Here is an 82,268-nt window from a genome sequence, read left to right on the forward strand (position 1 = left end):
CGCTAGCTTTGTTCCGAAGAACTCCACTCGCTCGACTTGCATGTGTTAGGCACGCCGCCAGCGTTCGTCCTGAGCCAGGATCAAACTCTCACTAAAAAGTTTAATCATTTGCTCAAATTACTTTGAGATTTTAAAAGGTCCAAAATGAAATTTTCATTCATTTTGTAAGTTCGAATTACTAAATTAAAATTTAGATCCTCACTTATCTCAAAAGAATTGCTGGTTTACTTTAACTATATTCTGTTCAATTTTCAAAGACCATTTACTCTGTCGCACCGAAGCGACTTCCTTATCTTATCATTCCTACCGATTGATGTCAATAACTTTTTTTAAAGTTTTTTTCACTCAATCACATTAGAAATTTAACACGATAAAACCGAAGATTTTTCATAATACTTATTTGCTCATCGGCAACGAAACTTATCTTACCATCTATTTATTATATCAATATATATGTTTTTTTATTTATTTAAGTTTATATTCATTTTTCTTATACTTTCTATCTTTTTCTTAACTATTCTAATACTGACACACTAGGATAAGTTTTAATACTAATAAAAAGTTAAGGTTACGATTTTCAATGTTTTTTATATGTGATTACACTAATCTGCATTTCAAATCGTAACCCATTGCTAAAATAGCTACTCTTTTTTAATATCAACTATTTATCATACTATTAAAATATTCATTAATATCTGTTGGACCTTCTAGTATCTCTCTACCAATATACAGCATACCCTTTTCATTAGTCTTTATGCTCCATTTTACTAATAATATACATCCATTTAATATTTCAATAGCTGTTATACACCTTGGATGAACACAGCTTCCATCATTAAAATATGGTACTTCACCAACATCAGGAAACATAGGTCTATGAGTATGCCCTGCTATAACAATAACATTTTCTCTTGAAGCCCATTCACTTAACCTCTTGTCCACTTTATTTTTCTCTTTATAGCTTTTAGCTGCTCTAGTAGGATCCTTTACTCCAAAATTCTCTAATGGTTTCCATAAATACCTAACAAGAAATCTACTTAACTTCCACAAGCTATCATTTAGCAAATCGCCTTGATGTCCATGTAGTAAAAAAATCTTTTTTTGACTATTATTATATTTTAAGATTATTCCTTCATGAACATAAAAATCTTTAAAAACTGACTCATATCTTAATCCTTCTCTATCCAAGCATTTACATAAACACTTTTTAATAAATTTCTGGTTCTTTTTAATCATATCATGATTTCCATAAATCATATGAAATCTTCCAGAACAATATAATTTATTCAAAATCCAAAAAACATTATTATGAATTTCTGAAATATCCTTCATTCTTTTATTTTCCCAAAGTTCATCTCCATCACCTAATTCTATATAAGTATATCCCTTCTCATAATAATTCATCAATGCACTAAAATAAATATTTTGATTTTTTAGAAATGTGTCACTCCAATCACCAGTCCCTCTATGACAATCACTCATCAATACAATCTTTGATTCATTATTAAAAGATATTTCGTAAGCCTCTTCAAAAACTTTGGATATCCTTTTAAAGTGATTCATTTATAGTCGCCCCCAAATTATTTATATTATATTTCTATGAAATTCCTCTAAAAATGATTAAAAGACAGAAATTAATTTGCTATTAATTTCTGTCTTTTAATTAACTATCTTTATTAAATTTATATACATTGTATAAACTTAACATTAATTTCCATCTACCAATATTCATAATTTGTCTATATAGTAATGGTGATTGTTTCTTTACAGCATTAATCTTTTCATCATAATTTTTATATTGTTTAGTTATATTATTATAAACATTACATAAATATTCATTTTTTCTTTGCATGATATAGTTTAAAGATTTAATATTAGTATATGGTTGCTTTGTTTTTGGTTTATCAAAGAATATCTCTACACTATTGTCTTTTACTTTAATTTCTTCATTGTCATATCCAGCATAATTTAACCCTTGTATAAATGCATCTCTCATTTCTTCATTTATTAGAGTTATACTTATATCTGCTGATAACTCATCTGGTTCAGAAAATTCTCCAAGAATAAACCCTGTTAACCACCAATGTTTATCTTTTCTTTTGAAAATAACTTCTCCATTTTTCCTAACAACAATCTCAATATCTAAGAATTCTTCAGGACTTATTTTATCATAAAATACATTCTTACTATCCATTATTTCATTATATATAGTTTTTTCTGAAGCATATACTCCAACTTCAACGCCTGTACAAATCCCGTACTGTCCCTTCCAAAATTCAATAAGCCATCTCTTATTATTGTAGTCAAAATAAATAGGTTCACAATCAAATATCATACTTAATGGTGCAGAAAATTCATCATAAACTCTACAATAACCATAATCATGTTGCCATGCATCAATTATTGAATAAAAAATCCCCTGCTCATCATCATAATCAAAACCTGCTTGATTTATAGAGTCGTATACTACTGATTCTATATCTTTAATTGAATCAATATTATTTTTTAACTCTCCCCTTGAATCAATATCATTTTTTAATTGTAAGATTGTTTTTTTTAAATTTTCATCCTCATAAAAGTTATTAATAGAATATAGTGTTAATATTAACTTTAAAAGTTTATTATTTAAATTATCAACTTTCTCTAAAAAGCTATCATTTGTATCCACAAAACCCACCTCATATTGTTTATACTACATAATATTCAAAATGAGTTTTTATGTTAATATTTTTTTACTACAAATCTATTTAACTAACTCTTTTCTTAAAAATGAGTTTTTACCAACTTTAAATGGAACCTTAACCTTACACATCATTCCTGGATGTGGACAGCCTTCTATAGCTTCTCCATCTTCATTATAAAGTTCTTCAACAATAAAGCTTTCTCCAAACTCACCTGGAGTTAGTATTTCTACTTTATCTCCCTTTACAAATTTATTTCTTTGCTTGCATAATGCAATTTGACTTTCTTCATCATACTCATGTACTATAGCAACTACATCATACTCTCTAACATGATCATTTGTATGATAAATTATTGCATCACTTTTAGGCTCATTAAAGAAGAATCCAGTATTATACTCTCTATGACTAACCTTATACATTTCATCTCTTAAAACTTTAGGTAATTTATAATTTTCTGGATCTTCGTAATATAAATCTATTGCTTTTCTATAAGCATTAACAACTATGGCAACATAATATTCACTCTTATTTCTACCTTCAATTTTTAAAGATGAAACCCCAGCTTCTAAAAGTTCTGGTAAGTGCTCTATCATACATAAATCTTTTGAATTCATTATATATGTACCATGTTGATCTTCTTCAATAGGAAAATATTGATTAGGTCTTTTTTCTTCTACTAAAGAATACTTCCATCTACAAGATTGCGCACAAGCCCCTCTATTAGAATCTCTTCCTGTCATATAACTTGAAAGTAAACATCTTCCTGAATATGACATACACATAGCTCCATGAACAAAAACTTCTAATTCTAGCTCTTCTGGTATATGTTCTCTAATTTCTTTTATTTCCTTTAATGAACATTCTCTAGCTAAAACTACACGTTCTGCACCTAAATCATGCCACATATTACATCCTTCATAATTTACCGTATTAGCTTGTGTACTAATATGTATTGGTAAATTAGTATGCTTTTGAACAGTTCTAAAAACTCCAAGGTCTGATACTAAAACCGCATCAACTTTAGCTTCTTCAAGACTCTTTAAGAATTCTGGCAACTTTTCTATACCTTCATTCCTTGGCATTACATTTACTGTACAATATATCTTCTTTCCTAAACTGTGAGCTAATTCAGCTCCTTCCTTTATTTCCTCAAATGAAAAGTTTTGTGCTGCTGCTCTTAATGAAAAGGCTTCTCCTCCAAAATAAACTGCATCAGCTCCATATTGAAAAGCAATTTTTAATTTTTCAAGGCTTCCAGCAGGTGCTAAAAGTTCAGGCTTTTTATACTTTATTGACATTATATCTCATCCCTTTACTTAAGTTTTTACTTATAATATCATTTTTTATCTTAATAAACAATCTTTAAATATTACCTATCTAACTAAAAAAAATAGCATATCTACATATTTAAAAAAATCTAATTATTTTTATAGGCAAATTTATCTTAAAGTTATAATGTATCAAAACTTGATTTGGCTGAAAACTAAAAAAGAACCACTACTACTAAAATTTAAATACTTAGTGGTACTTATCATTTTCTAATATTTTTATTACAATAATACTAAGATATAAAAAGTTTGAGGTGTAGTTATGGAAAAGATAATGAGACCCGTATGGGCTGAAATAGATTTAGATATACTTGCAAATAATATGAAAAATATAAAAAAATTAGCCGGAAATAAAGAAGTTATGGCAGTTGTAAAAGCTGATGCATATGGACATGGTGCTTTAGATGTAGCTCCTTGCCTTTTAGAAAATGGTGCTTCAAGACTAGCTGTTGCAATGCTTACTGAAGCAATTGAACTTAGAAATAACAATATTACAGCCCCTATAATGATACTTGGATATACACCATCATATTTAGGAGAAGATTTAATTAATTATGATATAGAGCAAACAATTTATGATTTAGATTATGCAAAGGAATTATCTTCTTTAGCAATAAGCCTTAATAAAAAAGCAAAAGTTCACATAGCCTTAGATACTGGTATGGGTAGAATTGGCTTCCTTCCTAGTGATGAAAGTTTTAATGCTATTTGTGAAATTTGTGCTTTAGATGGTTTAGATGTTATTGGAATCTTTACTCACTTCTCTAGTTCTGATGAAGAAGATAAAGAGTATACTCAATATCAATTTAATCAAATTTATGATTTTATTAACAGACTAGAAAAACAAGGAATTAATATACCTTTAAAGCATGCATCTAATAGTGCTGCAATTATAGATTTGCCTAATACCTACTTAGATGCTGTAAGAGCTGGAATTATTCTTTATGGATATTACCCTTCAAATGAAGTTAAAAAGGAGAACTTATTAATTAAACCTGCCTTAACTTTAAAAGCTAAAATTGCTCATGTTAAAGAATTAGAAAGTGGAATGTATATTAGTTACAATAGAACTTTTAAAACATCTAGAAAAAGTAAAATTGCAACTATTCCTATTGGCTATGCAGATGGATATATTAGAACATTAAAACATGATGCTAAAGTTATTGTTAATGGGCAACTTGCTCCTATAGTAGGTAACATTTGTATGGATCAATTTATGATTGATGTTACTGACATAGATGATGTTAAATCTGGAGATGAGGTTATATTACTAGGTGAAAGTAATGGTATTAAATTTAATGCCGATGATCTTGCAAAATGTATGGATAGTATAAATTATGAAGTTCTTTGCTTATTAAAAAAGAGAGTTCCTAGAGCTTACATTAAAAATGGTGAAATAATTCATGTAAAAAATAATGTTTAATAATTAAATTAATATAAATATTACAAAACTGCTCATTATTTAAACAATGAGCAGTTTTATTTGTATTTTTTAATTATATTTTATCTAAATAGTCTTCATACCCTAAATCTTTCATTTTATCTTTAGGTATAAACTTTAATGCTGCTGAATTTATACAATATCTCAATCCACCTAACTCTTCAGGGCCGTCTGTAAATACATGACCTAAGTGAGAATTTCCTGATTTACTTCTTACTTCAGTTCTAAACATTCCATGACTAAAATCTTCTTTTTCTTTTACATATCCCTTATTTATAGGTTTAGAAAAAGCTGGCCATCCACAACCTGAATTAAATTTATCTTTTGATGAGAATAGTGGTTTTCCAGTAACTATATCTACATATATTCCCTCTTCAAAATGTGCATCATACTCATTGTTAAAAGGAGGTTCAGTTCCATTTTCTTGAGTAACTTTATATTGAAGGGGTGTTAATCTTTCTTTAAGTTCTTTTTTCTTCTCCTCTGATAATTCCCATGATTCTTCTATAAATTTCTTTCTTCCTGAACCAACATAATAAGCATTATATCTAAATGGATTTTTCTTATAATAATCTTGATGATATTCTTCTGCTGGATAAAACTCTTCCGCTTTTAATATCTTTACAGCTATAGGTTTATTAAATATACCGCTTTCATTTAAGTTTAATTTATATTCTTCAGCCACTTTCTTTTGTTCGTCATCTAGATAAAATACTGCTGTTTCATAACTTCTTCCTCTATCATTAAATTGTCCACCTTCATCAGTTGGGTCAATACTCATAAAGAATGCTTCTACTAATTCTATGTACTTTACAACACTTTCATCATATGTAATTTCTACTGCTTCATAGTGTCCAGTTTCTGTTCTGCATACTTGCTCATATGTAGGATTTGCTACATTTCCCCCTGTATAACCTACTACTACACTTTTTACTCCATCATATGAATCAAAAGGTTTTACCATACACCAAAAACATCCTCCAGCAAAAATAGCTTTCTTTAAATTATTCATTATTATTTCCTCCTATACATATTTAAAATGCTTTTTAATAAACTTAATCATATTATCTCTATTAGCTTCAAATTGAGCTACCCTATTAACATTGGCACCTGAAGGATGGGGAAATCCAATAAGAATTTGCTCTTCTTTTATAATTCCATTATCTTTTAAATTTATTAATACCTCTTCAACTGCTTTTCCTAAAGGTATTAATAATATTTCTCCTGGTTTTTCTAATTTTTTAAACTCATTTATAAAATTATCATATATATATTTCATTAAAAATTTGCTTTTAATTAACTTAGGTGTATGTCCAGTATAATTTTGTCCCTTAACAAAAACGGGATATGGTATTAAGGATATTGTATGTAATAAATAATCATCTTCATCAAATAATTGACTACAACTTTGTAAATTAAATATATTATTAAGTTCTATTCCATCTAACATAGAAATAATATTTTTTCTTAAACTTCCACTAAATCTAGCTGCAACTTTACATTTATATTGTATCTCTTCAATATTATCACTTACTTCTAATTCTTTTCTTGCTGTTGCTATAGCAGTACTCATTTGTTGAAATCCTGGAGTTATTCCAATAATAAATATTTTCGCCTTAGGATTTAAATATTCATTATGTGGAGCATAATATATTTCTATATTATTTTCTTTATCAATTAAAAACTTATCTATTAATAATTCTTCTTTTGTATACTTATTTTTTAGTGGCAATTCTTTAATTACTTCTTTATAATCATATAATGTTTTTTTCATATGCACCTCTTTATCTTAAATAATTAATATACTATATATTATATACAAATATTTAAGTAAAAATAGAAATAAACTACCCATTATTTTGAGTAGCTTATTTAATATATCTATTATTAACTTTATTTTTTACTTTCTATAATTTCTTTCATACTTTCTTTATCCATAGCTCCAACAACCTTATGAATTATTTCTCCATCCTCATTAATTATAAAAGTAGTTGGAAATCCTGATATATCGTATTTATAAACTAATTCTCCACCAAAATCCATAACTACAGGAAATGTATAATTATTTTCCGATAAAAAATTAGCTATTTCCTCCTCTGAACCTTCTCTTCCCAGGTTTGGAGCTGCCACTCCTAATATTATAATATTATCATTGTTTTTCCCATATTCATTATATATCTCTTCTATCTCTGGCATTTCTCCTCTACAAGGTGGACACCAAGTTGCCCAAAAATTTAGAAATATAGTTTTACCTTTATATTCACTTAATGTATGTCCATTTCCATACTGATCCTTCAATGTAAAATCTACTGCCATTTCCTCAGAACTTTTATTATCTTCTTTATCTATAATTTCATTTTTTTCTATATTATTATACTGTTTATTTTTATTAATATTTGTAACTCCATTAAAAAACATAACTAGTCCACTTATTATAAGAATAATTCCGCATATCTTTTTTATTATTCCCATATAGTTTTTCATTTTATCAATACTTTTAAATAGCTTATTATAAAATCCAGCTACTATTATAAACGGCAAAATGAATCCTATTGTGTACACAATTATTAATAAATTAGCTACCATTCCACTACTTGAACCTGAAGCCATAATAAGAACTGATGCAAGTATTGGCCCAATGCATGGTGTCCATCCAAAACTAAAAGTAAATCCTAATATAAATGCAGATAAAGAATTCATTTCTTTTACTTTTATGTTCATTCTTTTTTCTCTGCTTAATAATGTTGATTTAATTATATCTACGTAAAACAATCCCATAAATACTATGATTATTCCACCTATAACCATTATATAATCTTTATTTTCACTAAAAAATGAACTTAATATATTTACAGATGAACCTAATATAAAAAATGTAGTTGAAATTCCTAAAACAAATAATATAGTATTTTTAAATAATGCTGTTTTTACGAATTTATCTTCTCCATTCTTTAATACATCTACATTACTATTTGACAATATACTTAAATAAACTGGTAAAATTGGTAATATACACGGTGAAAAGAAAGATAATAATCCTTCTATAAATACTACCACTAAATTTAATTTCTGCACATTCTCATCTCCTTTTAATATCTGGTGTAATTGCTTGTACACTAATTTAATTTATTAAATATATGTATTTAAATTATTTCTTAATTAATATATATTAAAAAATCACCATTATTATACAATTATATACTAATGGTGATTTTATATTAATATCTATTTTTTGGCTTTTTTATAAAAAGTATTTTCTAAAGGCAGCTTAGTTCTAAAAACTCCATCTAACTTATAGTATGCTCCTTGAACTGCTGGTGCTGTTGGTATACAAGTTATTTCACCAACTCCCTTAGCTCCATATACTAATTCTGCATCATTTTTTTCAACTATAATACTTTCTATTTCTGGAACCATAGTTGCTCTAAACAATCCTAAGGTTCCAAATTTAGCAGTAGGAACTGACTCTTTCAATGGATAATCTTCAGTTAGTGCATATCCTAACCCCATAACAACTCCACCTTCAATTTGTCCTTCAACATTTATAGGATTAATTGCTTTTCCAACATCATGTGCAGCAATAACTTTTTCAACTTTTCCATCTTTATTTAAAATAACAACTTGAGTTGCAAATCCATAGGCAACGTGACTTACTGGATTTTTCTTATCACTTCCCATTTTATCAGTTTTTCCATAAAACTCTCCATAAAATTCCTTTCCATTAAGCTCAGAAAGTGTTTTTGTTTTAAGTGCTTCCTTTAATTTTAAAGCTGCAACTCTTGTAGCTTCTCCAGTAAATACCGTTTGTCTTGATGCAGTTGATGTTCCTGCATCTGGTGTTAACTTAGTATCTGGTTTCATCCATTTAACCTTACTTGAATCTAAATCTAAAGTTTCACATACTATTTGTGTCATAGTAGTTCCTACACCTTGTCCCATACATGCTGCTGAAGTTCTTATAATAATAGTTTCATCTTTAACCTCTAGAATAGTTCTACCTATATCAGGAAGCCCTACCCCTATACCAGCATTTTTAAATGCACATGCTATTCCTACAAATTCATTTTTTTCATATTCGTCCTTAACAGCTAATAAAGTCTCTTTTAAAGCCGTACCTGCATCTGCAATTTGTCCATTAGGTAACTCTTGTCCCGGTTCAATTGCATTTCTAAAACGTATCTCCCAAGGAGATATTCCAACAAGCTCCGCTAACTTATTTATATTAGCTTCAGTTGCAAATGCTGATTGTGTTACTCCAAATCCTCTAAATGCTCCTCCTGGAGGATTATTTGTATAAACTGCTATACCTTCAACTTCAGAATTTTGATAATTATATGGTCCTGCAGCATGAGTACATGCTCTTTGCAGTACTGGCCCTCCTAAAGATGCATAAGCTCCTGTATCTGCAATAATTTTAGCTTTCATAGCTGTTAACTTTCCATTTTCATCACAGGCAGTTGTAAACTCCATTTTCATCGCATGTCTTTTTGGGTGAACTTTTATACTTTCTGACCTTTTTAATGTCATTTTTACAGGTCTTCCAGTTAAAAAAGCAAGTAATGCAGTATGGTGTTGACAACTCATATCTTCTTTACCACCAAATCCACCACCAACATACTTAGATATTATTCTAACTTTACTATCTTCAACACCTAATAATGATGTAATTTCACGTAAATCATCATAAACTGATTGACTTCCAGTATAAACTATAAGCTCTTCATTTGTAGGCACTGCTAATGCACTTTCTGGCTCTAAAAAAGCATGCTCAGTAAATGGAACTGAATAAGTATTTGTTACAACATACTTAGAATTTTTAATAGCCTCATCAACATTACCTCTTTTTAAAACTTCTCTTGTTAATATATTTCCACCCTTATGAAGTTCTGGTGCTCCATCTTTAAGAGAATCTTCTGGTGAAGTCATAGGAGTTAATTTATCATAATCTACCTTAATTAAACTAACCGCCTTTCTTGCTGTCTCTTCATCTTCTGCTACTACTAAAGCAATAGTATCTCCTACATATCTAGTTTCTTCTCCTATTGCAATTAAAGCTGGCCAATCCTTTTTCAAATGCCCACAAAATCTATTTCCTGGTACATCATCAGCAGTAACAACTTTAACTACTCCATCTAATTTTAAAGCTTCTGTATAATCAATATTTTTTATTAGTATTCTAGGAAATTCCGGTCTAAGTGCTACTCCATATAGCATCCCTTCAACCTTAAAATCATCACAATATCCATCTAATGCTAATACTTTATCTTCTGCATCAACTCTACCTAACGGATCTCCAACTAATCCTTTACATTTTACTAATGGCACTTCTTTATTCTCTCTTATAATATCAGCTGCTAGTAATACAGCTTCTTCAATTTTCTTATACCCTGTACATCTACATATATTTCCCATAAGTGCTTTTTTTACTTCATCTAAGGTTGGTGTTAATGTCTTTTTAAATAATCCAGTAGCACTTATAACCATTCCTGGTATGCAAAATCCACATTGAACAGCTCCAACCTTTGTAAATGAATAAGCAAAAGCTTTTTTATAATTCTCATCTAATCCTTCAACTGTAATAACTTCTTTACCTTTAACTTTCTCACCCTTTAATAAACAAGCTCTAGTAGCTTTTCCATCAACTAGAACCATACAAGCCCCACAAGCTCCTTCTCCACAACCATTTTTTACTGATATTAAATTTTCTTTATCTCTTAAAACCTTTATTAAAGACTCATTTTCTTCAATATTACATACTTTCCCATTAAGTAAAAAATCAACCATAACCCCTTATCTCCTCTCAATATTAATATGTACCACTAGATTAAATACAGTAAAAGTCTTTATTTTCTAAGGCTTCTGCTCTTAAAATTATGCATTTTAGATTCATTCCAGTAATAGAGAAAAATTAATGATATTACCTAAAGGAATATTATAACTAAGTTTCAGAATTTAATTTTTTTAATAAAAACTGTGTTAAATAAAGAGTTAAATCTCACTTAAGGGAGTGAAGTGACTTTTTAAGTTTTAACAGCTTCTATGAAAAAATATATAAATTCTTAACTTAAATTACACCATTCCTCGAGGTTATATCATTAATTTTTGTCATCACTGAATTTAAGCTTTAACAAAAAATTTATTTATATTGTATTTTTAATGCATTTTTTGGGCACCTAGTTACACATAGTCCACAACCAAAACATTTTTCAGTATCTATGCTTAGCTTGTCTGCTATTTCTATAGCATCATAAACACAACTTACTTTACATTGACCACATTTAATACATTTATCTAAATCTACAGTTGGTGGGATTGATGTTGTTCTAAAGTTTCTTTCAGCTGATTTTTTATGTGAAAGTCCTATTATTTCACTAACATCTTTATATCCATGATTATCTAAGAATTCATTTAATTCCTTAGCAATTTTTCCATATACTGTTGGTCCCTTTAATATAGCTTCAGTACATACTTGAACTGCACTAGCACCAGCCATTAACATTTCAGCTGCATCTTTACCTGATGTTACTCCTCCAACACCTATAATAGGAATTTTAACTGCTCTTGATGCATCATATATATTTCTTACTGCCAATGGTCTTATAGGTGATCCGGAAAGCCATCCATAACCTTTTTGACTTCCCATAATTGGATACCCAGTCTCAACATCAATTGCCATACAAGGTCCAAATGAATTTATCATAACTAATCCATCTGCTCCCGCTTCTTCTAAAGCCTTTGCTATTCCTTGAATATCTGTATGTGGGCTTAACTTCATGAATACAGGACAATCTAATGCTGCTTTTGCTGCTTTCATTGCATTTACTATTGGAGCAATATCTGTTCCAACATAATGTGTAGAAAGTTCAACAGCATCTGCATAAGGTTTAACTAAAGGTGCAACCTTTGAAATATCTTCTGCAGTATAACCCATACTTACAATCATAGGTACACCGGCTTCTTTAGCTCTCTTATACTCCTTTTCTATCCATTGTTCTTTTGGCAATTCTGACCATAGCTCTGTATTTAAAAATCCTGAATTAGTTTTTGCCATACAAGGTCTTGGTACATCTGCTGGAGCTTCTGATATAGTTTTTGTCACTATTCCACCTGCTCCTCCCTGTACCGCCTTTACACAAAGTTCACCATCTTTAGCTCCAGGTCCAGCTGCAGTAAAAATAGGATTGCTAAATTTCATTCCTAATATATCAATATTTAAATTTGCCATTCTCTTACTCCTCTCTATTTTATCCCCTGAATAATTAAACTAATAAATCTTAAAGCCTTTTCCATAACTTCTCAGCTACTTTTCGTGACTTTCTATAAATAAGTTCCTCATCAACATTAACTAATACTCTATCTTTCATTACAACTTTTCCATTAATAATAGTTGTATCCACACTTCTACCAGAAACACCAAATAAAATGTGTCCAAAATAATTATTTTTATCCATCGGAGTCATAGGATTATAGTCTACTATTATAATGTCTGCATATGCCCCCTCTTCTAACACTCCTAATGGATTTTTATAATATTTAGAAGCAATTTCTTTGTTATTGTGAAATGCCATTTTAGAAGTTTCCATAAAGCCAACATTAGAATCACATAAATTATGTTTGTGAATGATATTCTCAACTTTCATTGACTCAAATATATCACTTGTATATCCATCTGTTCCGATTCCAACTCTAATTCCCTTATCTATCATTTTAATGACAGGTGCTACTCCTACAGCATTTCCCATATTAGACTCAGGATTATTTACAACACTTGTATTAGTATCCTTTAATATATCTAACTCTGCATCATTAACATGAACACAATGCCCAGCAATAGTCTTATCTCCTAATATTCCATAATCCATTAATCTTTCAACAGTTCTTTTTCCACTATATCTTAAGCTATTCTTAAGATCTTCAATACCTTCTGATACATGAATATGATATCCAGCATCAATTCCATTCATAGCTTCTCTACACTTTTCTAAACTTTCATGACTTAAAGTAAATGATGCATGCATTCCAAACATTCCTTTAGTCATATCATCATCTTTTGTATTGGCATACTTTATAAAATCAATATTTTCATTGATTCCTTGCTTAAGTATCTTTTGTCCATCTCTATCAGAAACTTCATAGCAATAACAGCCTCTTATTCCTAATTCATCAGCAACATTTGATATTGCAAATAAACTTCCCTCTACTGACATAGGACTCGCATGGTGATCAAAAATAGTTGTTACACCATTTTTTATACTCTCAATTAAAGTTGTATAGGCACTATATCTTATATCTTCTAGTGAAAGTTTTTTATCAATTCTCCACCATACATTTTTTAAAATATCAATAAATGTTTCTGCCGGAGGATTTTTCAAATCTAATCCTCTAGCAAAAGCACTATATATATGATGATGAGTATTTATCATTCCTGGCATTATAAGCTTACCTTTAGCATCTATAAACTCATCATACTTATCCGCATATTTACATTTAATTTCTGAAGTTTCTCCAACTTCTTTGATAATATTCCCCTCTATAGCTATACATCCATTTTCTATGAAAGTATTACTATCATCATTAGTAATAACTCTTCCATTTCCAATTAAAATCATTCTCCCCACCTACTTTTTTGTATTTTTAACCTATAAATTAACTATATATTATAATTATGTTAAAAACCTAAAGTTCTAAATAACTAGTGGATTATTTATAGAAATTTTAATATTCACCTTCCCAAACAATTTCTCTATATTTATCTGGGTCAGTATCTCCTTCTGTGCTAAATAAAAGAACTTTTGAGTTTTCATCTAATGCTAATTTTTGCTTTAATTCAGAATATTCACTATTAGTCATTATTTCATATAGTAATCCTAAAGTCACGGCACCTGATTCTCCTGAAACTACCTTAGTATCACCTGGCATTGGGTTTCCTAGTATTCTCATTCCATTAGCAGCAATATGATCTGGAGCTGAAACAAACATACTTGAACAATTTTTTAGAACATCCCAGCCAATAATATTAGCCTCACCACAAGCTAACCCTGCCATAATAGTAGGCATATCACCATCTACAATTCTTAACTCTCCATCATTAGCTGCAGCTGACTTATAAATACAAGCTGCTTCACTAGCTTCTACAATAGTTGTTATAGGGCAATTATCCTTATATACAGATGCAAAGAATCCTTGAATTGCACCAGCTAAAGATCCAACTCCTGCTTGAATAAATATATGAGTAGGTCTTTCAACCCCAAAATCTTTAAGTTGATTTAATGCTTCTAATCCCATAGTTCCATAACCTTGCATTATCCAAGCTGGAATATCTTCGTAACCTTCCCAAGCTGTGTCTTGAATAACTACACCATTATGTTCATTTGCATACTTAGCTGCCAATCTAACAGCCTCATCGTAATTCATATCAGTTATTGATGCATCTGCTCCTTCTTTTCTTATATTTTCTAATCTTATTTGAGAAGAACCTTTTGGCATGTATACTACTGATTTTTGCTTTAACTTATTAGCAGTCCAAGCTACTCCTCTTCCATGATTTCCATCTGTAGCAGTTACAAATGTTATATCTCCAAGCTCTTTTCTTACTTCATCAGATATTAGCTTTTCATATGGTAATTCTGAAATGTCCTTACCTAATTTTTGAGCTAAATATTTTGCCATAGCAAAAGATCCACCTAGAACCTTAAATGCATTTAATCCAAATCTATAAGATTCATCTTTAATATATATTCCTCCAACACCTATTTTCTTACTTAAATTATCTAAATTAACTAATGGTGTCTCTTTATATTGTGGAAAACTGCTATGAAATTGTTTTGTTTTTTCAATTTCCTCTTTACTTAAAAAATTTAATCTATTTTCATCCTCTGTTTTTGGTAAAGTATTTTCTTTCCATTCTATTCTTTCTTTCATTTTGATCCTCTCTCCCTTTTAAGCTTTATTTATAACTCCAATATCTTCCTTATCCTTTTCTTCTATTTCAACTTTGACTTCGTTATTTTCTTCTTTAGGTAAAACTAAATTTAATATTATTGCAACTAATGCTGTTACAATGATTGATGATTTACCAAATATAGAAATTGCCCAAGCAGGGAATAATCCTAAAGAACCTTCAACTTGAACAATACCAGTTCCTAAGGCTATAGAAAGTCCAGCTATAGTTGTACTTCTAGCTGTTAACTTCGTAGATGCAATCATTTTGATTCCTGTCATTGTAATTGTTGCAAAAACAGTAACGGTAGCCCCTCCTAATACACATTGAGGTATACTTATCAACATAGATGAGAATTTAGGTACTAAACCAGCTACTATTATCACTATTGATGCAAATATGAAAACCCCTCTATTTATAACCTTATTCATAGTTACTATTCCTACATTTGAACTAAAAGTAGCAACTGGCATACAACCGAATAGAGCTCCTAACATACTTGATACTCCATTACCAATTATGCCTCCTGATATTTCTTCATCAGTTGCTTTTCTATTCATTGCTCCACTTGTAGTTGCTGATAAATCTCCAATAGCCTGTACTGAATTTACTATATGCATTACGACCATAGATATTATAGCCGTAGCATTAAAGCTTATTCCAAAGTGCAAAAATTTAGGCATTTGAAACCAACTAGCTGTACTTACATCAGTAAATGAAACCATTCCTAAAAATAATGAAATAATATATCCAGCCATTATTCCAAATAGTATAGAAGCTAATTTTAAAGTTCCCTTTGAAAAGAAATTCAAAAAAATTACAACTGATAATGTAATTATTGCAACTAACCAATTTAAAGGTGAACCAAATCCCTCATTCCCAACTCCTCCTGCCATATATTTAACTGCAGTAGAATATAAGGAAAGACCAATAGCAAAAATTACTGTTCCTGTTACTATTGGAGGAAAAAATTTAATTAGTTTTTTAGAGAATATTCCAAAAATTATAGAAACTAATGCACCACAAATTTGGGCTCCAAATATTGTAGCTATACTAAATTCACCTGCTATGGCCGTTAACGTCGGTACATAAGCAAAACTAACACCCATTATTACTGGTAATCTCGCTCCTATTTTTCTTCCAATTGAAAATATTTGAATTAACGTTGCAATTCCTGAAAAAACAAGTGATGATTGTACTAATAATATTTTATCACTAGCATCTAATCCTGCTGTCGACGCAACAATTATAGCTGGTGTTACACACCCTACAATCATAGCCACAACATGCTGTAATCCTAATGGTACAATTTCTTTGAAACTAAGCTTTCCAAAAAAGTTAAAAAGCTCTGATTTATTACTCTCTTCCATAACTCCTCCACAATCTAATTAAATACGTTTACATAAAATCTCTTTTGTAACACTTAGTATTTAACTCATAACTATTTATATATTTTTGTACCTGTTTTACCTTCTATTCCATCTTTGGCTTTTTCTAATAAAGTAATTAATGAATATCTACCTTCCTTAGAATCTGCAAACTCAATTCCAGCTTCTACCTTAGGCTTCATTGATCCTGGTGCAAAATGTCCTTCCTCAACATATTGTCTCATTTCTTTTGTGCTAACTTCACCAAGCCATTTTTCATTTTCTTTTCCGAAGTTTATAGCAACTTGTTCTACTGCAGTTAAAATTATAAAGCAATCTGCATCTATAGCTTTTGCTAATACACAACTAGCATAATCTTTATCTATTACAGCACCTACACCTTTTAAGTGATTTCCTTCACTAACTACAGGAATTCCACCACCACCGCAAGCTATAACTACTTGTCCGCTTTCTACTAAAGTTTTTATAGTCTCAACTTCAACTATTCCAATAGGCTTAGGTGATGCAACTACTCTTCTATATCCCCTTCCACTATCTTCTATTACCTTTTTTCCTTCTTTAATTATGCTATCAGCCTCTTCTTTAGTCATAAAAGATCCTATAGGTTTAGTTGGATTATCAAATGAACTATCATTTGGATCTACCTCAACTTGAGTTATTATTGTTGATACACCTTTATTTATGTTTCTATTTAATAATTCCTCTCTTATTGAGTTTTGTAAATCATAACCTATATATCCTTGACTCATTGCAACACATACAGACATAGGACATATTGAATATTTTTTATTTGTTTTATGAAACTCTGTCATTGCACTATTAATCATTCCTACTTGAGGACCATTTCCATGAGATATAATAACATCATTACCTTGTTCTATTAAATCAACTATAGCTTTTGCAGTTGACTTTACAGCTACCATTTGCTCTGATAGTGTATTACCTAAAGCATTTCCACCTAAAGCAATTACTATTTTTCTTTTCATTTCTACACCCCTTTTCTATAAATGTTTAGATATGGATTTTATCTAAGAGATAAGTGAATATATCTTCTCTTACCTCTTAGCTATCCTCTATTGATTCTTAATTCTTATTTATTCATTAAGTTATTATTTAGTTTGACGTTCTTTACCCTTTTCTTCAAGATTCTTTAGAGTTTCTTGTGGATTCTTAATCTTACTTAAGAAAATCATTGCTGCAATAACATATGGTTTAAAGCTAGCTTCCTTATATAATGATTTTCTATATCTATCAAATACAGATGCTTCTACTTCTCCTTCTTCACAACTTACTCCAGTTATATCAGCTGGTAAACAATGTAGATATATTGCTTTTCCATCCTTTGTTGTTTTCATTAACTCTTCAGTACATTCCCAATCTTTATAATTTGCATTTTGTGCTAATAATTCTTTTTCTAATTGATTAATTCCCTCAGTATCTCCTTTTGCATATAAGTCAGTACGTTTTTCCATAGCACTAAATGGAGCCCAGCTCTTTGGATATACTACATCAGCATCTTTAAATGCTTCTGCCATAGAATTTGTCTTTGTAAATGACCCACCTGACTCTTTTGCATTTTTCTTTGCTATTTCTTCTACTTCTTCCATTACTTCGTATCCTTCTGGATGAGCAAGTACAACATCCATTCCGAATCTAGTTAATAATCCTATTACCCCTTGAGGAACTGATAATGGCTTTCCATATGAAGGAGAGTATGCCCAAGTCATAGCTACTTTTTTACCTTTTAAATTTTCTATTCCACCAAATTCATTTATTAAATGTAAAGCATCTGCCATTACTTGAGTTGGGTGATCTATATCACATTGTAAGTTAACTAAAGTTGGAGTTTGTTCTAAACATCCTTCTTCATGTCCTTCTCTAACTGCACTTGACACTTCTCTCATATAAGTATTACCTTTTCCTATATACATGTCATCTCTAATTCCAATTATATCTGCCATAAATGAAATCATGTTTGCAGTTTCTCTTACTGTTTCACCATGGGCAATTTGAGATTTTCCTTCATCTAAGTCTTGAACTTCAAGTCCAAGTAAGTTACAAGCTGATGCAAAACTGAATCTAGTTCTAGTTGAATTATCTCTAAATAATGAAATTCCAAGACCACTATCAAAAATCTTTGGTGAAATATTATTTTTTCTTAATTCTCTCAAAGCTTCTGCAACTGTAAAAACAGCTTTTAATTCGTCTTCAGACTTCTCCCAAGTTAATAAGAAATCATTATTGTACATATCCTCAAATTTTAACCCATCTAACATTTCAACATATTTATCCATTAATCCCATTTTTATATCTCTCCCTTATCCTCATTATTTTAAAATATTACCTGTTTACAAATAATTTATATATATAATTTACCAAACAATTCCTTAATTCAAATTATATTTCATACTATTTAAAATTATTTATTTTTACAATAGATAGTTGGCATTGCAGCATATACTGCAGCACATCTTACTAAATCAGCTTTCCAAGTCTTTTCATTAGGAGCATGTGCTTCTTCTTCCTTTCCAGGTCCAAATCCTATACAAGGTATTCCAAATCTACCCATTATAGAAACTCCATTAGTTGAGAATGTCCATTTATCAACCTTTGGTTCTCCATACATTCCTCTATAAGCTTCAACCATAGCCTTAGTTGCTGGTGCATCCTCTGGTATTACCCAAGTTGGGAAATAGCAATCTGTTGGATATACAAGATCTGTATAGCTTGGTCTTTCATACTTATACATTGAAACTTCAGCGTTATATTTCTTTACAAATGGTAAATTTCTTACTTCTTCTAAAGCTGATTGATATGTTTCTCCATCAGTTAAACGTCTATCTAATGATATTGCACACATATCTGCAACTGCACAACGTGATGGTGAATTAAAGAATATTTCAGAAACAGTAACAGTTCCTTTTCCTAAGAATTCATCATAATGAAGATTATCATTTAATACTCTTACTTCTTGAAGTATATCTGCCATTTTATATATTGCATTATCTCCACGTTCAGGTGCAGAACCATGACAAGAAACTCCCTTAACTTCAACTCTTATTTCCATACGTCCACGTTGACCTCTGTAAATATTTCCATTAGTAGGTTCAGTAATTACTACAAATTCTGGTTTTACTTTATCCTCATTATATATATATTGCCAGCATAAACCATCACAATCTTCTTCTTGAACAGTTCCTGTTACTAATACAGTATATTTATCACTTAAAAGACCTAAATCTTTCATTATTTTTGCTCCATAAGTTGCTGATACAATTCCTCCAAGTTGGTCTGATGCACCACGTCCACCTATTTCTTCATCATTTTCATAACCTTTATATGGATCAAAGTTCCAATTGCTTAATTCTCCAAGTCCAACTGTATCAATATGAGCATCATATCCAATTAATGTTTCTCCATTTCCCATATATCCTAATATATTACCCATTCCATCAATCTCAACTTTATCAAAGCCTAACATTTCCATTTCTTGAGCAATTCTATTTATAACACCTTTTTCTCCACAGCTTTCTCCTGGTATTGCTATTAAGTCCCTCAAGAACTTAGTCATACTACTTTCATATTTTTCTGCTTGTCCCTTAATTAATTTAAAATCCATAATAACCTCCCATTATTTCAAACAAATTTTTGCTAAATGTTTACACTAATATCTATAGCAATAAACGTGCCAAAATATTTTTGAATTTAAGTATAAATTTTACTTTTTTTCAGAAAAATTCATTGTAAATAAAGAAAATTTTATAAATTTTCTTATTATTCTAACTTAAAACTTAGCTCAATTATCAAATTGAGAATAAATTCTCAATTTGATAATTGAGCTAAGTATAGTATTATGCCAATTTTCTATATTAAATCAATAAAAAATTATCATTTTGATATTTTTTTATTATTGTTCTAATCTTCTATATAAAGTTGCAATTCCAATTCCTAATTTTTTTGCAGCTAATTTTTTACCTTCAGTTGTATCTCCATATATTTCAATAGCTTTTTTTATATACTTTCTTTCAATATCCTTTAATGGAATTATCTCTTTTATATCATCATTTCCCTTTTCTTCTAATCCCATTTGCTCATGAAAACTTTCTATAAATGAATCTGGTAACATAGTTTCATTAATTATTCCTTTTTCATCGCATAAATTTACCATAAACTCAACTACATTTTCTAATTCTCTTATATTTCCATACCACTTATATTTTTTAAACATTTCTAAAACATTGTCTTCAATTAAATATACAGATTTATTGAATTCTATATTATATTTATCAATTAAGGAATTTAGTAGCAATTCTAAATCACCTTTTCTTTCTCTTAGAGGTGGAATTTCTATAGGTATAACATTTAATCTGTAATATAAATCCTCTCTAAACTTTCCTCTTCTAACTAATTCCTTTAAATCCTTATTAGTAGCTGCTATTACCCTTATATCTAATGAAATTAACTTATTTGATCCTATTCTTACTATTGTTTTTTCTTGTAATACTCTTAATAATTTTACTTGTAAATATAATGGCATATCTCCTATTTCATCTAAAAAAATAACTCCTTTATTTGCTAACTCAAACTTTCCTATTCTTCCATTAGAGTTTGCACCTGAAAAGGCACCTTTATCATAGCCAAAAAGCTCACTTTCTAATAAAGTTTCAGGTATTGCACCACAATTAATTGCAATAAATGGCTTATCCTTTCTATTACCTTCACAATGAATAGCTCTTGCAACTAATTCTTTTCCTGTCCCACTTTCCCCCGTGACTAAAACTGTTGAATTTGAATTACTAATCTTTCTTATTTTACTTTTTAAAATCATCATTTCTTTAGAATCACCTAAAATTGAAAATATGTTCGTCTTATTTATTCCATAAGTTAATGTTATTGCTTCTTCTTTTATCTTTTTTAACTTATTAAAAATTAATACACTATTATAATCTTCTAAGTTTGTAGAACTTGGTATTAATTTCCCTACAACCTCATATTTTTTCCCATCTATTTCAACATTATAAATTTGTGATTCTTGAAAATAATCATCTGTTAATTCTACTTTAATACTTTGACCTACTATATTAGTATTTAACCCTAGCTCCTTTATTCCCTTTAAATTAATACTACTTATAATATTATTATTTTTTATTACTATTACTCCATCATTTACTGAATTAATTATTTGCTTTAAAAATACTAAATTTTTTCTTTGTATCATTTCCTCATTTTGTTCAACAATTTTTGCGGCAATTAATTCTGACATATGTCCTATAAAGGCCATTATGCTTTCAAAATTTTCCATAAGCGCTTGTCTCTGTTTATCACTTGTACATACTAAACCTATAACTCCAAAAGTATCTTCTCCATAATAAATAGGATAACTTATTTCCATTTTCTCAAAACAATTATCCTTATCTATACACTTTTTGCACAACTTGTTTTTTCCTGGATTTTCTATAACTTGCATTTTCCTTGTTCTTAATGTTTCTGAATAAACCAAACCATTCTTTTTTATATTAACTCCAACTTTCTCCTCATAAAAACCAGTTCCAATAATTCTATTTAAATTTTCATCAACTATCTCAACATCTATTTTTAGTATGTTAGAAATAGCATTAGCATAAGATTGCAAGTATTCCTTTATATCATATAACCTTACTACTCTCATCATAACCTCCATATCTCATATTAAATCTCCCTTTCTTTAATTTTACCTTTTTAAACATAATTTGTAATTATATTTTTAATATATTTTTATTATTTTACTAATACTAAGTGTATTATTTTATTTATAAAGGAGTACTACTAATGGATAAAATGAAAAAAATTAATGACTTAACAAATGTTCAAATGGAGTCTTGTACAAAGTTTGCAAAAAAATCTAAAGAACCTAATGACGGCTACTTTATAGAGAAAGATCCCCATGATAGTTTTAGTTCTGAAGGAACTGTAAGGTATGGAGAAGAACAAGACGCAGATGACTTATAGTTAACTATTAAAAACTGTATAAAGTAAAAATAAAGGTATAAGAAAACTATTTAATAATTTTCTTATACCTTTTAATCTTTAATATTAAACTACTACTCTTAATAATTCTTCATTATAATCTGTTTTCTTTTTATCAGTTTCTAGCACATCTAAATAATTATCAGAATTAGTTACCATTACAGGAGTTACTGTTGAAAAACCAGCTTTATTTATTTCATTAATATCAAACTCTAATAATAATTGTCCTTTTTTAATCTTTTCACCTTGTTTTACTTTTGCATTAAAATATTTTCCTTCTAATTGAACTGTGTCCATACCAACATCTTTTAACTTAAATTTCTTAGATGCTGTAAATCCTAAGAATATTGGAAAAAAGCTAAATAAGCAATCACCAATAGCATTTAAAATTACATAAGTTGAATCAGTATCTACTAATATTAAATCTTTAATAACTATTATTTCATTTTTATTAGTAACCATTATTCCACTTATATTATGCTTTTTCATAAATTTATAAGCTTTATCTTTTTCCATTATAAATAAGGAAGTTGAAAGTATATCTCCATCTATAGATTCATCACTTACTATAGTAATTGACTTTAAGTCTGATTTAATAGGATATCCAGTTTTGGTATTTAATGCATGACAATACAATTCACCATTATATATAATTGATATTTATTTTCCTTTGCACCTATATAATAAAATAAGAGCTAAAAGTACTATATTTATACTATTAACTCTTACTGTTTTTCATTTTTATCCCTTTCTTTATAACTTTAATGGTACAAAGAATGTTTCATTTTCTATTTCACTTATAAACCCACCAATGTTATATACATTATTAAGGAGATTCATGTTTATTACCTCATTTGCATTTCCGCTTGCAATAGCTTTTCCTGATTTCATTACTACTACATTATGGCTATATTTTATTGCTTGATTAATATCATGTAATACCATAACAACAGTTAATTTACTTTCTTCATTTAACTCTTTAACAAGTTCTAATATCTCAACTTGATGATAGATATCTAAATATGTTGTAGGTTCATCTAAAAATAAAATTTCACTTTTTTGTGCTAATGCCATTGCTATAAATGCTCTTTGTCTTTCTCCTCCAGACATGCCCATGACAGCTTTATCTTTTAGATTTTCAAGACCTGTTCTTTTTATAGCCCATTCAATAATTTCATCATCACTTTCAGTATTTCCTTGGAAATACTTTTTATGAGGAATTCTGCCATAAGCCACCAATTCTTTAACAGTAATATCGCTAGGAACTGTATTTTGCTGATGAACTGTGGCGATTTCTCTTGCTAATTCTTTTTGTTTTAAAGATTTTATAGATTTTCCATTAATACTTATATCCCCAGAATTAGGTTTATTTAACCCTGCAAATAAACTTAATAACGTAGATTTACCACTACCGTTAGGGCCTAATATAGTTGTTATCTTTCCCTTTTCTATTTCCACATTTAGCTTAGTAATAAAGCTTTTATCTTTATCATAAGAGAAGTATAAATCTTTTGCCTTTATCATTATTTCAAGTCACTCCTTCTTAAAAGATATAAGAAAAATGGTGCTCCCAATATAGCAGTTACTACTCCTACTGGTATTTCATTAGGTCTCATAGCCATTCTTCCAACAGTATCGGCAAACAATACTAAGAATCCTCCTAATATTCCGCTACAAGGAATTAAATACTTATGATCTGATCCTATAATAATTCTACAAACATGCGGTACAACTAATCCAACAAAGGATATAATACCAGCAATTGCAGTTGATATACTTGCTAAAAATACAGCTACAGCAGTAACAATTATCATATATAAGTCAGAGTTAAATCCTAAACTTCTTGCATTTTTACTACCAAGAGCTAATATATTACATACTTTACTTAATAGTAATGCTGCAATTATTCCTATAACAGAATAAACTAATAGTATATTTACATTGCTCCAATTAACTGTTGCTAAACTTCCCATCATCCATTTTTGAATATTACTTGATCCAAGCCCTGCACTAACAGTAATCATAGATGAAAACCCACTTAATAATGCATTACATGCTGCACCTGCTAATACAATTCTTATTGGTGATAATCCATTTTTATATGCCATAAAATAAATAATTACACAGCATACTAGCCCTCCAAAGAATCCAAATATAGGTCTTAGATTAGTTACGCTCGGTATAAATACCATAAAGAAAACTGTAACTACACATGCTCCTGAAGATATACCCGTTATATATGGATCCGCTAGTGGATTCCTTATTACAGATTGTAATAAAACCCCTGCTATTGCTAAATTTGCTCCGACTAATACAGCTATTATAACTCTCGGCATTCTTAAATCTTTAATAATTCCTATATTACCCTCTGATTGTCCTGAAAATAATCCACTTATAAGCTCTTTAAATGTTATATTTACACTACCTAATTTTAATGAAACTAGTATAGTTGCTAATAATACTATTAAGGCTATTACTATAAATGATACTTTAAACTTTTTATCTGAAACTCTCATAATTATTCTCCACTACCATGAACTATGTCACTTAGTATCTCTAATCCTTCAATAACCTTAAGATTTGCACTCATCCCAAAATACTCACTATCTAAATAAATTACATTTCCCTCTTTTACAGCATTTATATTTTGCCATGCAGAATCACTTGCCATTTCCGCTTCTAATGCTGACTTTGTTTCTTCTGGTAAAGCATGTACCATAACTAAAATCTTTTCTGGATTAAGCATAGCTAAATCTTCTTTATTATAAGTTGTAAATGCTGTACTACTATCTTCAATTATATTTTTTCCACCAACAAGTTCAACTAAACTTCCAACATAAGATTTTGACGTTGCTATCATTGTTGATCCTGGTGCAGCAAATAAAACTAAAACTTCTGGATTTTCTAAACTCTCAGCTTTTTCTTTAACTTCTAATTCTTTTGCTTCTATTTGTTCTAATAAAGCCTTAGCTTCATCATTTTTATCAAATTTTTCTCCTAAAGTAGTTATTGCTTCTTTTAATCCATCTAAACTTTCTAAAGAAACAAATTCACTTGGAATATTATTCTCTGTAAATAAATTCATATAATCAGATCCTAAAGTATCTACTGATACTACCATTGTTGGATTTAATGATTTAATAATCTCTAAATCCGGGCTCATTGGATTCCCAACTTCAACCGCATCTTTAGTGCTTTCTGGTAATTCATAAGATGTACTTGGTACTCCTGAAACCTTAACACCTAATGCATCTAATATTTCTGTTACTGCAACAGATGTAGCAACTACTACCTCTTCACCACTACCTACTGCAACAGTTTTATCTTCACTACTTTCAGAACTACAACTTACTAATCCTAAAGTCATAATCCCTGCTGCTATCATAGATATAATTCTTTTATATTTCATAATATATAACCTTCCTACAACTTCTTTTCAATAATTTATTACTTCTTTTTTGCTTTTACAATAACTATTGCTCCAATTGCAACTATAGCAACAACCCCTGCTATAATTAAAGTAATATTATTATTATTTTTTTCATCTTCAGCTACTACTGCTAAAGTTTCTTCTTCTACTGAAACTTCTTCATCTTCTGCTGGGATTTCTTCAACTTCTTCTATTGCCTCTACTAAAGTTAAAGTTTCCATTTTAGGTATAACCTTAAACTCAACATCTCTTTCCATAGGACCAACATAAATAAGAGCATCCATGTCTGCATCTACTTTATCAACTTCAACCTTTAATTTAACAATACCTTCTTCACTATTTTCTTCTACTATTTCAACAGGTACCTCTTCTCCATTAACCTTCATTCTATAATTCTCCATATAGTCGCTACCTGAAAAACCAATAGTATAAATTATATGTTCTTTTGTAACTTCTACACTCATTGATGGTAATAGATAACTTCTTGACATAGCCATTCCAGTTTCTGATTCATGATAAACATCATTTTCAACTTCATATATTCCACTTGTTATATCACTTTCTGTTGCATATGTATTATTAGTTCCTAAAGTTAAGAATATTCCTAAAGCCATTACAGCTACTAAAATCCCTTTAAATTTATTTAATATCTTCATTTTCTATTCTCCTTAATTCTTAAACCTAAATTAGGAGGCAAATAAATAGATTTCCTATTTTATTTACCCCCTCATATGACTTTATTAGTACTTTATACTACTTTCTTTTCTTTGCTAAAACAGCTCCTGCAGATGTTAAAAGCATTCCTAAACCTGCAACTGCTCCTGAACCAATAGGTGCTCCTGTTTCTGGTAATGTGTCTACTGTATATTCTTTAATGAATGTTAAAGTATCTTCTAATAATGTAACACCAAATTCAACTTCTCTAGACATTGGTACTACATAAGTTTTAACCTTTATACTATCACTTAAACTTGAAACTGCAAATCTAACATTTGTTGTATCTCCACTTGTACTCTTAGTTACAGTAACTTTTTTACCATTTACATAAATCTCATGATTTTGCATGAATTCAGCTCCAGTGAAAGTTAAAGTAACATAGTATTTACCATCTATTTCTTCAACCTTTGAAGTAGAATTTAAATACTTTCTGGCCATTGATCTTCCAGTTTCACTCTCATGAGTTACACTATTTTGAATTGAGTATAACTTACCCTTTGTTACTTTAGTTTCATCTTCAGTAGTAGTTGTATTTTCATTGCTTGTACTACTATTGTTATTTGATCCAGATGTTGTTCCTCCTGTTGTACTTCCCGTTGTTCCTCCATTGTTAGTTGTTTCATCTGTAACTAATGTTAATGTGTCTTCTAATATATCAACACCGAATTCTACATTGCTTCCCATCATAGTAACATAAGCTGAAACTTTTATTGAATCTTCTAAGCTTCCAACAGCAAATCTTAAACTAACAATATCACCATTTACTGATTTAGTTGCATCTACTTTTGCTCCATTAACATATACTGTATGATTATTCATCATTGTTGATCCCATAGATGTAAATGTTAATGTAACATATTTCTTTCCATTTACTTCTTCAACTTTTAATGTTTCTTCTAAAGCCTTTCTTGCCATACTTAATCCAGTCTCACTATCATGAGTTACATTGTTTTTACCTGTATAAACCTTAGTTCCTTGTTCTTCAGTTGTTCCATTATTTGAACTACCGTTGCTTGAACCTTCATTTCCAGTATTTCCACTGTTATTTTCATTATCAGTGTTTCCACCGTTGTTCTCGTCACTTGGCTTGTTTGTTTCACCATTATTGCCTGAATCTTGAGAAGAATCATCTTCTGTATATTCAGTTAATTCTCCCGCATGCAATAAATCAATATCAACTGCATGAAGACCTCCCGGTGCAATAAACTCTGGAAGCATAGGATGATAATATGTTAAATTAATTTTTATTCTTGTATATAACACATCTATTGAGCTTATTTCAAAACTTATCGAACCATCTTCATTTTTCTTAAATTCAACTTCTTGTCCATCAATAGTTATTGAATTTGTTGTTCTTACAGTTTCTAATCCTAATTCATTATATTTCATAGTTACTGTAATTTTTCCATCTTTAACTGTTATAATAGAGTCAGTATCAATATACTGTCTTATACTGCTTTCTCCATCACCATTACTTTTTAAAGTTTTATTTGTTATCTTATACTTTCCATCAGCTAAAACACTTCCTTGATTTTCATTATCTTCTACTGAATCATCTATTGTTGGAATTGTACTAGTATCATTTGTTACAAAGAAAGATACCTCTTTCCCCATAGCTATTACAGTCATATCTACTTGTACTTTAGCATCAACAGATGGTACTTCAAAAGTAATTGATTTATTTGTTGTATCATTAACTCCGTTTAAATCAACTCCATCTAAACTTACTTTAATATCTTTCATCATAGGATATAACTCTTCATTAAATTGTAATGTCATAGTTATTTTATCTTCTTCAACACTAATAATAGTATCTTCTTTTAATGCGCTTCTAGCCATAGATTCACCTGTAGTGTTTCCTGCTTCAGCATATTCAGTTTCATTTTTAACTACATATGTTCCATTAACTAAACCATTTCCCTTGTTTTCCTCTTCACTACCTGAATTATCTATTGATGGACTAGCAATAGCATCAACTGTTGTAGCACCTACAGCTTGTACATTAGTTCCTAATACAATTGTTGATACCATTAAAGCAGCTAACATCTTACAAAGTTTCTTTCTTAACATATCTCTATTCCCCCTAGTGTATTTCTAAAATTTATTTATCTCTTTTAATTGACATATTAATAATTATCTTTCATAATTAATGATATTGATTCTCATTTACTCTTAAAATAATATCATATATTTTAATCATATGTTTTAACTATATTTGCAATTTTTTTAACAATATTTTTATATTTAATAAATTTAGAAGAATTTTTAATGGAAGGATGCTCAGATTAATGATTTCAAATATATTAACTAATTTCTTTAATTGCCTTGCTGTTCCAATACTAGTTTTAAATTATAAGTTTGAAACTATATTTACCTATAATCATGATTCCAAAATCGATGATTCATTTTATACTTCTAAAGCTATAGAAGAACTAAAAAAATCAGATTTTTCTTCAAACACCTTTTCATTTAATATAAATCATGATATATCCTTTACTTGCATTAGTTTTAATCATTATGACAATACTAAAATGTATCTATTAATGGGTCCTTATACTATTAATGAAGATTCTAATAATACTAATGTTATCAATACACTTACAGAAGAAGGTTTAGAAAGTATTATTAAATTACATTCTTATATTATCGATAATCATATTTGTAATAATAAATCAAATAAGATTAACTCTCCCTTTGTAAATCATGCTATTAAATATATTGAAAAAAACTATGCTCATGAAATTTCAATAGATGATATTTGCAAAGAATTAAACGTAAACAAATGTTATTTTTGTAGTGTATTTAAAAAAGAAGTTGGATCAACATTTATAAACTATTTAAATAACTATAAAATAGAAAAAAGTAAGGAACTTTTAAAAAATCCTAATATATCTTTACTTGATGTTTCACTTTCTGTAGGATATAACAATCAAAGTTATTTTAGTACAGTATTTAAAAAAATAACTTCAAAAACTCCGCTAGAATTTAGAGATGAATACATAAAAACCAAAAACTAAAAATAAAAAAACAACTGCCTTATGTAGACAGTTGTTTTTTAGTTTCTCATCTTTATTTCAAACTTATTATTTCTTTATTTTCAATTCCTATAAAGTCATCAATTTTTTCCTCTTTATAAAACCAATATGCAAATCCAAAGGTTAAACAAGTAACTATTGTAACTATTATTCCTCCCTCAGGTCCAAAAGCACCTCCATTTATTATATTATTAGTTACATTTTCTACTTTATATAATCCATTAACACTTATTCCGCTTACTTCAAATCCCCAAATATATCCTTGAAAATAATTCCATGTTATATGATATCCTATTGCCATCCATATATTTTTAGATTTCATAAACATGTATGCAAATAATACACCTAGTAAAAATAAATTAATAAATGCCAACACATCTATTCCTTCATTACCTAAATGTAAAGCTGCAAATATTAATGCTGGTCCAATTAATATTAGCCATTTATTTCTTGTTTGTTTTAATACAGACATAATGTATCCTCTAGATAGTATCTCCTCACCAAACCCAACAAATATAAAACCTATTAGCCCATATAATAAAGATATTGATACTTGTGGTTTGCTAATAGGATTTACTAATTTAACATCTCCTATAGCTATTATAATTACAGCTACTATACTCATTGTGATTGCTCCTAATACTAATCCTATAGCTAACTCCTTGTACCCCTTTTTAATAGACGTTATACCCATCTTATTAATTTTCTTCTTTTCAAACAATTTCCATATAATAATACAAGATATAATAAGTAAAATATTACTTATTGAAGTACTAATCTGAAAAATCAATTCATATTCTGCAGTAGACTCTAAGTTAAAATTAATTAAATAATCACCATTCCCTTTAATTAAAAGAACAATACCCATTATTATCCCTACTAACATAGATAGTCCAAACATCAAAGCATATGAAAGCAAAAATACTAAAAGTATCTTCCATCCACTTCTTACCTCATTATACTTATTTTTAAATATCATTTTTCCCCCTCCTTATCTTTATAATTAAATTTTATCATAACATTTTACTTTTTTTAACAAAAAAAATACTAATAAGATAATTTCTCTTATTAGTATTTCAATAATATATTATTCTTCAATTTTATGTCCTGTGTTTTCAATACAACTTCTTATTTCTTGCTCAGTTGCTGGCTTATTATAAATTACTTCAACACTTCCTCGTGCCATATCTACACAAACGTTATCTACACCATCTATTTTTTCAAGTGCATTTTTAATTTGTGTTTTCATATTTTCATTTGCGATACCATTTACCATATAATGTTCTCTTTCCATTAATACTACTCCTTTAAAAAAATTTATATAAATAGTATTATCAAAAAACATTACTATTATTATCAAAATTTTTTCTATTTCATACTCATTAACTCATTTCTTATTTCATTTAAATTATTAAAACTTTTATAAGAATTATTTAAAATCTTTTCATCCGCCTTTTTCAAGTCAACAACATGAATAGGAACCATGCCAGCGTTAAATGCAGCTTCTATTCCTGCACTTGAATCTTCAATTACAATGCATTGCTCTGGCTTTACCATTAACTTATCTGCAGCCTTTAAAAATATCTCCGGATTTGGTTTAGTTTCTCTTACCTCATCCCTACATACTACAACATCAAAAAAACTTTCGATATTAGCTTGCTTTAGTTGTTTAAATGCTCTTTTTGAAATAGCTGATGTGGCTAATGCGATTTTAAAATTATTTTCTTTTAAGTATTTTAAAATTTCATATACTCCTAACTTTAAAGGAACACCCTTTTCTATTTCTTTAGCTAAATTTTCATCTTTTTCCATATACATATCATCTATTTTCAAATCATTTCCGAAATGATTTAAAAATACTTTCTTAACATTTTCACGACCAGTTCCTAATACTGATGCATATATTTCTTTTGTCATTTTATAACCATACTTTTCAAAAACCTCTGACCATACCTTTAAATATATCATTTCAGTATCAAATATTACCCCATCCATATCAAATATTATAGCCTTTATTTTATCAATATCCAAAGTCATATAATTACTTCACCCTCTACTCACTGTTATAATCTAAAAATTTTAGATATAGTTTATTTCTAATAATTATATCATAATTTAAATCTATATTTTTTCACTATATTATTTCTAAATAATATTCCATTATCTAAATATCTAGTAAAAAACTCCACTAATAAATTTTTAGTGGAGCTTTTATTATATATATATATCTGATAACTCAGTTCTTGTTCTATATCTTATATTTCTTATTTCATCTATCATATTTATTTCACAAGAATGTTTTTCTTCAATATTATTACAAGTATCATTGTAATTTTCACTTGTTTTCTTAGGTAATCTAACTGTAAATTTTGTTCCCTTATTAATCTGAGATTCAACTATAATCTCACCATCATGTAGTTCTACTAAAGATTTCGCTATTGATAGCCCTATTCCACTACCTTCATTTTTTCTAGTTAAACTATTATCAACTTGCATAAAGTTTTCAAATATATTACATATATCCTCTTGTGATATACCTACTCCATTATCTTCAACAATAATATTTACATATTTATCTTCCGAATTAACAGTGACATAAATATTACCCTCATCCTTTGAAAACTTAATTGCATTTGATACCAAATTTAAAATAACTCTTTCAATCTTACTAACATCAATATTCATAATTACTTCTTCTTCATTTGTATCAAAAGTTAAATTTAAATTTTTCTTTTCTGCATATGGAATTATAGACATTACTAAATCTTCTGTTAAACTAACTAGATTGCTATTCTCTAAATTTAATTTTAAATCATTTAATTCAGCTTTTTCTACGTCTATTATATTGTTTATTAATCTCATTAATCTATAGCAATTATCTTTTACTACATTAATGGTATCATTATCTTTGTAATTTTCATAGCTCTTACTCTCCATAAGTTGAGCTGCACATAATATTACATTTATTGGCGTATTAAGTTCATGACTTATATTGGCTATAAAATGAGCTTTTAGCTTATTAGCTTCTTCTGCTTTATTCTTTGCATTTATTATCTCTTTTTCATACTTTCTTTTATAATATATATATTTTATTAATGCTAATATTAAAAGTATTAATGTGGCAAATATAATATTAAGTATTATAAATGATGTTTTATATTTTTTAATCATCTCTATTGGATTATTAAGTATCTGTGATCCTTTTGGCAAAGAATTAATTTTTATATTAAATTTTTTTAATATATCATAATCAAATATATATTCATTGGCATCTTCCCCATCAATATATAATTCCTTTTCATCTTTATTCTCTAATAATCCTAATACTATTTCAGCGGCTTTTTTCCCTTGATTAAAATGATTAATAACTTTACCTCCAATACTTCCGGTACCGATACCATATTTTAACACACTATATATTGGAATCGTTGGACTTATTTCTGATATTAATTTATTTATATCTGAAGTTTTTAACCATTCTCCATTTTTGAAATCATCAGGATATAGTGAAATTATAACACTATTATCTTTTAAATTTTTTATAGTCTCTTTAAATTCATCTATAGTTAATTTACTTGTGATTATGGCTTGAAAATTTAAGTTTGAATACTTATTAACAATATTCTCGTAAAACTCATCTCCAGAATCATTTAAAAAAATTATATTTTCTGTTTTAGGATGAAACTTTGTAATTAATTTTAAATTTTCTTCTATAGATTCTATTTCTCGCACTCCTGAAACTTTTTCATGCTTAAAAGCTTCTTCTAATAATTCTTCCTTTTGAATTCCTAAAAATGATATTGGAATATCTTGAAATATATCATTTCTATATTTCAAACAAAATTCTAGTGCTTCATCATCTCCCGCTATTATAGCATCATATCTTTTATAATTTTCAAAACTAGATTTTAATAAATTATAGAATTTTTCTTCATTCTCGATATTATAATATCCATTTAGATCCATATATTCAACTCTTAAATTAACATCATTATCAAATCCATTCTTTATTCCTTCAACTTGATCTTCAAAAGATATAAAATTTGAATTATATGAACCAATAAATAAGACATTTAATTTTTCTTCCTTATATTCTTTTGCATAAACAATATTATTACATAATGTAATATAAGTAATTATTAATACCATTATCAAAATACTTAATTTCCGTTGTACCCTTTTCATCTCTTATCTCCTGTTTAATAAATCTCCTTAACAGTATTATACTACCTTTTGTTCCATTTTTATACTTTTTCTCTCCTATTTTTCTCAACATTTTTCTCCATGCTTCAATCACACTTCATGATTTTCTCCAATATTTATATTTTACATTCTATATATACATCATATATTTTACTAGAATAAAATCTATAAATTATATTATCATTCCTACTAAAATATGAAGCTATTATAATGTATAGGAAAGCCTATAAACACTGTCTTTTAAATAACAAACTTATTATATACTATATTTTTGTAAATTTATATATTAAAAAGTTAAATATATATAATTTTATTTACAATTGTATTTTTGAATATTTTTTCACTATAATAACATTTTTTTCATTATTTCTTCTCGATTTCTCATTTAATACTTTTAGCTTCTATTATATTTGAAGTTTTTCTTATTTTCTCCTATTATTTACATTTAAATCCATTTATTTTTAAAAATAATGTAATAATATTTGTGATTAATTCTTTTTACATTATTTTCTATTTAATATAAAATATGTATATACAACACTTTTTATATTTCTTCTATTTTTTTATAGTAAGAAAGAAATTAAATAAAATTTTGATGAATAGGAGGGTAATTTAACCATATGAGTTGCTGGACTGTTTTAAAAATAACACCAACTAGAAATATTGATAAAATTAACGAGGCTTATGTTGAATTAAGTAATTCTATAGGCAAAAATAATAAAGATGCAGAAAAATTAGAGTTAGCATATAATAAAGCTCTATCTTTAGCTACTGCATCTATTGGAGATTTAAATATGACTGTATTGCATAATTCTAATTTTGATATTTTATCAGCTTTAATAAATTCATCAATAGATGATACAGCTATAGATTCAATAGATAAATTTATTGATAAATTAAATGAAATATATAATAATCCCAATCTTAGATTTTCTAGAGATTCATGGATTAATTTATTAACATTACCTATTTTAAATAACCCTTCTATTAGTGAAAACTTAGAAGTTGAACTTGTTAAATATATATACACACATAAATATATTCCTTCAAAGATTTATACTTTATTAAATTCTAGATTTAATTGGACGAATAGAGTTAGTGAATTAAAATCTAATCTTTCAAGTGAAATAGTTGATTTTATAATAAATGAAATAAATAATCCATTACCCTTAACTTATAATTATTTATCTGATATTAAGACAGAGCAATTAGATGAATATCTCTCTCTTAGGGAAAAAGCTTATTTATCACTTAATTCTAATAAAGAAGATACCGATAAAAGCTATTTATTTGATGCCTATGCTATATATACAAAAGATTTAGACTTATTAAAATTATTAGGAAGTTATTATCTTAATAAAGATGATAATCTTATGGCATTAAATTACTTTAGAGAAGCCATTAACATAAATCCTAATGATATGTTTTGTCTTTCAAATTTTGGGCATTTACTAACAAAAACTAACCAATATTCAAAAGCAATATATTACCTAGAAAAATATATAAAAAAATTAAAAAATACACTTGATTTAGATCGTATTATCGATTTAGCTCATTGTTATCACTACTCATATGATTTACAAAAAGCTAAAGACTTATATACATTATTAATTAAATTAAGACCTTGGGATATTTCAATAAAAGTTGAACTAGATACTATTAAAAGTAAACTCTCTAATGCTTCAGTATCTTTACCATTAACAATTCCAATTTATAAAAAATATCTTAATCCATATACTGAACCATTTATGAACAAACTAAAAGAAATTTATAATAACTTCTCACTTAGAATAAACGAGAAAAATTGGGAAGAATTATTTTCTTTACCTATAGCATCGAATGAAACCTTATTTTATTTAGTGGAGCAAAACATTATAGAATTTATAACTAATAATAAAAATATTCCTAAAAATATTTTTACATTTTTAAATACTAAATTTAATTGGAGCTCTAGACATGATGAGTTAATATCAATCTATCCAACCTTAAAAATTGATTATTTATTTGATAGGCTATATTTTAAAGAATCATTAAGTTATGACTCTTTAAAACATATTGATTCTAAATTCCTCGAAGAATATATAGATCTTCGTTCAATTGCTTGTGATTTAATTAATACTGGATCAACTGATGCAGAAGAGTATTTAAATAAAGCTTTGAAGTTGTACAATAAAGACTTTGAATTATATAAATTATTTGGTAAGTATTATTCAAATAATAAATCTTATCATGCTGCAATTAGAAATTTCAAACTAGTTCTTTCTATTAAAGATGATGATTATTACTCTATATGTAGTTTAGCTTTATTACTAACTAAAGTAGAAAATTATAAGGAAGCACTTTACTATTTAAATAAAAGTGTTAATACTACCGCTGGTAGTATGTTACTTGATAATGAAGATTTTCTAACTAAATATGCAACTAGTTTTTACTATACAAATGATTTAAAGAACGCCAAAAAATACTTTAAAAAATTAAATAAACTAAACTCAAATCTTACCTTTGTAAATCTTTATTTAAAAAATATAAATGATAGATTATCAGGTAAAAAGAAATCTTCTATTCCTATAGAAGCTATTAAAAATCCTAACTACTATAAATCTAGAACAAAAACTAAATTAATAGATATTATCTCAAAATTTAAACAAAATATCGGTATATCATATAGGTAAAGTTACTCCTATCTTTTGATATAGAAAAATAAGAGGAATTTATAAAAAAATAATTATTCCTCTTATTTTTATTATCATATTTTTCAAATTATAAAATATTTTCTATTTTATAATTATTTTTATAAACTTCTTCTTTCCTATCTGTATTATCATTTCTTCACTTAATATTAAATCTTCGATATTTCCTAATTTTTCTCCATTTACCTTAACTCCACCTTGAGCTACTAATCTTCTAAATTCATTTTTACTTTTGACTAATAAATTATTAGTTATTATTTCTGCTAAATCTAAATTATCCTTACTTACTTCAGCACACTTTATATCATCAGGTATCTCTTTCCTTTGAAAAATTAATTTAAATCTATCTTCGGCATCCTTTACTGCATCTTTCCCATGGTATAGTTCTACTATTTCTCTTCCTAACTGCATTTTTATATCTCTTGGATTAGCCCCATCTCTTAATAATTCTTTTATCTTTTCTACTTCATCCGGATGAATATCCGTTACTAATTCAAAATATTTAACTATTAACTCATCAGGAAGAGTCATTATTTTCTCAAACATAACCCTTGCATCTTCATCTATTCCAATATAATTCCCTAAACTTTTGCTCATTTTGTTAATACCATCTAATCCTTCAAGTAATGGCATCATTATAGTACATTGTGGCTCCTGTCCAAACTCTTTTTGAAGCATTCTTCCCATAAGTAAATTAAATCTTTGATCTGTTCCTCCAAGTTCAATATCTGCTTTTATTTCTACAGAATCAAATCCTTGCATTAAAGGATAAAAAAATTCATGAATGCTTATTGGCATTTGATTTTCGTATCTTTTTTTAAAATCATCTCTTTCAAGCATTCTTGCTACTGTCATCTTTGCTCCTAATCTTATTACATCTTCAAAGTTCATTTTTGAAAGCCATTCACTATTGAAATTAACTTTTGTTTTTTTCTTATCTAATACTTTAAATATTTGCTCTTCGTACGTTTTTGCATTTTCTAGAACCTGTTCAGTTGTTAATGCCTTTCTTGCTTTAGATTTTCCAGTAGGATCTCCTATCTTTCCAGTAAAATCTCCTATTATTATTACAATATTATGTCCTAAATCTTGAAGTTGCCTTAGCTTTCTCAAAACTACAGTATGCCCTAAATGAATGTCTGGAGCACTTGGATCAAGTCCTAATTTTACTGTTAATGGCTTATTCTTAGTTAACTTTTCCTTTAACTCATCTAAACCAATTATCTCATCTACACCTTTTGAAATTATCTTAATCTGTTCATCTATATTTATCATTTTTATTTCCTCCAATTATTTTTAGATTTTAAAACTAAAATTTTTATTAAGCATTTACTAGTTAATGTGCACTTTAATCAGTAATATCGCTTAATATATATATAAACTGCGCAATTTTATTCTTAATTAACTTTCTTATTTATTTCTGTTATATTACACATAAGTATTAACATTTTTAAATACAAAAAAGCCCTCATCCTATCCAATAGGACGAGAGCTATATACTCACGTGTTACCACCTAAATTTATCATTATTTCACAATAACAACCTCTTCAGGTACGCCAAAAAATTATCTTGGTTATACCCTAGCACTATAACGTGTGCGATACGACATCTGCCTACTAGTTGTTATCTTTCGGAGTGCTGCTCAGAGACGTATTCAAATTAACTTGTTTTGTTCCTTTCACCAACCGGAACCTCTCTGTAAAACTCTATTAATTTTACTCTTTCTCTTCAAAGCTTTAATTATTATATTTATATTATATTCCTTTCCAATTCCTTGTCAATACATTTGTTTTAATTACCTATTTTCATTAATAGATTTTTTAATTCCCTCTTTATAATTAATTACACATTCTTTGCAAATACAAGCTTTTCCTCTTAAGCTTTCAGGTATTTGTTCTCTCAACTCTTTAGGAACCTCAATTTTCTCACACCAGCAACTTCCATGTGATAATCCCCTCTCATATGCACAATTATTAGATCTTCCACAAATAGGGCAAATGCTTTTATTAATTTCCATTATATTCATCTTCCTTTTCAGCTTACTTTGTTTCTGCATCAAATATAACATATTACTTATTTTGATTACAAATATAATAATACATTTTAGTTTATAGGTAATACTATGGTAAACTTACTTCCCTTATTTAATTCACTCTCTAATTTAACATGTCCATCATGTAACTCTACAATATATTTAACTAACGTTAAACCTATTCCACTACTACTTACCTTAGTTGAATTAATATTTTTACCTTGTTCAAATCTCTTAAATATAAACTCTTGATCATCTTTTGATATTCCAAGACCATTATCTTCTATAGAAACACTAACATTGTTATCATTTGCTTTAATTAAAACCTTAATTTGTCCATTTTCTTCTGTAAACTTAACAGCATTTCCAATAAGGTTTATAATGCATCTCTGTATTTCATTAGGATCGCAGCATATTGGCAATTCTTCAACTTCTGGATCTATGATTAATTCAATCCCCTTACTATTAATATAATCACTCATATTCAACGCAGTTTCTTCCACTAAATATATTATATCTATATTTTTTTCTTTATTTATCTTATAAGTTCCTGATTCTATTTTAGAACTATCTATAATATCATTTATTATATCTAATAAACTTTTTGAACTTTTTCTTATTACATCCATATAATGTAATTGTCTCTCTTTAGTAACGTTTCCATTTTCTTTTAAGGAATCCAATAGTTGAAGCACTGATAAAATTATACTTATAGGTGTTCTTAACTCATGAGATAAATTAACAAAATAATCATTTTTAAATTTTTCATTTCTAATATTTCTCTCATAAAGTTTTTTATTTTCCTCTAATTGACGATTTATTTCTTTTGTTTGCTTATCTACTAATTTTTTTAGAAACTTTACACGATATACAATATTTAAAATTATCAATAAAGCAACTATTATAAAAATACAATATACTATATTAGATTTCCAAAATGGCTTTTTTATAACAAAGCTTACAGTTGATTCTTCTGTAAAACTTCCATCACTCTTAACCGCCTTAACTCTAAATGTATACTTACCTGGATTCAACATAGTATAAGTTGCATAACCACCTTTACTATCACTAATCCACTCTTTATTTACTCCATCCATTTTATACAAATAAGTTATTCTACCTATTCTAGTGTAATTAGGAAGAAAATATTGAATTGTTATATTATTTTCATCATGATTAAGCTCCATATTATCACCATCACTTATAAACAATTCCCTATTTATCAACAATGTATCTAGAACCACTTTATCTACTTTAGGAGTTATTTCTTCTATATTATTTGGATCAAATGAAACTACTCCTTCAGTAGTTCCAAATAATAAATGTCCCTCCTTAGTCTTATATGCTGCCCTTTTATTGAATTGATTTCCAGATACTCCATCTCTCTCCGTAAAATTTATAAATCTACTCTCATTAATAATAAATTTACTTAGTCCTTTATTTGTTCCTAACCATATGTTTTCATTATCATCTATAATTATACTATTTATATAATTACTTACTAAACCATCTTTATCATAATATTGAGTAAAAGTTTCTTTTTCAATATTAAATTTATTTAATCCTACTTCAGTTCCTATCCAAAGATTTCCTTTTCCATCTCCCTGAATACAATTTATAGAATCATAACTCAAAGAGTTTTCTCCTGAAGTTGATAAATAATTTTTAATTACACCTTCAGTTTTATGAAATTTTATTAATCCGCCTTCTTTTCCCCCAGCTAACCAAAGAATATTCTCATCAATTTCATCTTGAAAAATATCAAATATCTTATAGTTACTAATGCCTTTTTCATTAAAATTCTCTCTATAATTAACTACTTCATGAGTTTCTCTATCATATCTATATAGTCCTTCCTCCGTTGCTGACCATGAATACTTATAATCATTAACTATTTTAAAATTATCATTTAAAAAAAGATTTAGATTTATTTCTTCATAAGAATATGATATTATTTCTTTGGTATTTTTATTAATTATATTTATTCCTTTTTCTGTTGATACTATTATACTACCATCAACACCTTCTGCAATATAATTTATTGAATTGCTAAGTAACGAATTTTCATTATTCTTATCACAAATAAATCTTATCATTTTATTTTCTGATATATCAAATTGAACTAATCCATTTCCGTCTATTCCTATCCATAAATCATTATCACTATCTTGTAAAAATGCTCTTACACTATTTTCATATATATTATTCTGAAGTAATATATTATTTATTCTAGTACTAAATTGTTGTTTGGTATTTAATATACTAACTCCCTTATTTGTTCCTACCCATAGTACACCACTTCTATCTTCATATAAACAATTTATTGAGTTATTTATCAAGTAGTTTGATGCTTCTGTATAAATTTTTGTTTCATTGCTACTTACTATATATCTTATTAATCCAGTTCCTCTCGATAACCATACATCACCATTGCTATGACATAATATTTTTGTCATATCATCACTTAAATTTTCACAATCATATATATTGTAAATACCTACTTCATAATCTTTATTTATAATTTTAAATACAGATTCTTTCCCTAGAACCCACATATCTCCATAATTATCTTTATCTACACTATATATATATTCAATATTCTTATATTTATCTCTTCCATTCCTTATACTATAGGTTTTTAAATCTATAATAGATATACCATCCATAGTAGATACCCATAATTCACCTAATTCATTTTCATCTATATCTGTTATGTAATTATTAGTTATATTTGTATTAGTTTCATCTGAATAATACTTTATAAATTTATTATTTTTTTCATCATATCTGTTAAGACCATTTGTAGTTCCAACCCACATAACTCCATAACTATCTTTGTATATTGAAGTTATTACATAATTGGATAACATATCCTCATTCTGTTCTTCTGATTCTATTCTAATAACTTTATCTTCATCTCTGTTAATGATGTTTAATCCTGAATCGGTTCCAACCCATATATTTCCGCTATCATCTTCATTTATACTTGTAATACAAGGTGATGTAAGACTTTTTTCATTACCATATTGATAAGTGTATTGTACTACCATATTACCATTATACTGATTTAATCCGTCTTTAGTACCTATCCACATATCCCCTATTGAATCTTGATAAATATAAGTTATAAGGTCACTGGTTAATCCATCATTTGTGGATAAATTATTAAAATTTATTTTATCTAACTCAGCTACTGAGCTATTATAAAAGTTAACTTTAGTAGCATATGCTACCCCATCCCAACTTAATAAAATTGCAAATATAACCATAAATACTGCAATTTTTTTCCCCATCGTTTTTCCCATTTTCTAATTTTCACTCCCAAGTTTATAATTTATTCTCCTTAATCCCTTTAATTTTTACATGAAAATACAAATTATTAATTACTTTAATAATAATAACAAAAAAAACAAGACAACTAGCGTCTTGTTTCTAACATTTAACAAATTCTATTTTATATTAATTTTAAATTATTTTTATTATCTATATAACTAATTATATTTTTATCATAATTTTTATTAAGAATTTTAATACTATATATTTCATTTATCAATATAAGATTATATTCTTCACTATAACAATATAAGCATAGACCTTCCTTTCTTAAAACATATGAAATTGGAATTATAACTGATTTTCCTTTTCTTGTTTCTATCTCTATAAAACGTTTATTATCTAAAGCTTCATCGATTCCCTGGCAAATTTCACTTTTAGTATCAAACTTTTCTTCATATAAATCTACTATGAATCTTTCTTTAAGCTTCACTAAGATTTCAGAGCACTTGTCTTTCTCTACTATTCTAAATTTATCAATTAAAAATGACTGATCTATATTCTTACTTATACTTTCACCAATATATAGCGCAAAAATTAATGCTTCATAATCACTGTATCTTAACATTTGTCTTCTTATCACATAGTTTTCATCTATCTCCACACCCCCATTTTTTCCTCTATGAATTATTATAGGAATGCCTAATACCGATAGTTTATCTAAATCTCTTTTTATTGTCCTCGTAGATACATCATAAATTCTTGCAAGTTCACTAATTGTAACTTTACAACTGCTTCTCAAGAGATAAAACACAATATCTAATAATCTCATTAATCTTACCTTTCAAACTCTTAATTATACTATCTATAAACAGTAAATTTTTATTTATTATTTTTTAGCCACATAATAGCACAATATGTATGCATAGCTGCTCCTGTAACTAATATATCTTCATTAAATACTACCTTTTCATTATGCATTGGCTCACCATATAAAGAGTTTTCTTCTTTTGTACCTGCACCTAACATAAGATACACACTTGGAACTTCATATGAATAAGATGCAAAATCTTCTGATCCCATTCCCCCTGCTTCAAATAAACAAACAGATTTTTCTCCCACTAAATCCTTCACATAACCTGTAAGTTCATTAGCTAAATCAGTATTATTAGCTAATGGTGGAACAGATGATAATTCTATTAATTTAGCTTCTCCTCTAAACATCTTTCCAGTAGATTCAACTATATCTTTCATTCTACTAAATATAAATTCTCCAACCTCTTTATCTAAACTTCTTATAGTACCTTCCATAATAACCTCTTCAGGTATTATGTTTGGAGCTTCCCCACCTACGAATTTTCCTATTGTTACTACAGCTGGTTTTGTAGCTGATATTTCTCTTGCTATTATTTCTTGTAAAGATATGTATATATGCGCTGCTATATTAATTGGATCTACTCCTGTTTCAGGCATAGCCCCATGACATCCTCTTCCATTTACAACTATTCTAAATCTATTGCAGCCTGCTATACTAGTTCCTAAACCACATAATACAACATTTGAAGGGGTTCCAGAATGTACATGCATTGCCATTGCTGCATCAACCTTAGGATTTTCAAGCACTCCTGCTTCTAACATTTTTTTCGCTCCAGTAAATCCTTCTTCATCTGGTTGAAATACTAACTTAATAGTTCCTTCTATTTCATCTTGATTTTCTTTAAGTAATTTTGCTGCTCCTAAAAGCATTGCTGTATGCATATCATGTCCACAAGAGTGCATACAACCATTATTTGATTTAAAATCACATTCAGTAGCTTCTTCCATTGGTAGTGCATCCATATCAGCTCTTAATAAAAATGTTTTTCCTGGCTTACTTCCTTCAATTGTAGCAACTATACCACTTTCACATATTTCTTTTGGATCATATCCAAACTCTTTTAACTTCTCTATTACATAAGATTTTGTTTTAGGTAGTTCAGCCCCAACCTCAGGATTTTGATGAATAGTTCTTCTATAACTTACAATATCATCTTTTATTAATTTAGCTTGTTCCATAAACTTATTCATATCCATACCTCTTTTTAATTAACTTTAAATTTTATTTATTTTTATAAATTGATTTGCTTTTAATCTATATAGTATTCTCTAAATAAGACATATATAGTCCAGATTGTTTTTTATTTATAATATTTTTTTATCTTCATCAGTAATCTCTTTTATTACCATACAAGGATAACCTGCAGTATAAAATAATATTGTATCGTTACAAAGCTTCTGAAATTGCTTTTCCCAAATTCTTCTTTTATAATTAATATTTAAAGGATGTGAAAAGAATGATGGGATTTAATCAAAAAAAAATAGCCCTTATAAATGATGTAACAGGTTTTGGTAGATGTTCCATAGCCGTTTCATTACCTATTATTTCAGCACTTAAAGTTCAATGTTGTTTTATACCAACAGCTATACTTTCAAATCATACTGGATTTAATAACTTCTTTTTTGAAGATTATACTCCTAAAATGAAAGAGTATATAAATAATTGGGAAGTCCTTGGATTAAACTTTGATGGAATATGTACAGGTTTTTTAGGCTCTAAAGAACAAATTAAAATAGTGATAGAATTTTTAGAAAAATTTAAAACTGAAAATAACATAGTTTTAATAGATCCAGTCATGGGAGACTATGGCAAGCTTTATTCTACTTATACAGATGAAATGTGTAAAGAAATGCAAAACTTAATTAAATATGCTGATGTATTAACACCTAATCTTACTGAAGTTTGTAGATTATTAGATTTATCTTACCCTTCTGATACTCCAACCCATGAAGAGTTGTATTTATTATGTGAAAGATTATCTCTTCAAGGCCCAAGTAAAATAGTAATTACTGGCTTACAAAGACAAGGTGCAATAGAAAACTTTATTTTTGAAAGCAATAAACCCTATAAAATCATACAAGTTGAAAAAATAGGTGAAGACCGTTCTGGAACTGGTGATGTTTTCTCTTCTATTGTATCTGCTAGTCTTGTTAAGGGCGAAGACTTTGCAGATTCAGTAAGAAAAGCTACAGATTTCATTAGTAAATCATTAAAGTTTACTACTAATTTAAACTTACCTAGTAGCTATGGTGTTTGTTTTGAAGAATTCTTAACCGAATTAAAATAATATAAAAGGATGGGGTAATATGGTTGTTTTATATACTAGTGATAATGGGAATTTTATAAACTTAAAAAATATAACAATTGAAGAAATGAAATCTAAGGGCATAAAAAGAAATATATATGTAAATTTGACTAATCGTTGTCCATGTGCATGTACATTTTGCTTGAGACAAACTAAAAAAATGCTTGAATCTAATAGCCTATGGTTAGAAAAAGAACCAACTGTAAATGAAGTAATTAATGAGTTTGAATCTATTGACATTAATCTTTATGATGAAATTATATTCTGTGGATTTGGAGAACCAACTGAAAGATTAGATGCAATAATTGAAATTTCTAAATATATAAAAGAAAGAAACTCAAAAATTCCAATTAGAATTAATACTAATGGTTTAGGAGATTTAATTAATAAAAAAGACATAGCACCTTTACTAAATGGTTTAATTGATACCATTTCTATAAGCCTTAATGCACCAACAGCAGAAGAGTTTTATAAAATAACTAAAAATAAGTTTGGAATTGAATCTTATGATGCTATGAAGAAGTTTGCTGTATCATGTAAATCTTATATTCCTAATGTTGTATTCACAGTTGTAGATTGTATTGGTAAAGATGCTATTGAAGCAAGTCAAAAAATATGTGATGATTTAGGAATAACACTAAGAGTTAGATCTTTTGAATAAAATATAAATAAAAGCTATATCTAAATTTAAAATTTTATTTTAGATATAGCTTTTTAATTTACTCTTTTGATATATTTTCTTGATACTTTCTTAATTGTTCATTTATTTTACTATCAGACTTTTTATTAGATAAATCTATAAAGAAGTAAATAAATAAATATATTAATGTAAAAGCAACAATAAAAATAACTACATAAAATTCATTATTCCAATCTCCCCATTTAAAGAAAACTGCCCAACTTATTATAATACTAATTAGTATTATATATTGTATCCATATAAAGCTATTACTAGCTAATATCTTTATTTTATTACTTAAATAATCTAATATAGTTAATGCTATACTAAATAATATTGCTAATCCAACACATTGAAAAAAGGCTGGATAAAACAACTGATTAATTTGAGTAAATGAATTAAATATACCATATGTTATTGTTGTAACAGTAAACATAATACATAATTTATTAAAAAACAATATTATATTCTTCATTACTTACCAACCCCCAACTTTTCTTTAAATAAAACTACATTACTCCTTGATATAATTACACTTTCATTATTATCAAGATTAGCCTGCATCTTTCCATTAAATAAAGACTTTATGCTAACAATCTTTGATATATTTATTATCATTGATTTAGATGCTCTAAAAAAATATTTGGTTGGAAGTATTGTCTCTAAGACATATAGCTTATGGCTTAATTCATAAACCTTATTTTTAGTATAAGCAAAAACTTTATTATCTATTGTCTCAATATAATATATATCCATAGGATTTAATATATAAGATTGCTTATCTAAACTTCCCCATAGTCTATTATCAATAAGCTTATATTCATTTATAAAATCTAATATTTCTTTAGATATAGACTGACATTTAATTGTTATTTCAGTCTCTCCAAAGCCTTCTATCTCTTCTATGTTAATTTTCAACCTAAAACCTCATTTCAATTTATAAAAATACTAAAATTTCTTTCTATTCACCTAGTTTAATTTTAGGGTAATAATAAGATATTATTAATCCAACTATAGATAATATTTGAGCTAAATTATTCCATGGTGCTGAAATTATTAAACTTATAATTAATTGAATAGCAAATATAACTGCCCATAATAAAGTAATAACTATATTTATATCAGTAAATAATTTTGTTCTTGTCATACTATCTTTGTATGATTGTTTAGAATAATCTGATGTTATTGGCTTTTTTATTATTGCAGAAATAAAAAATGCTCCTATTAATATTATCTTAAGAATGTAACTACTGATTGCTTCAAATACTATTGGTGCGAATTTATATAATATTCCATAAAGAGCAAAAGATATAAATGTTAATCCTTCTAACATAGTAATTTCTTTAAATTGTTTCGGCTTTATAAATACTATAATCAAAGCTGTATATAAAGTTGCAAATAATGAAATTCCTATACCATCATTATAAAATCCACTTATAGCTCCACTTACTATCCATGGTATTAACGTTAGCACTAGCCAAAATATTGTATTAAGCTTTCTTCTCTTTACTATCGGTTCATCACCTAAAGAACTAGTATTAAAATATTTAGGTATATTCATAAATATATCAGCATCACCTAGTACACTTAATTTTCCATCAAACATAGCTCCTCTTCCATCTAACCCATTAAAAGCTATGTTATACCAAACTTTATATGATGTTTTTACTATTACATCTGATTTCTTATCTATTTTTTTATTTAATAATTTAGCTTTCCTATTTTTTATTTCAATATAATAAGTGTCTTTATCATCAAAAATAAACTCTAATAAATAATTCTCATGTTTTGATACAGTAGAATTATCAAAATTTGCTGTCATTCCAATCATAAATTGCTTCAATGGAATATCAGGATCACTCAAATCATTATTGTTAACTTTTATGTTATTTTTTATTTTACTATCTTCTTTTAATATTCTTTCAGCAGTTAAAATTCCACCAGTAATAGCACCCTCAAATCCTCCTCCCGGATTAGTCCAAGCTCCAGATAAAAATACATTTCTAAAATATGACTTATTCGAAAGTCTATTAAATCCACCTTGCCTTATATTTTGCTCCCATCCATATACAGCACCTTGAGTATTATTTGTATAACGTTTCATTGTATGTGGTGTGCCAAGCTCTAAAACCTTTATATGTCCCTTAACCTTTGGAAAGTTTTTATATACAATTTCTAATATTTCATTAGTAACCTCTTCTTTTTTTCTTTTATAATCTTCACTTTTATATTGTGGCCAATTTTTAATATGATCTCCAAAGACTACTACAAATACTCCCACATCTTTATTTAAATCTGGATCTAAAACATCATAACTAGTTAACCCTAAAATATTATCTGAGTAATTTCCCTTTAATATGTTTTTATAAGCATCTTCATAATTAACTCCATTGCTGATGAAATAATCTGCTTTTGTTATTCCAATCTCTGTTGTTTTGCAATCTAATCCTATATATAATTGTGATAAACTAATACCAACATCATTATTATCCAACTTTTTCTTATACTCAATAACATTTTCGTTATTATTATCCATTAAATTTATTAAGTGATTAGGATCACAAGCAAATATAAACTTCTCAGCATCATACTTATTTCCTCTTCTTGTATGTACTGCAGTTACATTATTACCTTCAATATCAATTTTTACAATCTCATTAGATAAATATACCTCACCACCATTTTTTTTAATCTCTTCTACAAAAGTATCTGAAAGTTTACCTGCTCCACCCTTTATATAGAATGTCCCCCCTATATGATAGGATATCCAAGCTAACATATAAAATAATGCATTTAATTTCTTTGGTGGCAATCCATAATATAGCCATAAAAAACTAAACTCTTCAATAAACCTATCATCATTTATAAAAGATTTTAAATAATCATATAAACTTATATCTTGCATTTTTTGATAAATAACAGGTGGCTTCCCTGACTCCATCTCTTCTTTCAAACTATATATCTCTTTAAACAATTTATATATTTTATCTTTATAAGCACTATATCTATTTATTAAATGATCACGATATTTTTCAAATGTATCTGGAACATCAATTTCACACCCATTACTGTATATTGTTCCTGTTTCCTTTTTCCTTAAAAACTCTACTTTATCAATCATATTGATATCCTTCATATGATTATGAAAAGCATTTCCAGGCAATAATCCACCTATCCCATGTAAAGATACATCAAATACATATAAGTTTCCATCCTTATCTTTTCTCTTAAAATTAGTTGCATATCCACCAGCCATAAAGTGCTTTTCAAATACTGCTACTTTTTTACCGTTTTGTGATAATTTTAAAGCTGAAGATAAACCTGCAAGTCCTCCACCTATGATAATTACATCATATTTCATTGAATCATCCTCCTTGAATATTGCTATGTACTATATTTACAACAAAATAAACTCATAAACAATATCTAAGAATGTATCTTGCATTTTATCAATTGTAAGTTGCATTTTTTTATTAGTGAAAATATACTTTTAAATTATACTATCTTCTATTTCTCTAATATTACTTATTCCAAGTATTTGGATTTGTAATATCTCCTATTTCATGATTAATAGTTTTATGATAAAGATTAATTTTTTCTGAAAGATATTGTGATGATTTTTGAAATTCTTTAATTTTCAAATCTATTATTTGCTTTTGTTCTTTAATAATCTCAAGGCGTTCCATAATATTACAATCACCTTCTAGGCATAAAATAACATATTGTTTAATTGCTTCTATAGACATTCCACATTTTCTTAAATGCTTAATTCCAATCAACCAATTAATAGACTCTTGATCAAATAAACGATTATTATGTTCATCTCTTTTTACTGATGGAACAAGCCCATTATCTGTATAATATCGAACTGCATGTGGTGTAATTTCTAATTTTTGAGAAACTTCTTTAACTGTTAACATAATTTTTTCCTCTCCTATTGACTTCGTGTTACACGAAGGTACTATACTTATTATACATCAAATAATACAAATTTTAACAAAGAAAGAAGGTAAATTATGAACAAAGTTAAATTAAATAACGGTATTGAAATGCCCATATTAGGTTATGGTGTTTATCAAATACCAGATTTTGAAGAATGTGAAAGATGTGTTTTAGATGCACTTGAAGTTGGATATCGTTCTATTGATACTGCACAAGCCTATGGCAATGAAGAAGCAGTAGGTAACGCTATTAAAAAGTCTAGTATACCAAGAGAAGAATTATTTATTACTACAAAAGTATGGATTTCAAATGCTGGTTATGAAAAGGCAAAGGCTTCAATTGAAGAATCTTTAAAAAAACTCCAATTAGACTACCTTGATTTAGTATTAGTGCATCAACCATTTGGTGATTATTATGGGACTTATCGTGCTATGGAAGAACTATATAAGGATGGTAAAATAAAAGCTATCGGTGTAAGCAACTTCTATCCTGATCGTTATATAGACTTGTATAATTTCGTTGAAATCAAACCAGCAATTAATCAAATTGAAACACATGTATTTAATCAACAAAAAAAGGCTCAAGAAATCTTAAAAAAATATGGAACACAAATTGAATCGTGGGGACCATTTGCTGAAGGAAAAAATGACTTATTTAAAAATAAAATATTAACTAAAATAGGATATAAATACAATAAGAGTGCTGCCCAAGTAGCCTTACGTTTCTTACTTCAAAAAGATATTGTTGTAATTCCTAAATCAACTCATAAAGAAAGAATGATTGAAAATTTCAATGTCTTTGATTTTCAATTAACTAATGAAGAAATAACAGAAATAGAAAAACTAGATACAAAGGAAAGTTTATTTTTCTCACATTATGATCCTGATACCGTTGAATGGTTCATGAGTATATTAAACTAGTTCTAGAAATAAAATAATATTAAAATGAAAACTAGAATATATCACATATTTTCTAGTTTTCATTTTAATTTATATACTTAATTTTATAACATAAAAAGTGCTGTTTATATTAAATAAGAAATATAAATTCTCTCGTTATTTAATATAACCTCTGCATCAACTTCATAAACTTCTTTTATAAGTTCTTTTGTTAATACTTCTTTTGGATTGCCATACTTAATAATTTCTCCATCTTTCAAAACATATATTTTATCACAATACATAGCTGCAATATTCAAGTCATGAATAGCTGCAATAACCTCAATATTTAAATTCTTAACTATTCTCATAAGTTGAAGTTGATATTTTATATCTAAATGATTCGTTGGCTCATCTAATATTAAACATTGTGGCTGTTGTGCCAAAGCTCTTGCAAGTATTACCCTTTGTTGTTCACCACCTGATAAACTTTGAAAACATCTATCCTTAAACTCCAACATCTCAACCTTTTTTAAAGCATCATTTACAATATCATAATCCTCTTTGTTGTCTCTTTCCATAAACTTTTTATGAGGAGATCTTCCCATTAAAACAATATCTTTAACAGTAAAATCAAAATTATAATTATTATGTTGAGATAATACAGCTAATCTTTTTGAACTTTCTTTTACTGTCATACCCTTTATATCTACTTTATCTAACAATATTGCTCCATCATTAGGCTTTAATACTCTATATATACATTTTAAAAAAGTTGATTTTCCACTTCCATTAGGTCCTATTATTCCTACAACTTCCTTATTATCTACCTCTATATTTATACCTTTTAATATATTGTTTTTTTCTAAAGTAATATTTATATTTTCAGCTTTTATATTCATTACTTATTACCACCAAACCCATAATTCTTTTTAATCATAAGCCATACAAATAATGGTGCTCCTATTATTGATATAACTATTCCAATAGGTATTTCTGTACCCTTTATCAAAATTCTAGAAATAACATCTGCCCATATTAAAATTATTGCTCCTAATAAAGCTGCTATTGGTATTATTTCCTTATGGTCAGTTCCAAAAATAATTCTAACTATATGAGGTATTATAAGACCAATAAATCCTATCATTCCTGATACATAAACTAATAGCCCTATTATAAGTGAAGTTATTAATAGATATATAATTCTAAACTTATGCAAATCTGTACCTAATGTAATTGATACTTCATCTCCTAATAACATTAAATTTAATATTCTATACTGAGTCGTAAAAAATATAATTCCTAAAATAATAATAGGTAATATAAATGCTATTTCATTCCATTTTGCTCCAGCTAAACTGCCCATTAACCAAAAAGTTATTGTTTTTAACTTTTGTGAATCATCTGATATATAAACTAAAAAACTTGAAAAAGAACTACAAACAGAACTTAATGCCATTCCTGATAAAAGCAGCTTTATAGAGTTACTTCTTCCCCCTATATTAGATATCATTAATACTAATATAGAAACTCCAAAAGCTCCAATAAAGCCCATTATACCAAGTGAATTACTTCCAAATACACTTCCTATACCTAGCACTACAGCAAGTGTTGCTCCTAAAGATGCACCTGATGAAACTCCTAATATATAAGGATCAGCCAGTGGATTTTTAACTATTGCTTGCATTATAATTCCTACTACTGATAATCCTGCTCCAACAGCTATAGCTAATACTATTCTTGGCATTCTTATTAGCCAAACTACATCTGCTATAGCTCCTGATCCTATAGATGAATCTCCAATATTAAATAATTTATATAATATAACTTTATACACTTCCTTTATACTAATATCTACAGATCCCATGGTAACAGCAAAACCTATAGATAGAAAAAGTATAATTAGTAGTATGACAGAAGTCCCTATATATATAGGAACTCCTTTTAAAACTTTATTCTTCATTTCCATATAATCCATTTGCAAAAGTATTTATACCATCTATTGTTCTTATTCCACTAGAATACATCTCTCCTAAAGGTATAGCATAAACTCTTTTATTTTTAACTGCAGAAAGACTTGCAAAAGCTGGATTTTCTAATACCTTATTTACCTCTTCAACTGGAATATTTTCATCTCCCATGTCCATATAAGAAACAAAAATACAATCTGGATTTAGTTTAATTAAATCTTCTGCTCCTATATTTCCACCTTCAGGATTTAAAACCTCTGCTCCTAATTTTGTTACCATATCTCCAGCTAAAGTTTTGATACCATAGCTATATATTTCATCATCATAAAACTCTATTACCATAGCACTTTGCTTTTCTTCATTACTTACCTTTGAAGAAACTTCATTAACAGTTGATGTAATTTCATCTACTATAGCCTGAGCTTTATCCTCAACATTAAAAATCTTACCTAGGTTTAATATATCATTTATTTCATTCTCTATTGTTCTTTCTTCAGCTACTCCACTATTTAATGAAATATAAGTATTTACACCACTTTCATTCCAATAATCGATATCTCCTAATCTTTTATCATCAAATAAAGAATACCATCCTAATATAAAATCAGGTTTTTCCATTATTATTGTTTCTTTTGATGGAGTAAACTCTTCTAAATAATTCACCTTACTAAATGCTTCCTTATACTCATCTTTTACATCATGATCAAGGCCTGCAGCTGCAACTATTCTATTCTCTAGTCCTAATGCTAGCATAGTTTCAATTGAATTTTGATAAATAGCTACTACATTTTCTGGTGCCTTATCGAAAGTTATTTCAACAGGTTCTTTCGAATAATTATAAGTTGTTATAGTCACTGGGTAATGTGAGTCATTATTTTTTTGAGACTGTACACTTGAATCTACATCTCCTGACTCTTGATTGCTTGTCCCACAAGAAACAAGTCCTAAGATAAGCATTACGCTTAATAGAATTGTTGTTAGTTTTTTTAATTTTTTCATCTTTGTTCTCCCTTTATCTGTTTATATTTGTTTATTTCAATATAAAGATATAAGGATACTCTTACTTGTTTGATATTTAATTTTTATTAATATCACTCTTTTACCGAAGAGTATCGATATTATAATACTGGCAAGTCTCCTGACTTATAGATCATCACGTTATCTCTCCTTCTCAAGCATATATGCTCAATGGATTACTTTGAAATAACATTCCCTAAATACAGTAGCGGCACTGTGTAGGACTTTCACCTAACTTCCTTTTTAATAAAAATAGATATTTATATATGTCTATTTCTAACCAATATTATTTTATTATCGTTATATTTAATAACTAACTAAGTATATCTAAATATATTAAATTTGTCTATATTTAACTGTAAAATTATAGTATTTAAATACTATAATTTCACAACTTAATTTCAAATTCTATAATCTTAATATATAAATTTTTATTTTAGTTCTATTCTTTCTAAATCATAGGGAACAAATACTTGTCCATCATAAACAGATTTTGCTTCTTCACTATAAAGTCTTTTACGTTCTGGAAGCCTCTTGTCTTCTGTATGATATAAAACTAAATTTTCTACATTAAGCTCCTTTGCAAGTTTTCCTGATTCAATAGGTGTACTATGATTTTTTTCATAAGGCTTAAATATTTCTCTATCTGCATATAAGCAAAATGCTTCTGAAAGTAACCAATTGCAATTCTCAACATACTCTTTAGAAATCTCCTTATAAGGTTCATCACCAAGACAAACTAACTTCTTTTTATTTGGAAGGATTGCCTTAAATCCAAATTGTTTATCCTTAGTAGATTCTATATCAAAAAATTCTATATTCATTCCTATAACATCTATTTTATCTCCATGACATACCTCACAAATATTAATGCCATTACCAACAAACTTTAATAATTTTTTAGTTAACATCATATTACTTAAAGTATTTAATATGTTAACAACTTCATTATGCCCGTATATATTAAATTCACCTTCATATTTTCCTTCACTAATTAATGCAGCATATTTTCTTATTATCCATATTGCTCCAATTATATGATCTGTATGTCCATGTGTAACAAACATCCCTTTAATATTTTTATAATTAATTTCAGCCTTTTCTAATTGAGCTAATATTCCGTTTCCGCCACCTGCATCTACTAAGAAATACTCATTATTATTTCTTAGTGCAAAACAAGTGTTATAACATTTTGTTACCATTGCAGAACCTGTTCCTAACATAATTAATTCCATATTCATATTATGCACCTCTTTCTAGTAAAAATTTTCTTATGTCTATCTTACATAAATATTTAGTAAATAACAAAGTTAAATTTTCAACCTTATGTTAATTCTATAAAAATAAAATTTTTATTTACACAAAAATTCACCATATATTTATGGTGAATTTCTAATAATTTATACAGTTATTAAGTCTTCTATTTCTTCCATATTATTTGATGTTATAACTAATATATCTCCTGGATTAATTATTGTATTGCCATTAGGAACTAATACTTGTCCCCTTCTTTTTATCATAACTATAAGAACATCATCTGGAATAGCTGCATCCTTTATAGATTTATTAGTTAAACCGCTTTTTTCTTCAACAGAAACCTCTGTTAATGTTGTACTCTTATCTTCTTTATATTCATTAAAGTGTTTAAGTTTATTACCAGATAACACTAATATATCTCCTGGTAAAATTTCTGTAGACCCATTTGGTACAAATACATCCCCATTTCTCTTTATCATTACCACAAGAATATCTTCAGGTATGTTAGCATCCATTATTGTTTTATTCGCTATAATATTATGCTCATCAATTGTAAACTCTATTAACTTTGTACTCTTGTCTTCTTTATAATCATTAAAAGTCTTTAAAACAGACTCATCATTGTCTATTAAATCTAATTTTTTAGCTAATCTCGGAATAACTGTACCTTGTACAGCCACTGAGAATAATGCTATAAAAAATATTATATGAAAAATATCATTATTTATTGCCACTCCATATGTTTCGGCAAATATTGCAAAAACTATTGATGCGGCACCTCTTATCCCTACCCATGATATAAAAATTTCTTCTTTTATAGGTGTTTTAAACCAATATAAAATACTAAATATTGCAACTGGCCTTGCTACAAAAATCATAAATATTGATATTGATATTCCCTTAATCATTACTGATGGTATCTTTGATGGAAATGCCAATAATCCAAGTAAAAAGAATAACATGATTTGCATAATCCATGATATCCCATCAAAAAACTGAAATATACTTTTCTTATGTGGTATCTTTGCATTTCCTATTATAATACCTGTAATATAAACACTTAAATATCCATTTCCTAAAAAATATTCACTTAATGAATAAGCTAACACTGCTATAGCAGTTACAAAGATGGGATAAAATCCTTCTATTTCAAATTTAGCATGTCTTAATAAGTAAATAGATAATTTAGCTAAAACAACTGAAACTATTACTCCTACTATAACTTGCTTTAATATCATTGGGATTATATTACCATATCCCCCACCAGCCATTAATCCTAATATTATTACTGTAAGCATATATGCACATGGATCATTACTACCACTTTCTAACTCTAACATAGATGCAATTGACCCTCGTAAATTTAACCGTTGAGATCTTAATATTGCAAATACAGATGCTGCATCTGTAGAGCCAACAATTGACCCTATAAGTAATCCTTCTAATAACGTTGTTTTAAACACAAAAAAACAAAATAATCCTGTTAATATAGCTGTAAAAACAACTCCTAATGTTGACATAAAAACCGATTGTACTGCTACTGGTTTAGCCATACTCCAATTGGTACCAAATCCCCCATAAAACATTATAAATATCAATGCTATAGTACTTACTTTGCTAGCTAATTGATAGTCATTAAAATATATTCCAACAATCCCATCAGATCCAAATAACATTCCGAACACCATAAATATTAAAAGAATTGGTACACCAAACCTATATAATATCTTAGTAGAAGTTATACACATTAATAATACTAATGCACAAATAATCATTAATTTTATCATAGATTACCCCCTTTACAGAATTTTAATCAATACTCTCTCCCTTTATACTATTCATTTATTGCCCTATCTGAGTCTAAAAATATAAAAATTAACTTATTTTCTTAAATTGAATATACTATTTCTATAATAATTTAATTTGGAGTATTTTTATGAGTACAAATAGTTATAATGACTTCACAAATAATGATGAACTTCTAACCCCTCCTTATTCAGATTATGAATTCTCACCTCTTCCTTATGAATTACTAAATTCACGTTCTCAATTACCACCTGGCGGGAACTTTCCTGGTGGTAACTTTCCTGGTGGAAACCCTCCTGGAGGATTTCCTGGTTTGCCACCCTTTCCTAATTTACCTGGAAACAACTTTCCTGGTGGTTCACCTGGTCAAGCTAACATGCCAAAATCTCCTCCACCTAACTATACTCCTAGTAAAAAAGAAAAAGGCGTTCAAAGCCTTTCATCCTCTAAAGATACAAAAGCAGTTAGTCCTAATTCAATAAGATTTTGTCTTTTTAAATATACTTATATATGGGAAGTTAGCGGTAGAAACTATTGGACATTCTTAATTAATGTAGATAGACGCTCTGTTTCTGGTTTTAGGTGGCTCGGTTTTACTTGGGTTTATTTTGGATTAGATTTAAGAAGAATAGACTCATTTATATGTTATAGATCAGATAATACTTGTGAAAATTGCGAAAACTTAAGAGAGGATAATTTGCCATTAGAAAGTAGTAAGAAAGAATATTCTATAAATGGAACTAAAAATATTTATACTAAAACATTAACCTCTATAGATATTCCTGAAGTTAAAGAAGACTATATATCACAAACTATAGGATATATAAACGATGACACTATAGAATCAGAAATTCCTTGTTTAAAATATAGAAATACTAGCTGTAGAATCATTTTAGATATAAGTTATCCAGATTCTTATAACGAATCTTTAAAATCACAGATAAATGAAATTGCTAATAATGCAAGTATCGCTGCCATAGATACAATTACTTCACTTAGAAGTAGTGAATTCTATTTAAATCCTTTAGAAAAATTCAATGCTTCTGTTTCATTAATCCCAGAAGCACTAATTCAATTTTCTGTTAAATTTAATAGCTTATTAAATGAATTTAATTCATATCAAAGAAGCGATTTAGAAGTTAACTATTCAATAAAGGAAGAAAAAGTATCAACTAATTGGCAACCATATCCTTACTATCAACCTTTATCTTATTAAAAAAATAATAAAAATGGCTATTTTATCTCTGATGAAAGATAAAATAGCCCCATTTGCCCTCTATAATACTAAAACTAATATAGCCTCATAAAATCACTTGTAAAAATCTTTAAAATTAAATATTAACTAAACTTAAATCATATTTTCAAATATTTTATAAAAATTAAGTATACCATATCCTAGTTCTGGATTAGGATATGAGTCCTTTCCCCTCTTTGTAACTCCCCTAGTTAAAAAAGTCTTTATACTTTGAGAATACATATATGGATAATTTCCTTGTACTATTCCCCATTGGAATAATAAAACACAAGCTCCTGCCCCAATAGCAGCTGATAGACTAGTTCCATTTATTATTTGAGTAGAATTATTTAGCCCTACTGTCATTGTGTTAACTCCACCTGCAGCAAAATCTATTTTATTTATATATTCTTGCCTAAATGATAATCCTGAATAAGTCAATAAATTATTGTTATTTTGATTGTATGCCGCAACTGTAACAACAAAATTAGAATCTCCAGGAGTTGTTATTGTTCCATATGGATCACTTGGTGAAAATCTAGTATTAGGTAATGATAAACCATACTGCCATAGCCACGCATTGTATTTTGCCATTTCTCCGCTTCTTAACTTTAACTTTATCTGCCATATACCTGATGCTATATTTGCAAAATATATAGATATTAATTCATTACCAGCATATTCTTCCGGTAAAAAATAAGAGATTCTTGTCTGAGTTTTTTCAAAAATAAATTTATTATCTCGCTGCACATTAATTGCTGCTTGAATAAAACCTGTTTCTTCACCTGAAGGTGAAACTAAGTTTATATCTACAATACTTGGTAGGTCTATCCATATTTCTATTCCCATATACCTTTGATTTTCCTCAACAAATAAATTTATAGTTTCTTCCTTATTACTATTTCTTATAATACCAGATACATGCTCATCTCTATTTCCTTCATTTCCAGCCCCAGTTACAATTACAATCCCAACATTACTTGATATACTTTCTATATATCCATCAAATAGATTATTACCCTTATGATCTCCGTTATTACTACCTAAAGGCAGTAATACTACTACAGGTATTTTTTTATTTAATAAAACTTTTTTTAAATACTCTATAGCTGGGAAAATTGCCGTTAATTCAAAAATTGGAGTGTTTGTATTTAGCAATTTCTTAGTACGATTAGCTTCACTTAATTTAATTATTACAAATTCACACTTTGGTGCTATTCCCTTTATCTCTTTATTTTTTCCCGTTGCACCAACAATTCCTGCCATTCCTGTTCCATGCCCATTCAAATCTTTACTTGGAACTATATTATAAGGATTTTCTCCCAATTCATAAGCTTCTATAGCCTTATTTATTTCTTCATTTGTATAAAGAGAACCAAAAGGTACACCTTTTAATTCACTTTCATTTGATTGTATAGTTTGATCCCAAATACTAATTATTCTACTTTTTCCATTCTCATCTCTAAACTCATCATTTAAATAATCTATTCCAGTATCAATAATTCCTACAATAACTCCTTCTCCACTTAAATTTAAAGGAGTATTAATTCCAACTGTACTAACTTGTGCTGCATCAATTGCAGATATTTCTTGAAGTGTATATAACTGTGGCGGAATTATATAAATTATCTTAAAATCACCGATATCAAGATATTTTTCAAGTATTCCTCTTATATACTTTGTATCCTTATTACTTACTATTTGATCCTCTAGTTCTATAATATCTATTTTCAAAGATATTATTGCATAATTATTATTTACTTCTGTAATATATAATCCCTTATCATTTTTAGGTACCTTAGGAATATTACCGGAATATTGAACCATAATATGATTATAATCAGGACTATTAAAAATATACTCTGTATTTGTATTATTATTCAATTTATACCCCTCCATTAACCTGCTTAATCCAATGGATATCTTATAAATAAATTATTTATATAATACTCTATATATTTTTCCTTATATCTATGCCCTCCACCAATTACATTAAATGATTCTAATAAATCCAATTTTCCATACCCTATATCTTTATTAGGATATTCGTAGTTCTCCTCTCTTCTGGCTCCATATATTAAAAAACTTCTTAACTTTACTGAATATACACCTGGATCTTTTAAATTATTAATTTGCCATTGTATTAAAAGGCATATTGCACCAGCTACAATTGCTGTAGCTGCAGAACTACCACTTATAGGTATAATTTTATCATTATCTCCTGAAGTAGTTAAAATATTAACCCCATCTGCTGTTAAATCTGGATTTATAATTTCATTAGAATCCCATCCTTTTCCAGACGCAGCAACTATTGAGTTATTCATACTATTATAATAAGCAACAGTTGTAACTCTTTTCGCTGTAGAAGGTATGGTTAATGTAGTATCTTGATTCGAATTTAAAAATTTAGTATCCTCTGGTAATAAAGTTTTATCTGGTAACCAAATATCAAATCTTCCATTAGTAATATATTCTCCTCTTAAATTTATCTTCCATATTCCACCTTTAATATCTGTAAATGATAATAAAAATAGCTGATGCCCAGTAAAATTCTCAGGATTATAACCAGTAACTTTTAAATTTGTATTTAATAAATAAAAGTTTTTCTCATATGTTGAAAATATCTTTGGAACAAAGTATCCCATTTCCTCTCCTGATGGATCTATTACATTTAACGACATAATATCTGGCTTTTGAACCCATATATAGAATTCAAAATATTTCATACTTTTAGATATTACTAATTCTACTGTTCCCACATCTCCACTGTTCTTTACATAATTCATAGCATGCCCTTCTGAATCCCCAGAATTTCCAGTACCTGCTACAAAAATAACTCCTTCTTCATTGGCAAGGGAAGTTATAAATCTAGATGTAATGTTATATCCATCATGACTTCCATCTTGGCTACCTACTCCACAAAAAATTACTAATGGTCTATTAATTTCTTCAGCTGTCTTTCTCAAAAACTCTATTGCTGATAATATTTCAGCATTACTATATACAGGAACTTGTTTAAGATTGTTTTCTCTTAATCTTTTTTTATAATTAGGTGATTCTAATAGCTTTACAACCAAGAAGTCACAATCATGAGCAATCCCCTGCATTTGACCATTATATCCCCTAGCTCCAATTATCCCTGCCATCTTAGTACCATGATCAACTTCATCTTTACAATTAACTATGCTATAGGGATCTCCTCCTGATTTATATGTTTTTATTGCTTCATTAATTTCTTCATTATAATATACTGTTCCAAACTTAAAATCACTTTTCGCTTTCACTTGTACATTTTGATCCCATATTCTTAATATTCTTGATGTATCATCTTCTCTAATAAATTCTTGATTAAGATAATTTATTCCACTATCTATCATTCCCACTAATACACCTTTTCCTGTTAAATTTAAATATGGATTAATTTTAAGTTTATGTATATTATCAGCATTAGATGGATCTATCTCTTGCAATACATATATACTCTTAGCCTCAACAAAAATAATTGAAGGAACATCTAATCTTAATTTATTCAAGTTATTTGCTTCGACTGCAACTACTGCTAATGTATCTGTTATAGTTGTTCCACACGCATAATCAAGCTTATTTATTTGATCTTGAAATTCCCCTCTGTATTCTACAACATAATGTTCATAATTCTCATCTAAATATTTATTACAAACTTTATCTCCTTCCATAGATTTTCCTCCAATATATATATATTTATTAAATTTATATGATTATGCTATAATCTAAATGATATATTAGGAGGTGTTTTTTATGAAGGTATATAATACATTCATTTTTAAACCTAATTGCTCCATGCAAAGACTACATAAATATCAGCTATGCTTTGTTTGGAGCCTAAGCAGTTATTAAATTAGCTGATTCTTTTAGGTTCTGTAACACATAGCTTTTAGTATTCTTTGCTTTAAATTTAAATCTGATAGAAATGAGGTGTTATTATGACTGTTTTTATAAAAAAGCAACAATTTAATTATATAAAAAAGTGTTTATTTGATTTAAATAATGCTTTTAGAAACTGTGTAGATAGTAATATTATTGAAACTACAAAAGTTATTGCACAGGATAAAATATTAGCTTTCTTTGATAATTTATCGGAAGAAGAAAAAGAAATACTAAATATAAGTAAAATAAATGAACCATTACATATTGATATATACTTAAAAGATTTAAATCAGTATGTATATGGTATGCCTAATATAACCAAAAGTGAACTTACTAAAATATTTAAAAAGGAAAAGAAACTTAAAATTCCTGACTTAAATATAGAAGATTCAAAGCTTGTATATTTAGGCTGGATTGATGAATCAACAAAGAAACTTCTTATTACTTATAATATGGATGGAAAACTTTTAGGAATGGCTTGTAGACTTACCTCTCCTAAGCCAAAGAATTCTAATGTATGTACCCTGTGTAATCATATTGGCTCTGAAAATGAAGTTGCATTTGTTTCACCTATTTGCAAACCAAGGAGTGAAGATGATTATAAATCACTAGGCTTTCATATATGTTTAAATAGCGCTGAATGTAATGATAGAATTACTTCTACTGAAAAGCTTGAGGAGCTATTAAAAACTGTTAATAGAATAAAGTAATATTATAAAAATTTAAACATATATTATGTATTAAATCTATTAAATACTACAATACTATATCAAAACTTACTTTGATATAGTATTGTAAAATTATATATTACTAGCTTCCTTTAAATCATTTCTTCAAATATTTTATAAAAATTTATTATTCCATATCCCCATTGAGGATTAGGATATATAGCTTTTCTCCTTTTATTAACTCCTCGCCTTAAAAATGTTTTTATACTTTGAGAATACATATATGGATAATTTCCTTGTACTATTCCCCATTGAAAAAGCAAAACACAAGCTCCTGCTCCAATAGCTGCTGCTAAACTTGTACCATTTATGACTTGAGTAGAATTATTTAATCCAACTGTAATTGTATTAACTCCTCCCGCTGATAAATCAATTTTATTAATATTTTCTTCTCTAAATGATACTCCAGAATAAGATAATGAATTATTATTATTTTGATTATAAGCAGCTACGGTAACAACAAAATCTGAATCTCCAGGAATTGTTACTGTACCATATTGATCACTTGGTAAAAATCGTGTTCCTGGAAGTGTTATTCCACTTTGCCATAGCCAAGCATTATATCTAGCCCTTTCTCCACTTCTTAACCTGAGTTTTATCTGCCATATACCCGGTGTTATATCACCAAAATATACTGATATCAATTCTTCACCTGTATATTCTTCAGGTAAATAATAACTTATTCTTGTTTGAGTTTTCTCAAAAATAAATGTATTTGTTTTTTGTACATTAACTGCTCCTCGAATAAATCCTGTTTCTTCCCCAGATGGCGATATTAAGTTGATATCGATTATACTAGGTAAATCCACCCATATTTCTACAGACATATATCCTTGGTTCTCTTGAACTAACAAATCAATAACTTCAATATTTTCCTTATCTATAATCATTCCCGATACATGTCCATCTTTATCTGCTTCATTTCCCGATCCAGTAACTATTACAATACCAACATTATTAGATACGCTTTCTATAAAGCTATCAAATATATTATCACCTTTATGATTTCCATTATTACTTCCTAACGGAAGTAATACAACTAATGGCTTCTTTTCTTTAAATAAAACTTTTTTAAAATATTCTATTGCAGCAAAAATAGTTGGTAATGCAAATATAGGAATTTCTAAATTTAAAAATTTTTTTGTATAAGCTGATTCACTTAACTTCACTATAACAAATTCACATTCTGGTGCTATCCCCTTAATATCTTTATTTTTCCCTAGGGCCCCAACAATTCCAGCCATACCAGTTCCATGTCCATTAGTATCCTTACTTGGTACAATATCATATGGATTTCCTCCAGCTTCATAAACTTCTATAGCTTTATTTATTTCTTCTCTAGTATAAAGACTTCCAAATGGTATAATATCACTTTCATTATTACCCTTTATAGTCTGATCCCATATAGAAATTATTCTACTTTTTCCATTTTTATCTCTAAATTCTTCACTTAAATAATCTATACCTGTATCAATTATTCCAACAACTACTCCATTTCCATTTAAATTTAAAGGTACATTAGCTTGCAGTAGATTTACTTGGGCTGCATCAATTGCTGATATTTCTTGTAATGTATAAAGTTGAGGTGGTACTACATGTATAATATTAAACTTATTACTATCAACATAAGCTTCAACTATTTTTCTAATATGATTAATATCTTGAAAACTACCAAGTTGATCACTTTTAATAATAACGTCTACAACAATAGAAACAATTGCATATTCACTATTTAATAATGTTATATATACACCTTCAGCTTCTTTTATATTACCATCAATTTCACCTGAATATTCAATAATAGTATGAATGTAATTAGGACTAGTAAAAATATACTCAGAATTTTTACCTTGTTTATTTTCCATCTCTTATCACCTTCCACTATACATAAATTTAATCAATAGGGCATCTTATAAATAAATTATTTACATGATACTCTTTATATTTTTTATCCTTTCTATACTCTCCACCTAACACATTAAATACTTCTAATAAATCTAATTTTCCATAGCCTATATCTTCATTTGGATAATTATATACCATATCTCTTTTAGCACTATATATTAATGAACTTCTTAATTTAGTAGAGTAAATTCCTACATTTTTAATATCTTTTATCATCCATTGAACTAAAAGACAAGTTGCTCCAGTTACAATAGCTGTAGCTACTGAACTTCCACTTACTGATACAATCTTATTATCATTTCCCGATGTAGTAAGAACATTTACCCCATTTGCTGCTATATCCGGATTAATTAATTAATTTGTATTAAATCCTTTTCCTGAAGATGATAATAGGGAATTATTTATACTATTATAATAAGCAACTGTTGTAACTTTTCTAGCTGTAGATGGTATAGTTAATGTATTATAGGGATTAGGATTTAAAAATTTTGTTCCTTCTGGTAATAAATTCTTATCAGGTAGCCATATATCATATCTTCCACTACTTATATATTCTCCTCTTAATTTCAATTTCCAAATTCCACTTTTAATGTCAGTAAAACTTAAAAAAAAGACTTGATGCCCAGTAAAATTCTCTGGATTATAACATGTAACTTCAAGGTGAGTATTGGTTAAATAAAAATCCTTATTCTCTATAGAATATATTTTAGATTCAAAAAACCCCATCTCTTCACCTGATGGAGCAATCACATTTAATGACATTTTATCTGGTTTTTTTATCCAAATATAAAATTCTAATCTTTTCATATTTTTTGATATTCTTAATTCAATAGTATTAATCTCACCAATATTTTGGATATAATTAGTTGCATGACCTTCTGAATCAGCTGAATTTCCAGTACCAGCTATAAAAATTATACCTTCTCTATTTGCAATGCTAGTTATAAATCTTGCAGTAATATTATATCCATCATGACTTCCATCTTGACTGCCAACTCCACAATATATTACTAAGGGTCTCTTTAGCTCTTTTGCAGTTCTTCTTAAAAATTCAATAGCAGCTAAAACTTCTGAATTATCATATACCGGAAATGGGGTAAGATTATTTTCTCTCAATACTTTCTTATAATTTTGCGATTGTAATAACTTTACAACTACGAAATCACAATCATTAGCTATTCCTTGCATTTTTCCATTATAACCTCTTGCACCAATTATTCCTGCCATTTTTGTTCCATGGTCTAGTTCATCTTTGCTTGGCACAATACTATATGGGTCACCACCACCTCTATATACATTAATTGCTTCATTTATCTTCTCATTAGAATATATTGCTCCAAATTTAAACTCACTTACTTCATCAGCCTGTATAGTCTGGTCCCATATTTTAACAATTCTAGATGTATCATCTTCTCTTATAAATTCTTGATTAAGATAATTTATTCCACTATCTATCATTCCAACTAATACACCTCTACCACTCAAATTTAAATATGGATTCATTTTAACTTTTTGTATATTATCTACACTTGAAGGATCTATATCTTGCAAAACATATACACTTCTTGTTTCTATGAAAATAATTGCTGGCACATCTCTTCTTAACCTGTCAATATCCTTTGATTGAATAGCTACTATACCTAAAGTATCAGTAACTGAAACTCCCCAAGCATAATCAACTTTATTTATTTGTTCTTCAAAGTTTCCTCTATACTCTACTACATAATGAATATAATCCTCATTTAAATATTGCCCTATCTCCACTAAATTTCCTCCAGACATTACTCTCTTAATTTATATGCTACTTTAAGAAGTCTTTAGAATATTTTTATATAATCCCCAACATAGAAATATACCAAATTTACTTGTTAATCCAATATAATAAAACATTAAAATAGACTGACCAAATATCATAATATTTGGTCAGTCTATAATTAATTCGAAATATCTTGAACATTTTCATAATAATTTTAATCGAAACTTAATTCTTGTACCTCATTTTTATATTATACCCTATTAACTTCCTTAGTTACCTTAAACTTTTTAATATAATAATTATTATAAAATGCATATATAAGTTGTTCAGTCATGAAACACCAAAGAAATCCTACAAAACATTAAATGTATCAAGATAAGGATATTATAAATTTTTAAAACATGGCATTATATTTAAATAAGATTATCAAGCAAAACAAAGTGGTTTTTACTAACTTCTATCCACTTTACCTCTTCATTACAACATTTACTTATAAACTTATTATTCATACTAAACAAATTATTTTCATCTTGTAAGTTAGAATTTAATAGCATTTTAGTATATGGATGTATTGGGTTAGAATATAATTCATATGTAGGTGCAACCTCCACTATTTTCCCCTTATAAATTACTGCTATTCTATCACTAATATATCTAACCATTGATAAGTCATGGGATATAAAGATGAAAGTTAAATTTTTATTACTTTTCAATTTCTTAAATAAATTTATTATTTGTGCTTGCATTGATACATCAAGTGATGCAATAGGCTCATCCGCTATAATACATTCTGGTTTTGTTGAAATAGCTCTAGCTATACTAACTCTTTGTCTTTGTCCTCCAGAAAGATCATATGGATACTTATTTATACTACTTCTATCTATTCCTACAACCTCAAGTAAATTATATACTACTTTCTCTCTCTCTGCTTTACTACTATACAGCTTTTGAAGTCTCATTGGCTCTTCAATAATATTCTTCACTGTCATTCTAGAATTTAAACTAGACGTAGAGTCTTGAAAAATAAATTGTATCTTTTTACTTATTATTCTTCTTTGGGTTTTCTTTAACTTTTTACCACTTATAGTAATACCATTATATTTAATTTCTCCATCAGTTATACTATTGATACCTACTATACTTTTTCCTAATGTGGATTTACCTGAACCTGATTCTCCTATTAATCCTAAGAACTCCCCTTTATAAATATCAAGTGAAACATCATCTATAGCTTTTACTATTTTTTTATTGTTTAAAGTAAAATATTGCTTAAGATTTTTTATCTCTAAAAGTTTTTCCCTCTTCATTAATAATTAACTTCTCCTCTTTAGCTTTAATTTCATCTCTTGCTATCGCTGCCTTTGGATGTAGTAACCACGTTGCAGCATAATGACTTTCACTAACTTTAAACATTGGTGGTTCTTCTAAAAAATCTATTACTAAGGGATTCTTATTTCTTATAGCAAAAGCATCTCCCTTTGGAGGATTTAAAAGATTTGGTGGCACGCCTTCTATGGTTGGTAAATATTCTTTATCCATATTAAAAGAAACTCTAGATGACATTAGTCCTACTGTATATGGATGAATAGGGTTTGAAAATATATCTTCTTTTTTACCTATTTCAACTATTTTTCCTGCATACATTACAGCAATCCTATCTGCAATTTTATTTACCACTTCCATGTCATGAGTTATAAATATTATGGATATATTAGTTTTCTTTTGTATTGATTTTATTAAATCTAATATTTTATTCTGCATTATTGAATCTAATGCTGTTGTTGGCTCATCAGCTATTAAAATTTTAGGATTACATGCTAATGCTATAGCAATGGCTATACGTTGTCTCATTCCGCCTGAAAATTCATATGGATATTGGTTATATCTACTTTCTGATTCATCTATCCCTACAAAATCTATTAATTCTATAGCTCGCCTCTTAGCTTCTGCTCTAGTAACCTTATTATGAACTCTAACAGCTTCTGATATTTGCTTTCCTACAGATATAGTAGGATTCAATGATGTCATTGGATTTTGGAAAATCATAGATATTTCTTTTCCCCTTACTTTTGACATCATCTTATCAGTAAGATTACATATATTAGTGCCATTTAATAATATATCACCATTTTTTACATATCCATTTTCAGGTAGCAATTTCAGTATACTTCTACATAAAACTGATTTTCCAGAACCTGATTCTCCTACAATTGATAATATCTCATCTTTTTTCAAATCAAATGATACATCTCTTACAGCTTTAACTTCTCCATATTTAGTTTTGAGATTTACTTGCAAATTCTTAACTTCAAGCACTTTCATAATTATAAATAATCTCCTGTTATTTATTAATCCTTAAAACTATATTTTATATTTCCTTATTTTAAATCCCAATCCTCAACATTCCAGAATATTCCTACTCCATGATGTCCTAAAACTGTTTCTTTAGTTATTCCTTCTAAATTATTTTTAGCTACATAAACAGCATCTATATATGTTAAAAACGTATATGGAAGATCCTTTGTCAGTTCTTCTTGGAATTCTTTATAATATTTTAGTCTTTCTTCATAAACATCTGTCTGTCTAGCTTTAGTAAGTAATTCATCTATCTTTTCATTTGAATATGAATTATAATTGGCACCTCCATGAGTTGAAAATACCTTATATGTATGGTCATCAGGATCAAATGGACTTCCCCATCCAATTACAAATGCCGCTTGATTATCCCAATCAATATCTGATTTTACAGCTAACTTTACATCTACTCCTATTTTCTTAAATTCCTGAACTGCAAAGTTTGCTATATCAATTCTTTCTTGGTCACCTTCCATAGCAACTAGTTCAAAGCTTAATTTTGTTCCATTCTTGCTATATATTCCATCACTACCAAGCTTCCATCCTGCATCTTCTAATAATTGCTTAGCTTTTTCTGGATTATACTCAAACTTATCCATTTCTGAATTATTATATTTTCCCATTTGAAGTGGGGAGTAAGCAGTATGACCATATCCTAATAAAATGCCATCTACTATAGCTTCTCTATCAATTGCATAGCTTAAAGCATTTGGTAATTCTCTGTTTTCTTTAAACAGTGGATAATTGAAGTTGTACATTATACCTCTGTAATCTGAAGTTTTCATAATATCTACTACAAATTTATCATCATCTTTAAATGAATCTATATCTTTTGGAGTTACCTGAGCTAAATCTAACTCTCCAGATTTTAACTGCATAACTCTTGCTTTTGTATCATTAACTATCTTAAATATAATTTTATCTATCTTAGGTGATTTTCTAAAATAATCTTCATTTTTTACTAATGTGATACTTTGACCTTGATCCCAATTATTAAGTTTATATGGTCCTGTTCCAATGGGATGTCTATTAAAATCACTTGTAATTATATCCTGACCTTCTAATATATGCTTAGGAATTATCCCTACAGCTAAATAATCTAACATTGCAACATTATTATTTTTTAAAGTTATTTTAACTGTATAGTCATCTACTATTTCAATATTTGTTATATCTTCATAATTTGTTGCAATTTCTGAACCATTATCTGGATTATTAATTGTCTCATAAGTAAACTTAACATCTTCAGCTGTAAATGACTCTCCATCATGCCATTTAACATCATCTCTTAAGTGAAACGTATAAGTTAATGTTTCTTCATCATATTCCCAGCTTTTAGCCAGTGCTGGAATAATATTATTATCCTTATCATGAGCTGTTAATCCATCAAATAAAAGTGAGTTAATTTCCCCATGTTCAAAAAGTGCTGGATTTATACTTGTATAATCTCCACTTCCATAAATTAATACTTTTTCTTTAGCTGCATCCTTATCAATATTTTCGTTTGAATTATCTGACTGCTTATTTCCACAACCCGCCAGTAGAAATATAGATAATACCGCAGCTATAACTTTAAATTTTTTTAACATCTAAACTTATGTCCTTTACAAATTATTATACTTTTTAATATTTTTCTTTCTTAAATAATTACCTAAATTAGCTATACAAATAAGGGTTATAATAAGAAACAATCCTGGAAATAAAATCACCCACCAAATATTGGAAAGTAATGCATTTTGAGCTAAAGATAGCATACTCCCCCAGGAAATAACATCTAACGGCAAACCAATCCCAAGAAAACTAAGGGTTGATTCTGTTGAAATTGCTGCTGCAATATTACTTACTACCATAAACATTATTGATGACATAAAATTAGGTACTAAATGCCTTATCAATATATAGAAAAAATTCCCCCCCATTATTTTAGCCGATAATATATATTCACTATTTATTATTTGTCTAACTTCACTTCTTACCACTTTTGCAATACCTGTCCAGCTAACAACTCCTATAACAATTGACATCGATATTGATGTACTGTCTCCTATTATAGATTGCATAAAAATTATTAATAAAATTGAAGGAATACTTAATAATAGTTCCGTAGCTTTCATCATTAAATTATCTATCCTCGGGGAAGACATTCCGCTAATACATCCATATAGCACTCCAATAAATGTTGATATCACAGTTGAAAATATTCCTATAAATAATGATACCCTTCCGCCATACCAAATATTTGAAAACACATCTCTACCCATAGAATCTGTACCAAAATAAAATATTTTATTTGGAGCTACATTACTATTAGCTAAATCCATATATTTAGGATCATGATTTGCTATTAATGAAGAACTTAAACAAGCAGCTATTATCATAAATAATACTATTATTGATAAATAGTGACTCTTATCTTTTATACAAAAGGAATGCTCATCTATTACATCCTCTTTAATATACTTACTTTTATCTTTAACTATTTCAAAATTACTCAAATGAAGGTTCAAAAGTTTCTCCTCCCTGATAATTCACTCTTGGATCTATCTTTTTATTTATGATTTGAGCTATCATATTAGATATTAATACAATAATACCTGTTATAAGAGATAAAACCATAAGCATATTATAATCATGGTATTTAGCACTCTCAAATACAAGACTTCCTATCCCTGGATATGAAAATATTTGCTCAACCACATATGTTCCTGCTAATATATGTGGTAGTGAAATTGTCATCATAGTTATAAATGACGGCATAATATTCCTAAGACATTGTTTATAAACAACTTGTCTTTTGGTTAATCCTTTTACTTTTGCCAGTAATACATAGTCTTCTCGCATCTCTTCTAGAATCTTATTTCTTACCATATATCCGTAGTACCATAAATGTCCTATTACTAAAACTAATAAAGGTAATATTAAATGTATCATTCTATCAATTATATTACTTTCATTTCCAATAGAATATGCTCCACTAGTTGGTAGGATACCTAAGTTTACTCCAAATATTAAAATCAGTATTATTGCTACCCAAAATGACGGTATACTTGATGTTATGTTTCCAATTGTCATTATTATCTTATCAATAAGCTTGTCTTCATGTAGAGCACTAAATATTCCTAAAAACAAAGCTCCTGCAAAAGTTAATATATAAGATAATCCCCCTAAAATAACAGTATTTTTATATACATCCTTTATAACTGAAGTAACATCACGCTTATATTTATATGAAATTCCAAAATCGCCTTTTGCAGCATTTTTAATCCACTTTCCATATTGAATATATATAGGCTCATTAAGTCCTAGTTTGTCAATAGCTTTTTCTCTATCTTCCATACTCATTCTTTCAACAGCATTTCCATAATAAGATTTAAGGGGGTCACCTGGAGATAATCTTGAAATGTAAAATACAATTAAAGATAATATAAAAATAGCAATAATACATTGAAATATTTTTCTTAATACGACTTTTATCATTTTTTCACTCCTTATACATTATATTTTCTCTAACTGATTATTTACATTACTTTACCACCAACTCATTAGTGTAGCACTCTATAAAATTTCTAATAAATTTATTTTTTTAAACAAACTCCACGTACATTTACTAAGAGCTTGTTTTAAAAAATATCAATTTAACTTATTGTTTATTTCGATAATATTAAGACATAAATAATCTAAACCCTAACGTCTCATGATTTATCTGTGACAGTTCAATACCTGGAGTATTAGCTCCAAAGGAATCAAAATCAAGTTCTTCTATTAGTTTATAGTATTGATCAAATTTTTCTGAGTATTCTTTAACTAAAAGTTGACCATCTTTTTGACCTAATGGTATTGCTCTAACAGCATTTTGTATTAAAGTTGAAACAGTACTGTACATATGTAACTTAATAGCTTCTTCTTCGGACATTTCAAGCTCATGCATTAATAATCCAAATACTATTGCTGGATGTCCATATACTTCTTTAGCAGCTATTTTTTTACCATATATTTTTAAGTTTTCTATTTCATATAGATCTAAATATATCTTTATCATTCTACTAGCAACTAATTTAGCAGCATTTCTAGTTTCTTTTGCAACAGTTTGTGCTATTAATAAGTTATCAATTTCCCAGACCTTATCCACATCACCATTTTCTAATGCTTCATATAACATTCTTATTGCTAATCCATCAGATGTTATAAATTGATGCCTTAAATATAAATCTACCCATTTACTAAAACTTTTAGCATCATCTATAACATTACTTCTTAAATATGTTTCCATTCCATAAGAATGGTTAAATGACCCTATAGGAAAGTTAGAATCACATAATTGTAATATCTGTAACATTTTTAAACTCTTATCCATACTAATGCTTATGCTCCATAAAATTAACATGTGTAAAAGCGTTTTTTACTCTTCTATCTTCTCTAGAATAATTGATGTTATCTTTCCTTAGTTCATCCTCAACTAAATAATCATATTGAACTATCATAACATCATCTTCAAAATGTGCAGGTAGATGTTTATTTCCTAATTTATGTGCAATATATGCCATTTCAGTTATATCCTTAGGCTTAATAACTAAAACATCTTCACTTTTAACTTTTACTATAACTAAATTATGACCATCATTAAATAATATATCTCCATCTCTTAATTTCATACCTCTATCTAATGATATTCCATGTTCATGGTTATGATCTGATTTAACTCTTATTATTCTTTTAACTAAATCATCACTATCTATATATATTTTTTCTAAATGATACCCATCTGTACTTTCTAATTCATCTAAATTTCCTAATATCTTTTCAAAAAGCATAGAAAGAACCTCCTTATCTAACTTAATATTTTATTAATACTTACGTATATTTATTGGTTTTAAACCAAATAATTCTTCTCTAAGATAATAGTGCACTGCATCTATTGCCTTTTGAATTTCTTGAGTTAAATTTCCTAAAATTCTTATTATAATGCCATGCTCTTCTAATATCGAAACACCATATTTTATATCTAAATTCAAAGCATCGATAATCTCTCTTGCTTTTTCAACATAATTTTCATTAATATTTTCATTTATAACTACCATTGTACCAAAATTAATATAACCTTCTAGTATTCCAAGTTCAGTTACATCATATTCTCTTGGATTTAATTGTAAGTTATCTAACAATAAAAGTTTATTATCTACGTAAATCTTATTTCTCATCTTTACAGAATCATATTGGAATTTAGATCCATCCGGTGACCAACCTGATGTTATTCCATCTGTATAAATAAGAGTTGCTTTTTTATCCATATATATAGTTGTATCTTGATTATATACAGCATTTTTATATAAGATAACACTGTCAGAAATATATTCTAAAACAGAATTTTCTTCCATTCTTATAATAGTTTCTTGACAAGCCGCTTCTTTATTTTTTTCGCATTTATACACCTTAGTTGGTGCTTGTGTTGTTATTATTGCCTTAGCATCTTTTTTTACTTCTATTGAATTTTGATATATTTCACCTTCAACATATCCCCCACCTAAGTGAAGTAAAAAATAGCATGGTGTCTTTTCTCTACCTAAAAATATTGTTGGTGAAACCTTAGATGCACCTACAAAATGGACTGTAGTTGCAACTGTTCCATTAGGTTTATTCTCTAAAACTAACTCTGCATTTCCAGCTATTTTATTACTCATATCGTTAATCATATTAACAAATTCCTTCTAATAAACATTTTTCTTTTATCCACTTAATAATAGTTTCTACTCCCTCATCTGTTTTTAAGTTAGTGAATATAAAGTCTTTTTCTCCTCTAAATGTTAATGTATCTTCTCTCATAACATCTAAATTTGCCCCAACATATGGTGCTAAATCTATTTTATTTATAACAAATAAATCACTCTTAATCATACCTTGTCCTGCTTTTCTAGGTATCTTTTCACCTTGAGCAACGTCTATTATGTACATTGAAAAATCAACTAAATCCGGACTAAATGTAGCTGCTAAATTATCTCCGCCGCTTTCAACAAATATTATGTCTAAATTAGTAAATTTATTTTTTAATTCTTCTATAGCTGCAAAGTTCATTGAAGCATCTTCTCTTATTGCTGTATGAGGACATCCTCCTGTTTCTACTCCAATAATTCTACCTTCATCTAATACTGAATTTTCAACCATGAATTTTGCATCTTCTTTTGTATATATGTCATTAGTTATTACAGCTAATTCATAATCTTTTGCCATCTGTCTTGTTACTCTTTCAATTAAAAGAGTTTTTCCTGCACCTACAGGACCTCCAACACCTATTATTACCGGTCTCATAATAAAATCTCCTTTACTATAATTAGTTAAAATAATCTAAAATCTCCTAAGGATAAATATCTATCTATCCTTAGGAAACTTTTTTAGTGTATATGATCAGAATCAATATCCCTAAAAGCTACTTCTAAACAAACTTCATCTAGCTTATATTCGATATGGGCTGATTTTAATATTTCTTCTATTCTTTCATCGTATTGTAATAGCATTTTACCATCTTGAAATTGAGCTGGAAGATGTCTATTCCCTAATGAATGAGCTATCTTTCCCATTTCTGCCATAGTATCAGCAGTTACAACAAAAACCTTATATAAATCCATTTTTCTCTCCATAAATATATCTTAGAATAAGAAGTATCTTTGAGCCATTGGTACTGTTTCAGCCGGTTCACAAGTTATAAGCTCTCCATCAACTGTAACGTCATAAGTTTGAGGATCTACTTCTAATTCTGGCATAGCATCATTAAGCTTCATATCCTTCTTAGTTAAATTCCTAATACCTCTTACAGGTAATACTTGTTTTTCTAAGCCTAATTTTCCTTTGATATCATCTTCAAAAGCGTATTTTGATACAAAGGCAGCAGTAGTTTGTGCTGCAGCCTTTCCTTGTGCACCAAACATCTTTCTTAACATTTCTGGTTGACATGTTGGAATTGAAGCATTTGATTCTCCCATAACTGAAAGGTTAATCATACCACCTTTGATTACTACCTTAGGTTTAACTCCAAAGAAAGCAGGTTCCCATAAAACTAAATCAGCCATTTTACCTATTTCTACTGATCCAACATAGTCAGCTATTCCGTGTGCTATAGCTGGGTTTATTGTATATTTTGCAACATATCTTCTAAGTCTGTTGTTATCGTTATATTCTGAATCATTTTCCATTATACCTCTTTGATTCTTCATCTTAGAAGCAGTTTGCCATGTTCTAGAAACAACCTCTCCAATTCTTCCCATAGCCATTGTATCTGAGCTCATAATACTGAATACACCCATATCGTGAAGTATATCTTCTGCAGCAATTGTTTGCTTTCTGATTCTTGAATCAGCAAAAGCTATATCTTCCGGAACTTTGTTATCTAAATGATGACAAACCATAAGCATATCTAAATGTTCTGCTATAGTGTTTACTGTATAAGGTTTTGTTGGGTTGGTAGAAGCTGGCAATACATTTGGATGTGATGCCATCTTTAATATATCAGGAGCATGTCCACCACCAGCACCTTCTGTATGGAATGTATGAATAACTCTTCCTTGTATTGCATCTATAGTATTTTCAACAAATCCACCTTCGTTTAATGTATCTGTATGTATAGCTACTTGTACATCATACTCATCAGCTGTTCTTAAAGCATAGTCAATTGCTGATTTAGTTGCGCCCCAGTCCTCATGAACCTTTAATCCACAAGCACCAGCTCTTATTTGCTCTGCATTAACTTCAACGTTAGCTCCGCTACCTTTTCCAAGGATACCTACGTTTATTGGAAGTTCATCAAAAGCTTCTAACATTCTATGAATATGCCATTCACCAGGAGTACAAGTAGTTGCATTACTTCCATCGTTAGGACCTGTACCACCACCGATTACAGTAGTAATTCCTCCATGTAATGCAGAGTCTACTAAATCTGGGCTAATAAAGTGAACGTGAGTATCAATTCCACCTGCTGTTAAGATACATCCTTCACCAGCTAAAGCTTCTGTACTTACTCCTACTATAAAGTCTATATTGTCCATTCCATCAGGATTTCCACCCTTACCTATAGCAACGATTTTTCCATCCTTAATTCCTATATCAGCTTTATATACTCCTGTATAGTCTAAAACAGTAACCCCAGTGATTATTAAATCTACAACCTTTGGATTCTTTCTAGTTTCTATTGAGTTTTGCCCCATACCATCTCTTAGAGATTTACCGCCACCGAATTTACATTCATCACCGTAAACAGTATAGTCTTTTTCTATTTTTAAGAATAAATCTGTATCTGCAAGTCTAATACTATCTCCTGTAGTTGGTCCAAATAAATCTGAATAATGTTTTCTATCTATTTCAAAAGCCATTATTTTCTACCTCCTTTATCTAGAAAACCATCAACTTTATTACTTAATCCGTAAACTTTTCTTTTTCCAACTATATCTATTAAATCAACTATTTTTTCATCACCTGGTTCAAATCTTACTGCAGTACCTGCTGGTATATCTAATCGCTTTCCATATCCTGCTTCTCTATCAAATTCTAATGAATTATTTACTTCATAGAAATGAAAATGAGAACCTACTTGAACTGGTCTATCCCCTCTATTTACAACTTTAATTTGTATAGCTTCTAATCCTTCATTATATTTAATTGGCTCTTCAGCTAATATGTACTCTCCTGGTATCATAATTTAAACCTCCATTTATTGAATAGGATCATGCACTGTTACAAGTTTAGTACCATCTGGGAATGTACATTCAACTTGTATTGTATGAATCATTTCTGGTATTCCTTCCATAACTTGCTCTCTTTTAAGTACTTGTCTACCTTCATTCATAAGAAGTTCTACAGCCTTACCTTCTCTAGCACCTTCCATTATTTCGTCTGTAATAAGTGCTATAGATTCTGGATAATTTAACTTAATTCCTTTTGCTAGTCTTCTTCTAGCAACATCTGCAGCTACAACTATCATTAATTTTTCTTGTTCCTTCATTGATAATCTCACAGCTATATCCTCCTTCATTATCATTTAAATATCACAATTTTTTATGATATTTTTTTTATACTCCTTTTTTATATATCATTCAAATTTAAACTTTTGACACTTTTTTATTTCTAAAGATTATTTATATTATATTTGTTATGTAAAAACGTTCACAATCTATCATTCTTTAATTTATCTTTATTTTATGACATTTTTGGATAATTTTTTCACGTATTTTTATCTTTTTTTAATGAAATTATTATATCGTTTTTAACTAATAACAATAAAAAAAAAGATTACTACAAAATAATCAAAAAAATCATTTTGTAACAATCTCTTTCAAAATTTATTTAGGAAACATATTAATTAATAATAAGAATCCTGGAATCCAAGCTGTGAAAATACCATCAATAACCGATAAGTATCCAACAAATTTTCCTAACTCTTTCTTCATTACTAATTCTATAAAACTAGTTAACCATAATAAGCCCCATAAAATCCATATAATAACCCAATATATATTTCCTACAGTGAAGTCTATAAATTTAAATGTTGTTGAATCAATAAATGCTAATGGAATTGTATTAATCGCTACAAATAAACAGTACCATCCATATAATCTACCATCTAGATTAAATAAACACCTTGCTGCAATAAATAGATATGTAAATCCAAATAATAAACCTGTTCCTGCTGCAAAATACTCTCCTTGTACTACTGCTATTATATTTATTACAAATGATAATACTCCAGTAAATACATTAAATACTGCCATAGACTTTTGATCTATATTACAAAGCCTTGCTATACCATTAAGTATAAGAACCACTCCAACATATAATAAAACTACACCTAACATAATTTACATCTTCTTTCTTTTATTTTTTACTTGTATTTTATTTCATAATTCTCTTTGAAGAATTCTTGATCTAATCCTTTTAATTGCACTTCGTCACTTACTTTTACAGATTTAATATAGCTGCTCCTAATGGATCTATATTAAATCTCCTTTTTCATTTTTATACGTTCTTTTACCTAGTACACATAATACACCTAAACCTACAAATCCTGATGTAATGTGAATTACTACTCCTCCAGCGAAGTCTACGAATCCCATCTTAGCTAAGAATCCATCACCCTAAACTCAGTGAGCTACTGGACAGTATATAATTAATACTTTTATCCATCCGCTTACAGTCAATCTATTAGCAAAAGCTCCTGCCATTAATGGTGCCGTTATTATAGTAAACATTAATTTATACATAAAGAACATTATGAATAGTATTATATTACTGTAGGTATCATTAACAGCAAAGTTAACATCTTTGAACGCAAAATATTGAAGTGGATTACCAGGAATTTTTCTCTCTCCTAATTCTCCATAGAAAAATATTCTAGGGATTAGTATATCAAACAAAGTCGAATATTGTCAATATTTTCTAATTGAATTAAAATAATTTTAATTTTCTGTATTTTCTTATAATAATTTCTTAATTATCTATTATTGTTAGAGAAATAGCTATATTATTCAATTATATCCCTATTTCCATTCCTAATATTTCCTGTCAATACTTTAACTAACATATTATTTTTCTTAACTATTATGTAATTATAGTTAAAAGTCCATCTTCTTCATATCCATCATATCCTGGAGGCGCTCCTATAAGCTTTAATGCTACATGCTTTTCTTGGTATTCACTCATATCGAATCTTATAATCTTAACGCCTAAGCTATTACTTAATGTTCTTGCTATCTCTGTTTTACCAACTCTTGTTGAAACTACAAAAAAAAAGAGAATCTACTGATTGAATGGTTAAATCAAACTAAAGCTAGTTTCTAGCTTTATTCACGAGCTCTCCCCCTAAGTGGAAAATCTAAAATAAAATCAAATAATAAAAAAACAGATGAAAATAAAGTAATTTCTTTACTTTCATCTGTAATAATAATTTTATATTTAATGTCTTCTTGCAAAATCAACAAATACAAATTTATCTGGTCTATGCCTTGACTCTGTATATTGAAATAAACTAGTATCATCTAAATATGTGTAACTTTTTACTACTACTATCATATCAAAGCCCTTCATATCTAGGTATTTTTTATCTTCTTCTGTTGCATTTTGCACTGTTATTTCTTTCTTAGCATATGCAATTTTTAATCCTAATACATCTTCTACATATTCATATAAGGAATTCTTACATACATCATATGTAAGATTATCTACAAACCTTTTAATCATATAATCTTTATCTAAAATTACCTTTTCTCCATCAAAAGATCTTGTTCTAATAATCTTCCACACCTTTTCATCTTCAGTAATTTCCAATCCTCTTGCTATATTTTTCTTAGGATATATGCAATCCAAAAACTCAACAAAAGTTTCTATATTACTAGTAGACTTTTGAGCAATTTCTTTAAAACTAACTACCCCTGATACTGGAAAGTTAAATTTGTTTATATCTAATACAAAAGATCCTTTTCCTTTAGTCTTTTGTATATATCCATTTTGCTCTAACATATTTAAAGATTTTCTAACAGTATCCCTAGATACATTATATTGATCCATTAGTTCTTTTTCTGATGGCAACTTATCATTACTTTGATATTCTTTGCTTTCTATTTTATTTACTATAATGTTATATATATTTAAATACTTTTTATCCATTTATATCACCATAGTAATTTTATCATATAAATATACTATTTCTCAATATAATAAACTATTGATTCATATGGTCTAAGAGTCATTTCTTTATTTAATTCAACTTCATTAGAGTAGTTAGATATTAATACTTTAACATTGTTATTTTCTAATAATTCTGATGGAATATCTACCTTTGCATCTTCTCCATAGAAATTATTTAAAACAACTAATGTCTTATTTTCATAATTTCTAGTATATCCAAGTACTTTATTATTATCTTCTAATATCATCTTAAAACTACCCTTTGAAATAACATCATATTCTTTTCTTAATGATATTAACTTCTTATAGTGATAGAAAATAGATTCCTTGTCTTTAAGAGCATTTTCTGCATTTATTTCTTTATAAGATTTTGCTACTGGTATCCATGGTGTTCCACTTGTAAATCCAGCATTTTCTTCACTATTCCATTGAATTGGAGTTCTTGAATTATCTCTTGATTTTGATCTTAAAATTTCTAAAATATCAGCTTCTGATTCGCCTTGCTCTTTTAATATATTATAATAATTTATTGACTCAACGTCTCTATACTCTTCTATTGTATCAAAGTAAGGATTAGTCATTCCAAACTCTTCACCTTGATAAATATACGGTGTTCCTCTCATCATATGAATAGTTGTGGCTAACATTTTACCACTTTCATTATGATATTTTTTATCATTTCCAAATCTTGATATTGCTCTAGGTTGGTCATGGTTACACCAGAATACAGCACTCCATCCATTACCTTCTTGCATTCCTTCTTGCCATTCTTTAAATATATCTTTTAGCATTTTAAAGTCAAAATCCATCATTGTCCACTTATCACCATTTTTATAATCGACTTTTAAATGGTGGAAGTTAAATACCATTGATAGCTCTTTTTCATCTGGATTTGAATACTTAATACAATTATCAACAGATGTTGAAGACATTTCTCCTACTGTTATTACATCTTCATACTTACCAAATGTATTTTTATTAAGTTCTTTTAGATATTCATGAATGTTAGGTCCATCTGTATAAAATCTTCTTCCATCACCTATATTATCATCTTCAAATATTTCCGGTTTAGAAATAAGATTAACTACGTCTAGTCTAAACCCCTTTACTCCTTTATCTAACCAGAAGTTTACTACCTTATATATTTCATCTCTAACTTCTTTATTGTCCCAATTTAAATCACCTTGTGTAACATCAAATAAGTGAAGGTAATATTCATTAAATTCTTCTACATACTCCCATGCATTACCTCCGAACTTAGAAATCCAGTTAGTTGGAGGTTCATTATTTTTTCCTTCTTTAAATATATAAAAATCTTTATATTTCTTGTCACCATTTAATGCTTTTTTAAACCATTCATGCTCTGTAGAAGTATGATTAAATACCATATCTAACATAATATCTATATTTCTCTTTTTTGCTTCTACTACAAGATTATCGAAATCTTCCATAGTTCCCATTCTAGGATCTATTTTATAATAATCTGCCACATCATATCCATTATCTTTTTGAGGAGATACATAAACAGGAGTTAACCATATATAATCTACACCAAGTTCTTTTAAATAATCTAATTTTTCTGTTACTCCGTTTATATCTCCAATTCCATCTCCGTTTGAATCATTAAATGACTTAGGGTATATTTGATAAACTACACTTTCTCTAAAATCTTTCATTTTAACTATCTCCTTTTAATATCTCGTGTACATGCTTGTACACAGACGTAATTTACTTATTTTATACGTAGACTACATATAAACAATGTAGTCTACATTTTTTCATACAATTTACCTCTAAGAACTTCTAATTGTTCTTTGAGCT

The 82,268-nt window shown here is 28.0% G+C and carries 69 protein-coding genes, 1 rRNA gene, 2 pseudogenes, 1 riboswitch and 1 other annotated feature; of the genes and pseudogenes, 9 read left to right on the forward strand and 63 right to left on the reverse strand.

Annotated elements, in window-relative coordinates; translation table 11 throughout:
- The 4 genes from EJJ37_RS10045 to EJJ37_RS10060 form a co-directional block, all read right to left on the reverse strand.
- Nucleotides 1-96 (reverse strand): 16S ribosomal RNA (locus tag EJJ37_RS10045); the annotation flags it as partial.
- 561 nt (nt 97-657) lie between these two features.
- Nucleotides 658-1,563, reverse strand: a complete 906-nt coding sequence (locus EJJ37_RS10050) for a metallophosphoesterase (protein ID WP_133015450.1) — start codon at nt 1,561-1,563, stop codon at nt 658-660.
- Between the two features lie 100 nt (nt 1,564-1,663).
- The gene (locus tag EJJ37_RS10055) at nt 1,664-2,668 is read right to left on the reverse strand and encodes a DUF4474 domain-containing protein (RefSeq protein WP_166484733.1); all 1,005 of its coding nucleotides are present in this window, start codon (nt 2,666-2,668) and stop codon (nt 1,664-1,666) included.
- A gap of 75 nt (nt 2,669-2,743) precedes the next feature.
- A complete protein-coding gene (locus EJJ37_RS10060) occupies nt 2,744-3,982 on the reverse strand; it encodes a peptidase U32 family protein (RefSeq protein ID WP_133015452.1) in 1,239 nt (412 codons plus the stop codon).
- A gap of 292 nt (nt 3,983-4,274) precedes the next feature.
- Here EJJ37_RS10060 and alr point away from each other — a divergent pair, with 292 nt between their 5' ends.
- Entirely contained in the window at nt 4,275-5,435 is a 1,161-nt protein-coding gene (alr, locus tag EJJ37_RS10065) for an alanine racemase (RefSeq protein WP_133015453.1), read from the forward strand.
- Between the two features lie 73 nt (nt 5,436-5,508).
- Here the strand turns inward: alr and msrB are convergent, their stop codons facing one another.
- The 12 genes from msrB to EJJ37_RS10125 all read right to left on the reverse strand — a co-directional run bounded on the left by msrB (nt 5,509) and on the right by EJJ37_RS10125 (nt 22,449).
- Entirely contained in the window at nt 5,509-6,465 is a 957-nt protein-coding gene (msrB, locus tag EJJ37_RS10070) for a peptide-methionine (R)-S-oxide reductase MsrB (protein ID WP_133015454.1), read from the reverse strand.
- A 12-nt stretch (nt 6,466-6,477) separates the two neighbouring features.
- Entirely contained in the window at nt 6,478-7,227 is a 750-nt protein-coding gene (locus EJJ37_RS10075; protein WP_133015455.1) for a hypothetical protein, read from the reverse strand.
- A gap of 119 nt (nt 7,228-7,346) precedes the next feature.
- Nucleotides 7,347-8,528: a cytochrome c biogenesis protein/redoxin gene (locus EJJ37_RS10080; RefSeq protein ID WP_133015456.1), complete on the reverse strand. Its 1,182-nt coding sequence runs from the start codon at nt 8,526-8,528 to the stop codon at nt 7,347-7,349.
- 150 nt (nt 8,529-8,678) lie between these two features.
- Nucleotides 8,679-11,237, reverse strand: coding sequence for a selenium-dependent xanthine dehydrogenase (gene xdh, locus EJJ37_RS10085; RefSeq protein ID WP_133015457.1), 2,559 nt, complete (start codon nt 11,235-11,237; stop codon nt 8,679-8,681).
- Between the two features lie 352 nt (nt 11,238-11,589).
- Nucleotides 11,590-12,678 (reverse strand): 4Fe-4S binding protein, encoded by a 1,089-nt coding sequence (locus EJJ37_RS10090; RefSeq protein WP_133015458.1) that lies wholly within the window; start codon nt 12,676-12,678, stop codon nt 11,590-11,592.
- A 49-nt stretch (nt 12,679-12,727) separates the two neighbouring features.
- Nucleotides 12,728-14,062, reverse strand: coding sequence for a putative aminohydrolase SsnA (gene ssnA / locus EJJ37_RS10095; protein WP_133015459.1), 1,335 nt, complete (start codon nt 14,060-14,062; stop codon nt 12,728-12,730).
- 106 nt (nt 14,063-14,168) lie between these two features.
- Entirely contained in the window at nt 14,169-15,374 is a 1,206-nt protein-coding gene (gene dpaL / locus EJJ37_RS10100) for a diaminopropionate ammonia-lyase (RefSeq protein WP_133015460.1), read from the reverse strand.
- A gap of 18 nt (nt 15,375-15,392) precedes the next feature.
- Nucleotides 15,393-16,763, reverse strand: a complete 1,371-nt coding sequence (locus EJJ37_RS10105; RefSeq protein WP_133015461.1) for a uracil-xanthine permease family protein — start codon at nt 16,761-16,763, stop codon at nt 15,393-15,395.
- A 71-nt stretch (nt 16,764-16,834) separates the two neighbouring features.
- Nucleotides 16,835-17,767, reverse strand: coding sequence for a carbamate kinase (gene arcC / locus EJJ37_RS10110; protein ID WP_133015462.1), 933 nt, complete (start codon nt 17,765-17,767; stop codon nt 16,835-16,837).
- 123 nt (nt 17,768-17,890) lie between these two features.
- The gene (gene ygeW / locus EJJ37_RS10115; protein WP_133015463.1) at nt 17,891-19,084 is read right to left on the reverse strand and encodes a knotted carbamoyltransferase YgeW; all 1,194 of its coding nucleotides are present in this window, start codon (nt 19,082-19,084) and stop codon (nt 17,891-17,893) included.
- Between the two features lie 116 nt (nt 19,085-19,200).
- Complete coding sequence (locus EJJ37_RS10120) at nt 19,201-20,400, reverse strand: YgeY family selenium metabolism-linked hydrolase (protein WP_133015464.1); 1,200 nt, start codon at nt 20,398-20,400, stop codon at nt 19,201-19,203.
- Nucleotides 20,401-20,688: 288 nt separating this feature from the next.
- A complete protein-coding gene (locus tag EJJ37_RS10125; RefSeq protein ID WP_133015465.1) occupies nt 20,689-22,449 on the reverse strand; it encodes a sigma-54 interaction domain-containing protein in 1,761 nt (586 codons plus the stop codon).
- A gap of 140 nt (nt 22,450-22,589) precedes the next feature.
- Between EJJ37_RS10125 and EJJ37_RS10130 the strand changes: the two genes are divergently transcribed.
- Entirely contained in the window at nt 22,590-22,769 is a 180-nt protein-coding gene (locus tag EJJ37_RS10130; protein ID WP_133015466.1) for a hypothetical protein, read from the forward strand.
- An 84-nt stretch (nt 22,770-22,853) separates the two neighbouring features.
- Here the strand turns inward: EJJ37_RS10130 and EJJ37_RS20865 are convergent, their stop codons facing one another.
- From EJJ37_RS20865 to EJJ37_RS10165, 6 genes are all read right to left on the reverse strand, one after another.
- Nucleotides 22,854-23,423, reverse strand: coding sequence for a PTS glucose transporter subunit IIA (locus tag EJJ37_RS20865; RefSeq protein WP_243124871.1), 570 nt, complete (start codon nt 23,421-23,423; stop codon nt 22,854-22,856).
- 117 nt (nt 23,424-23,540) lie between these two features.
- Complete coding sequence (locus tag EJJ37_RS10145) at nt 23,541-24,311, reverse strand: ABC transporter ATP-binding protein (protein ID WP_133015467.1); 771 nt, start codon at nt 24,309-24,311, stop codon at nt 23,541-23,543.
- Nucleotides 24,311-25,303: a FecCD family ABC transporter permease gene (locus tag EJJ37_RS10150; RefSeq protein ID WP_133015468.1), complete on the reverse strand. Its 993-nt coding sequence runs from the start codon at nt 25,301-25,303 to the stop codon at nt 24,311-24,313. Before EJJ37_RS10150 ends, EJJ37_RS10145 begins: the two co-directional genes overlap by 1 nt.
- 2 nt (nt 25,304-25,305) lie before the next feature.
- Nucleotides 25,306-26,196 (reverse strand): heme ABC transporter substrate-binding protein IsdE, encoded by an 891-nt coding sequence (isdE, locus tag EJJ37_RS10155; protein WP_133015469.1) that lies wholly within the window; start codon nt 26,194-26,196, stop codon nt 25,306-25,308.
- Nucleotides 26,197-26,234: 38 nt separating this feature from the next.
- Nucleotides 26,235-26,873 (reverse strand): NEAT domain-containing protein, encoded by a 639-nt coding sequence (locus EJJ37_RS10160; protein ID WP_133015470.1) that lies wholly within the window; start codon nt 26,871-26,873, stop codon nt 26,235-26,237.
- Nucleotides 26,874-26,970: 97 nt separating this feature from the next.
- A complete protein-coding gene (locus tag EJJ37_RS10165) occupies nt 26,971-29,004 on the reverse strand; it encodes an NEAT domain-containing protein (RefSeq protein ID WP_133015471.1) in 2,034 nt (677 codons plus the stop codon).
- Nucleotides 29,005-29,222: 218 nt separating this feature from the next.
- Here EJJ37_RS10165 and EJJ37_RS10170 point away from each other — a divergent pair, with 218 nt between their 5' ends.
- Entirely contained in the window at nt 29,223-29,951 is a 729-nt protein-coding gene (locus EJJ37_RS10170; RefSeq protein WP_166484734.1) for a helix-turn-helix domain-containing protein, read from the forward strand.
- Nucleotides 29,952-30,003: 52 nt separating this feature from the next.
- On the opposite strand, the gene EJJ37_RS10175 is transcribed toward EJJ37_RS10170, so the two are convergent.
- The 4 genes from EJJ37_RS10175 to EJJ37_RS10190 all read right to left on the reverse strand — a co-directional run bounded on the left by EJJ37_RS10175 (nt 30,004) and on the right by EJJ37_RS10190 (nt 34,154).
- Nucleotides 30,004-30,948, reverse strand: coding sequence for a CPBP family intramembrane glutamic endopeptidase (locus EJJ37_RS10175; protein ID WP_133015473.1), 945 nt, complete (start codon nt 30,946-30,948; stop codon nt 30,004-30,006).
- A gap of 108 nt (nt 30,949-31,056) precedes the next feature.
- The gene (locus EJJ37_RS10180; protein WP_133015474.1) at nt 31,057-31,263 is read right to left on the reverse strand and encodes a heavy-metal-associated domain-containing protein; all 207 of its coding nucleotides are present in this window, start codon (nt 31,261-31,263) and stop codon (nt 31,057-31,059) included.
- A gap of 74 nt (nt 31,264-31,337) precedes the next feature.
- A complete protein-coding gene (locus EJJ37_RS10185) occupies nt 31,338-32,006 on the reverse strand; it encodes a beta-phosphoglucomutase family hydrolase (RefSeq protein ID WP_133015475.1) in 669 nt (222 codons plus the stop codon).
- 177 nt (nt 32,007-32,183) lie between these two features.
- Nucleotides 32,184-34,154 (reverse strand): sensor histidine kinase, encoded by a 1,971-nt coding sequence (locus tag EJJ37_RS10190; RefSeq protein WP_133015476.1) that lies wholly within the window; start codon nt 34,152-34,154, stop codon nt 32,184-32,186.
- Between the two features lie 638 nt (nt 34,155-34,792).
- Here EJJ37_RS10190 and EJJ37_RS10195 point away from each other — a divergent pair.
- The gene (locus EJJ37_RS10195; RefSeq protein ID WP_133015477.1) at nt 34,793-36,844 is read left to right on the forward strand and encodes a tetratricopeptide repeat protein; all 2,052 of its coding nucleotides are present in this window, start codon (nt 34,793-34,795) and stop codon (nt 36,842-36,844) included.
- Between the two features lie 102 nt (nt 36,845-36,946).
- Here the strand turns inward: EJJ37_RS10195 and tyrS are convergent, their stop codons facing one another.
- The 5 genes from tyrS to EJJ37_RS10220 all read right to left on the reverse strand — a co-directional run bounded on the left by tyrS (nt 36,947) and on the right by EJJ37_RS10220 (nt 44,235).
- Nucleotides 36,947-38,137 carry a tyrosine--tRNA ligase gene (gene tyrS, locus EJJ37_RS10200; protein ID WP_133015478.1) on the reverse strand — a complete coding sequence of 397 codons (1,191 nt, stop codon included), beginning with the start codon at nt 38,135-38,137 and terminating at the stop codon, nt 36,947-36,949.
- A gap of 203 nt (nt 38,138-38,340) precedes the next feature.
- Nucleotides 38,341-38,604, reverse strand: a binding site (T-box leader).
- A 54-nt stretch (nt 38,605-38,658) separates the two neighbouring features.
- A complete protein-coding gene (locus EJJ37_RS10205) occupies nt 38,659-38,880 on the reverse strand; it encodes a cysteine-rich CWC family protein (RefSeq protein ID WP_243124872.1) in 222 nt (73 codons plus the stop codon).
- 86 nt (nt 38,881-38,966) lie between these two features.
- A complete protein-coding gene (locus EJJ37_RS10210) occupies nt 38,967-42,200 on the reverse strand; it encodes a ligand-binding sensor domain-containing protein (protein WP_133015480.1) in 3,234 nt (1,077 codons plus the stop codon).
- Between the two features lie 149 nt (nt 42,201-42,349).
- Nucleotides 42,350-43,000, reverse strand: coding sequence for a helix-turn-helix transcriptional regulator (locus tag EJJ37_RS10215; protein WP_133015481.1), 651 nt, complete (start codon nt 42,998-43,000; stop codon nt 42,350-42,352).
- A 50-nt stretch (nt 43,001-43,050) separates the two neighbouring features.
- The gene (locus EJJ37_RS10220) at nt 43,051-44,235 is read right to left on the reverse strand and encodes a M20 metallopeptidase family protein (protein ID WP_133015482.1); all 1,185 of its coding nucleotides are present in this window, start codon (nt 44,233-44,235) and stop codon (nt 43,051-43,053) included.
- 266 nt (nt 44,236-44,501) lie between these two features.
- On the opposite strand from EJJ37_RS10220, the gene EJJ37_RS10225 reads away from it, so the two are divergent.
- Both EJJ37_RS10225 and EJJ37_RS10230 read left to right on the forward strand, forming a co-directional pair.
- On the forward strand, nt 44,502-45,332 hold the full coding sequence (locus EJJ37_RS10225; protein ID WP_133015483.1) for a pyridoxamine kinase: 831 nt from the start codon (nt 44,502-44,504) through the stop codon (nt 45,330-45,332).
- 19 nt (nt 45,333-45,351) lie between these two features.
- A complete protein-coding gene (locus tag EJJ37_RS10230) occupies nt 45,352-46,011 on the forward strand; it encodes a TIGR04100 family radical SAM protein (protein ID WP_133015484.1) in 660 nt (219 codons plus the stop codon).
- A 58-nt stretch (nt 46,012-46,069) separates the two neighbouring features.
- Here the strand turns inward: EJJ37_RS10230 and EJJ37_RS10235 are convergent, their stop codons facing one another.
- The 4 genes from EJJ37_RS10235 to EJJ37_RS10250 form a co-directional block, all read right to left on the reverse strand.
- Nucleotides 46,070-46,504 carry a DUF3021 family protein gene (locus EJJ37_RS10235; protein WP_133015485.1) on the reverse strand — a complete coding sequence of 145 codons (435 nt, stop codon included), beginning with the start codon at nt 46,502-46,504 and terminating at the stop codon, nt 46,070-46,072.
- Nucleotides 46,504-46,947 (reverse strand): LytTR family DNA-binding domain-containing protein, encoded by a 444-nt coding sequence (locus EJJ37_RS10240; protein ID WP_133015486.1) that lies wholly within the window; start codon nt 46,945-46,947, stop codon nt 46,504-46,506. Before EJJ37_RS10240 ends, EJJ37_RS10235 begins: the two co-directional genes overlap by 1 nt.
- A 43-nt stretch (nt 46,948-46,990) precedes the next feature.
- Nucleotides 46,991-49,390 carry an FAD-dependent oxidoreductase gene (locus tag EJJ37_RS10245; RefSeq protein WP_133015487.1) on the reverse strand — a complete coding sequence of 800 codons (2,400 nt, stop codon included), beginning with the start codon at nt 49,388-49,390 and terminating at the stop codon, nt 46,991-46,993.
- Nucleotides 49,391-49,550: 160 nt separating this feature from the next.
- Nucleotides 49,551-49,949 carry a MerR family transcriptional regulator gene (locus EJJ37_RS10250; RefSeq protein WP_133015488.1) on the reverse strand — a complete coding sequence of 133 codons (399 nt, stop codon included), beginning with the start codon at nt 49,947-49,949 and terminating at the stop codon, nt 49,551-49,553.
- A 96-nt stretch (nt 49,950-50,045) separates the two neighbouring features.
- Here EJJ37_RS10250 and EJJ37_RS10255 point away from each other — a divergent pair, with 96 nt between their 5' ends.
- Nucleotides 50,046-50,891 carry an aldo/keto reductase gene (locus EJJ37_RS10255; RefSeq protein WP_133015489.1) on the forward strand — a complete coding sequence of 282 codons (846 nt, stop codon included), beginning with the start codon at nt 50,046-50,048 and terminating at the stop codon, nt 50,889-50,891.
- A gap of 104 nt (nt 50,892-50,995) precedes the next feature.
- Here the strand turns inward: EJJ37_RS10255 and EJJ37_RS10260 are convergent, their stop codons facing one another.
- The 5 genes from EJJ37_RS10260 to EJJ37_RS10280 all read right to left on the reverse strand — a co-directional run bounded on the left by EJJ37_RS10260 (nt 50,996) and on the right by EJJ37_RS10280 (nt 56,880).
- Nucleotides 50,996-51,751 (reverse strand): ABC transporter ATP-binding protein, encoded by a 756-nt coding sequence (locus EJJ37_RS10260; protein WP_133015490.1) that lies wholly within the window; start codon nt 51,749-51,751, stop codon nt 50,996-50,998.
- Nucleotides 51,751-52,818 (reverse strand): FecCD family ABC transporter permease, encoded by a 1,068-nt coding sequence (locus EJJ37_RS10265; protein WP_420808538.1) that lies wholly within the window; start codon nt 52,816-52,818, stop codon nt 51,751-51,753. The genes EJJ37_RS10260 and EJJ37_RS10265 overlap by 1 nt, the downstream gene beginning before the upstream one ends.
- On the reverse strand, nt 52,802-53,818 hold the full coding sequence (locus EJJ37_RS10270; protein WP_133015491.1) for an ABC transporter substrate-binding protein: 1,017 nt from the start codon (nt 53,816-53,818) through the stop codon (nt 52,802-52,804). Before EJJ37_RS10270 ends, EJJ37_RS10265 begins: the two co-directional genes overlap by 17 nt.
- 112 nt (nt 53,819-53,930) lie before the next feature.
- Nucleotides 53,931-54,136, reverse strand: a riboswitch (cobalamin riboswitch).
- A gap of 131 nt (nt 54,137-54,267) precedes the next feature.
- On the reverse strand, nt 54,268-55,077 hold the full coding sequence (locus EJJ37_RS10275) for an MBL fold metallo-hydrolase (protein WP_133015492.1): 810 nt from the start codon (nt 55,075-55,077) through the stop codon (nt 54,268-54,270).
- A gap of 159 nt (nt 55,078-55,236) precedes the next feature.
- Complete coding sequence (locus EJJ37_RS10280) at nt 55,237-56,880, reverse strand: potassium/proton antiporter (protein ID WP_133015493.1); 1,644 nt, start codon at nt 56,878-56,880, stop codon at nt 55,237-55,239.
- 149 nt (nt 56,881-57,029) lie between these two features.
- On the opposite strand from EJJ37_RS10280, the gene EJJ37_RS20215 reads away from it, so the two are divergent.
- Nucleotides 57,030-58,115 (forward strand): hypothetical protein, encoded by a 1,086-nt coding sequence (locus tag EJJ37_RS20215; RefSeq protein ID WP_166484735.1) that lies wholly within the window; start codon nt 57,030-57,032, stop codon nt 58,113-58,115.
- Between the two features lie 132 nt (nt 58,116-58,247).
- Here the strand turns inward: EJJ37_RS20215 and EJJ37_RS10290 are convergent, their stop codons facing one another.
- The gene (locus EJJ37_RS10290; RefSeq protein ID WP_243124873.1) at nt 58,248-60,017 is read right to left on the reverse strand and encodes a S8 family peptidase; all 1,770 of its coding nucleotides are present in this window, start codon (nt 60,015-60,017) and stop codon (nt 58,248-58,250) included.
- A gap of 23 nt (nt 60,018-60,040) precedes the next feature.
- A complete protein-coding gene (locus tag EJJ37_RS10295; RefSeq protein WP_133015495.1) occupies nt 60,041-61,828 on the reverse strand; it encodes a S8 family peptidase in 1,788 nt (595 codons plus the stop codon).
- A 267-nt stretch (nt 61,829-62,095) separates the two neighbouring features.
- On the opposite strand from EJJ37_RS10295, the gene EJJ37_RS10300 reads away from it, so the two are divergent.
- Entirely contained in the window at nt 62,096-62,749 is a 654-nt protein-coding gene (locus EJJ37_RS10300) for a FusB/FusC family EF-G-binding protein (RefSeq protein WP_133015496.1), read from the forward strand.
- 110 nt (nt 62,750-62,859) lie between these two features.
- On the opposite strand, the gene EJJ37_RS10305 is transcribed toward EJJ37_RS10300, so the two are convergent.
- From EJJ37_RS10305 to treC, 21 genes and pseudogenes are all read right to left on the reverse strand, one after another.
- A complete protein-coding gene (locus EJJ37_RS10305; RefSeq protein ID WP_133015497.1) occupies nt 62,860-64,632 on the reverse strand; it encodes a S8 family peptidase in 1,773 nt (590 codons plus the stop codon).
- A 28-nt stretch (nt 64,633-64,660) separates the two neighbouring features.
- The gene (locus EJJ37_RS21135; RefSeq protein WP_338032266.1) at nt 64,661-65,023 is read right to left on the reverse strand and encodes a S8 family serine peptidase; all 363 of its coding nucleotides are present in this window, start codon (nt 65,021-65,023) and stop codon (nt 64,661-64,663) included.
- A gap of 3 nt (nt 65,024-65,026) precedes the next feature.
- On the reverse strand, nt 65,027-66,436 hold the full coding sequence (locus EJJ37_RS10310) for a S8 family peptidase (RefSeq protein WP_338032264.1): 1,410 nt from the start codon (nt 66,434-66,436) through the stop codon (nt 65,027-65,029).
- Nucleotides 66,437-66,841: 405 nt separating this feature from the next.
- Nucleotides 66,842-67,735 carry an ATP-binding cassette domain-containing protein gene (locus EJJ37_RS10315; RefSeq protein WP_133015498.1) on the reverse strand — a complete coding sequence of 298 codons (894 nt, stop codon included), beginning with the start codon at nt 67,733-67,735 and terminating at the stop codon, nt 66,842-66,844.
- Nucleotides 67,698-68,750 carry an ABC transporter ATP-binding protein gene (locus EJJ37_RS10320; protein WP_338032265.1) on the reverse strand — a complete coding sequence of 351 codons (1,053 nt, stop codon included), beginning with the start codon at nt 68,748-68,750 and terminating at the stop codon, nt 67,698-67,700. Before EJJ37_RS10320 ends, EJJ37_RS10315 begins: the two co-directional genes overlap by 38 nt.
- A 56-nt stretch (nt 68,751-68,806) precedes the next feature.
- Nucleotides 68,807-70,372, reverse strand: a complete 1,566-nt coding sequence (locus tag EJJ37_RS10325; protein WP_133015500.1) for an ABC transporter substrate-binding protein — start codon at nt 70,370-70,372, stop codon at nt 68,807-68,809.
- 15 nt (nt 70,373-70,387) lie between these two features.
- On the reverse strand, nt 70,388-71,290 hold the full coding sequence (locus EJJ37_RS10330; protein ID WP_243124874.1) for an ABC transporter permease: 903 nt from the start codon (nt 71,288-71,290) through the stop codon (nt 70,388-70,390).
- Nucleotides 71,271-72,260: an ABC transporter permease gene (locus EJJ37_RS10335; protein WP_133015501.1), complete on the reverse strand. Its 990-nt coding sequence runs from the start codon at nt 72,258-72,260 to the stop codon at nt 71,271-71,273. The genes EJJ37_RS10330 and EJJ37_RS10335 overlap by 20 nt, the downstream gene beginning before the upstream one ends.
- Nucleotides 72,261-72,444: 184 nt before the next feature.
- Nucleotides 72,445-73,137 carry an urease accessory protein UreF gene (locus tag EJJ37_RS10340; RefSeq protein ID WP_133015502.1) on the reverse strand — a complete coding sequence of 231 codons (693 nt, stop codon included), beginning with the start codon at nt 73,135-73,137 and terminating at the stop codon, nt 72,445-72,447.
- Between the two features lies 1 nt (nt 73,138).
- Nucleotides 73,139-73,594 (reverse strand): urease accessory protein UreE, encoded by a 456-nt coding sequence (locus tag EJJ37_RS10345; protein ID WP_032118343.1) that lies wholly within the window; start codon nt 73,592-73,594, stop codon nt 73,139-73,141.
- 33 nt (nt 73,595-73,627) lie between these two features.
- On the reverse strand, nt 73,628-74,473 hold the full coding sequence (locus tag EJJ37_RS10350; protein ID WP_133015503.1) for an urease accessory protein UreD: 846 nt from the start codon (nt 74,471-74,473) through the stop codon (nt 73,628-73,630).
- A gap of 1 nt (nt 74,474) precedes the next feature.
- On the reverse strand, nt 74,475-75,086 hold the full coding sequence (ureG, locus tag EJJ37_RS10355) for an urease accessory protein UreG (RefSeq protein WP_193553923.1): 612 nt from the start codon (nt 75,084-75,086) through the stop codon (nt 74,475-74,477).
- 83 nt (nt 75,087-75,169) lie between these two features.
- Nucleotides 75,170-75,403: an urease accessory protein UreE gene (locus EJJ37_RS10360; protein ID WP_166484736.1), complete on the reverse strand. Its 234-nt coding sequence runs from the start codon at nt 75,401-75,403 to the stop codon at nt 75,170-75,172.
- A 21-nt stretch (nt 75,404-75,424) separates the two neighbouring features.
- The gene (ureC, locus tag EJJ37_RS10365) at nt 75,425-77,140 is read right to left on the reverse strand and encodes an urease subunit alpha (protein ID WP_133015506.1); all 1,716 of its coding nucleotides are present in this window, start codon (nt 77,138-77,140) and stop codon (nt 75,425-75,427) included.
- Nucleotides 77,140-77,463, reverse strand: a complete 324-nt coding sequence (locus tag EJJ37_RS10370; RefSeq protein WP_133015507.1) for an urease subunit beta — start codon at nt 77,461-77,463, stop codon at nt 77,140-77,142. The genes ureC and EJJ37_RS10370 overlap by 1 nt, the downstream gene beginning before the upstream one ends.
- A 15-nt stretch (nt 77,464-77,478) precedes the next feature.
- A complete protein-coding gene (locus EJJ37_RS10375) occupies nt 77,479-77,781 on the reverse strand; it encodes an urease subunit gamma (RefSeq protein ID WP_133015508.1) in 303 nt (100 codons plus the stop codon).
- A gap of 325 nt (nt 77,782-78,106) precedes the next feature.
- Nucleotides 78,107-78,619 (reverse strand): AmiS/UreI family transporter, encoded by a 513-nt coding sequence (locus EJJ37_RS10380; RefSeq protein ID WP_133015509.1) that lies wholly within the window; start codon nt 78,617-78,619, stop codon nt 78,107-78,109.
- Nucleotides 78,620-78,754: 135 nt separating this feature from the next.
- Nucleotides 78,755-79,177: pseudogene (locus tag EJJ37_RS10385) on the reverse strand (hypothetical protein).
- Nucleotides 79,178-79,373: 196 nt separating this feature from the next.
- Nucleotides 79,374-79,547 (reverse strand): annotated as a pseudogene (locus EJJ37_RS10390) (AAA family ATPase); the annotation flags it as partial.
- A 168-nt stretch (nt 79,548-79,715) separates the two neighbouring features.
- Nucleotides 79,716-80,426 carry a trehalose operon repressor gene (gene treR / locus EJJ37_RS10395; protein WP_133015511.1) on the reverse strand — a complete coding sequence of 237 codons (711 nt, stop codon included), beginning with the start codon at nt 80,424-80,426 and terminating at the stop codon, nt 79,716-79,718.
- A gap of 35 nt (nt 80,427-80,461) precedes the next feature.
- Nucleotides 80,462-82,123, reverse strand: coding sequence for an alpha,alpha-phosphotrehalase (treC, locus tag EJJ37_RS10400; RefSeq protein WP_133015512.1), 1,662 nt, complete (start codon nt 82,121-82,123; stop codon nt 80,462-80,464).
- Nucleotides 82,124-82,268: the final 145 nt, after the last annotated feature.

This window comes from Clostridium cuniculi, from assembly GCF_004353185.1.
GTDB classification, from domain to species: domain Bacteria; phylum Bacillota; class Clostridia; order Clostridiales; family Clostridiaceae; genus Clostridium; species Clostridium cuniculi.

Coding starts and splice junctions, on each gene's coding strand:
- EJJ37_RS10335 (WP_133015501.1), bottom strand. CDS start 72,260: ATGATAAAAGTCGTATTAAGAAAAATATTTCAATGTATTATTGCTATT.
- EJJ37_RS10275 (WP_133015492.1), bottom strand. CDS start 55,077: ATGAATATGGAATTAATTATGTTAGGAACAGGTTCTGCAATGGTAACA.
- isdE (WP_133015469.1), bottom strand. CDS start 26,196: ATGAAATATAAAAGAATTATATCTATGATAGCAGCAGGGATTATGACT.
- EJJ37_RS10075 (WP_133015455.1), bottom strand. CDS start 7,227: ATGAAAAAAACATTATATGATTATAAAGAAGTAATTAAAGAATTGCCA.
- EJJ37_RS10300 (WP_133015496.1), top strand. CDS start 62,096: ATGACTGTTTTTATAAAAAAGCAACAATTTAATTATATAAAAAAGTGT.
- EJJ37_RS10165 (WP_133015471.1), bottom strand. CDS start 29,004: ATGTTAAGAAAGAAACTTTGTAAGATGTTAGCTGCTTTAATGGTATCA.
- EJJ37_RS10050 (WP_133015450.1), bottom strand. CDS start 1,563: ATGAATCACTTTAAAAGGATATCCAAAGTTTTTGAAGAGGCTTACGAA.
- EJJ37_RS10230 (WP_133015484.1), top strand. CDS start 45,352: ATGGTTGTTTTATATACTAGTGATAATGGGAATTTTATAAACTTAAAA.
- EJJ37_RS10235 (WP_133015485.1), bottom strand. CDS start 46,504: ATGAAGAATATAATATTGTTTTTTAATAAATTATGTATTATGTTTACT.
- EJJ37_RS10185 (WP_133015475.1), bottom strand. CDS start 32,006: ATGACTTTGGATATTGATAAAATAAAGGCTATAATATTTGATATGGAT.
- EJJ37_RS20215 (WP_166484735.1), top strand. CDS start 57,030: ATGAGTACAAATAGTTATAATGACTTCACAAATAATGATGAACTTCTA.
- EJJ37_RS10260 (WP_133015490.1), bottom strand. CDS start 51,751: ATGAATATAAAAGCTGAAAATATAAATATTACTTTAGAAAAAAACAAT.
- EJJ37_RS10180 (WP_133015474.1), bottom strand. CDS start 31,263: ATGGAAAGAGAACATTATATGGTAAATGGTATCGCAAATGAAAATATG.
- tyrS (WP_133015478.1), bottom strand. CDS start 38,137: ATGATAAATATAGATGAACAGATTAAGATAATTTCAAAAGGTGTAGAT.
- EJJ37_RS10270 (WP_133015491.1), bottom strand. CDS start 53,818: ATGAAAAAATTAAAAAAACTAACAACAATTCTATTAAGCGTAATGCTT.
- treR (WP_133015511.1), bottom strand. CDS start 80,426: ATGGATAAAAAGTATTTAAATATATATAACATTATAGTAAATAAAATA.
- msrB (WP_133015454.1), bottom strand. CDS start 6,465: ATGAATAATTTAAAGAAAGCTATTTTTGCTGGAGGATGTTTTTGGTGT.
- EJJ37_RS10325 (WP_133015500.1), bottom strand. CDS start 70,372: ATGTTAAAAAAATTTAAAGTTATAGCTGCGGTATTATCTATATTTCTA.
- EJJ37_RS10380 (WP_133015509.1), bottom strand. CDS start 78,619: ATGTTAGGTGTAGTTTTATTATATGTTGGAGTGGTTCTTATACTTAAT.
- EJJ37_RS10255 (WP_133015489.1), top strand. CDS start 50,046: ATGAACAAAGTTAAATTAAATAACGGTATTGAAATGCCCATATTAGGT.
- EJJ37_RS10210 (WP_133015480.1), bottom strand. CDS start 42,200: ATGGGAAAAACGATGGGGAAAAAAATTGCAGTATTTATGGTTATATTT.
- EJJ37_RS10305 (WP_133015497.1), bottom strand. CDS start 64,632: ATGGAAAATAAACAAGGTAAAAATTCTGAGTATATTTTTACTAGTCCT.
- alr (WP_133015453.1), top strand. CDS start 4,275: ATGGAAAAGATAATGAGACCCGTATGGGCTGAAATAGATTTAGATATA.
- EJJ37_RS10345 (WP_032118343.1), bottom strand. CDS start 73,594: ATGCTTTTTGAAAAGATATTAGGAAATTTAGATGAATTAGAAAGTACA.
- EJJ37_RS10350 (WP_133015503.1), bottom strand. CDS start 74,473: ATGATTAACGATATGAGTAATAAAATAGCTGGAAATGCAGAGTTAGTT.
- EJJ37_RS10315 (WP_133015498.1), bottom strand. CDS start 67,735: ATGAAGAGGGAAAAACTTTTAGAGATAAAAAATCTTAAGCAATATTTT.
- EJJ37_RS10190 (WP_133015476.1), bottom strand. CDS start 34,154: ATGAAAAGGGTACAACGGAAATTAAGTATTTTGATAATGGTATTAATA.
- EJJ37_RS10175 (WP_133015473.1), bottom strand. CDS start 30,948: ATGATATTTAAAAATAAGTATAATGAGGTAAGAAGTGGATGGAAGATA.
- EJJ37_RS10150 (WP_133015468.1), bottom strand. CDS start 25,303: ATGAGAGTTTCAGATAAAAAGTTTAAAGTATCATTTATAGTAATAGCC.
- EJJ37_RS10125 (WP_133015465.1), bottom strand. CDS start 22,449: ATGAGAGTAGTAAGGTTATATGATATAAAGGAATACTTGCAATCTTAT.
- EJJ37_RS10120 (WP_133015464.1), bottom strand. CDS start 20,400: ATGGATTTTAAATTAATTAAGGGACAAGCAGAAAAATATGAAAGTAGT.
- EJJ37_RS10105 (WP_133015461.1), bottom strand. CDS start 16,763: ATGGAAGAGAGTAATAAATCAGAGCTTTTTAACTTTTTTGGAAAGCTT.
- arcC (WP_133015462.1), bottom strand. CDS start 17,767: ATGAAAAGAAAAATAGTAATTGCTTTAGGTGGAAATGCTTTAGGTAAT.
- EJJ37_RS10225 (WP_133015483.1), top strand. CDS start 44,502: ATGATGGGATTTAATCAAAAAAAAATAGCCCTTATAAATGATGTAACA.
- EJJ37_RS10060 (WP_133015452.1), bottom strand. CDS start 3,982: ATGTCAATAAAGTATAAAAAGCCTGAACTTTTAGCACCTGCTGGAAGC.
- EJJ37_RS10295 (WP_133015495.1), bottom strand. CDS start 61,828: ATGGAAGGAGATAAAGTTTGTAATAAATATTTAGATGAGAATTATGAA.
- EJJ37_RS10265 (WP_420808538.1), bottom strand. CDS start 52,818: ATGGAAATGAAGAATAAAGTTTTAAAAGGAGTTCCTATATATATAGGG.
- EJJ37_RS10215 (WP_133015481.1), bottom strand. CDS start 43,000: ATGAGATTATTAGATATTGTGTTTTATCTCTTGAGAAGCAGTTGTAAA.
- EJJ37_RS10090 (WP_133015458.1), bottom strand. CDS start 12,678: ATGGCAAATTTAAATATTGATATATTAGGAATGAAATTTAGCAATCCT.
- EJJ37_RS10340 (WP_133015502.1), bottom strand. CDS start 73,137: ATGGATAAGAGTTTAAAAATGTTACAGATATTACAATTATGTGATTCT.
- EJJ37_RS10145 (WP_133015467.1), bottom strand. CDS start 24,311: ATGATAAAGGCAAAAGATTTATACTTCTCTTATGATAAAGATAAAAGC.
- EJJ37_RS10130 (WP_133015466.1), top strand. CDS start 22,590: ATGGATAAAATGAAAAAAATTAATGACTTAACAAATGTTCAAATGGAG.
- ureG (WP_193553923.1), bottom strand. CDS start 75,086: ATGAGACCGGTAATAATAGGTGTTGGAGGTCCTGTAGGTGCAGGAAAA.
- EJJ37_RS10370 (WP_133015507.1), bottom strand. CDS start 77,463: ATGATACCAGGAGAGTACATATTAGCTGAAGAGCCAATTAAATATAAT.
- EJJ37_RS10160 (WP_133015470.1), bottom strand. CDS start 26,873: ATGAAGATATTAAATAAATTTAAAGGGATTTTAGTAGCTGTAATGGCT.
- dpaL (WP_133015460.1), bottom strand. CDS start 15,374: ATGAAAGAAAGAATAGAATGGAAAGAAAATACTTTACCAAAAACAGAG.
- EJJ37_RS10360 (WP_166484736.1), bottom strand. CDS start 75,403: ATGGATTTATATAAGGTTTTTGTTGTAACTGCTGATACTATGGCAGAA.
- EJJ37_RS10205 (WP_243124872.1), bottom strand. CDS start 38,880: ATGGAAATTAATAAAAGCATTTGCCCTATTTGTGGAAGATCTAATAAT.
- EJJ37_RS10195 (WP_133015477.1), top strand. CDS start 34,793: ATGAGTTGCTGGACTGTTTTAAAAATAACACCAACTAGAAATATTGAT.
- xdh (WP_133015457.1), bottom strand. CDS start 11,237: ATGGTTGATTTTTTACTTAATGGGAAAGTATGTAATATTGAAGAAAAT.
- ssnA (WP_133015459.1), bottom strand. CDS start 14,062: ATGATTTTAATTGGAAATGGAAGAGTTATTACTAATGATGATAGTAAT.
- EJJ37_RS10170 (WP_166484734.1), top strand. CDS start 29,223: ATGATTTCAAATATATTAACTAATTTCTTTAATTGCCTTGCTGTTCCA.
- treC (WP_133015512.1), bottom strand. CDS start 82,123: ATGAAAGATTTTAGAGAAAGTGTAGTTTATCAAATATACCCTAAGTCA.
- EJJ37_RS10250 (WP_133015488.1), bottom strand. CDS start 49,949: ATGTTAACAGTTAAAGAAGTTTCTCAAAAATTAGAAATTACACCACAT.
- EJJ37_RS10320 (WP_338032265.1), bottom strand. CDS start 68,750: ATGAAAGTGCTTGAAGTTAAGAATTTGCAAGTAAATCTCAAAACTAAA.
- EJJ37_RS10220 (WP_133015482.1), bottom strand. CDS start 44,235: ATGAATAAGTTTATGGAACAAGCTAAATTAATAAAAGATGATATTGTA.
- ygeW (WP_133015463.1), bottom strand. CDS start 19,084: ATGGGATTAATGGATAAATATGTTGAAATGTTAGATGGGTTAAAATTT.
- ureC (WP_133015506.1), bottom strand. CDS start 77,140: ATGGCTTTTGAAATAGATAGAAAACATTATTCAGATTTATTTGGACCA.
- EJJ37_RS10280 (WP_133015493.1), bottom strand. CDS start 56,880: ATGATAAAATTAATGATTATTTGTGCATTAGTATTATTAATGTGTATA.
- EJJ37_RS10245 (WP_133015487.1), bottom strand. CDS start 49,390: ATGAAATATGATGTAATTATCATAGGTGGAGGACTTGCAGGTTTATCT.